The sequence below is a fragment of the Nocardioides sp. NPDC054178 genome (genome assembly GCF_055585005.1).
This window is the reverse complement of record NZ_JBVJKY010000002.1, coordinates 224,905-333,253: the sequence shown is the minus strand read 5'-3', so window position 1 is coordinate 333,253 and position 108,349 is coordinate 224,905. Positions and strand designations below refer to the sequence as shown.

The following is a 108,349-nucleotide window of genomic DNA, read 5'->3' as shown; positions in this document are numbered from 1 at the left end:
GTCCTCGAGGCCGACCCCGAACCCCTCCAGGCTGTCGCCGGTGAAGGTCATCGCCGCGGTGACCCCCAGCGGGATGGCCATCGCGACAGCCGCCACGAGAACCGAGGCGCCGACGGTGGCGCCGGGGTTGAAACGTACGAGCCGGAAGGCGCCGTCGAGCATGTCGCCGAGGCCCAGCGGGCGCAGCGGGATCGCTCCCGGCTTGTGGGCCGGCGGCAGCGGCTGGGTCCATGCGGGTGGCACCGGCTGGGCCTGCGTCGGCTGCACCGGCTGCGCCGGCTGACCCGGCGGGGGCGGGGCCCACGGGTTCGCCGCGCCCTGATGAGGTTGCTCACCCGGCGGGGGTGGCCACACTCCTGACATGCTGATGCTCCTCGTCGCGACGGCCGGCGAACTCGCTCGGTTGGGGGCATCCTCTCAGAGCCACCCAGACGACATCGTTGATTTGGAGCCACCTGCGTACGCGTGACAAGATTCTCTGGTTGCTCCAGTGAATCTTCGCTGGGGTGTGCACACCTTGACTACTGAATCGCGTCACCTGAGCAGGCTGATCAGCCTGTCCGGATGTGGTCTGTGGTCGTCGTGTGCCCATCCCGAAGGCGTGGTTCCAGTGAAGCTGATGGTGAAAGTCCCGTCGAGAAGTCGGCGTTCGCTTGTAAAAAATAAGCGACACGCCCGACCGCGGGGGTCGGAGCCAGAGGTGAGCAACCGGGCCGACTCAGCCGGAGGAAGCCTGTAGCACGCGGCACGCTGACCAAGAAGGACGAGAGAGACAGATGGCGGGACAGAAGATCCGCATCAGGCTCAAGGCCTATGACCACGAGGTGATCGACACCTCGGCGCGAAAGATCGTGGACACGGTCACCCGTACGGGTGCCAAGGTCGCCGGCCCGGTGCCGCTGCCGACCGAGAAGAACGTGTACTGCGTCATCCGCTCGCCCCACAAGTACAAGGACTCGCGCGAGCACTTCGAGATGCGCACTCACAAGCGCCTCATCGACATCATCGACCCGACCCCGAAGACTGTTGACTCCCTCATGCGGCTCGACCTGCCTGCTGGTGTCGACATCGAGATCAAGCTCTGAGGTTGACGACATGACGATCGAACGCAACGTGAAGGGTCTCCTGGGCACCAAGCTCGGCATGACCCAGCTGTGGGACGAGAACAACGTCGTCGTCCCCGTGACCGTGATCGCGGCGAACACCAACGTCGTGACCCAGGTCCGCACCCCCGAGGCCGACGGCTACAACGCCGTGCAGATCGGCTACGGCGAGATCGACGGCCGCAAGGTGAACAAGCCGGGCGCCGGCCAGTTCGAGAAGGCCGGCACCACGCCGCGCCGCCACCTGGCCGAGATCCGCACCGCTGACGCCGCGTCGTACTCCGCCGGCCAGGAGCTCCCCGTCGACACCTTCGCCATCGGCGAGGAGATCGACGTGACGGGCACCTCGAAGGGTAAGGGTTTCGCGGGCACCATGAAGCGTCACGGCTTCTCCGGTGTCGGTGCCTCCCACGGTGCTCACCGCAACCACCGCAAGCCGGGATCGATCGGCGCTTGCGCCACCCCGGGTCGCGTGTTCAAGGGCGTCCGCATGGCCGGCCACATGGGTACTGACACCGTCACCACCCAGAACCTGACCGTGCACGCCGTCGACACCGAGAAGGGCCTCATCCTGGTCAAGGGCGCCATTCCTGGCCCCAAGGGTGGCCTCGTGGTCCTCCGCTCGGCTGCTAAGAAGCTGGAGGCCTGATCATGGCTATCAAGACTGTCAAGGTCGACTTCCCGGCTGAGATCTTCGATGTTGAGGTCAACATCCCGCTGATCCACCAGGTCGTCGTCGCGCAGCAGGCCGCTGCGCGCCAGGGCACGCACGCCACCAAGACCCGCGGCGAGGTCCGCGGCGGTGGCCGCAAGCCCTACAAGCAGAAGGGCACCGGTCGCGCCCGTCAGGGTTCGACCCGCGCGCCGCAGTTCGCCGGTGGTGGCACCGTCCACGGCCCGCAGCCGCGTGACTACAGCCAGCGCACCCCCAAGAAGATGAAGGCTGCCGCCCTCCGCGGTGCCCTCTCCGACCGGGCTCGTGCCGGCCAGATCCACGTGGCCGAGTTCACCCTCGAGGCGCCCTCGACCAAGACCGCGCTGACCGCCCTCAAGGCGATCTCGGACGTCAAGCGTTACCTCGTCGTCCTGGACCGCTCCGAGTCCGTCGCCGCGCTGAGCCTGCGTAACGCCCCCGAGGTGCACCTGCTCTGGGCCGACCAGCTCAACACCTACGACGTCCTCGTCTCCGACGACGTTGTCTTCTCCAAGCCGGCCTACGAGGTCTTCATCTCGGGCAAGCCGGTCGTCGCCGCCAAGGAGACCGTCACCATCGGTGAGGTCGAGAAGGACGCGACCAAGGAGGCTGCCGTCGAGCCCGCCAAGGAGATCGACCTCCCCGAGGGCGCTGTCGCGCCGCTCGAGGACGGCTCGGCTCCCGAGGGCTTCGACATCAAGGGCAACGTCAAGGGCAAGGACAAGAAGTTCCACGCCCCGGGCGGCCGTTGGTACGAGTCCACCAAGGCGGAGTTCTACTTCAAGTCCGCCGAGGACGCCATCGCCGCAGGCTTCGTCGAGGCCGGCAAGAAGAAGGCTGAGGAGGCTGACAAGTGAGCACGCTGCACTACGACCCCCGCGACATCCTGATCGCGCCGGTGGTCTCCGAGAAGAGCTACGGCCTCCTCGACCAGAACAAGTACACCTTCATCGTTCGCCCCGACGCGAACAAGACCGAGATCAAGATCGCGGTCGAGAAGGTGTTCGACGTCAAGGTGACCTCGGTCAACACGATCAACCGCAAGGGCAAGGCCCGTCGTACTCGCTACGGCCTGGGCAAGCGCCCCGACACCAAGCGCGCGATCGTCTCCCTGGCTGAGGGCGACCGCATCGACATCTTCGGCGCGTGAGAAGGACTGACTGAACATGGCTATTCGTAAGTACAAGCCGACCACCCCGGGCCGTCGTGGCTCGTCCGTGGCCGACTTCGCCGAGATCACTCGGACCACGCCGGAGAAGTCGCTGACCAAGCCCCTTCCCAAGAAGGGTGGCCGCAACAACCAGGGTCGCATCACGACCCGCCACATCGGTGGCGGTCACAAGCGTGCGTACCGGATCATCGACTTCCGTCGCTACGACAAGGACGGCGTGCCGGCCAAGGTCGCTCACATCGAGTACGACCCCAACCGCACCGCCCGTATCGCCCTGCTGCACTACTTCGACGGCGAGAAGCGCTACATCCTCGCGCCCGTCGGCGTCTCCCAGGGCACCGTTGTCGAGTCCGGCCCGACCGCCGACATCAAGCCCGGCAACAACCTCCCGCTGCGCAACATCCCGGTTGGTACCACCATCCACAACGTTGAGCTGCGTCCGGGTGGCGGCGCGAAGATCGCCCGCTCCGCCGGCATGAGCGCCCAGCTGGTCGCTCGTGAGGGCTCCAAGGCCACGCTCCGCATGCCTTCGGGTGAGATGCGCTTCGTCGATGTGCGCTGCCGCGCCACCATCGGCCAGGTCGGCAACGCCGAGCAGTCCAACATCAACTGGGGTAAGGCCGGCCGCATGCGGTGGAAGGGCGTTCGCCCGACCGTCCGCGGTGTCGTCATGAACCCGGTCGACCACCCGCACGGTGGTGGTGAGGGTAAGACCTCTGGTGGCCGTCACCCGGTCAGCCCCTGGGGTAAGCCCGAGGGCCGTACGCGTAAGCGCAAGGCCTCTGACTCGCAGATCATCCGCCGCCGTAAGAGCGGGAAGGGTAGGAAGTAAGCAATGCCTCGCAGCCTGAAGAAGGGCCCCTTCATCGACGACCACCTTCAGAAGAAGGTGGACGCCGAGAACGAGAAGGGCACCCACAACGTGATCAAGACCTGGTCGCGCCGCTCGATGATCGTGCCCGAGATGATCGGTCACACCATCGCGGTGCACGACGGTCGCAAGCACGTCCCGGTCTTCGTGTCCGACTCGATGGTCGGCCACAAGCTGGGCGAGTTCGCCCCGACCCGCACGTTCAAGGGTCACATCAAGGACGACCGGAAGGGACGCCGTCGATGACCACCACCGAACGGCAGCGCATCAGCGCCCGCCGCGACTCCCTGCTCGGCGACCAGCCGGGTGCCTTCGCGAGTGCCCGCTTCGTGCGGATCACCCCGCTGAAGGCACGCCGCGTCGTCGACCTGGTCCGCGGCCTGCCCGTCGACGAGGCTCTGGCCCTGCTGCAGTTCGCGCCGCAGGCAGCCTCCGAGACTGTTTACAAGGTTCTCGAGAGCGCCATCGCCAACGCGGTGTCGACCGAGGGTCTGGACCGTGACGACCTCGTCGTCTCGGTCGCCATGGTCGACGAAGGTCCGACCATGAAGCGCTGGCGCCCCCGCGCCCAGGGTCGTGCGACCCGCATCAACAAGCGGACCTCGCACATCACCCTGGTCGTGCAGCCGGCCGACGTCGTCGAGAAGGGCGGTAAGAAGTAATGGGTCAGAAGATCAACCCGAACGGCTTCCGCCTGGGCATCTCGACCGACCACAAGTCGCGTTGGTACGCCGACAAGCAGTACAAGGAGTACGTCGGCGAGGACGTCAAGATCCGCAAGCTGCTCAGCAAGGGCATGGAGCGGGCCGGCATCGCCAAGGTCGAGATCGAGCGCACCCGTGACCGCGTCCGTGTGGACATCCACACCGCGCGTCCCGGCATCGTCATCGGTCGCCGCGGCGCCGAGGCCGACCGCCTCCGCACCGAGCTGGAGAAGCTCACCGGCAAGCAGGTTCAGCTGAACATCCTCGAGGTCAAGAACCCCGAGGTCGACGCTCAGCTGGTCGCCCAGGGTGTCGCCGAGCAGCTCAGCGGTCGCGTGCAGTTCCGTCGCGCGATGCGCAAGGCCATGCAGACCACCATGCGCTCCGGTGCCAAGGGCATCCGGATCCAGTGCTCGGGTCGTCTCAACGGCGCCGAGATGTCGCGTACGGAGTTCTACCGCGAGGGCCGCGTCCCGCTGCACACGCTGCGTGCCGACATCGACTACGGCTTCTACGAGGCCCGCACGACCTTCGGCCGCATCGGCGTGAAGGTCTGGATCTACAAGGGCGAGGTCTCCGGCTCGCGTGCCGAGCGTCAGGCCGCCCAGGCCGCCCGTGCGGGCGTCCCGGGTCGCGGTGGCAACGACCGTCGCGGTGGCCGCGGCGACCGTCCGTCGCGTGGCTCCCGTGGTGACCGCCCGAACCGCGCTGACCGCGCGGCGAAGACTGAGGCGCCGGCTGCCGCTGAGGCTCCCGCCGCCGAGACCACGACCCAGGAGGGCTGACCCATGCTGATGCCCCGTCGAGTCAAGCACCGCAAGCAGCACCACCCGAAGCGCACTGGCGTGGCCAAGGGTGGCACGAAGCTGGCCTTCGGTGACTTCGGCATCCAGGCAATCGAAGGTCACTACGTGACCAACCGCCAGATCGAGGCAGCGCGTATCGCGATGACTCGTCACATCAAGCGAGGCGGCAAGGTGTGGATCAACATCTACCCCGACATCCCGCTGACCAAGAAGCCGGCCGAGACCCGCATGGGTTCCGGTAAGGGTTCGCCCGAGTGGTGGGTGGCCAACGTCAAGCCGGGCCGCGTCATGTTCGAGCTCTCCGGAGTCGACGAGAACACGGCCCGCGAGGCGATGCGCCGCGCGATCCACAAGCTGCCCATGAAGTGCCGTTTCATCACGCGAGAGGCTGGTGAGTTCTGATGGCTAACTCCCTGCAGGCGTTCGAGCTGGACGAGCTCACCGACGTCGACCTCGAGGCGAAGCTGCGCGAGGCGAAGGAGGAGCTGTTCAACCTCCGGTTCCAGGCGGCCACCGGCCAGCTGGAGAGCCACGGTCGGCTCCGCACCGTCAAGAAGGATATCGCCCGGATCTACACCGTGGTGCGTGAGCGCGAGCTCGGCATCCGCGTGGCCCCGGGCACCGAGACCACCGAGGAGGCCTGAGATGGCTGAGACCACCACTGAGGGCACCGAGCGCAACACGCGCAAGGTGCGCGAGGGCCTCGTCGTCAGCGACAAGATGGACAAGACCATCGTCGTCGAGGTCGAGGACCGCGTGAAGCACCCGCTCTACGGCAAGGTCATGCGCCGTAGCAGCAAGCTCAAGGCTCACGACGAGCAGAACACCGCCGGCATCGGCGACCGCGTCCTGGTCATGGAGACCCGGCCGCTGTCCGCCACCAAGCGGTGGCGCCTCGTCGAGGTCGTCGAGCGCGCCAAGTGATCCTCGTCTCCTAGAGACGGATCCGGCCGGCGTCAAACGCCGCCAAATTGACCAAAGGGCGCAGGTCCAGCGACCATTGTTCGCTGGGCCTGTGCCCATCAAATCCCATTACGTTCGGCAAGGCTCACCCGCCCTGGAGCGGGGAGAGAACCAGCTCGACAAGGAGAAGTAATGATCCAGCAGGAGTCGCGACTCAAGGTCGCCGACAACACTGGTGCGAAGGAGATCCTTTGCATTCGTGTGCTCGGTGGTTCTGGTCGTCGCTACGCCGGCATCGGCGACACCATCGTCGCCACCGTCAAGGACGCTATCCCCGGTGGCAACGTGAAGAAGGGTGACGTCGTCAAGGCCGTCATCGTGCGCACCGTCAAGGAGCGCCGCCGCGCTGACGGCTCGTACATCCGCTTCGACGAGAACGCCGCCGTCATTCTCAAGAACGACGGCGAGCCGCGAGGCACCCGCATCTTCGGCCCGGTCGGCCGTGAGCTGCGCGACAAGAAGTTCATGAAGATCATCTCGCTCGCGCCGGAGGTGCTGTGATGGGTCGCTCGCACATCAAGAAGGGCGACACCGTCAAGGTGATCGCTGGTAAGGACAAGGGCGGCTCCGGCAAGGTGATCGCTGTCCTCACCCAGGAGGACCGTGTGATCGTCGAGGGCATCAACCTCGTCAAGAAGCACACCAAGGTCCAGGACCAGGGCGGCCGCGCCGGCACCACCGGCGGCATCGTGAACACCGAGGCCCCGATCCACGTTTCCAACGTCCAGCTGCTCGAGGGTGGCGAGCCGGTTCGCGTCGGCTTCCGCCGTGAGACGGTCCAGAAGCGTCGCCCCGACGGGTCGACGTACGCCGCTGAGCGCAGCGTTCGCATCTCGCGCAAGACCGGTAAGGACATCTGATCATGACCGACACCGCTGTGGCCCCGCGCCTCAAGACGAAGTACCGCGAGGAGATCGCCCCGGCCCTGCAGGCCGAGTTCGAGATCCCGAATGTCATGCAGATCCCCGGTCTGACCAAGATCGTCGTCAACATGGGTGTCGGCGAGGCTGCTCGCGACTCCAAGCTGATCGAGGGCGCTGTCAACGACCTGACCGCGATCACCGGCCAGAAGCCGCTGATCAACAAGGCGAAGAAGTCCATCGCGCAGTTCAAGCTGCGTGAGGGCATGCCGATCGGTGCGCACGTCACGCTGCGCGGCGACCGCATGTGGGAGTTCCTCGACCGCCTGCTCTCGCTCGCGCTGCCCCGCATCAGGGACTTCCGCGGCCTCAACGGCAAGCAGTTCGACGGCAACGGCAACTACACCTTCGGTCTCACCGAGCAGGTCATGTTCCACGAGATCAACCAGGACAAGATCGACCGCTCGCGGGGCATGGACATCACCCTCGTGACGACTGCCACCAACGATGACCAGGGTCGCGCGCTGCTCAAGGCGCTCGGCTTCCCGTTCAAGGAGAACAACTGAGATGGCGAAGACCGCTCTCAAGGTGAAGGCCGCCCGCAAGCCGAAGTATGCGGTTCGGAGTTACACCCGCTGCCAGCGCTGCGGCCGCCCGAAGGCCGTGTTCCGCAAGTTCGGCCTGTGCCGTATCTGCCTGCGTGAGATGGCCCACCGCGGCGAGCTGCCCGGCGTCACCAAGTCCTCCTGGTGAGCGATCACCGTTCCAACCACTGACGTTGAAGGTCCTCATGACTGTGTGTCGTGAGGAAACCACTACGAGAAAGGGCCGTTCGGCCAATGACGATGACTGACCCGATCGCAGACATGCTCACTCGTCTGCGTAACGCCAACCAGGCGTACCACGATGCGGTTTCGATGCCGTACAGCAAGCTGAAGCAGGGCGTCGCTGAGATCCTCCAGCAGGAGGGCTACATCACCAAGTACGAGGTGCTGGAGCCCACCGAGGGCCAGGTCGGCAAGACCCTGTCGATCACCCTCAAGTACGGCCGCAACCGTGAGCGCTCGATCGCCGGCGTCCGCCGCATCAGCAAGCCCGGTCTGCGTGTCTACGCGAAGCACACCGGTCTCCCCAAGGTGCTCGGCGGCCTCGGCGTCGCGATCATCTCGACGAGCCAGGGTCTGCTGACCGACCGCCAGGCGAACAAGAAGGGCGTAGGTGGGGAAGTCCTCGCCTACGTCTGGTAATCAGGGAAGGGAGAGAGAAGAAATGTCGCGTATTGGCAAGCTCCCCGTCCCGGTTCCGGCCGGCGTGGACGTCACCATCGACGGCCAGGTCGTGAGCGTCAAGGGCCCCAAGGGCTCCCTGTCGCACACCGTGGTCGACCCGATCACCGTCGAGAAGGGTGACGGCGTCCTCGACGTCAAGCGCCCCGACGACAGCCGGGACAACAAGGCCCTGCACGGCCTGTCCCGCACGCTGATCAACAACATGGTCCTGGGTGTCACCGAGGGCTACGAGAAGAAGCTCGAGATCGTCGGCGTGGGTTACCGCGTGCTGTCGAAGGGCCCGACCAAGCTGGAGTTCCAGCTGGGTTACTCCCACTCGATCGTCTTCGACGCGCCCGAGGGCATCACCTTCACCACCGACGGTCCGACCAAGCTCGGTGTCGTCGGCATCGACAAGCAGCTCGTCGGTGAGGTTGCGGCCAACATTCGCAAGCTGCGCAAGCCGGAGCCCTACAAGGGCAAGGGCGTTCGTTACGCCGGCGAGAACATCCGCCGCAAGGTCGGAAAGGCTGGTAAGTGATGGCCATCTCGCTGTCGAACAACAAGCACACCGCTTCCCGTGTCCGCTCGCGCCTGCGTCGTCAGGCCCGCGGTCGCAAGAAGATCGAGGGTACGCCGGAGCGCCCGCGCCTCGTCGTGACCCGGTCGGCCAAGCACATCACCGCCCAGGTCGTCGACGACCTGGCCGGCAAGACGCTTGCCTCGGCTTCGACCATCGAGGGCGACCTGCGGTCGGCCTCCGGTGACAAGACCGCCAAGGCCAAGCAGGTCGGCGAGCTGGTTGCGTCGCGTGCCAAGGCCGCTGGGGTGGAGACCGTCGTCTTCGACCGTGCCGGCAACAAGTACCACGGCCGTGTCGCCGCGCTCGCCGATGGCGCGCGCGAGGCCGGTCTGACCTTCTGATCGCAACGATCGAACGAGAGAAGAGGAAAGTCTGATGAGCGGAGCCCAGCGCGGACAGCGTGGTGGCGAGCGCCGAGGTCGCGACGACCGTCGCAACCAGAGCGCCGACAAGACCGCCTACATCGAGAAGGTCGTCGCGATCAACCGAGTTGCCAAGGTCGTGAAGGGTGGTCGTCGCTTCAGCTTCACCGCCCTTGTGATCGTCGGTGACGGTGAAGGTCTGGTCGGCGTCGGCTACGGTAAGGCGAAGGAAGTTCCCGCGGCGATCGCCAAGGGTGTCGAGGAAGCGAAGAAGCACTTCTTCCGCGTTCCCCGCATCCAGGGCACGATCCCGCACCCGGTGCAGGGTGAGAAGGCCGCTGGTGTGGTCCTCCTCCGTCCGGCCGCCCCTGGTACCGGTGTCATCGCCGGTGGTCCGGTGCGCGCCGTCCTGGAGTGCGCCGGCATCCACGACGTGCTGAGCAAGTCGCTCGGTTCGTCCAACCAGATCAACATCGTCCACGCGACGGTGGAGGCCCTCAGGATGCTCGAGACGCCTGAGGCCGTCGCCGCCCGCCGTGGTCTCCCCGTTGAGGACGTCGCCCCCGACGCGCTGCTCAAGGCGCAGGTCGAGGCTGCGGCTCCCGCCGTGGAGGTGTCGGCCTGATGGCGCAGCTCAAGGTCAAGCAGCTGAAGGGCCGCGTTGGTCTGAAGCAGAACCAGCGCGACACGCTGCGTACGCTCGGTCTCAAGCGGATCGGCGACGTGGTCGTCAAGGAGGACCGCCCGGAGATCCGCGGCATGGTCCAGACCGTCCGTCACCTGGTGACGGTCGAGGAGGTCGACTGATATGGCACTCAAGGTGCACAACCTGGCGCCGGCCCCCGGTGCCAAGAAGGCCAAGACCCGCGTGGGTCGTGGTGAGGCGTCCAAGGGTAAGACGGCCGGCCGTGGTACCAAGGGCACGAAGGCCCGTTACCAGGTCCCCGCTTACTTCGAGGGTGGCCAGACCCCGATGCACATGCGGCTCCCCAAGCTGAAGGGCTTCAAGAACCCCTTCAAGGTGGAGTTCCAGGTCGTCAACCTCGACAAGCTCAACGAGCTTTTCCCCGAGGGTGGCGTCGTCACGCCCGAGACCCTGATCGAGAAGGGTGCCGTCCGCAAGGGCCACCCGGTGAAGGTCCTGGGCCAGGGCGACCTGACCGTCAAGGTCGAGATCAGCGCCAACGCCTTCTCCGGCACTGCCAAGGAGAAGATCGAGGCCGCTGGCGGAACTGTCACGGTTCTCTGACAGTTCTACTAACGTAGAGCCTGTCACGTGGGAGCGCGGCCGGGTCGCCCCTTCGGGGTCCCGACCGCGCTCCCGCTGTTTCAGCCCTACGTGCAAGAACTGCCGTGGGGGCTGTTAGGCTGCCACGGGTTTTCGCATCGGCGCAGGCCCTGCGACCCCTGATTGTCGAAAGAGGAACCATTCGTGCTTGGCGCGTTCGCATCAGCGTTCCGTACCCCGGACCTGCGCAAGAAGCTGCTCTTCGTTCTCTTCATCGTCGTGATCTTCAGGGCTGGGTCCCAGATCCCGGCTCCTGGCGTTCACGTCGCGAACGTCCAGCAGTGTCTTGACGCGGCTCAGACCGGTGACAGCGCCGGCCTCTACAACCTGGTCAATCTCTTCTCCGGTGGCGCCCTGCTGCAGCTGACGATCTTCGCGCTCGGCATCATGCCGTACATCACCGCGAGCATCATCCTGCAGCTTCTCGTCGTGGTGATCCCCCGCCTCGAGCGCCTCAAGAAGGAGGGCCAGGCAGGGCAGACGAAGATCACGCAGTACACCCGCTACCTGACCCTCGGCCTCGCGGTCCTGCAGGCCACCGGCATCGTCGCGCTGGCCCGCTCCGGCGACCTGCTCCAGGGCTGCACGCAGCCCCTGCTGCACGACGACGGCACCGCGACCTTCCTGGTCATGGTCGTCACCATGACCGCCGGCACCGCGGTCATCATGTGGCTCGGTGAGCTCATCACCGAGCGCGGCATCGGCAACGGTATGTCGATCCTCATCTTCACCCAGGTCGTCGCCACGTTCCCGGCCACCATGTGGGCGGTCAAGAACGACAAGGGCTGGTGGACCTTCGCGATCGTGATCGTCATCGGTCTGGCGATCATGGCGGCGGTCATCTTCATCGAGCAGGCCCAGCGCCGCATCCCGGTCCAGTACGCCCGCCGGATGGTCGGTCGCAAGATGTTCGGCGGCTCCTCGACCTACATCCCGCTCAAGGTGAACCAGGCCGGTGTCATCCCGGTCATCTTCGCCTCGTCCCTGCTCTACCTGCCGGCGATGGCGGCGCAGTTCAACCAGAACTCGCAGAACCCGCCGGCGTGGGTCGACTGGATCAACAACTACTTCGTCCGCGGCGACCACCCGGTCTACATGGCGACGTACTTCGCGCTGATCATCTTCTTCACCTACTTCTACGTGTCGATCACCTTCAACCCCCCGGAGGTCGCCGACAACATGAAGAAATACGGCGGCTTCATTCCTGGAATTCGGGCCGGGAAGCCGACCGAGGACTACCTGTCCTACGTTTTGTCCCGTATCACACTGCCGGGTTCGCTCTACCTCGGTCTGGTTGCGCTCATCCCGTTGATCGCGTTGGCGCTCATCGGCGCCAACCAGAACTTCCCGTTCGGTGGCACCTCGATCCTCATCATGGTCGGCGTCGCCCTGGACACGGTGAAGCAGATCGAGAGCCAGCTCCAGCAGCGCAACTATGAAGGGTTCCTCCGATGAGACTGATCATCATGGGCCCGCCGGGAGCCGGCAAGGGCACCCAGGCGAAGTTCATTGCCGAGCACTTCGGGATCCCGGCGATCTCGACGGGCGACATCTTCCGCGCCAACGTCTCCCAGGGCACGCCTCTGGGCGTCGAGGCGGCGTCCTACATGGACAAGGGCGAGTACGTCCCCGACTCGATCACGAACCTGATGGTGCGCAACCGCATCGACGAGCCCGACGCGGCCCAGGGGTTCCTGCTCGACGGCTACCCGCGCACGCTCGCGCAGGTCGAGGAGCTCGACGGGATGATCAAGTACACCGGCCACGCGCTGGATGCCGTGGTCGTGCTGACGGTCGACAAGGACGAGATCGTGCAGCGGCTGCTGCAGCGTGCCGAGCTCGAGGGTCGCGCCGACGACACCGAGGACGTCATCCGCCGTCGCCAGGAGGTCTACCTCGAGGAGACCGCGCCGCTGATCGAGGTCTACAAGGGCCGTGGTCTGGTCCACGAGATCGACGGTATGGGTGACGTCGACGACGTGACCAAGCGGATCTTCGACGAGCTCGACATCGTCCCTGAGTCCTGAACCACATATCGTGTACGCAACGGGGGAGCAGTGGGCTTCTTGAACAAGGTCCAGATCAAGACCCCTGAGCAGATCGAGAAGATGCGTCGGGCCGGCCTCGTGGTCGGCGAGACGCTCGAGGTGCTCCGGGCCGCAGCGCGGCCCGGAGTCACCCTTCTCGAGCTCGACGCCATCGCCGAGGACTCGATCCGGTCCCGGGGTGGCGTCCCGTCGTTCAAGGGCTACCACGGCTTCCCGGGCTCGATCTGTGCCTCGGTCGACGAGGTCGTGGTCCACGGGATCCCGGGTTCCCGGGTGCTCCAGGACGGCGACATCATCTCCATCGACTGTGGCGCCATCGTCGAGGGCTGGCACGGCGACGCCGCGATCACGGTGGCCATGGGCTCGGTGCCCGAGGAGGTCTCCGAGCTGATGCGCGTCACCGAGGGGTCCATGTGGCACGGCATCGCCGCCGCCCGCCTCGGCGGACGGGTCACCGACATCTCGCACGCCATCGAGACCTACGTCGACTCCCAGGGCGACTACGGCATCCTCGAGGACTTCAGCGGCCACGGCATCGGCACCGAGATGCACATGGAGCCGTCGGTGTTCAACTACGGCAAGCCCGGCAAGGGCCCCAAGCTGCAGCGCGGCATCGCGCTCGCCGTCGAGCCGATGCTCACCCTCGGTGGCCCTGAGGTCACCACCCTGGAGGACGACTGGACCGTCGTGACCGACGACGGCTCCTGGGCGGCCCACTTCGAACACACCTTCGCGCTCACCTCCGACGGCGCCTGGGTGCTCACCGCGCTCGACGGCGGCGAGGAGATGCTCGGCAAGCTCGGGGTGCCCTGGGGCGGTCACTGAGTCTCCGGATGACTCAGATCGTGCGCTTCGCGCCGGTGGCCGAGATCGACGCCGATCTCGGGCTGCTCACCGCTGCGGAGCGGGCCCGTCACGAGCGGCTGGTCGCCGAGGCCGACAAGCAGGCGTACGCCGCCGCGCACGTCCTCGTCCGTGAGTGTGCCGCGGAGCTGCTGGGCACCTCGCGCGAGGAGATCGTGATCGAGCAGCGTTGTGCGCGCTGCGGCAGCTCGGAGCACGGAGCACCCTCGGTGGCTGATGCCGCTGCGGTGCGGGTGAGCCTCAGTCACACCCGCGGCCAGGTCGCCGCGGTCGCCGCGAGCCGACGCTGCGGCATCGACGTGGAGAGGATCTCTCGTGGTCCCGACCGGGCGCTCTCCAGGCGTGAGGCGGCCTGGGTCGCGGGGCAGGAGGACGCTGCGTACGCGTTCACGCGGTTGTGGGTGCGCAAGGAGGCTCTGGTCAAGGCCGGGCACGGCAGCATGGCGGCCGCGCAGCGCCTCGACGTCCTCGACGGCGAGCCGTCCGGCGACCCGTCCGGCGACCTGTCCGGAGGCGCCCCGGCGGACCGGGTGGGGGAGGTCCGGCTCACCCAGTGGGAGGGCTCCGGATTCCTCGGCGCGGTCGCGATCTGTGCCGACATGTGGACCGAAAACTGATAGGAAACTGAACGAATCCCGCTTATCCAGGCCTTTGACTAGCGGATATGCGACATCACCTATCAGTTGACAGAGAAAGGGACCTCGGCATCTCGCGTGAGGCCCCGACTGTGAGTAACTTGGTCAGCCCGCGGGGACAGAGAGAGCCCCGTACTCGGGAGGAAGAACCGGATGAGTACGCAGTTGCGACCCCCAACGGCGGCGCGACCCAATCCATCAGCACGGACGCGAAGCGCGATCATCGACCGCCTCAGTCCCGAGGACATCGACATGTTCTGGGACCAGATCGCCACCTCGCTCCCGCTTGTCGAGGAGACGGGCGCCGGTGCGGACGACCACGAGGTGATCGTCACCTTCTGCTGGCGCGACGACGAGGCCGAAGAGGTGCTCCTCTTCGCCAACCGGCTGACCGACGAGCGTCATCTCGCCGAGACGATGCTGGAGCGGAAGGCCGGCACCGACCTGTGGCATGCGTCGTTCCTGATGAAGGGCGACTGGCGGGCCTCCTACTCCTTCCTGTGCAAGCACCCCGGCGAGCCGGCCCCGTGGGAGAGCGGCGGGCAGGTCGAGCTGCGTGCCGTGCTGCACCGCGGCTACCTCGACCCGCTCAACCCCGACTGGTGCCACAACCGGCAGGGCATCAAGCAGTCGGTCGTCTCCTTGCCCGACGCTCCGCTGCAGCCGTGGCTGTTCCGCCGTGACGACGTCGTCGCCGGCGCGGTGACGCTCGAAGCGGGCCCCGACGGCCGCGACGTGTGGCTCTACGACCCCGCCGGCGCAGGTCTCAACGTCGACCTGCCGCTCGTGGTCGCTCTCGACGGTGAGATCTGGACCGACCACCACTCGCTGCCGACCACGCTCGACAACCTGATCGCCGACGGCCACCTCCGCCACGTACGCTGCGTCCTGCCCGCCTCCGGCGGCCGCGACAAGCGCTGGGAGGAGCTCGCCGGTGGCGAGGGCGCCGACTACATCGTCAACCAGCTGCTGCCGTGGGTGCGCGAGCGTCGCGCGGTCTCCGAGGAGACCTACGTCGTGGGCCAGAGCCTCGGCGGCGTCACCGCGCTCCGTGCCGGGCTGACCTATCCCGAGCACATCCACGGTGTCGCCAGCCAGTCGGCCTCGCTGTGGCTCGACGACCTCGCCGACGCGGTCACGGCGGAGGCGAAGACCCGTGTGCATCTGGCGCACGGCACCCAGGAATGGGTCCTCGACGAGCTCCACCACGACCTCGTCGACCGGCTCCGTGCCGCTGGGATCGACGTCACCTCCGCCGAGCACAACGGTGGCCACGACTACGCCTGGTGGCGCTCGGCGGTCGCCGACGGACTGCGCGCGCTGCTGCCGCCGGAATAAGCGACGCCTCGGACGGGGTTGAGACTTCACGTGAAGCTGAGTGTTCTCGACCTCGTCCCGGTCCGTAAGGACCAGTCCTCCGCAGATGCCCTGGCTGCGACGCTGTCGCTGGCGAAGGTGGCCGACGAGCTCGGGTACGAGCGCTACTGGCTCGCCGAGCACCACAACATGCCGGCGGTCGGGTCGACGAACCCGCCGGTGCTGATCTCGCTGGTGGCCGGCGCGACCGAGCGGATCCGGGTCGGGTCCGGGGGAGTGATGCTGCCCAACCACGCACCGCTGGTGGTGGCTGAGCAGTTCTCGCTGCTCGAGGCGGCGTTCCCGGGACGGATCGACCTCGGCATCGGTCGCGCCCCCGGGACCGACCCGGTCACCTCCTGGGCGCTGCGTCACGGCGCCGGTGGGGTGAGCGACGACGCGGTCAACCGCTTCCCGGAGTACCTCGACAACATCGTCGCGATGATGGCGCCGGAAGGCGTCGGGCTGATGGCCGGCGGCCGCCAGCACGTCCTGCACGCGACCCCGTCGGCCGCATCGGTCGCCGAGCTGTGGCTGCTCGGCTCCTCGGACTACTCGGCGCGTCTGGCTGCCCAGAAGGGCCTGCCGTACGTCTTCGCCCACCACTTCGCGGGCAACGGCACCGACACCAAGGCGATGATCGAGCTCTACCGCTCCACGTTCCAGCCCTCCGAGCTCCTCAGCGAGCCGAAGACGTTCCTGACCGTGAACGCGAGCGTGGCCGAGACCGCCGAGGAGGCCGACCGGCGGGCGCTGCCCCAGCTGCTGACCATGCTGAAGCTGCGCACCGGCCAGCCGCTGACCGCTCAGCCCAGCATCGACGAGGCCGAGAAGACCGAGATCCCGGAAGCCCACCAGGGGCTCGTCGACACGATGCGGAGCCGTTGGATCATCGGCTCCGCGGCGTACGCGAAGGCGCGCCTGGCCGGGATGGCCGAGGAGTACGGCGTGGACGAGGTCATGGTGAACCCGGTCGGATCGGCGTACGAGGGGACGGACCCGCGCACCGCGCCGGCTCGTGAGGAGACCCTGCGCCTGCTGGCCGACTGATCTGGGCGGCCGCTAGGATCGGGCCACCTCGTCGCGAGGTGACGGCGCGCCTGAGCCACTTGGGACGGGGGACCTAGGACACTGTCTGGTTCTGGGCGCGTATCGCTACGCTCGCGCACCGGTTGTGCCGGTCTGTTCACCGCTCTGTTTCCTTCTCCACATTTGAAAGTGCCGCCTCATGACACGCTGGAGCCTGCGCTTGTTGAAGCGCCGGGGGCCCCAGGCTGCGACGCTCGCTGAGCAGTCAGATCCGGGTCTTGCTCGCTCATTCCCTCCGACCGGGGGTCAGGCCGTGCCCTTTCCACCGGTGCCATCGAACCCCGTCATGCCACCGATCCACTCCACGCCACCGCCTCTCCAGGAGGACGAGGATGAGGCCTGGCCCGAGATCATGGAGCAGTTCGGGCTCCACCTGATCAGCCTGGCCGAGCAGATGCGGCTCTCGCTCGACGGGCTCGAGGCCGACGAGGACGACCCCGACCGGTTGAAGAAGCTCTATGAGGTCGACCACGCCGTGACCCGCATGCGGCGCGCGAGTCGCGACCTGCGTACGCTCGCCGGCCGCGCCGAGGACGAGATGGGCGGCATCGACACCTCGCTGCTGGACATCATCCGGATGGCGCTGTCGGGCATCGAGCGCTACAACCAGGTGACGATCGGCCGGGTGAGCGATCTCGCCGTCATCGGCTACGCCGCCGACGATGTCTCCTGCCTGATCGCCGCGCTGCTGGACAACGCGACCAAGTACTCCCCGGGTGCGGTGACGATCAACGTCCACCTCGCCGACGCCGGCGACGTGCTGTTCCGCATCGAGGACACCGGCATCGGCATCCCGGAGCGGTCGGTGGGTCGCCTCAACGCGCTGCTGGCGGGCCCGATCGTGGAGCTGGTCAGCAAGTCCGGGAGCCACACGGGGTTCCCGGTGGTGCACCGGATCGCCCGCAAGTACGACATCGACGTACGCCTCGCCACCCGCCCCGCCCCCGGCAACGGGATGATCGCGATGGTGACGGTGCCGGCCCAGCTTCTCTGCGAGCTGCCGGTCGCGCCGCTCGAGCCCGCCGAGCTGCCGCGGGCCTCGAGCGCGAGCAGCGTCGCGGTGCTGCCTCCCGCCCCGCGGCGCCGGGGACCCCGGTCCACGCCCCAGTCGGTGCCCCAGTCCGTGCCGCAGTCGGAGTCCCGGCCCGTGCGGCCGGAGGTCCGACCCTCCTCGCTCGAGCCCGTCCGCCGGCCGGTGCCGCGGTTCGAGCCACCGGCTGCGCCCCAGGCCGGGCAACAGCCGGTCGTGCAGCAGCCGGCGGCCCAGTTCGCACCGGCGCCGAGCGAGCAGCCGTCGCCAGACATCTCGACCGACACGATGAAGACGTCGATCCCGCTCCTCGGTGAGACGGATGGGACGGATGAGACGAACGAGGCCTCCATGACCGCTGACCAGAGCGGCCCAGTAGAGTCGGGCGCGCTCCCGCGCCGGGAGCCGGTCAGCCTGCGCAGCAAGCAGTCCGTGCCCGAAGCAGCCGTTGGGCCGCAGCCGGAAGAGTCCTCGCCCGAGGACCAGTCGGCGGCCCGGCACTCCTTCGCCGACGATCTCGACGCGTTCTCCCTTGGTAGCTAAGACCCAGCAGTGAAAGGAACCCTTTCGTAATGGAAAGCCCGGTCGTCCCCCGCGACCCCAAGGAATTCAGCTGGCTGATCGACAACTTCGCCAGCTCCACCCCCGGTGTGACCCATGCGCTCATCGTCTCCTCCGACGGACTCCCGCTGATCGGTGCCGGCGGCATGTCCGCCAACGTCGCCGACCCGCTCGCCGCGATGACAGCCGGGGTGATCAGCCTCGGCAACAACATCGCGCGTGAGGTGGGCGAGCCCGGCTGTGACCAGGTGATGCTGAAGTTCCACACCGGACACTTCCTCTTCATGGGCATCGGTGACCTCGCGGGCTTCGCCGTCCTCGTCGGTGCCGGTGCGAACCTGGGCGTCGTCGCCCACAAGATGGCCCAGATGGTCGACGCGGTCGGCCACGTACTCACCCCGCAGATGCGCGACGAGCTGCGTCAGATGACGGTCAGCTCGATGGCCGGGGAGAGAATGTGAGCGAGCGTCAGCGAGCGAACCGCGGGATCAACACGTCGCCGCGTCCGTACACTGGCGCTCGCGCTACGGAGGCGGCGACGTGAGCCAGCAGAACCCGTGGGTACGTCCTTACGTGCTCACCGGCGGCCGCACCAAGACCAACCACCAGCTGTACGTGCACACGCTGATCTCCGCGGCGCACTTCGACGCGCGCGCCGCCGCGAAGCTGACGCCCGAGTCGCGCAGGCTCTACGACCGCGTACGTCTCGGGCCACAGTCGGTCGCGGAGCTGTCCGCACACTGCGGGATCTCGCTCGGGGTGACGCGCGTGCTGCTCGAGGATCTTGCCTCGACCGAGCACCTGCAGATCAATGAGGGGGCTTACGACTCCCCGTTCGACCACCGTCTGTTGAAGAGAGTTATCGATGGCCTTTCCGAGCTCGGCTGACCGCCCGGCACTGACCGTCACCTCTGCAAAGCTCGTGATCGCGGGAGGGTTCGGCGTCGGGAAGTCGACCCTGGTCTCCTCGGTCTCGGAGATCCCGCCGGTCAACACCGAGGCGTGGATGACGCAGGCCGGTGAGTCGCTGGACCCGCTCTCGGACTCGAGCGCCAAGACGACCACCACCGTCGCGATGGACTTCGGCCGGGTCACCCTCGCTCCCGACCTGCTGCTCTACCTGTTCGGCACCCCGGGGCAGCCCCGGTTCTGGCCGATGTGGGACGACCTGTGCCGCGGCGCCAGCGGTGCCGTCGTGCTCGTCGACACCCGTCAGCTCGACGCCTCCTTCCCTGCGGTCAACTACTTCGAGAACGACACCGACGTCCCGTTCATCGTGGCGGTCAACCTGTTCGACGGGAAGCTGACCCACTCCCTGGAGAAGGTGCGCGACGCGCTCTGCCTCGACGAGCGGACGCCACTGGTGACCGTGGACGCCCGCGACCGCAGGTCGACGGCCAAGACGTTGGTCGCCTGCCTCTCGCACACGATGAAAACCACCCCCACACGCGCCTGAGCCCGGAGGCGCCCCCAACTCCGAAGGAGTTTCCTTGCGCAAGATCCTGATCGTCGGCGCCGGACAGGCGGGCATGCAGCTCGCTCTCAGCCTCCAGGCCGAGGGCTATGAGGTGACGGTCATGTCAGCGCGTACGCCCGACGAGCTGCGCGACGGCTGGCCGATGTCGACACAGGTCATGTTCGACCCCGCCCTCGCCTACGAACGTGTCTACGGCCTCAACCTGTGGGAGGACGAGGCGCCCCACATCCCTGCGGTCGGCATCTCTGTCAGCCCGGAGCCAGGGGTTCGTGCGCTCAAGTTCGACGGGCCCTGGGAGCCGTACGCCATGTCCGTCGACCAGCGTCTGAAGATGTCCTCCTGGCTGGAGCTGTTCGAGGACCGCGGCGGCCGGATCATCTACCACCCGGTGATGACCTCCGACCTGGCCGGCCTGGCCTCGATGTACGAGCTGACCCTGATCGCGGCCGGCAAGGGCGAGATCGTCGAGCTGTTCGACCGCGACCCGGTCCGGTCCAAGTACGACACCCCTGGCCGTGCCCTCTCGGCCATCTACCTCCACGGCATGGTCGAGCCCGACGACTTCCCGGCGGGGAGCATGCGGATCAACGTCGCACCCGGCGTGGGGGAGCTGTTCGTGATCAGTGCCCTGACCCAGTTCGGACCGAGCCGGGTCGCGTTCGTCGAGGCGATCCCCGACGGTCCCTTCGACTGCTTCTGGGACCGTCCGCGTCCCGACGAGCACCTGCGCCGGCTGCAGCACGTGATGCTCGAGCACATGCCGTGGGAAGGTGAGCTGATGCGTGACTGCGAGCCCACCGACGCCCGCGCCTCGCTCTCGGGTGCCTTCACCGGCACGATCCGCAAGCCGTACGCCGAGGTGGCGGACGGCACGTTCGTCTTCGGCATGGGCGACGTCGTCGTGGTCAACGACCCGATCGCGGGCCAGGGCTCCAACAACGCCGCCCACTGCGCGGGGATCTACACCCAGGCGATCCTCGAGCGGGGCGACCGGCCGTTCGACCCGGAATGGATGCAGGCGACCTTCGAGACGTTCTGGGAGACCCGTGCCCAGCACTCGACCGGCCTGACCGACGCACTGCTCAACCCGCTTCCCGACCACGTGCAGCAGGTGCTCGGCGCGGCCACGCAGCACCAGGCGGTGGCGGACCGGTTCACCCGGCTCTTCCCGCACCCTGAGGATCTCGGGCCCTTCCTCGGCGACCCGGAGGCCGCGCTCGCGTACGTCGCGGAGGTCGCTCAGGCGGATGCGGCCACCAGGGCTTGACGATTAGGGCATTCCTGTTCTAGGGGTCTAGGCTTGGTAGTCGGTCCAACGTGGGTCTGTCTCGTCGTGCCTCGCGGCTGCCCGGTCAGCGCGCTTCTGTGCGCTCGCGGGTGAGACATGCAGATGGCTTCACGAGGTCCACTCCGAATGCTCGGAGAGGTTCCCGGACCGCCCGCGGGTCATCCGATCCGTGGTTTGAACGGTAGATGACCGACCAACAGATTGCAGAGGGCATGCCGAAGAAAGAAGGCGTGATCGAGATCGAGGGCACCGTAGTGGAGGCCCTCCCCAACGCCATGTTCCGTGTGGAGCTGAGCAACGGACACAAGGTTCTCGCCCACATCAGCGGCAAGATGCGGCAGCACTACATCCGGATCCTCCCCGAGGACCGCGTGGTGGTGGAGCTTTCTCCCTACGACCTGACGCGCGGTCGGATCGTCTACCGGTACAAGTAACCAGCCGACGATCAAGAAAGGGCTGACATGAAGGTCAACCCGAGCGTGAAGAAGATCTGTGACAAGTGCAAGGTGATCCGTCGCCACGGCCGCGTCATGGTGATCTGCGAGAACCCGCGCCACAAGCAGCGCCAGGGCTGAGTCCCAGCTCGCAGCAACAACTGAATACTTCATCGAGTCGCTAGGACGCAGGTCCGAAGTCACCTCCGGAGCAGAGGCCGGAGCCCGAGGGTGCCACCCCGGGACGCGACCCGACCGACACCTCTGACGAAACCAGAAGGAACACAATGGCACGCCTCCAAGGTGTTGACCTTCCGCGCGACAAGCGCGTGGAGATCGCTCTCACCTACATCTACGGCATCGGCCGTACCACCTCGCAGAAGCTCCTCGAGGCCACCGGCGTAGACCCGAACACCCGGGTGCACGCTCTGGCCGAGGACGAGCTGGTCAAGCTCCGCGACGAGATCGAGGCCCAGGGCATCCAGACCGAGGGTGACCTCCGTCGTGAGGTGCAGGCTGACATCCGTCGCAAGATCGAGATCGGCAGCTACCAGGGTCGCCGCCACCGTCAGGGCCTTCCGGTCCGCGGTCAGCGCACCAAGACCAACGCGCGCACCCGCAAGGGCCCGAAGCGCACCGTCGCCGGCAAGAAGAAGGCCAAGTGATCCGATGCCTGCACCGGATTTCTCCGGGCAGCGTTGATCCGGCTTTCGCCTCGATCTCACAGACCAGCCAACACAGGAGTTAATGCATGCCTCCGAAGACCCGTCAGGGTGCGACGAAGGTTCGTCGCAAGGAGAAGAAGAACGTCGCTCAGGGCGAGGCCCACATCAAGAGCACGTTCAACAACACGATCGTCACGATCACCGACCCGACCGGTGCGGTGATCTCGTGGGCCTCGGCCGGCACCGTCGGCTTCAAGGGCTCGCGTAAGTCCACCCCGTTCGCCGCTCAGATGGCCGCCGAGGCCGCTGGCCGCCGCGCGATGGACCACGGCATGAAGAAGATCGACGTCTTCGTCAAGGGCCCGGGCTCGGGCCGCGAGACCGCGATCCGTTCCCTGGGTGCGATCGGCCTCGAGGTCGGCACCATCCAGGACGTCACGCCGGCTCCGCACAACGGTTGCCGTCCGCCCAAGCGCCGCCGCGTTTGATCCCCACCGAGACATAGAAGGAGACTGAAGAGTAATGGCCCGTTACACCGGACCCATGACCCGCAAGTCGCGCCGTCTCGGTGTCGACCTTGTCGGCAACGACGCGGCGTTCGAGAAGCGCCCCTACCCTCCCGGCCAGCACGGCCGCGGCCGCATCAAGGAGAGCGAGTACCTCCTCCAGCTTCGTGAGAAGCAGAAGGCTCGCTTCACCTACGGCGTGATGGAGAAGCAGTTCGCCTCCTACTACGCCGAGGCCCACCGTCGCGGTGGCAAGACCGGCGACAACCTCCTGGTGCTCCTCGAGGGCCGCCTGGACAACGTCGTCTACCGTGCCGGCTTCGCCCGCACCCGCCGCCAGGCCCGCCAGCTGGTCGTTCACGGCCACTTCCTGGTCAACGGCAAGAAGGTCAACGTGCCTTCGTTCCAGGTCTCGGCTCACGACGTCATCGACGTTCGCGAGAAGTCGCTGGAGATGACCCCGTTCATCGTGGCTCGCGAGACCCACGGCGAGCGCGTCGTCCCGGCCTGGCTCGAGGCTGTCCCGAACCGGATGCGCATCCTGGTTCACCAGCTCCCCGTCCGGGCGCAGATCGATGTCCCGGTCCAGGAGCAGCTGATCGTCGAGTACTACTCGAAGCTCTGATCAACCCTCTGCAGTAACCACGGTGAGTCCCCGGCGTTCAACTTCATACGAAGTCGTACGCCGGGGCCTTGCCAGCCCCACAGCCTTCCGTCATCACCCCTTGAAGTTCGGGTCCGTCAAATAGCGGTCGGCCCGGAAAGGACAAATCAGTGCTTATCGCACAGCGCCCCACCCTGTCGGAAGAGTCCGTCGAGGAGTTCCGCTCCCGCTTCGTGATCGAGCCCCTCGAGCCGGGCTTCGGTTACACGCTGGGCAACTCTCTTCGCCGCACCCTGCTCTCCTCGATCCCCGGTGCTTCGGTCACCTCGATCAAGATCGACGGTGTTCTCCACGAGTTCTCGACCATCGAGGGCGTCAAGGAGGATGTCACCGAGATCATCCTCAACCTCAAGGGTCTGGTCGTCTCCTCCGAGCACGACGAGCCCGTCACCATGTACCTGCGCAAGTCCGGTGCCGGTGACGTCACCGCTGCCGACATCGCGCCGCCGGCCGGTGTCGAGGTGCACAACCCCGACCTGAAGATCGCGACGCTGTCCGACAAGGGCAAGATCGAGCTCGAGCTCGTCGTCGAGCGTGGCCGTGGCTACGTCTCCGCCGTGCAGAACAAGGGCGCCGAGAACGAGATCGGCCGCATCCCGGTCGACTCGATCTACTCGCCGGTCCTCAAGGTCAGCTACAAGGTCGAGGCCACCCGTGTCGAGCAGCGCACCGACTTCGACAAGCTCGTCATCGACGTCGAGACCAAGCCGTCGATCGCTCCCCGCGACGCGATCGCCTCGGCCGGTAAGACCCTGGTCGAGCTCTTCGGTCTGGCCCGCGAGCTGAACGTCGACGCCGAGGGCATCGACATCGGCCCGTCGCCGGTCGACGAGCAGCTCGCCGCCGACCTCGCCCTCCCGGTCGAGGACCTGCAGCTGACCGTCCGTTCCTACAACTGCCTCAAGCGTGAGGGCATCCACACCGTGGGTGAGCTCATCTCGCGCTCGGAGCAGGACCTGCTCGACATCCGCAACTTCGGCGCCAAGTCGATCGACGAGGTCAAGCTGAAGCTGCACGAGATGGGCCTCTCCCTCAAGGACAGCGCCCCGGGCTTCGACCCGTCCGCCGCCCTCGCCGCCTACGGCGACGATGACGACGACGCGTTCGTCGAGGACGAGCAGTACTGAGTTTCCACCAAACCGCCCCGTCAGGGGCGTCTACCCCGGTACCTGATACGGCCGGAGAGAAGGAGCAGGCACGATGCCTACCCCGAAGAAGGGTGCCCGTTTCGGCGGTTCGCCCGCGCACCAGAAGCTGATCCTCTCGAACCTCGCCACCGCGCTGTTCGAGAACGGCCGCATCACCACCACCGAGGCCAAGGCCCGGCACCTCCGCCCCGTCGCGGAGAAGCTGATCACCAAGGCCAAGAAGGGTGACCTGCACAACCGTCGCGAGGTCCTCAAGACCATCCGCGACAAGTCGGTCGTGCACACCCTCTTCACCGAGATCGCGGAGCAGTTCGCGGAGCGTCCGGGTGGCTACACCCGGATCACCAAGATCGGTCCCCGCAAGGGCGACAACGCTCCGATGGCTGTGATCGAGCTCGTCAACGAGGCCTACGAGCCGAAGACCAAGGCTGCTCCGGCTGCCGCGGCTCCGGTTGCCGCCCCCGTTGAGGAGAAGGTCGAGGAGGCGCCGGTCGAGGAGACCGCTGCCGAGGAGACCACCGAGACCGAGGCTGCTGCCGAGGAGACTCCCGCTGCGGAGACCACCGAGGACGAGGCCAAGGCCTGATCTGGTTCTGAGCTGTGGCCCGTCACCCGCGAGGGTGACGGGCCACTGTCATTTCCCGGCAGGCTGCTCGGTGCGGGCGAGCAGCCAGCAGACGACTCCGCCGAGGACCAGGGTGAGGGTCGTCGCCAGGGTGGTGAATGCGGACAGGATCAGCATCGCGGGGATGTTGTCGATGGACATGTCCGGCGTCAACGCGAGCGCCATCGACACCTGCACGCCGATGAGCAGGAGATAGGTGATCGGGAGACCGATGAGCCAACGGCGGCCGGTCCACGCGGCGCATCCCCAGCCGGCCAGGACCATCACGAGGAACAGCGGTCCGAGAAGTGCGGCGCCGGCCGCGCTGTAGAGGTCGAGCAGCCGGGGCAGGCCGTACCAGAGCCCAGAGCTCAGCAGCCACGAGAGCATCGGCAGCACGATGCCCAGGAGCCGGCCTGTCGGTGTGCGGGCGATGTACGCCGCGCCGGCTGCCACCACGGCGTACAGCAGCGCGTTGAGCACGACGGTCACGACCGTGATGAGGGTCATGCTGGCCGCCGAGCCGTCGAGGACGTACGTCAGGACGAGGCCGACGAGCGCGATCGCGACCTGCAGGATCACCACTGCCACGATCACGACGATGGTGACGGCCTTGGTCGATCGCGGGGAAGCCCCGGTGAGGTGGGTCGGAGGCAACGGCGACGGCGACGGCGGCGGGGCGTGGCTCATGGCAGGCAGACTGCCCGATCCGCTGCCCGGTGACCACCCCTTTGGGGTGGGGGCGGTCAGAGGCCGGCGAGGAACGCGGCGCCGTCGAGACTGCCGGGCTCGGCGCCCGTGCGCGCGATGTCATGGACCGCGCGCTGGATGGCCTCGTTGGCCGGGGTCGGGACACCGTGGAGACGGCCGAGCAGCACGATCTCGCCGGAGAGGTAGTCGATCTCGACGCCGGTGCCGCGGGTGAGGCTCTGCCAGGTCGAGCTGTTGTTGGCGCGGCCGCGTCCGGTGATGTGGCCGACTCGTCGGGCCCGGTCCTCCTCGGCTGTCACGACGCTGATGCCGGCGGCGGACAGAGCAGCCTCGGCCTCGGCGAGGCAGCGCGCGTAGATCTCCTCGTCGCTGGGGCCGGGGGCGATCGCGGCGTTGATGCCGTTGCCGAGGTTGTTGAGGAGCTTGCGGTGCTTCCAGGCCATGATGTCGGCGCGCGGCTCGCTCAGGAAGCCCGCCTTCACGAGGTCGCTCGCGATCGCGCTGCTGGTCTCGTCGACGCCGGTCGGATAGCGGCCGATGTCGAGGATGCCGGGCTTGGCACCGGAGTCCTGGACGACGGTGCCCGGGGTCAGGAAGGTGGCCGGGAGGATGACATGGATGGCGTACGTCCGGGCGAAGCGCCGCAGGATCCGCGGCTCGTTCGCGACGCCGTTCTGCAGGGAGACGACCGGGGTGTCCGGTGGGGCGTACGCGGCCAGGTCCTCGAGCGCGGCCTCGGTCTGTTGGCCCTTGACGCTGAGGAGCACGACGGTGTCCTCGGTCCAGGCGACCTGGCTCGCGTCCGCGACGGCGGGGATGTCGAGGGTGAGCACGCCGTCGGGGGTGTCGAGGGTGAGGCCGGCCTCCTGGATCGTGCGGAGGTGCTCGCCGCGGGCCACGAGGGTGACCTCGACCCCTGCCTGGTGCAGCAGACCGCCCACGACGCCGCCGACCGCGCCCGCTCCGAAGATCACATAGTGCATGGACAAAGTGTGGCAAAGCGTCCTCGCGCATTCCGCCCGGGGCAGGTGTTGCTGGGACAATGAGTGACGTGCGTATCAGGATCGACCTCGCCTACGACGGCACCATGTTCCACGGCTGGGCGACCCAGCCGGGGCTGCGCACGGTCCAGGGAGTGCTCCAGGACGCGCTGGCGACCGCGCTGCGGGTGCCGGCGACGGGGGAGCGGTCCACGGTGTGGGTGACGGTTGCGGGGCGCACCGACTCGGGCGTGCACGCCCGCGGCCAGGTGGCCCACTTCGACATCGACGCCGAGGTGCTCGAGTCCTCGCGGGGACGCTCCGAGCAGTCGCCGCTCGACTCGCTCGTGCGCCGGTTGAACGGGATCCTCCCGGCCGATCTACGGGTCCATCGGGCCGTCGAGGCGCCGGAGGGGTTCAACGCCCGGTTCTCGGCGCTGTCGCGGCGCTACGTCTACCGGATCGTGGACGACCCGGCGTATGTCGACCCGCTGCAGCGTGGGCACGTGCTCTACCGGACCCGGCCGCTGGACCTGTCGCTGATGAACGTCGCCTCCGCCGACCTCGTCGGGCTCAACGACTTCGCGTCCTTCTGCAAGCCGCGCGAGGGCGCGACCACGATCCGCAACCTGCGGCAGCTGACCTGGGACCGTCGCGAGGACGGGATCATCGAGGCCACCGTCCTCGCCGACGCCTTCTGCCACTCGATGGTGCGCTCGCTGGTCGGGTGCCTGATGGTGATCGGCGAGGGCCGCAAGGACGTCAGCTGGGCCAAGGAGTCGCTGGCCTCGCGCTCGCGGTCCTCGTCGATCCCGATCGCGCCGGCCAACGGACTGACCCTCGAAGAGGTCGCCTACCCGCCCGACGAGATGCTGGCGGCCCAGCACGAACGCACCATGAACCGCAGAGAGGCTCACGAGGTTGACCGGGACTGACGACGAGCACTACTTCTCCGCCGACCCGTCGGTGCCCTTCGAGCGGATTCCCGTCTCCGCGACCGTGTGGGACCTGGACCTCTCGCTGGTCTCGGGGTCCGGCGTCTTCGCCAAGGGGCGCCTCGACATCGGCACCGCGGTGCTGTTCCGGGAGACCGACCCGCCGTCCGGTGGGCGGATCCTCGACATGGGCTGCGGCTACGGGATCATCGGGCTCGCGTGCGCCCTGGCCGCACCGTCCGCCCAGGTCACCGGGGTCGACGTCAACGAGCGCGCCGTCCTGCTGGCCAACGAGAACGCCGCCTCCCTCGGGCTCGGCGACCGCTATCGCGCGGCGGTTCCGGCCGAGATCGACCCGGGGGTGACGTACGACGAGATCTGGAGCAACCCGCCCATCCGGATCGGCAAGCAGGCCCTCCACGAGTTGCTCCTGACCTGGCTCCCGCGCCTGGCCCCCGGCGGTCGCGCGGTCATGGTCGTCGGCAAGAACCTCGGCGGCGACTCCCTCCAGCGCTGGCTCGGCGAGCAGGGCTACCCCACCACCCGCATCGCCAGCGCCAAGGGCTTCCGCGTCCTCGAGACGCGCCGTTCCTGAACGGTCCAGGTGTCGGTTTCCGCCGTCTCGCGAGTCTCGCTGCCGTTCGCGCGCGCTGCGCTGCCAGACTCCCTCCATGACCAGTCCCGTGATGACCACCCCCGCGCTGAGCAACCGTCAGCGCCTGGCCCGCTCCTACCAGGCCTGGGGCGTCGCCGCGCTGCTGAGCCTGGTGACGGTGCTGCCCGTCTACTTGGCCGTCACGAGCTCCGGGATCGAGCTGTCGCGGCCGGCGAGCGTGGCGGTGATGGTCGTCGTGGGGCTGATCGGGCCGCTGGTCGGCGCCTATCTGAGCGCGCGCGCCGGGCTGGGGAAGTTCTGCACCGGGGCCGCTTTCGTGATCATCGCTACCCCGATGACGAGCCTTCCGCTGCTGGCGATCCCCGCGTACGTCCTGGCGCCCTGGATCGCCGTGGCGATCAGCGAGGAACCGGCGCCTCAGCGCCGCGACGGTTGAGAGCTCAGGCCGGGACCGGGTCCTTGGCCAGTCGGACGGGGAGATGTCCGGGGTACCTGTACCAGGCGAGGCACGCAGGTCAGACGAGCAGAGCCAGCGACCTCATGAATTGGCCGTGCCGAAGGTCTCCACGTCCGGGAGAATCTGCGCCCATGGGCTTGATCTTCGAGGAGGTCTCAGGGGAGCTGCCTCTGGTGGAGCGCGTGTGGGCGGCACGCTTCGAGGCCGAGACCGGCTACGCCTCTGTGGTCAAGACCTCCACGATGATCTCGTTCGCCCGGAACGATGCGGGGTGGTCGGTGTATCTGCACGGGCCGGAGACCAGGGCTTCGAACCTGACCTGTCCGGATGGATGGGAGTTCTTCGGCGTCGAGCTCCAGGTCGGTGCCCACCTTCCGTCGTTCCCGCCGACCGCTATCGCCGACCTGAACGATGCCCGGCTGCCGACCCTGGCAGGTGGGCGGATCCGTCTCGACAATCGCGACTGGGAGATGCCGACGGTTCAGAACGTCGATGTGTTCGTCGCCAAGCTGGTGCGCGCCGGACTGCTGCTCCTCGACCCATTGGTCGAGGAGGTCCATAATGGCGAACGATCACGAGCCGTCTCGGAGCGAACCGCGCAGATCCGGTTCCGCCGTGCGGTAGGCGTATCGCGCCGGAAGGCCGCCAGCATCGAGCGCGCGCGGGCCGCCGCGAAGTTCCTCATGGCAGGTGGATCGACAGCCGGCGCGGTCTCCGTCGGCAGGTACTACGATCAGCCGCAGCTCACGCGGGCGATGCGGTGGGCGACGGGCCATACTCCGGGCGAGCTGAGGTCCGGCCCCCGGTTCCTCGCGTTCTGAGCATCGGGCCCTGATTCGCTTCGATACAAGACCGGCATGCCGTCGGACTGCTTGGGTGTGCTCATGCGAAAGCTGATCGAGTACACCCATGTCTCCCTCGACGGTAGGTTCGATGGTGACGACTTCTGGGCAGGGCAGATGAAGATCGTGCCGAGCGCCGGCCAGATCGAATACGCGCTCCGACTGCTGGACCGCGCGGCCGGCATGGTGCTCGGCCGCGTGACCTACGAAGGGTTCGCCGCATCGTGGCCCTCGAGGAGCGGGGAGCTGGCCGACAGGTTCAACTCCCTGCCGAAGTACGTCGCATCCAGGACGCTCACCGAGACCACCTGGAACGCCGAGGTGCTTCGCGGCGACGCCATCAAGGCCGTCGCCGACCTCAAGGAGTCGGGGGAGGGCTCGCTCGTGAAGTACGGCAACGGTCCCCTGAGCCGGGCACTCATCGAGGCCGGTCTGCTGGACGAGCTGCACGTGAGCCTCTCTCCGTTCGTCGCGGGCTCCGGTGAGTCGCTACTGGCGGGCATAGCCGCCACCGGCATGAACCTGCGGAACGTCACTGACCTGGGGAACGGTGCGGTGGTGCTCACCTACGCGCTCGGCCGGTAGAGGCAGGGCGCCACCCCGTCCTGACCCGAGATCCTGCCGAGTCGGCTCGTCATAACGAGCCGACTCGGCGGGATTTCGCGTCAGGATGCGCCGACTCGGCGGGGTGTGGGTCAGGCGGGGACCGGGTCCTTGGCGAGCCGGACGGGGAGGCGGTCGAGGCTGTAGACGACCGAGAGGTCGCGCCAGCCGAGGTCACCGGGGTCGTCGCTGGCCAGGGACAGGTCGGGGAAGCGGCGGGCGAGGCCGGTCAGCGCCGCGCGGAGCTCCATGCGGGCCAGTTCGGCGCCGACGCAGCGGTGCATGCCGTGACCGAAGGCGAAGTGCATGGTGTCGGCGTTGCGGAGGTCGAACTGCTCCGGCCTCGGCACCACCGCGGGGTCGCGGTTGGCGCCGGTGAGGCTGACCAGGACGACGGCGCCCTTCTTGACCGGCAGGCCGAAGAGGTCGTGGTCCTCGCGGGCGAACCGCGGGAACGCGAGCTGCACCGGGCACAGGTAGCGGAGCAGCTCCTCGACGACCTGGTCGACGCCGGCGCGGTCGCCCGAGCGCAGGATCTCGTACGCCTCCGGGTTCTGCATCAGGACGTAGGCGCCCATGGAGAGCATGGAGGCGGAGGTCTCGTAGCCGCCGAGGAAGACACCGTCGGCGAGACCGCCGAGCTCGACGTCGTCGTACTCCGCGCCCTTGGTGCGGATGATCTCGCCGATCATGCCGTCGCCCGGGTTGGCGCGCTGCTGGCGGACCTGCTCGATGAGGAACGTCCGGGTCTCGGTGGCGGCACCGAAGGCGCCGGCGCCGCCCTCGGAGAGGTCGAAACGGGCCATGCCGAGCTTGTGGAACTCGTCGCGTACGTCCTCGGGCATGCCCAGGAGCTCACAGATCACCCGGAACGGGATCTCGAAGCCGAAGTGCTGGACCAGGTCGACCTCGGGGCCGTTGGCCTCCATGCCGTCGAGGGCGTCGGTGACGATCCGGTCGATCATCTCGTTGAGACGGCCGAGGCGGCGCATCGTGAACTCCGGGGTCAGCAGCCCGCGGAGCTTGGTGTGGTCGGGCGGGTCGGTCATGCCGAGACCGCCGATGCCCTCGGCGTCGGTGCGCTTGCGGGTGCCGAGCAGGTGGCGCATGTCGTTGGAGTAGGCGTGCCTGTCGGCCAGGACGTGCTTGGACTCGGCGTGCCCGGTGACCAGCACGATGTCGAGGCCGAGCACCGAGCCCAGCTTGGTGACCGGCGCCTGCTCGCGGCTCTCGGCGAGCATCGGGACCGGGTCGAGGCCGTCACGGCGCAGCGGGAAGGTCAGGTGCTCGGGGATCTTGCGCAGCGTGGTGATGTCGGGGATCGGCGACTCCTTGCCCCGCATCGCGAACTGCAGGGCAAGCTTGCGGGCACGCTCGGTCAGCGGTCGCGTCATCGCCTGTAGACGGGGACGCACCTGGGCAACAATCGGCATGCGGCCAGTCTGGACCATCACCAAACGCCGGTCATCAGGAATAACCCTGGTTTGACGCTGTGTCTTGGATCACCCCTCAGGATCGCCCTTCAGATGCGCCCCGGGATCACCCGTGGAGGACGGTCCTGAACAGTGCGCACGTCTCCTCGATGGCCAGCTGCGCGGCCTGCGAGTGGTGGCCCATCGCGAAGAAGCCGTGGATGAGACCGTCGCAGTGGTGATAGGTCGTGGGGACCCCCGAGCTCTCCAGCGCCTTGGCGTACGCGATGCCCTCGTCGCGCAGCGGGTCGAACTCCGCGGTGACCACGACCGCCGGTGCCAGGCCCTCCAGACGGCCCTTGATCGGGCTCAGCCGCGGGTCGGCGCGGTCCGCGTCGCCCACGTAGTTGTCGGAGAACCACTTCATCGTCGGCAGCTCGAGGAAGTAGCCGTGGCCGTTCTCGGCGTAGGACGGGTAGCCGCTGGTCATGTCGGTCGCCGGGTAGATCAGCAGCTGGGCGGCGAGCTCGCGCCCCTCGGTGCGGAAGGCCTGGGCGACCGCCGCCGACAGGTTGCCCCCGGCGCTGTCACCGGCGACCGCGACGCGGCCGTCGCCGCCGAGGGTGGCGGTGTTGTCGCTGACCCAGCGAGCGGCGGCGAGAGCGTCGTCGTAGGCGGCGGGGAAGGGGTTCTCGGGTGCGAGCCGGTAGTCGACCGCGACGACCACGGCGTCGCAGATGGTGGACAGGTTGCGGGCCTGGTCCTCGTGGGTGTCGAGGTCGCCGACCACCCAGCCGCCGCCGTGGAACATCACGATCGTGGGCAGCGGCCCCTGTGTGGTGGGCCGGTAGATGCGTACGTTCAGGTCGCCGGCCGGCCCTGGGATCACCGAGCTCTCCACCGATCCGACCGGTGGAAGCGGGACGCCCTCGCCCAGCGCGCGGTAGAGCGCTCGTGCCGTCGGTGGGTCGAAGGACTCCAGGGGCTGGCCCTTCGCGAAGAGGGTGAGCAGGTCAGCGATCTGGCTGTCGAGCGGAGGCATGGCGACAGTCATATCGTTAATCGCCAAAATGTGTCGAGCGTCACGTTCTGCTGATGGGACCGCTGGATCCAACCAGACCGGTAATAACCATTCGACACGGGTGCCAGACTGGACGGTTGTGGGACATGTGGACGTTGCTGGAGTGAGGTTCCAGCTGCCGGACGGACGAGTGCTGCTCGACGACGTCTCCTTCCGGGTGGGCGAGGGGGCGAAGGTCGCGCTGGTCGGCGCCAACGGCGCCGGGAAGACGACGCTGCTGAGGATCGTCACCGGTGAGCTGACCCCGACGGCCGGGTCCGTCGTGCGCTCGGGCGGCCTCGGGGTGATGCGGCAGATGGTCGGCAAGGGCTCCTCGACCGTCGGTGAGCTGCTGCTCTCGGTCGCGCCCGCGCGGGTGCGCGAGGCGACGGCCGCGGTGGAGGCGTGCGAGCTGGAGCTGATGTCGTCGGAGGACGAGCGGCTGCAGATGCGCTACGCGACCGCGCTGGCCGAGTACGCCGACGCCGGCGGCTACGACATCGAGGTCGTCTGGGACGTGTGCACCATGGCCGGGCTCGGAGTGCCCTACGACCGCGCTCGCTACCGCTCGCTGGACACCCTGTCCGGCGGCGAGCAGAAGCGCCTCGTCCTGGAGTACCTCCTGCGTGGCCCCGACCAGGTCCTCCTGCTCGACGAGCCCGACAACTTCCTCGACGTGCCCGGCAAGATCTGGCTCGAGCAACGCATCCGCGAGTCCCCGAAGACGATCCTCTACGTCAGCCACGACCGCGAGCTGCTGGACAACACCGCGACCAGGGTGGTCACGGTCGAGCTCGGCGCGTCCGGCGCCGGCAACAGCACGTGGACGCACCCCGGTGGGTTCGCCTCCTACCACGAGGCCCGCAAAGACCGGTTCCTGCGATTCGAGGAGCAGCGCCGCCGCTGGGACGAGGAGCACGCCAAGATCAAGGCGCTGGTCCTGCGGCTGAAGGTCAAGTCGGAGTACAACGACGGGATGTCCAGCCAGTACAAGGCGGCCCAGACCCGGCTCCGGAAGTTCGAGGAGGCCGGCCCACCCGTCGAGCAGCCACGAGAGCAGGCGGTGCAGATGCGGCTGCGCGGCGGGCGCACCGGCAAGCGTGCGGTGGTCTGTGAGGCGCTCGAGCTCACCGGACTGATGAACCCGTTCGACCTGGAGGTCTGGTACGGCGAGCGGGTCGCCGTGCTGGGCTCCAACGGCTCGGGCAAGTCCCACTTCCTGCGGCTGCTCGCCCGTGGCGGCACCGACCCGGACGTGGAGCACCGCCCGGTCGAGGACACCCCCATCGACCCGGTCCGCCATCAGGGGACGGCCAAGCTCGGCGCCCGCGTGCGGCCGGGCTGGTTCGTGCAGACCCATGCCCATCCGGAGCTGGTGGGACGTACGCTGCTCGACATCCTGCACCGCGGCGAGGCGACGCCGGACGGGCGTGGGCGCGCGGGGATGGGGCGCGAGGCTGCCTCGCGGGTGCTCGACCGCTACGAGCTCGCGCACGCGGCGGAGCAGAACTTCGACTCGCTCTCGGGCGGGCAGCAGGCGCGCTTCCAGATCCTCCTGCTCGAGCTCTCGGGTGCCACGCTGCTGCTCCTCGACGAGCCGACCGACAACCTCGACGTCCAGTCCGCCGAGGCCCTCGAGGCCGGCCTGGAGGCGTTCGAGGGCACCGTCGTCGCGGTCACCCACGACCGCTGGTTCGCCCGTGGCTTCGACCGGTTCCTGGTCTATGGCGCCAACGGCGACGTCTACGAGTCCCCGGAACCGGTCTGGGACGAGACCAGGGTGGAGAGGTCGCGATGAGTGAGCTGGTGATCGAGCGCGTCGACCCGTTCGACGACGACGCCTTCGACGCGTGGTACGACGTGATGACCACCTCGTGGCTGGACGTACGCGGCCCCGACGCGGATCTGTGGGCGCGCGAGGAGCAGCGCGTCGAGCTGCAGCAGCAGAGCGAGAAGACCGACCGTCGCGCCTATCTCGGGCGCCTCGGCGGCGAGGCGGTCGCCGCCGCGTGGATGGCGATGCCGCTGCTCGACAACCTCCACCGGGCGACCCTCGTGGTGGCGGTGCTGCCGGCTCACCGGCGACGCGGCCACGGCACCGGTCTGCTCGATCATGTCGAGGCGGAGGCCCGCGCCCAGGGGCGTACGTCGCTGACGGGTGAGGTCTGGTGGCCCTGGTCGCTCGGCTCCGTCGGTGAGGGATCGCCGGGGCGGGACTTCGGGGTCGCCCGGGGATATGCGCCCGCCCTGGTGGAGGTACGCCGCCTGCTGCGGCTCCCGGTGGCGGACGACGTCCTCGACCGGCTGGCGGCGCAGGCCGCCGCGAAGCACGGCGACTACTCGCTGCGGTCCTGGGTCGGCCGGGTGCCCGACGAGATCGTGGAGAGCTGGGCGGTGCTCGACGCAAGCTTGGAGACCGAGGCGCCGACCGGCGACCTCGACGTCGAGGCGCCCGAGCCCGACGTGGCGAGGGTGCGCGAGACCGAGGAGCTGGTCGCGGCCCAGAAGCGGACCCTCTACCACTCGGTGGCGCTGGACGCCGACGGCCGCGTGGTGGCCTACACGGTGATCGGCTACTCCAGCCTGGACGGCAACAGCTACCAGTGGGGCACGCTCGTCGAGGCGGCCCACCGCGGCCACCGGCTCGGGCTGGCGGTGAAGGTCGCCAACCTCAGGCTGCTCCAGGCCGAGCGGCCGGAGGTGCCGACCCTGACGACGTACAACGCCGAGGTCAACGCTCACATGATCCAGGTCAACGAGGCCATGGGCTTCGAGCCGGTCGAGTGGCTGTGCAGCGTCCAGAAGCAGGTCTCCTGAAACACGAGCGCCTCATGCCCGACTCGGAGTCGGGCATGAGGCGCTCGGGGGCTGGCACCCCGCGGCGCTGAGTCCCTGCGGGGCCCAGCGCCTGTGCGGGGAGATCAGGAGGCGTCGGAGTCCAGGGTGACCTTCGCGGTCTGCTCCTCGCCGTTGCGCGACCAGGTGACGTCGACCTTGTCGTCGGGGCGGTAGGAGCGGACGGTGGCCACGAGGGAGTCCGACCCGGTGATGATGTGGTCGTCGACCTTGGTGATGATGTCGCCCTTCTCCAGGCCGGCCTTCTGGGCGGTGCTGCCCTCGCCGACCTCCTGGACCTGCGCGCCGGTGACCGAGGTCTGGCCGCTCTGGGCCTGGGGAGCGTCGGAGACCGAGATGCCGAACTGCGCGTGGGTGGCCTGCTCGCCCTTCTCGAGCTGCTCGACGATCGGCCGGATCTCGTCGATCGGGATGGCGAACCCGATGCCGATCGAGCCCGCGTCCTCGCTGCTCGCGCCGCCGGAGCGGATCGAGGCGTTGATGCCGACGAGGTTGCCGTTGAGGTCGACGAGCGCGCCACCGGAGTTGCCGGGGTTGATCGCCGCGTCGGTCTGCACCGCGGGGTAGACGGTGGCCGCGCCGCTCTGGTCGACGCCGACGTTGACCGGGCGGTCGAGGGCGCTGACGATGCCGGTGGTCACCGTGGAGTCGAGCCCGAACGGGGAGCCGATCGCCACGACGCTCTGGCCGACGGTGAGGTTGGAGGACTTGCCGATCGTGATCGGCGTCAGGCCGGAGACGCCCTTCGCCTTGATCACGGCGGTGTCGGTGAGCGGGTCGGTCCCGAGGACCTCGGCGGAGGCCTTGGTGCCGTCGTTGAAGTCGACGGTCACCGTGCCACCGTTGGCCGCCAGCTCGACCACGTGGTTGTTGGTCAGGATCGTGCCGTCGGAGGAGATGACGACTCCGGAGCCCGAGCCGGAGCCCTGCTGGGAGGTGACCTCGATCTTCACGACGGACGGGAGCACCTTGGCCGAGACCTTCTCGATGCTGCCCTCGGGGGCCTTCGCGTCGACGACCTGCGAGGTGGCCGGGGTGTTCGCCCCGCCGCCGCTGCCGTCGTCGTTCAGGGCGCCGTAGACGGCCGCGCCACCGACACCGGCGGCACCACCGGCGACCAGGGCGCCGGCGAGGACCGCCGCGACGAGGCCGGTGCGGCCCGCGGCACGCTTCTTGACGGGGGCGCCCGGGGTGCCGGGGGCGCCGGGCACTGCCGGCATGACGGAGGTCTGCGCCGGCGGGGGCGCGAACGGGCCGGCGGGAGGCTGAGTGGGGCCGGCGGGAGCCGGGGGAGTCCACTGCGGCGGAGTCCCACTCGGCTGCGGAGGAGGGAGTTCGGTCATGTCTTCGAGTGTGACCAGTGTCCCTGTGAACGGGCTGAGACGGGGCTATGCGGTCTCGAAGAGATGCTTCAGGACCCGGCGAGGAGGCCGACGACCGGCGCGAACGCCTCCATCAGCTCGTCCCCGACCACGACGTAGGAGACCCCCAGCCGGTCCCGGCGCTCGCGGAGCTGGTCGGCCATCTCCTCGGGGGAGCCGCTGACGACGCCGACGGCGCCCGTGGCGGCGAGCGCGGCGGGGTCGAGCCGCCCTGCCAGGTAGCGCGGAACGGTGTCGCCCACGGCCATCAGGTTCATGTTGAGCTCGACCGTGCCGCCGTCGGGACGGTCGGCGGAGCGCAGGTGATCGACGGCCGCGCGCACGGTCGGCTCCTCGGCGTCGAAGGGGACCCCGAGGGCGGCGATGTCGGCGTGCTCGCCGGCGACCCGCAGCATCCGCGGACCGCCGCCGGCGATGAGGATCGGCACCTGCTGGGGTTCGGTCCCGTAGGGGAGCACCGAGGCCTCGGTGGCCCGGTGGTGGGGCCCCTCGACGGTGACGGTCTCACCGGCCAGGAGCCGCTTGATGATGCCGATCGACTCCACGAGCCGGTCGACGCGTACGCCGGGCCGGTCGAAGCCCAGCCCCAGCATCGCGTTCTCCCTGGCCGAGTCGGGCCGGCCCGCGCCGATCCCCAGCTCGAAGCGGCCGCCCGAGAGCACCGAGAGCGTCGCCGACTCCTTGGCGACCTGGACGGGGTGGCGGAAGTCGTTGGCCAGGACGTACGTCCCGACGCGGAGCCTCGTGGTCACCGCCGCGGCGGCTGCCAGGGCGGGGAAGACGGCATGGCCGAAGGACACGTTGTCCGGCATGACGAGCGTGTCGTAGCCCGCGCTCTCGACGCGGCGGGCGAGGTCGCTCCAGGCTGTCCCCGTGGGTGCCTGGGCCGCGACGACGCCGAAGCGGAAGGGTCTGGTCTCAGGTGTGGTGGTCATGCCCCCAGGCTGCTCCGGACGGGGCGTGGGCGGATCCGCTCACCGGCGACCGTGGCGTACGCAGATCCGCGCAGGCCGGGGACGCTCGGATCGGCGGCCGGCGGCTACTCGGCCTCGATCCGCAGGGTCACCTGCTTGAGCAGGGCCGCCAGCTCCGTACGCCGCTCCGGGCTCAGTGTCTCCAGCAGCCTGGTCTCGGCCTCGCCGCGCAGGTCCATCGCACGTCGCCAGATCTCGATGCCGGCCTTGGTCGCCTCGACGCTGATCTTGCGGCGGTCCTCGTCCGATGTCGTACGCCGCACCCACCCGGCCTTCTCCATGCTGTCGAGCCGGCCCGTCATCCCCGCCGGACTGATGTCGAGGTCCTTTGCGAGGGCGGTCGGCGAGGCGTGGCCGGGGGTGTCGCGGATCATCAGCATGTGGAGCGTCTTGTATTCGAAGTCGGCCAGTCCGACCTCGCTGGCCGCCGCGGCGCGAGCGTCGTTGAAGAACTTCGCGATGAACCCGATCCGCACCGTGATCGCCTCGATCTCGTCGTCGAAGTCGACGTCGATCCAGTGGTTGCGCCACCGCGCCACGTGACGGTCGGCCCGGTCCTCCGTGGCCTCGGACGTCTCGGAGGAAGGTCGCATCTCGGGCATGCCCCGACCCTACCGTTCGGACCGACCGATAATTCGTTGGCGAATAGTTCGCCGGCGAAGTAACTTTCTTGCATGACCACCATCACCGACTCGCCGACCGGACGGCGTTCGCCGCTGAGGCATCGCAACTTCCGCCGGCTCGTGACCGGGACGGCCGCCTCGTCGCTGGGCAACGCGATCACGCCGGTCGCGCTGGCGTTCGCGGTGCTCGACCTGGGCGGCTCGGCGGTCCAGCTCGGCCTGGTCGAGGCCGTCTTCGCTGCCTGCCAGGTGGTGACCACGCTGGCCGGGGGAGTGCTCGGCGACAGGGTCTCGCGCAAGGTGATGATGGAGGGCACGGCCGCGATCAGCGCCGTCGTGGTCGGTTCGCTGGCGGCGACGGTGATCCTCGGGGTCGCGACGATCCCCTCGATCGCGGTGATGGGTGGCCTCGCGGGCATCGTCGCGGCCCTCAACCAGCCCTCGGCGATGGCGATGACCAAGGTGGTCGTGCCCGAGGAGGATCTGGGTGCCGCCGTCTCGCTCCGGTCGCTGCTCCAGACCACCGCGTCGACCATCGGCTACGCCCTCGGCGGTGTGCTGGTGGCGGCGGTCGGCCCCGGCTGGGCGATCACGGTCGACGCGCTCACCTTCGCCGTCGCCGCCGTCGCCTACGCCGGTATGCGGGTGCCTCACGAGCGCCCGCCCCACAAGGCCTCGATGCTCGGCGACCTCGCCGAGGGCTTCCGCGAGGTGATGCGCCACTCGTGGCTGTGGTTCCTCATCCTGCAGGCGCTGCTCTACCACCTGTTCTGGTCGGGGGCGCACAGCGTGCTCGGGCCGATCGTGGTCGGCGAGGGCATCGGCCGGGCGTCGTGGGGCTTCGCGCTCGCCGCCCTGATGGCGGGCTTCTTCGTCGGCGGCCTGTTCTGCCTGCGGTTCCGCCCGCGCCGGCTGCTCTCGGTCGGCGTGCTGTTCCTCGCGATGACCGGCCTCTTCCCGATCTCGATGGCCATCTCGGACACGCTCTGGCCGATCCTCCTCGGCGCGTTCCTGCACGGGTTCGGACTGCAGGTCTTCGACATCTTCTGGCAGATCGCGATCCAACAGGAGATCCCTGAGGAGAAGCTCTCCCGGGTCTACTCCTTCGACATCGTCGGCTCGTTCGTCGCCCGCCCCGTGGGGCTCGCGCTCGTCGGCCCGGTCGCCGTCGCGGTGGGCTTCGACACCTGGCTGTTCGTCGTCGCCGCGGTGATCTCCGGCAGCGCCCTGCTCTCGATCTCCTTCGCGGGCGTACGCCGCCTGGAGCGCGCGCCCGAGCAGGCCCTCTAGACCGGGAGGCCGAGCGCGACCAGGTCCGTGCGGAGCTGCTCGGCGCCGGTGAACTGGATCGCGTGCATGCCCAGCGCCGCGGCCGCGGCCACGTTGGCGGCGCTGTCGTCGATGAACGCCAGCCGCTCCAGCGGGATCCCGGCGCGCTCGGCGACCAGCTGGTAGATCGCCGGGTCGGGCTTGGCCAGGCGCACCTCACCGGAGACGACGACGTCGCCGAGCAGCTCGATCACGTCGTACGTCGCCGGAGCGTGCGGATAGAGCTCGGCGGACCAGTTGGTCAGTCCGAGCTGGGGGACCCCGGCGTCGGCGAGCTCGCGGACCAGCTCGTGGGTGCCCGGGACCGGGCCGAGCAGCGCGAGCGGGAAGTTGTCGACGTACGCCGCCCCGGCGCTGAGCCACTGGGGTGCGTCGCCCTCGAGCGCGGTGAGCGCCTGGGCCCAGGTGCGCCCGGCGTCCTGGGCGTAGTTCCACGCGTGGAAGTCGTAGGACCCCAGGAACGCACGGGCGTCGGCGTCGCCGACCCCGGCAGCGATCGCCGGGAGCGGGTCCCAGCGGATCAATACGTTCCCGAAATCCCAGACAACCCCGTCCACCACGCGGGTGGACGGGGTCTGTGTGCCGGGGACAGTCACTTCCAGCGCACGTCGCGCGGGACGAAGGTGAGTCCGCGCTCGCCGGTGTAGATCTGCTTCGGACGGGCGATCTTCTGCTCCTTGTCCTGGACGAGCTCCAGCCACTGGGAGAGCCAGCCCGGCGTACGCCCGATGGCGAACAGCACGGTGAACATCTCCGGCGGGAACTCCAGGGCCTCGTAGATCAGGCCGGAGTAGAAGTCGACGTTCGGGTAGAGCTTGCGCTTGACGAAGTACTCGTCCTCGAGCGCGATCTTCTCCAGCTCCATCGCGATGTTGAGCAGCGGGTTGGTGCCGGTGACCTCGAAGACGTTGAGCGCCTGCTGCTTGATGATCGTCGCGCGCGGGTCGTAGTTCTTGTAGACCCGGTGGCCGAAGCCCATCAGCCGCTCGTTGCCGGCCTTGACGCCCTCGATGAAGGCGGGGATGTTCTCCACCTTGCCGATACGGCGCAGCATCCGGAGCACGGCCTCGTTGGCGCCACCGTGGAGCGGGCCGAAGAGGGCGCCGACGCCGGCGGCCACCGAGGAGTAGGGGTCGACCTGGGTCGAGCCCACGCTGCGCACGGCGTTGGCCGAGGCATTCTGCTCGTGGTCGGCGTGCAGGATGAAGAGAGTGTCGAGCGCCTTGACGATGCGCTCGTCCGGTGCGTACTTCGACTCGCTCATCTTGAAGAGCATCGAGAGGAAGTTGCCGGTGTAGGACAGGTCGTTGTCCGGGTAGACGTACGGCTTGCCCTGCGCGTGCCGGAACGCCCAGGCGCCCAGGGTCGGCATCTTGGCGATCAGCCGGATGATCTGCAGGCGACGGTTGTCGGGGTCGGAGATGTTCGCGGCGTCCGGGTAGAACGTCGACATCGCACCGACCGACGCCATGAGCATGCCCATCGGGTGGGCGTCATAGCGGAAGCCCTGCATGAACTCCTTGATGTTCTCGTGCACGAACGTGTGGAAGGTGATCTCGTGCACCCACGCGTCGTACTCCTCCTTGGTCGGCAGCGCGCCGTGGACCAGGAGATAGGAGACCTCCAAGAAGCTCGACTTCTCGGCGAGCTGCTCGATGGGATAGCCGCGATATTCGAGCACGCCCTTGTCACCGTCGATAAAGGTGACGGAAGATCGGCAGGAAGCGGTGTTGACGAAGCCGGGGTCATAGACGGCCAGGCCAGGACCTTCTTCTTGGGTGGCCGGGTCAGCGGCCTTGATCTTCCCCAGGTCGGCGGCGCGGATGGTGCCGTCGGTGATCGGGATGTCGTACTCCACCCCGGTGCGGTTGTCACGCACTGTTAGAGATTCGGTCACGATCAGCAACGGTAACCCTCTTGAAATCCCCGACGTAACTCGGCGTCCCACCCATTGGCCGATTTCGACTCAGAGTCGGAACCTGTCCCGCGCCGGTTTCGTGTCGCCGGACGGCTCGTCGTCGCCGAACCGGGTCAGCGCATCGCGCAGCCGATGGAGGTCGAGAGCGGTCTGCACCGACCGCTCGTTGAGGGGGTCGTCCTCTCCTCGGAGCGCTCGCAGCGCATCCTGGACATCGGTCTCGCTCGGCTCCCCGGTCATGGGGACATAATCTAGGTGCCCGGACCAAGACCCGCCTAGTGCGGATCGTCCGCGATCTGCGGATCGGTGCCGTGGGCCACACGCCACAGCAGCAGCGTGACCGCCGCGCGCTGCCGTCCTCGCCCCTTGGTGGGCGCGTAGCCGAGCTGACCGCTCAGCCAGGTCAGCCGCTCCTGCAGCGTGGAGTGGTGCACATGGAGCAGCGCTGCCGACTGCCGCAGGCTCGGCTGGTCCAGCACGGCGGTGAGCGTGTCCACGACCCACGGATGACCCTCGCGCAGCTCCTCGAGACGTCGTACGTCACCCACCCCCGCCGCCTCGTCGGCGCTGATCCGCTCGGCGATGACGGCAAGTGCCCCGAGGTCGTCGTAGCGGACCACCGCGGGCGCCAGGCCGCCGACGTCGGCGGCCAGCCGGAAGGCGGTCCGTGCCTGCGCCAGCGCGGTCGGCAGGCGGAGCGGGTCGGGGGCGACGGCGGCTCCGGCGCGGACGCCCTCGGGGAGGGTGGGCGTGCCGGGAAGCAGCTCGACGACCAGGGCGCCGACCGTGCTGATCAGCTTCGCGCGCAGGTCGGCCGAGGTGCTCAGCACGACGGTGACGGGGCCGCTCAGGCCCAGCCGTGCGACCGCGTCGCGTCTGTCGGCGTCGGTCGCGTCGGGGTCGCACGCGATCCGGACCAGCCCGCTGGTCGAGGGGTCGGAGGAGCCCGTGCTGAGCGCCTGCAGGGCGCGGGCGGCGCGCTCGAGGATGAGCGCGTCGAGCGGGCCGTCCTCACCGGCGCGCTCGAGCCAGAGCCAGGAGCCGGGCTGGCCGGGGATCGGCTCGTGGTGCCGGCCGCCCTCGGTCTCGCCGGCCAGTGCGCGGCCGTCGGCCGCGAACCGCTTGACGAGGCCGCGTGCGGCGTCGTGGAGGCCGGCGGGGGAGCCGGCCAGCGCCGCCGCGGCGCGCACGACCGCGGCCGTCGACGACCTCTCGTCCACGAGCCGGTCGAAGTGGTCGATGACGCGCAGCGCACTGGCCGTGTCGTCGTCGACCACCTCGAGCTTGCCGATCAGATCTCGCACCTGGAACCTCCCCCGCCACTATCGCCCACCGGAGGCGAGCGGGCCAGCGGTTCAGGCCTCGAGCGCTCTGCGGATGAACTCCTCGCGCGTCGCGACCGAGGCGCGGGAGAGCGCCGTGTGCGCCGCCATCAGGTCGAACCCGTGGAACCCGCCGCCCCACATGTGGAGGTCGACGCTGACACCGGCCTCGGACAGCCGGCGCGCGTAGGTCAGCGTCTCGTCGCGGAACGACTCCGCCGAGCCGGTGTCGATGTAGGTGCGCGGGAGGCCGGTGAGGTCCTCGGCGCGAGCCGGGGCTGCGTACGGCGAGACGTCCGGACCGCCGCGGCGCTCGCCGAGCAGAGCCGTCCACCCGAACAGGTTGGAGTTGCGATCCCAGACCCCCTCCTCGTCGAGCATGCGGCTGCTGTGGGTCTCGAGGCGGTCGTCGAGCATCGGGCAGATGAGGATTTGGTGGCTCAGCCTCGGGAAGGCCCGGTCGCGGGCGAGCAGGGCCGTGCCGGCGGCGAGACCCCCGCCGGCGCTGGCCCCGGCGATCATGATGCGCTCGGGGTCGATGCCGAGCTCCGCGGCGTTCTTCGCCGTCCAGACGAGGCCGGCGTAGCAGTCCTCCACGGGAGCCGGGTCCGGGTGCTCGGGTGCGAGGCGGTACTCGACGGAGACCACCACGGCGTTGCCCTCGGCCACCTGCGGCAGGAAGGTCTCCACACCGAACCTGCGGTCGCCGACCACCATCCCGCCGCCGTGGGTGTGGTAGACCGCCGGGCGCGGGGCGCCGTCGGCGGTGGGCCTCAGGATCAGCAGGGTGATGTCCGGAGCGCCCTCGGGGCCGGGGACCTGCCGCTCCTCGACCTGCACCGCACCGTCGACGGTCAGGTCGACGGGGTCCATGCCGGGGAACCCCTCGGCGGTCTGCTGCCGCATCGCGGCGAGCGTCTCCGTGGAGAACGTCGGGAGGGCCTCGCGTACCGCCTCGAGCACGGGCACGAGCTCGGGATCGAACGGCGGCCGGACGGGGGTGTCGGGGAAGATCTCGCTGGTGGTCGGCTCGGTCATGGCCACTCCTTCGTCGCTGGGGGTGTACCCAGCCTCCTCCCCGACCCATGCGCACGGAACCCGGCCTGTGGCGGGAATCACATCGACTGTCCCCGCCATCCGGCGGGCCGGGGTCTGCGGAGAAACCGATGTGCGGCCGAGGGGTACGTCGGGGGAGAATAGGTGATCTCATGTCCGAGTCCGACCAGCCCGCCGCCACCTCCGTCGCGATCACCTACCCTGCCGAGCTCCCGGTCACCCAGCGCCGCGAGGACATCGCCGCGGCCATCCGTGACCACCAGGTCGTGATCATCGCCGGTGAGACCGGGTCGGGGAAGACGACGCAGCTGCCCAAGATCTGCCTCGAGCTCGGGCGCGGCTCCGCCGGGCTGATCGGGCACACCCAGCCGCGCCGGATCGCGGCACGGTCGGTCGCGGAGCGGATCGCCTCCGAGCTCGGCACCGAGCTGGGCGACCTGGTCGGCTACCAGGTGCGGTTCATGGACAAGTCGTCCAAGGCGTCGCGGATCAAGCTGATGACCGACGGCATCCTGCTCGCCGAGCTGCAGCGCGACCGCGACCTGCGCCGCTACGACACGATCATCATCGACGAGGCCCACGAGCGGTCGCTCAACATCGACTTCCTCCTGGGCTACCTGCGCCGGCTGCTGCCCCGCCGACCCGACCTGAAGCTGATCATCACCTCCGCGACGATCGACCCGGAGCGGTTCGCGGCCCACTTCTCCGATGTCAGGACCGGCGAGCCGGCGCCGATCATCGAGGTCTCCGGGCGTACGTATCCGGTCGAGGTCCGCTACCGGCCGCTGATGGAGCTCTCCGAGGAGACTGGGCCCGAAAAAGATGGCGAGGGTGAGGTCGTCGTCCGCGACCAGACCGAGGCCATCGTCGACGCGGTCAAGGAGCTCTCGGCCGAGGGGCCGGGTGACGTGCTCGTCTTCCTGCCGGGTGAGCGGGAGATCCGGGACGCCGCCGACGCGCTCGGCGATGCGCTGGGGCTGAACAAGGGTCGCTCCGGGACCGGTCTCGTCGAGATCGTCCCGTTGTTCTCCCGGCTCTCGGCCGCCGACCAGCACCGGGTCTTCTCGCCCCACACCGGCCGCCGGATCGTGCTCGCGACCAACGTCGCCGAGACCTCGCTGACGGTCCCCGGGATCAAGTACGTCGTCGACACCGGTGTCGCCCGGATCTCGCGCTACTCCGCGCGCACCAAGGTGCAGCGGCTGCCGATCGAGCCGATCTCGCAGGCCTCGGCGAACCAGCGGTCGGGACGTACCGGGCGGGTTGAGGCGGGCATCGCGATCCGGCTCTACTCCGAGGAGGACTATCTCGGGCGCCCGGAGTTCACCGACCCCGAGATCCTGCGCACCAACCTGGCCTCGGTCATCCTGCAGATGGCCTCGCTCGGGCTGGGGGACATCGCCCGGTTCCCGTTCGTGGAGGCGCCGGACCAGCGCAACATCACCGCCGGCGTACAGCTCCTCGAGGAGCTCGGCGCGATGCGGGGGCAGCGGCTGACCAAGCTGGGCCGCCGGCTGGCCAGGCTGCCGATCGACCCGCGGCTCGCCCGGATGGTGCTCGAGGCCGAGCGGCTCGGCTGCGTACGCGACGTCATCGTCGTCGCGTCCGCGCTCTCGCTCCAGGACCCGCGTGAGCGGCCGGGGCAGGACCACCCCAAGGAGCAGGCGCAGGCCGACCAGCTGCACGCGCGGTTCAAGGACGAGACCTCCGACTTCCTCACCTGGCTCAACCTGTGGCGCTACCTGAAGGAGCAGCAGCACGAGCTCTCGTCCTCGGCGTTCCGGCGGCTGTGCAAGCGGGAGTTCCTGCACTACGTACGCGTCCGGGAGTGGCAGGACCTGGAGTCGCAGCTGCGGCAGGTGTGCCGGGAGATGAAGATCGACCTCGGCAAGGGCCACCGCGACATCGAGGCCAGCGGGGTCGGTGAGGCCGGCGAGGACAAGGTGGCCTACGACGCCGACGGGATCCACCAGGCGCTGCTCTCCGGGCTGCTCTCGCACATCGGGGCGCTCGAGGAGCGCGACTCCAAGGCCGACGCGGCACGGGCGCGGGAGAAGCGGCGCCCGGGACCGCGGGAGTATCTGGGTGCCCGGGGCGCGAAGTTCGCGATCTTCCCCGGCTCGGCGCTGCACCGGAAGAACCCTCAGTTCGTGATGTCCGCCGAGCTCGTCGAGACCTCGCGGCTCTGGGCTCGGCAGAACGCCTCGATCAAGCCCGAGTGGGCCGAGAGTCTCGGTCGTGACCTGGTCAAACGCACCTACTCCGAGCCGCACTGGTCCCAGAAGCGCGCCTCGGTGATGGCCCGGGAGAAGGTGACCCTCTACGGCGTGCCGCTGGTCGCCGACCGACCCGTCGCCTTCGGCAAGATCGACCCCGAGCTCTCCCGTGAGCTCTTCATCCGGCATGCGCTGGTGTACGGCGAGTGGCGTACGAATCACCGCTTCCTCCGCGACAACGCGAAGCTCGTCGAGGAGGCCGAGGAACTCGAGCACCGCGCTCGGCGCCGCGACATCGTGGTCGACGAGCACGCGCTCTTCGACTTCTACGACCGCCGGCTGCCCGCCTCCATCGTCTCCGGCGCTCACTTCGACCAGTGGTGGAAGCAGGCTCGGCGGGAGACGCCCGACCTGCTCACGTTCGAGCTGTCGATGCTCACCAACGACGCCGCGGGAGAGGTGACCGAGAGCGACTTCCCGGCCGAGTGGGACGCAGGGCCGCTCACCTTCTCGCTGAGCTACCACTTCGAGCCCGGTGCGGCCGATGACGGGCTGACGATCGACGTACCGGTCGCCACGCTCAACCGGGTCGGCGCCGACGACTTCTCCTGGCTGGTGCCGGGGCTGCGCGAGGAGCTGGTGACCGCGCTGATCCGGTCGCTGCCCAAGCCGCTGCGGGTCAGCTTCGTGCCGGCCCCCGACAAGGCGCGCGCCTTCCTGAAGGAGACCCCGCCGGGGGAGGAGCCGCTGCTGACCGCGCTGGAGCGCTGGGCGCGCTCGACCGCGGGCGTGCACATCCCTCGCGAGGCCTGGGACTGGACCAAGGTGCCCGAGCACCTGCGCCCGACCTACCGGGTCGTCGGCGAGGACGGTCGCGAGACGGCTCGTGGCAAGGACCTGGACGCGCTCAAGGCGCCGCTCGAGGGCGAGTTCGAGGCCGCGATCGCCGAGGTCGCCGCCTCGGCCGGCCACACCCGCACCGGCGAGACCTCGTGGGTCTTCGGGACGATCTCCGCGACGGTGACGGAGAAGCGTGCGGGCCACGAGGTCACGGTCTTCCCCTGCCTGTCCGACGAGGGCGCGACGGTCGGCCTGGTCGTCGCCGGCTCCGCCGAGGAGGCCGAGGCACGCCATCGCCTCGGCGTCGTCCGCCTGCTGCTCCTGGCGCTGCCCGACGTCACCAAGCAGGTCGTCGACGGGCTCTCCACCATGGAGAAGCTGGCGCTGGCCGGGTCGCCCTACCCGAGCGCCGCCGAGCTCGTCGAGGACTGCCGCGCCGCCGTCGTCCGCCAGCTGGTCGATGCCCGCCCGCTGCCGCGGACGCCCGAGACGTACGCCGCGGTGCTGGCCGCCGCCGGGACGCCGGCCGACCTGGTCACGGCCGTCCGTGCGGTCCTGGCCGACGTGATGCGGGCGCTCGAGGCGTACCGCGAGACCGACAAGGCGCTCTCCGGGCGGGCCGACATGTTCCAGCTCCCCGCCCTGACCGACATGAAGGACCAGCTCGCGCGGCTGGTGTATCGCGGGTTCGTCGCGGACGCGGGTGTGCAGCACATCAGGCGGTATCCGACCTACCTGAAGGCGATCGTCGAGCGCCGTCGCAAGCTCGACGCCGACCTGCGCGCGGACCGGGCGACCCACGACCGGATCGCGTCGCTGCAGGAGGCCTATCTGCACCAGGTGGAGGCGCTGCCCGAGGGGCGACCGCCCGGTCCGCGGCTGCGGCAGGTGCGGTGGATGCTCGAGGAGTACCGCGTGCAGCTCTGGGCCCAGCATCTCGGCACCGCCGAGAAGGTCTCCGACGCGCGGATCCGCAAGCTGCTGGGGTAGCCCCGGTATGGGTGTCACATGTCGGCGGCGGCCGCTACCCTCGATCCGATGGCCAGAGAGTTTCATTCGCCGATGCGTCCCGGGGACGGCTTCTTCGACTCCCTCCTCGGGGGCGACGACCCTGCCCTGGTGCAGGAGGCGGCCGATGCCGCGGCGACGGCGCTCGTGCGTGGGGCGCGGGACAGCGACGACCCCGCGGTCGCCGAGCGGATCCTCCATCTGGCCGAGTCCGAGGGCATCGAGACGATCGCGGAGGTCTGGTCGAGCTCGCCGGCGGAGTCGCTGGCCGGCTGCCTGTGGCGGCTCTACCTGCTCCGCAGCTGGGTCTACGCCGACCCGGTCGGCGCCGCGCGCGAGTTCGAGGCCGGGCGGGCCAAGGCCCAGGTCGCGCAGGTCGTGGCCGGTGTCGCCGAGCCGCCCGGACCGCAGGAGCTCAAGGCGATGGTCGACGAGGTGCTGCGCGGCATCGCCGGCAGCGACTTCGCGGTGGTGCTCCTCCGCGCCGCGGCGTTCTCCCGCGTCATCGCCGCCGGGCGCGCGGCCCTGGACCCGGACGCCGCGGCCAAGGACGTACGCAACATGCTGCAGCTCTCCGAACAGCTCGAGGCGGCGGGTCATGCGGAGCTCGAACAGCGGTTGACTTGAGTTGCGGTAGCCTCCTGTTCGCTTTGATGCGGCGAAGGTTGGGGGCACCGTTACAATGGTGACCGAACACGTCGGGCTGTGGCAGCCCCGGGTCCCAACTTCAGCCGCTACGAGCGGCCTTGCGCCGTGAGGCGCTCCCGGTCCGGCGTGTTCATCATCTTTTTCGGTGCACCTCGGCTGGGCGGCCATGACGCCAGCCACCGACCGAGGAGCCGAAGTGACCGACACCCAGCCCGCACCGCGCGAGGGCGCCATCTCCTACGAGCCCGAGATCGGTGACGGCGATGCGGATCCGGGCGAGGTCGTATGGGGCTGGGTGCCGTACGAGGACGACGCGACCCAGGGCAAGGACCGGCCCGTTCTCGTGATCGGCCGGCGGGCCGGCGTACTCCTGTGTCTGATGCTGACCAGCAAGGACCACGACCGCGACGAGGCGCAGGAGGCGCGGAACGGTCGGCACTGGATGGATGTCGGCACCGGTGGCTGGGACCGTCAGGGCCGGCCCTCCGAGGTGCGCCTGGACCGGCTGATCCGGATGGACCCCGCCGACGTACGCCGTGAGGGCGATGTGCTGGCCAGGGAGATCTTCGATGATGTGATCAAGGCCGCACGCGATCACCTCGCCTGAGGCCGATCCGAGGCCGTCCTGGGGCCGTCCTGGGGCCGTGTTCTCAGGAAGTGTCCAGGTACGTATCGTAAAGTGAATCGCTGGTAAACCGGGTCTGTGGTTCCATCACAGACCCGGTCCTGGTGTTGAGATGGAGGAAATGGTGCGGCGCACGCGGCTGGCAACGGCGCTTCTGGTGACGGTTCTCTCGGTGTCCCTCGCCGCCTGCGGTGGTGAGCCGGCCTCGAAGCCGTCGCCGAGCACCGCGACGAAGGCGCCGACGAAGGTGAAGCTCGTCTTCGGGGTCTCCGGCCACAAGACGCTGGTCGACACCTACAAGCAGCTGGCTGCCGAATACACCCAGGAAGTCCCCAACGTCACCGTCGAGGTGAAGTCCTGGCCGACCGCCGACCAGCTCACCGCGGCGGTCAACAGCGGCGAGAAGGTCGACGTGGTGCTCACCCCCCGCGCCGACGTCGCCACGTTCGCCGAGGACAAGCGGATCCAGCCCGTCGACACCCTGCTCGAGGCGCGCAACGTCGATTTCGGTGACAAGTACTCCCGCGAGGCGATGGAGGACTTCTCCGTCGAACGCCGTCTGGAGTGCATGCCCTACTCGGTCTCGCCGCAGGTCGTCTACGTCAACACCGGGCTGATCGACTTCGACGCCATGAAGGAGGAGGGCCTGCCCACCCCCAGCGTCCGGGCCGATGGTTCCCTGCGCGGCTGGACCCTCGAGCAGTTCAGCTCGGCGATGACCTACGCCACCGAGCACCACAAGGGCGTCCGGGGCACCTACGTCGAGCAGAACCTCTCCTCGCTGATGCCCTGGCTCGCCGGCGCCGGCGCGACCCTCTTCGACGACCCGCTGGCCCCGACGACCACTGCGCTGGAGGACTCGGCCGGTGCCTACGAGGACCTGGTCGAGGCGTTGACCCAGCCCAACGTGCTGGCCTCCACGAAGGACCTCAACGGACGCACTCCCTTCCAGGCCTTCAAGCAGGGCCGTCTGGTGGCGCTGGTCGGTGACCGTTCGCTGGTCTCGGACCTGCGGGCGAGCGACGCGATGCAGTGGGACGTGATGCCGATGCCGGGTGGCAACGGCACCACCGGCGACTACGCCGGGCTGTGCATGGGCGCGGAGACCGCCGACCCCGACGCCACCGCCGACTTCCTCACCTACCTCATCTCGACCGAGTCGGTCGTGAAGATGGTCCGCACCGGCCACTTCGTACCGGTCAACTCCGAGGTCGGCTACGCCCCGGTCTTCACCCAGCCCGAGCGCAACCCCAAGAACGCCCGCATCTTCACCGACACGGTCCGCGACATGCAGGTCCTCCCCGAGGCCACCCAGCTCGCCCAGCTCCAGAAGGTCGCCGCCGTCGCCGTCCGAGGCTCCTTCGCCGTCGCCGAGCTCGACCAGGTCGAGGACTACGCGGTCCAGATCGACGAGCTCTCCAAGACCGTCTTCCCGCAGCCCACCCCGCCGGCCTCCCCCACCCCCTCCATCTCGCCCAGCTCCTAGCTGCCGAGGCGTCAGCCCGGTCGGTCCAGCGGTCAGCCCGGTCGGTCGAGCCGTCAGCCCGGTCGGCCGAGGTGTCACGTACGTCGGTCGAGCCGTCAGCACGGTCGCTTGAGGCGTCAGCCCGGTTGGTTGAGCCGTCAGCCCGGTCGGTCGAGGCGTCACCCGGGTTGGCCGAGGCGTCAGCCTGGTCGCTTGAGGCGTCACGTACGTCGGTCGAGAAGTCGGTCAGGTCGGTCGAGGCGTCACTCTGGTTGGTCGAGGCGTCACGCCGATGCCGACTCGGCCAGCGCGTGACGCTTCGAACGTCGTACGTGACGCCTCGGCCAGCGCGCCTGACGTTTCGGTCAGCGTGCGTGACGCTTCGAACGTCGTACGTGACGCCTCGGCCAGCGCGCCTGACGTTTCGGTCAGCGTGCGTGACGCTTCGAACGTCGTACGCGACGCCTCGGCCGGCGTGCCTGACCTCTCGGCGAGGAGTGAGGGCTTGGTCAGGGTTCGATGTCGGCGTGGAGGACGGCGTCGGTGAGCAGCGGGGCGGTGAGGGCGATCTGCCAGCCGCGGGCGCCGAAACCGGAGAGCATCTCGATGATGCCGTCGAGCAGGGCGCCGGGGTCGCGGGTCTTCGGGGGCGTCCACATGGCGCGGCGCAGGAAGTCGGGAGTGAGCAGGTTCTCGGCGGGGAGGTTCCGCGCTTCGGCGAGGACGTTGACGGACTCACGCGCCAGCGTGAGACGCCGGGCGGCGGTGGGGTCCTTGTCGGCCCATGCGCGAGGCGGGGGAGGGCCCTCGGAGCGCGGTGACCGCACCGGGAGCTCGTCCTCGTCCATCGTGACCGCGCGGTTGAGCGCCTTCAGCCATGAGGTCACGTAGCGCTCGGCGCCGCGGCCGTGGAAGCCCTTCAACCCGAGCAGCGAGGCCTTGTCCTGCGGGAGCTCCTGCGCGGCGGCGACGATCGCGGCATCGGGGATGATCCGGCTCGGGGTGACGTCGCGCTGCTGCGCGATCCGGTCGCGCTCGGTCCACAGCTCACGCACCGCGGCGAGACCGCGGCGGCCGCGGACGCGGTGCATGCCGGAGGTGCGTCGCCAGGCATCGGTACGCACCGGCGCCTCGAACCCGCGCAGCCAGTCGAACTCCTGGCGGGCCCAAGCGTCCTTGCCCTGCGCGACCAGCTCGGCGGCCAGCGCCTCGCGCAGCTCGACGAGCACCTCGACGTCGAGGGCCGCGTACTCGAGCCAGGCGTCCGGCAGCGGTCGGGTCGACCAGTCGGCCGCGGAGTGCTCCTTGAGCATGGTGAAGCCCAGCACGGTCTCGACCAGGGTGCCGAGCCCGACGCGCGGATAGCCCAGCAGCCGCCCGGCGAGCTCGGTGTCGAACAGGGCGGCCGGGTGCAGGCCGAGGTCGCTGAGACAGGGGAGGTCCTGGGTGGCGGCGTGCAGGATCCACTCGGTGCCCTCGAGCGCGTCGACCAGCGGCTGCATCGTGGTCAGCTCGATCGGGTCGATCAGCCAGATCCCGGAACCTTCGCGGCGCAGCTGGATTAGGTAGGCGCGGTTGGAGTAGCGGTAGCCGGAGGCACGCTCGGCGTCGATCCCGACAGGTCCGGTCCCAGCGGCGATGGCGGCCGCGGCCTTGGCCAGACCCTCGTCGGTGTCGGTCACCGGAGGCAGTCCGTCACGCAGGGTCAGCAGCGGCGCCGGAGCAGCATCTTCTGGTGTGTCCGGCCCCGTCTCGGCCTCGGTCCTGTCTTCGATCACGCGCCTCGCTGCCCTCGCCGGCTCGGCATGACGGTGACACCCTCCGGCACCGGAGGAAGTCCCGCGGCCGTGCAGAGCAGCTCGCCCCACGCCTCGGTGTGCGGTCGCAGGTCCAGGTCGCCCGACCCGGTCCCCACCGGCGTCCAGGAGGCGCGAATCTCGATCTGGGCGGTGCCGTCCTCATCGGCCATCCCGCCATAGGACTCGGTGGCCACGCGGGTCACCGTGCCGGCCGCTGCGACGTGCGAGGCGCCGTGACCGGAGAGCGCGTCGAGGAGCCAGGACCAGCCGACCTCGCCCAGCAGCGGGTCGCTGATGTGCTCGACGTCGATGTCGGCCCGCGCGTATGCCACCAGGCGGAACGTGCCGGGCAGTCCGTGCACCGTGCCCCAGGCGTCGTTGCCGTCGGGATCGTGCAGCAGGATCAGCCGTCCGGTCGCCACGTCGACGTCGCCGACGGTCACATCGGCCGACAGCGCTGCGGCGTACGGAGCGATCCGCTGGGGCGCGGGCATCTCCTCGGCCAGCACCTCGGGCCGGAAGGTCGCGGCGCGCATTCCTGCCGCGGCGGACCGGAACACGGCGGGACCGGTCTCCGGTCCCGCGGCGGGACGCGACTCTCCACGGACGACCATGTGAACAGGGTATGTCTTCTGCGCGATTCGCGATGTGCGTACACGCCGCACCGGATGGGACCATTGCCCGGTGGCCGCTGTGAATACCCCTGGTACGACCGCCGACGCGCTCGCATCCTCCCCGTTCCTGCAGGCGCTCGGCGGGCAGAAGCCGAGCCGTACGCCGGTGTGGTTCATGCGCCAGGCCGGCCGCTCGCTGCCCGAGTATCTGAAGGTCCGCGAGGGCATCGGCATGCTCGAGTCCTGCCAGAACGCCGAGCTGATCACCGAGATCACCCTCCAGCCCGTACGCCGCTACGGGGTCGACGCGGCCATCTTCTTCTCCGACATCGTGCTGCCCTTGAAGGCGGTCGGGGTCGATCTGGACATCAAGCCCGGTGTCGGCCCGGTGATCGCCAACCCGGTCCGCACCCTGGCCGACGTCGAGGCGATCCCGGACCTGACTCCGGAGCATGTCCCCTACATCACCGAGGCCGTCCAGAACCTGGTCGGCGAGCTCGGCGGCATCAACGGCGGCACCCCGCTGATCGGCTTCGCCGGCGCGCCGTTCACGGTGGCCTCGTACCTGGTCGAGGGCGGCCCCTCGAAGGAGTACGCCAAGACCAAGGCGCTCATGTTCGGTGCCCCCGACGTGTGGGACGCCCTGATGCGCAAGATCGCCGGGATCTCCGGCGCGTTCCTGGAGGTCCAGGTCCGCGCGGGTGCCTCCGCGGTGCAGCTCTTCGACTCCTGGGCCGGTGCGTGCACGCCCACCGACTACGAGCGTCACGTGCTGCCCTACTCCAGCCAGGTGATGTCCCGGATCGGCGAGCTCGGTGTCCCGCGGATCCACTTCGGCGTCAACTCCGCCATGCTCCTCCCGCTGATGGGCAGCGCCGGCGCCGAGGTCGTCGGCGTCGACTGGCGCACCCCGCTGGACTGGGCGATCGACCAGCTCGGCGACGGCTTCGGCATCCAGGGCAACCTCGACCCCGCCCTCGTCTTCGCGCCCACCGAGGTGATGCTCGAGCAGGCCGGGAAGATCATCGAGACCGGGCGCCGCGCGAAGGGCCACATCTTCAACCTCGGCCACGGCGTCATCCCGAGCACCGACCCCGACCAGCTCGCCCGGCTCACCGAGTTCGTGCAGAGCTACCCGCCCGCCGAGGGCTGACAGCGGGCAGCCGTCTCGGCGAGCAGGTCCAGGAGGCTGCGCGCGCCCGAGGTCGTACGTGCGTTGTGCCGTCGCACCGCGACCATCGTCACCCGGGAGCGGTCCCCGGCGAGGGGGCGTACGGTGATGTGCCCGCCGGTCTCACGTGGGTCGCCGACGACGCTGTAGTCGGGCAGCAGGGTGAGTCCGAGGCCCTCGCCGACCATCATCTTGCCCATCTCGGCGCCGTCGGTGGCATGCCAGTGGCGGGGGAGGTCGCGACCGAAGACGCGGTGGGCGAACCGGTACATCAGGTAGCCCGTGCGCATGCCGACGAACGGCTCCTCGCGAAGCTCTTCGACGGTGACCTCGTCGCGGGCGGTGAGCGGGTGGCCCGCGGGCAGCACGACGATCGGCCGCCCGTGGAGGAGCACGGTGCCCTCGACCGTCGGTGGCAGGTCGTCGCCGTCGAGCAGGTTGACCAGGCCGATGTCGATCGTGCCCTCGGCGAGGGCGAGGTAGATGTCCTCCTGCACCATGGTGCGCACCTCGACGCTCGTCCGCGGATGCTCGCCGGCGAACCTCCGCAACGTCGGTAGCAGCACGGTCGAGGTGCCGGCGTGGACCGTGCCGACCCGCACCGAGCTGACCCCGGCGTTCTGGTCGCCGGCGGCCAGGCGGAGGCGGTCGACGGCCTCCAGGATGTCGGACATGGAGTGCAGCAGCTCCTGGCCCTCGCGGCTGATCCGGGCGCCGGCGCGGCGCCGGTCGAGCAGGGTCACGCCGAGCTCGCGCTCCAGCTTGGTGATCGCCTCGCTCAGGGCGGGCTGGGAGATGTGGAGCTGCTCGCTCGCGCGGCGCAGCGAGCCGTGCTGCGTCACGGCTGCGATGTACTCCAGCTGCTCGATCCTCACGCTGTCATCTCCTTGAGCCGTGATCGGTGATCCCGAGCGGGTGATCGGTGATCGCTGGCGTCCAGCCGCCACCCACCCGCTCATTCTCTACTAATTTAGTGGACTAAAGATGCAAGCTTCCACGACGCAAGACTGAGAGGGCGCGATGACAACCGAAGCTGTACGCAACGCCGCGGAGTTCGGCGCGGCACCCACGACTCCGGAGGGCTGGGTCGACCGTGCCCGCGAGGTGGCCACCAGGCTCTCCGCGGACGCCGTCGCCCGTGACCGGGCCAACCAGGTCCCGACGTACGAGGTGAACCTGCTCAAGGAGAGCGGCCTGGTCACCCTGCTGGGCCCCGCCGAGCACGGCGGCGCCGGTCAGGACTGGACGACCGCGCTGCGCGTGATCCGGGCGGTCGCCGCGGGTGACGGCTCCATCGGGCAGCTGCTCGGCTACCACTACCTGTGGGCCTGGGCGGCGCGCCTGGTCGGCACCCCGGAGCAGATCGCCGCCGTCGAGCAGCTCTACACCGAGAACAACTTCTTCTTCGGCGGTGCGGTCAACCCCCGCGACGACGACCTGGTGATCAAGGTCGAGGGCGACGAGCTCGTCTTCACCGGTCGCAAGTCGTTCTCGACCGGCGGGCGGATCTCCGACCTGACCGTGCTCGAGGGTGTCATCGAGGGCACGGAGAAGCATGTCTTCGCGATCGTGCCGACCCAGCAGGAGGCCATCGTCTTCGCTGGCGACTGGGACAACCTCGGCCAGCGGCTGACCGAGTCCGGCGCCGTCGACATCAACGGTGTGCGGGTCCCCTGGGAGTCCGCGGCCGGCTACGTGAGGCAGGAGGACGGGACGTACGAGTTCGTCCCGCGGGTCTACAACACGCTCAACGTGCCGATCATCCAGCTGATCTTCACCAACTTCTACCTCGGTATCGCGGAGGGTGCCCTGACGACCGCCGCGACCTACACCCGCGACACGACCCGCGCCTGGCCCTACGCCGCCGACGTCAAGGAGAAGGGGAGCGAGGAGTTCTACATCCAGGAGACGTACGGCGACCTGACCTCGAAGCTGTGGGCGGCCCAGGCGCTGGCCGAGCGGGCGGCCGGGCTGATCGAGACCATCAACTCCCATGCCGACGAGGTCACCGAGCAGGAGCGCGGCGAGGCGGCGGTCGTGATCGCCGCGGCCAAGCAGGTCGCGATCGACGCCGGTCTCGAGATCGGCACCAAGGTCTACGACCTCACCGGGGCCCGGGCGACCTCCAACAAGGTCGGTCTGGACATCTTCTGGCGCAACATCCGGACGCACTCGCTGCACGACCCGGTGGCTCACAAGCGAGCCGAGGTGGGCCGCTACGCGCTGCTCGGCGAGATCCCCGCGCCGACCTGGTACACGTGAGCCGCCCTGCGGTGATCAGTAGGGCCTCTCGCCTCGTCGCCGCCTGATAGGTGGCGCCTATCACGGGATCGGGTCTTCCGGTGGTCCACATCGGGAGATCCGGTCCCGTCGTGTGTTTAATCAGATAAGTTTAGTAGACATTCGATCCAAGGAGACCAGCATGACTTCACCGGCAACCGAGCCCCTGAAGTTCGCCTACTGGGTGCCCAACGTCAGCGGCGGCCTGGTGGTGAGCAAGATCGAGCAGCGCACCGACTGGGGCTACGACTACAACAAGAAGCTCGCGCAGCTGGCCGAGAACAACGGCTTCGAGTACGCCCTCTCGCAGGTGCGCTACATGGCTTCCTACGGCGCGGCCTACCAGCACGAGTCGACCTCGTTCTCCCTCGCGCTGCTGCTGGCCACCGAGCGGCTCAAGGTGATCGCCGCCGTCCACCCGGGGCTGTGGCAGCCCGGCGTACTGGCCAAGTTCCTGGCGACCGCCGATCACATCTCCGGCGGACGGGCGGCCGTCAACGTCGTCTCCGGCTGGTTCAAGAACGAGTTCACCCAGCTCGGGGAGCCCTGGCTCGAGCACGGCGAGCGCTACCGCCGTTCGGAGGAGTTCATCCGCTACCTGCGCGAGATCTGGACGAGCGACGCGGCCGAGCTCAACGGCGACTTCTACCGGCTGCACGACTTCGACCTGAAGCCGAAGCCGCTGGCCAGCGAGGGCCGCCCGCACCCGGAGATCTTCCAGGGCGGCAACTCCTCCGACGCCAAGGCGATGGCCGGCCGCGTCTCGGACTGGTACTTCGCCAACGGCAACACCCCCGAGGGCCTCGCCGCGCAGATCCAGGACGTCAACGCGGTCGCCGAGCCGCTGGGTCGCCGGGTCCGGTTCGGCATCAACGGCTTCATCGTCGCCCGCGACACCGAGAAGGAGGCGCGCGAGACCCTCCGGGAGATCATCGACAAGGCCGACCGGGAGGCCGTCGAGGGCTTCGGCTCCGCGGTCAAGCAGGCCGGGCAGTCGACCGGCGACAAGACCGGGATGTGGCAGGACTCCACCTTCGAGGACCTGGTGCAGTACAACGACGGCTTCCGCACCGGTCTGATCGGCACCCCCGAGCAGGTCGCCGAGCGGATCGTGGAGCTGAAGCGGGCCGGCGCCGACCTGATCCTCGGCGGCTTCCTGCACTACCTCGAGGACGTCGAGTACTTCGGTCAGAAGGTCCTCCCCATCGTGCGCGAGCTCGAGGCCCAGCAGCTGGAGCCCGTGGCTTGAGCACGACGGAGATCGCCCGGCTCGATGCCGAGACCGCGCCGCTCGTGGCGCGGCGGCTGGCCGACGAGCTCGCGCTCGGCGACGGCGGACGCGACCGGGTCAGGGCGCTGCCCTACGACCAGGTCAAGGCGTACGCCGCCGCCGGGCTCGGCGCGCTCACGGTCCCTCTCGAGTTCGGCGGTCCAGCACTACCGGCGACGACGGTGGCGGAGGTGTTCCGGCTGGTCTCGTGGGGTGATCCCAACCTGGGCCAGGTCCCGCACAGCCACTTCGTCTTCCTCAACCAGCTCCGGCTGAACGGCACCCGGGAGCAGCAGCAGCGGATCTACAGCGAGGTGCGGGCCGGGGCGCTGGTCGCCAACGCGCAGTCGGAGTTCAAGACGTCACACGTGCGCGACATCCGGACGACCCTGACGCCCTCTCGGGAGGAGGGGGAGTGGCTGCTGAACGGCGAGAAGTTCTACTGCACCGGGTCCCTCTTCGCCGACTACCTCGCCGTGCTCGCGCGGCGCGGCGCCGACGGGCCGCTGCAGGTGGCCTGGGTCCGCACCGAGACTCCGGGCGTCGAGATCATCGACGACTGGGACGCCGTCGGGCAGCGTACGACCGGGTCCGGCACGGTGCGCCTCACCGATGTCGCCGTGGCCGATGAGTGGGTGACGCCGTTCGCGGTCACCTTCGACGTACCGACGACCTACGGCGCCTTCGCCCAGCTGCTGCACGCGGCCATCGACGCCGGGATCGCCCGGCGCGCGCTGGACGAGGCCTCCGAGTTCGTACGCACGAAGTCCCGCCCCTACGCCGACGCCGTCGCGCTCGCCGGCGTCGAGAAGGCCGCGCAGGACCCGCTGGTCGTCCAGGCCCTCGGCGAGATGGAGCTGGCCGTACGCAGCGCCGAGGCGCTCCTCGTCGAGGCAGGCCGTCGCGTGGACGAGGCCGATGCGGACCTCACCGAGAGCTCGGCCGCGGAGGCGAGCCTGGCCGTGGCGGCAGCCCGTGCGTCGACCGCGAAGGTCTCGGTCGACGTCACCAGCCGGCTGCTCGAGGTCTCCGGTGCCCGGTCGGCTCTGACGACCACCAACCTCGACCGCCACTGGCGCAACGCGCGCACCCACACCCTCCACGACCCGGCCGCGTGGAAGGTCCAGCACCTCGGGCGCTGGGCCGTCGACCGGACCCCGCCGCCACGGCATGGGCAGATCTGACCTCTCACACATCCCGCACATCCCTCACATCCCGAAAGGCAGCAATGAGCACTCTGAAGTTCCATTGGTTCCTCCCGACCAACGGCGGCGACGGCCGTCACGTGATCGGCGGCGGCCACGGCGTCAGCGCGCTGGCGGCGGGCCGTCCCGCGACGGTGCCCTACCTCGGCCAGATCGCCCGCAGCGCCGAGCAGCTCGGCTTCGAGGCGGCGCTGACGCCGACCGGCGCGTGGTGCGAGGACGCCTGGGTGACGACCGCGATGCTCAGCTCGCTCTCGGAGCGGCTGAAGTTCCTGGTCGCCTTCCGGCCCGACTCGGTCTCGCCCTACCTGGCCGCGCAGATGGCCGGCACCTTCCAGAACCTGTCGGGGCAGCGGCTGCTCCTCAACGTCGTCACCGGCGGGGAGGACCACGAACAGCGGATGTACGGCGACTTCCTCGCCAAGGACGAGCGGTATGAGCGGTGCGGGGAGTTCCTGCACATCGTCCGCCGGCTCTGGGCGGGGGAGACGGTGACCTTCTCCGGGAAGCACCTCTCGGTGGAGAACGCGAGCCTCGAGCAGCGGCCGACGCCCGTCCCGGACGTCTACTTCGGCGGCTCCTCGCCCGCCGCTCTGGAGGTGGCCGCCGAGCACGCCGACGTCTACCTGACCTGGGGCGAGCCGCCGGCCGCGGTGGCCGAGAAGATCGCCCGCGTGCAGAAGCTGGCCGCCGACCGGGGGCGCGAGCTCCGCTTCGGGATCCGGCTGCACTCGATCGCCCGCGAGACCTCGGCGGCCGCGTGGGCGGAGGCCGACCGGCTGCTGGAGAACATCTCCGACGAGGACATCGCGCGCGTCCAGGCCGGGCTCTCCCGCAGCGTCTCGGAGGGCCAGCGGCGGATGCTCGAGCTCAACCAGGGCTCGCGCGACGGGCTCGAGGTCCACCCCAACCTGTGGGCGGGCGTCGGGCTGGTCCGCGGCGGTGCCGGCACCGCGCTGGTCGGCTCCTACACCGAGATCGCCGACCTGATCGAGGCCTACCACGCCGTCGGGATCTCCGAGTTCGTGCTGTCCGGCTACCCGCACCTGGAGGAGTCCTACTGGTTCGGCGAGGGCGTCCTGCCCGAGCTCGCCCGCCGTGGCCTGTGGTCCCACCCCGCCCCGGTCGCCGGCCGCGGGGCCGCGATCCCGTTCGGGGCTCCTCGATGAGCCAGGTGGCCGGCCTGGCAGGGGCCGATCCGGTCGCCGAGGAGGTCGCAGCGGCACCCGCCGGGCGGAAGGTCTCGGCACGCCGGAGCGTGCTGGCGCCGCGTACGCTGAAGGTCCTGCGTTCGCTCAGCCCGGTGTTCGTGCTGGTGGCATGGCAGCTGCTCTCCTCGCTCGGGATCCTCGACGAGCGCACGCTGGCGTCGCCGGTGCAGTTGGCCGGCACCGCCTGGGAGCTGATCGGCAGCGGGCAGCTGCAGGAGGCGATTGCCGTCTCCGCGCGCCGCGCGGCTCTCGGCTTCCTGCTCGGGGCGCTGATCGCGTTCGTGCTCGGTGGGATCGTCGGTCTGAGCGCTCTGGGTGACGCCCTGGTCGACCCGTTGGTCCAGATGCTGCGGACACTGCCGCTGTTCGGGCTGGTGCCGCTGTTCATCATCTGGTTCGGGATCAAGGAGGAGCCCAAGATCTACCTGGTCGCGCTCTTCGTGATCGTGCCGCTCTACCTCAACCTGGTCGCGGCGCTGCGCGGGGTCGACCCGGACCTCGCCGAGGTGGCCGGCGCGCTGCGGCTCACCTGGTCCGAGCGCCTGCGCCACCTGTACCTGCCGGCGGTCACGCCGGGCCTGCTGGTCGGGCTGCGTCAGGCACTCGGCATGGCCTGGATCGCGTTGATCGTGGCCGAGCAGGTCAATGCCGGCGCCGGTCTCGGCTTCCTGATCAACAACGCACGCGACTTCTTGCAGACCGACGTGATCGTGGTCGGCCTGCTCTGCTACGCCGTGCTCGGTCTGCTCACCGACTGGGCCGTACGACTGCTCGAGCGCCGCGCTCTGCGCTGGCGTGACGAAGGGAGAGGCGCATGAGCGTCGTTGCCTCGCTGGCGCGGGTACACCGCGCCTTCGGTGAGCACGAGGTGCTCGCCGGGATCGATCTGGAGATCCGCTCCGGCGAGTTCGTCGCCCTGCTGGGCCGCTCCGGCAGCGGCAAGTCCACCCTGCTGCGCATCGTCGGCGGGCTGGACACCGGCGCCACCGGGACGGTGGTCACCGGAACCGCCCCGGCGGTCGTCTTCCAGGACCCGCGGCTGTTCCCGTGGCGTACGGTCCTCGACAATGTCTCGCTGGGTCTGCGGGGCCCCGGCGCGGTCGCCCACGCCCGGCAGATGCTCGCGGAGGTCGGCCTGGACGGGCGCGAGAAGGCCTGGCCGCGCCAGCTCTCCGGCGGCCAGCGCCAGCGGGTGGCTCTGGCCCGCGCGCTCGTGCGTGAGCCGGACCTGCTCCTCCTCGACGAGCCGTTCAGCGCCCTGGACGCGCTCACCCGGATCGCCGCCCAGGATCTCGTACGTCGCCTGGTCGACGCCCATCGCCCGGCCGTCCTCATGGTCACCCATGACGTCGAGGAGGCCCTCCTGCTCGCCGACCGGGTGATCCTCATCGACGAGGGCGCCATCGTCCACGACGAGCAGATCACGTTGCCGCACCCGCGTCGACGCGACCACCCCGAGATCGTCGAGCGCCGAGCGGCGCTGCTGGCGCTCCTGGGCGTCGTCGACCAGGCCGCATGACCCCCCACCGACAGACAGAAGGCATCCCCACCATGTCCCCACACAGCATCCTGACGCGACTCCTCGTGGCCCCCGCTGCGCTCGTCCTTCTCGGCGGTGCCCTGGCCGCCTGTGGCTCGTCCGGCTCGGCCGAGGAGGGCAAGCCCGTGCTCCGGGTCGGCGTCCAGAAGGACGGCATCCGCTCCGTGCTGACCCAGGCCGGTCTGCTGGAGGACCTGCCCTACGAGATCGAGTGGTCGGAGTTCACCGCCGGGCCGCCGATCATCGAGGCGGCCGCTGCCGACCAGATCGACGTGGCCTGGGTCGGCTCGGCGCCGCCGATCTTCGGTGCCGCGGCCGGCGCCGCGTTCAAGGTCATCGCCACCGTCGAGGAGCAGGACGAGAAGACCGACTCGATCCTGGTCCCCGAGGGGTCGGACATCAGGTCCTCCGCCGATCTGAAGGGGAAGAAGATCGCCGTCGGCAAGGGCACCTCCGCCCATGGCCATCTGCTGCTGGCGCTGAAGTCGGCCGGGCTGACCCTCGACGACGTCGATCCGCAGTACCTCCAGCCCGCCGAGGGGCTGGCGGCGTTCCAGGCCGGCGAGGTCGACGCCTGGTCGATCTGGGACCCGTTCGTCACTCAGGCCGTCAACGAGGACGGTGCCGTGGACATCACGGCCGACGAGGGCGGCACCACCGACCCCTACCTCGCCTTCGAGATCGCCTCGGCGGCCTCGCTGGAGGAGACCGACACCCGCGAGTCGATCCAGCACTTCGTCGGTCTGGTCCGGGACGGCTTCGAGTGGGCACAGGAGAACCCCGACAAGTGGGGCGAGGGCTGGGCCTCCGAGTCGGGCCTGCCGGTCTCGACGACCAGCGAGGTGGCGGCGAAGAAGGCCTCCGTGGTCGGCCCGGTGACCGAGGAGCACATCGCCTCCGAGCAGCAGCTGGCCGATGCCTTCTTCGAGGCAGGCGAGATCCCCGAGAAGGTCGACTTCGACACGGTCGTCGAACCCGGGCTCATCGAGTAGATGACATCACGACGAGAGGACCAGAGATGACGAACGTACCTCCCCTGACGACCAACCAGGATCTCGATCCGCAAGCCTTGAGGAAGGCGTTCGGGGTCTTTCCGACCGGTGTGGTCGCGGTCGCGGCCCTGATCGACGGCAAGCCGATCGGCCTGGCGGCCTCCTCGTTCACCTCGGTGTCCCTGGACCCGCCCCTGGTCTCCTTCTCGGTGGCCCGGACCTCGAAGACCTGGCCCGACCTGCGCCGATCCGCTCACCTGGGCGTCACCGTGCTCGCCGAGCACCACGGCGAGGTCTGCCGCCGGCTCGCCGGACCGGTCGACTCCCGTTTCGACGGTCTCGTGGTCAGCTCGTCCCGCGACGGCGCCCTCACCCTCGACGAGGGCCTGGCGCGCTTCGACTGCACCGTCTACCGCGAGGTCGAGGCCGGCGACCACATCGTCGTACTCCTCCAGCTCCACGCCGCCGACCACGGCGCCGGCCAGCCGCTGGTCTTCCACCGCTCCAACTTCGGAAAGCTGGCCAGCTGAGAAGACCCTGCCGAGGCGTCGGCGAGGTCGGCCGAGGCGTCACGTACGTCGGCCGAGATGGCATCCCGGTGCCAACTCGGCCGACGCGGGTGACGCCTCGGCAGCGGGCTACCTCATCAGCATCGCCTCAGGGGCGGGTGGGAGACTGCTGCTGTGCGTGTCATCGTCGTCGGAGCGGGGATCGCCGGGTTGACCGCGGCCCGCGATCTGTCCCTGAAGGGCCACCGGGTCACGGTCCTGGAGTCCTCGGACCGGGTCGGCGGAAAGATCCGCGGGGAGTCTGTCGCCGGGCAGCTGGTCGACGTCGGCGCGGAGGCGATGCTCAACCGCCGCCCGGAGGGAGTGTCCCTGGCTCGTGAGGTCGGCCTGGAGATCGTGCACCCGACGGACGCGAAGTCGTCGATCTGGTCGCGCGGCGCGCTGAGGCCGATCCCGCGCTCGATCATGGGCGTGCCCCTGGACCTGGCTGCCCTGGAGTCCTCGGGTCTTCTCTCGGAGGCGACCCTGGAGGTCGTACGCCGCGAACCCACGCTCCCACCTGCGAAGACCGACGAGGACATCTCGGTCGGTGACTTCATCGCGTCCCGTTTCGGGGACGAGACGGCAGACCGGCTGGCGGACCCGCTGCTGGCGGGGGTCTACGCCGGTCACGCCCGCGCGATCTCGGTGAAGGCGGCCGCCCCGCAGCTGTTCATGCTGGCCGAGAAGGGGTCGCTGCTGGAGGCGGCCGCCGCGCTCCCGAGCTCGACGGTGCCGGTCTTCGCCGGGATCGACGGCGGCATGTCGCGGCTGCCCGAGGCTCTCGCCGAGGGCCTCGACATCCGGTTCGCGACCCGGGTCGACGCCGTCACCCGCACTCCGCAGGGGTTCCTCATCGAGACCGGCGACGAGGTCGAAGCCGCCGATGCCGTGGTCATCGCGACCCCCGCTCCCGTCGCCGCGAAGCTGCTCCGCTCGACGGCCCCGTCGGTCGCGCGCGAGCTGTCGGCGATCGAGACCGCGAGCGTCGCGGTGCTGACCTTCGCCTTCCCGGACCTCCCCGCAAAGCTGTCCGGGCGGTCCGGCTTCCTCGTGCCGCCGGTCGAGGACTGCGCGATCAAGGCCTCGACCTTCTCCTTCGCCAAGTGGGCCTGGGTGGGGGAGCGCGGCAACTATCTGCGTACGTCCATTGGGCGCCACGGTGAGCCGCCCTCGGACGACGACGATCGCCTGATCGCCGACTCCCTGGCGGCTCTGGAGCGGATCGCCGGCATCACCACCGAGCCGACCGACGTGCACGTCCAGCGCTGGACCGACGCGCTCCCGCAGTACCCCGTCGGCCACCTCGACCGCGTCGCCCGCATCCGCCAAGGACTCCGCGGCGTACCCGGCCTGGCTCTCGCCGGAGCCTCCTACGACGGCGTCGGCATCCCGGCCACGATCGGCTCGGCCCACCGCGCCGTCGAGGATCTCCGCTGACTCAGGCCGGCACCCACCGGAGCGTCGAGACACAGACGTCCAGCGCCAGCTTCCAGGCCACGAACTTCTCGTCGGTCGCCGCCATCTCCATCGGCCGCGCCAGGGTGGCGGTGAGCTGAAGCCCCCGGCGCCGTTTCGAGCCGGGGATCGGGGTCATGTAGGCGATCGACGTCACGATCACCGGATCGTCGCCCGCGGCGGTCTTGGTCGACTCGCGCTCGTAGCGGATGAACCGCTTGTCGCCGAAGAGCGGCTTGGCGCCGTGGTCACGGATGATCGCGGCGACGTGGGTGTCGAGGGTCCCGCCGTTGTGGGCGTGGAACGTCGTCGCGACGATCGCGCCGGGGATGAGGGCGAGGCTGTCGGTCTCGGCGGTGGCGGCGAAGTAGGCCTTGACCTGCTGCTGCTTCATGAGCGCGTACGCCTGATCGAGCTGCGCACGCATCGAGGCGTGGAGCTCGGGCCTGTTGATGCTCATGAAGCGCTTCTTCAACGCCGCGTCCATCGCGGCCCGGTCGGCCTCACCGGGGGAGTGTCGCTCCCAGCCGGGGAGGAGCCTCAGCTCGAACTCCGGCTCCTTGGTGCCACCGAGCAGCTCGCGTAGCGAGGACTGCGGGGCGGGTGCTGCCTCAGACAAAGGACGAGTCCTCCCATACATCGAACGGATCGCTCGTCACGCCGGGGACCGGCTCTGCCGAGAAGGGGTTGCCATCGGGGCGTTCGACCTCGAGCTCGGCGAGGAAGAGCGGCATGTCCGCGATGGTGAGACCGAAGACCTCGGGTGCGCCTGCCTCGACCACGACCATCACGCTGATCTCCTGCGTCGAGAAGACGAAGATGCCGGTGAGGAACTCGACGGTCTCACCGTCGATCTCTCCGGTCCTGGACGCGAGACATCTCAGTCCGGGGCCGAGAGCGGCCCCGGCGTACTCATCGACGTCGAAGCCCTGCTGCCGCCACTCCTCGGGCGAGGTCGGCTCGCCGCCCCCGAGTACGACCCGCACCCGGCTGACGACGGGCGCGGGCAGCGGCCAGTGGAGCATCGAGGCCAGCGTGCCGGGGTGGAGGTCGCCGGCGAGGTGGTGCGCGAGCAGGGCACGCGCGTCGGGGTCGACCTCGTCGGTCCACCCGCCGTCCCAGGTGTCGCGGAGCGAGGCGAGGACGTCCTCGATCCACCTCTTCGCACCCGCGGTGTCGAGCTCGCCCGCGTTCGGGACCCAGATCCATCGCTCCGACGGCTGGGCGATCTCAGCTTGCCATGTCTCCGGCATCATCGCTCCGAGGGCTGTGCGCTCTGCTGGTCATGGGTGCGCCGCTCGTCCAGCGCCTGGCTCGTCGAGGTGGTGCCGTACCACTCGCCTGCCCACTTGCCCAGGCCGCTGAGCCCGTCGAAGCCGGCCCCGATCTTCTGGCCCCAGGTCCCTGTGCGTATCCCCCCGTAGATGGCCATCCCGGTAGCGATGTCGGAGCCGCTCATGATGCCCACGGGAATGTCCTTGGGGGGCTTGAACGGGTTGGCCATCCAAGCGGCCCTGGTCCGGGGGACCTCCCGGAAGCCGGTGGAGATGGAGAGCGCGGTCTTGAACTTGGCGCCGAACGTGACGTTCACGGGAGGCGGGTTCAGCGGCACCGCTCGTTTCAGAGCAAAGTTCCCGTAGCCTCGTCCGGCCGCGCCGGCGGTCTTCCCGCCGGAGGCGGCACCCTTCCCCATCGCTGTCCAGGCCTTCCCGATCTGGCCGAGCTTTCCGAAGGGGAGCACCGCGAGGACCGCCAAGAGCACGTCTGTCACCTCGCATTTGCCGGCCGACGCCTGGACGATCTTGCCGATCAGCACCAAGGCGCCGAGGGCGAATCCGATGACGGCGACGATGCCACCGAGAAAGAGCCCGGCGATCATGAAGACCATCGCGATGGCCTCGAGGATGTTGATCAGGAAGCCGAAGATCTCCCAGAAGCCGTCCTTGATGCTGCCGGCCATCTCGTTGCCGATGCCGTTGACCGCGAGGTCATAGGCGTCTTCCCAGGTGTCGTAGTGGGCATCCCAGCTCTCGGCGTCGTCCTGCCACTCGTTGTAGGCGGTCTCCTTGGCCTGGCCTTCCTCGTCATCGGCCTCGCGGTCTCCCGGGAGCCCCTCGTAGGCGGCCCACTTGTCCGTGCACGAGTCGACCAACGGCCCCATCTTGGCCTGGAGCTCCCCGAGACTCGTGCCGTACGCAGCGATCAGGGGCCCGACGGGCGTGTAGAGCTCGCTGGCCTCCCGCAACGTCTCGTAGGAGGATCCGATCTTGTCCTGGAGCTCAGCGACGGCCTTGCCCTGCATCTGGCCGTCGGCCAGCTCACCGGTGGCGATCTGCTCGAGGACGGTGGCCGCCTCGGACATCTGCACGCCGAGCTCTTCGATCTTGTTCCCGCGAGCGACGATCACCGCCGAGTCGCCGGTGAGGGGTTGGATCTCCCGACCCTTGGGAGACTGATCCATGACTGACTCCGTCCGTCTATTTCTGCTGGAACAGGAGAGCCGTCTCGCTGTCCCAGTTCTGGAACCCCTCGACGACGCCCTTGATGTGGTCTCGCACGTCGGAGAGCTCGTCCTTGAGGTCCTTGCGCTTCATGTCCCAGCGCTGTTCGAAGTCGTCGGCCTGGCTGCGCAGCTCGCCGCGGCGGAAGGGGTTTCCGATGGCGCCTTCGAGCGCATCGGAGTTGCCGACGGCGTGGTCGAACTCGTCGATGATCGAATCCAGCTTCTTGACCGTCTGGTCAAGGGTCTCGATCTTGACGGAGACGTCTGCCATGTCACCACGCCTTTCCGGTGTGCACAGGGCTGGCCAAGGACACGCGAAAGCGCTCTCAGCCGCAGGCGAACGGGGGGATCGAGGTGGCGCACAACCCGAGACAACCTGGCGATGGACACCCGAGTGGAACGTTACAACACGGCCGGGCGCGGAGGGTTAACAAACTCCCAATCGATGATTGAAAACTGTTGATGATCTCACCGCAGGAACGCGACGATCCCGGCGAGAGCCTCACGTGCGGCGGGTGCGACCCCGGGGAGCGACATGAACCCGTGGAACGCGGTGTCGTAGTCGACCAGCGAGACCGGCGTCCCGGCAGCACGCAACACCTCCGCATACCGCGTGCCGTGGTCGCGGATCGGGTCGTGCAGGGCGGTGATGATGTGTGCCGGCGGCAGGTCGGCGTGCGAGGCCGCGCGCAGGGGAGAGGCCTGCCAGGACTCATCGCCGTAGCGCTCGCCCATGTAGAGGTGGCCGAAGGTGCTCATCTGCGTCGAGGTGAGCACCGGGCCGTTGGCGTTCGCGGCCTCGGAGGGGAACTTCTCATACATCTCCACGGCCGGATAGATCAGCACCTGGGCCCGCACCGCCGGCCCGCCCGCGTCCCGAGCCATCAGGGAGACCACGGCTGCCAGGTTGCCGCCGGCGCTGTCGCCCATCACCGAGATCCGCGACGGGTCTCCGCCCAGGTCTGTGGCGTTCTTGGCGACCCATTCCAAGGCGGACCAGGCGTCCTCGACGGCAGCCGGGAACGGGTGCTCCGGGGCCAGCCGGTAGGACGGCGCGACCACGATCGACCCGGTCTCCGCCGCGACGTGCGAGGAGACCCACGCACTCTGCTCCGGCGTCCCCAGGCACCAGCCGCCGCCGTGGTAGTTGATGACGACCGGGGCGGCCTCACCGACGCCGCGAGGCGTGTAGATCGCGAAACGGCGCCCCTCGACGTACGTCTCCTTGATCTCGACGTCCGCGGGGCGCCCGAAGAGGAGGGCGGTGACCGGTCCGGTGCGGAACCCCTCGCGCTGGGCGCGCAGCGCGATCATCTCCTCCGCGTTCAGCGGTGTCCTGACCAGGCGCTCCTGGAGGAAGGCGAAGATGCGGGTACGCAGCGGCAGCATGCCCACACCCTAGAGGTCCGAGGACGGAGCCCGAAGGGGATCGGCGACCGGGCGTAGCGCAAAATGGGGGCATGACCGACCCGCAGGCCGACATCAAGTCCAACGCAGCCAAGATCAACGAGCTCAACGAGACCATCCGCTACACGATGTGGTCGGTCTTCTCCCTCGAGGAGACGCTCGGTGACGCCGACCGCAAGGCCGAGGCGGTCGAGGTCGAGGAGCTCTTCGCCGCCTTCGCCGAGGAGGACATCGTGGTGCGTGGCACCTACGACGTGGCCGGCCTGCGCGCCGACGCCGACGTGATGTTCTGGCTCCACGCCGCGTCCTCCGACAAGCTCCAGTCGGCCTACCACCGCCTGCGTCGCACGGCCTTCGGCGGCCGGCTGGTGCCGGTCTGGTCGCAGATGGCGCTGCACCGCCCGGCCGAGTTCAACCGGAGCCACCTGCCCGCGTTCCTCGCCGACGAGCGCACCCACGACTACGTCGCGGTCTACCCGTTCATCCGCTCCTACGAGTGGTACCTCCTCGACGACAAGGAGCGCCGCCGCCTCCTCGCCGAGCACGGCCAGATGGCGCGCGACTACCCCGACGTGCGGGCCAACACGGTCCCGTCCTTCGCCCTCGGTGACTACGAGTGGATGCTGGCCTTCGAGGCCGACGACCTCTCCCGCATCGTCGACCTGATGCGTCACCTGCGCGGCTCCGAGACCCGCCGCCACGTACGCGAGGAGGTGCCGTTCTACACCGGTGCCCGCGTCGACGTCGCGGACCTCCTGCAGCGCCTTCCCTGACCGGCCTCCACAACGGGGTGGGAGATCGCGAGAATTCGCTGTCCGCGCCCCTGGATCTTCACTAACCTCTTCCGTCGCGGTGGCTCCTGCTCGGGTTCGTGTGCCGACCCCGTCATGGGCTTCTGACATGTCCGCATGACGATGGGAGGGCTGAGACGTGGGGATGACCATCCCTGGGGAGCTGGATTTCGTACTCGACCTGCTCGGCTACGAATGGCCGAACGTCAACGAGGACGCGGTCCGCGATGCCGCGCAGCTGGTGCGCGGCCTGGAGTCGAACCTCCGCGCCACCCTCGACGAGCTGGAGATCCGGGTCAACGAGCTCGGCGACGGGGCCAAGGCGCAGTCGGTGAATGCGCTGATCAGGGCATGGACCGACAACCGTACGGCCAACATGGACGGGCTGCTGGACGCCTTGCCCGAGGTCGCGACCGGGATCGACATCCTCGCTGATGCGATCGTCGGGCTGAAGGTGAAGGTGATCGCCGAGCTGACGATCACCGCGGCGCAGATCGCGGCCGCAGCGGCGACCGCCGTGGTCACGGGAGGCCTCAGCGTGGTCGGCAACGCCGCGATCATCGCCGCTCGGAAGAAGGCGCTCGACATCGCCACCGACATCGCGATGGAAGAGGTGATCGGCCAGGTCGCGAGCATGGTGATCGAGCCGCTGACCGGAACGATCACCGAGCTCGCCATGTCGATCGCCGAGGCTCCGATCGTGACCGACGGCGAGGCGACCGCGGCGACCCAGCTCAGCTACGACCTGATGGAGCAGATCGCCACCGCGCTCAGCGACTGCGGCGCCGACCAGTACGACCTGTGCACGACCTTCGCCGCCGACGTGTCCGCCCTTCCCCTCTTCGCCTCGTAGGAGACAGCTATGGCCAAGCAGATCGGCGATGTCGCCAAGGAGGCCTTCGAGAAGGCGGGCGAGGTCCTCACCGAGGTCGGGGACTCCCTCAAGAAGAACGCCGACGACGTCGCCGAGGACATCCGCAAGCAGGCGGAGGCCCGTCGTCTGCTGGACGGCAGGCTGGGTCCCGGTGAGTGGAGGCCCGTCAACCGGAACCACAAGTTTCTCCAGCAGAAGCTCGGCGCCGAGTTCGAACGCCAGGTGACCGGCAAGGACGACGGGCTGGAGTTCTGCCTGCGTGGATCGATGGACAACGAGGTCAAGTTCGACGGGATCCTCGACGGCAAGCTGATCGAGACCAAGCACGGTTACGGGAAGATGATCGACTCGTGGGGATATCCCAACGGAGCCAAGGAAAAGGAATGGCTCGATCAAGCTCTACGACAGGTGGACGCGGCGGGCGATACCCCGGTCGAGTGGGTCTTCTCCAACAAAGAGGCCATGGAAGCGGCGCGGACCCTCTTCGAGGACTTCGATCTTCCTATCTCGGTCAGACACCAGGAATTCGTCAATCCGGGCAGCGACTGGGACGGCTGGAATGCGCCGAAGAGCAATGGATAAGCCTCACCTCACGACGGTGAGCCCGGCAGAGCTCGCCGGCCGATACGACGAGGGAGCGGTGATACGGTCATGACCGTGGATGAAGAGCTGATCGCGCGCGGATTCTGGGGTCCACGCCAGGAGACTCCTGAGCAGGTTGCGGAGGAGCTGAGCGCCTTCATCGTAGGCCTCGACGAGGTCTTCGGCGAGAAGATCTCGTGGTCCTCGCCCGCGATGCCGGGAAAGCCCCTGGAAGATCGGGATAACGCGCTGAAAGCCGTCTCCGACGCGTTCCGCGAGAATACGGACGCTCCGAATCTTGGAATCAGCCAGGCTTATCGGGGGCGCGGAGATCGGATCACGGTGGCCATTACCTTGGTCGTCGGTGGATATACCGAGTCTGCCAAGGTGCGCAACAGCATCGTGGTGAAGTGGCGTGGACCCGAGGTCGCGGAGTTCGCCGGCCCGGTCCTTCGTCGGCTCGCCGCTGTCTGGGACCCGGACTGGGCCGCGGTGACCTCGAGGTCGCTCAACGAGGCGCTCGCCCAGGTCCAGCTGGTCGGCAAGCCCGGACCGAAGCTCGGATACCTGAGCTACCTCTCCGAGGGGAGGGCGCAGGCCCTGCCCGGTGGCATGGACAAGCACCTCACCAAGCTCGACAACGGTGGCGTCGTCATCGGGTCGGGTGAGGCGGACGGCTTCCTGTCCGTGGACAAGGTCACCGAGTTCGCCAAGGTGCTCAGGCTGAGCGCCGCCTTCTCGCCGACTCCGACGACGCGCAGCAGGTTCTGAGCCGGCTCAGCGGCGGCGCAGGCGCGCTAGTGCGCTCATCCCGTGGTAGATCACGACCGCGGCGATGGTGCCCAGCGCGATGCCGGTGAAGGTGAGGTCGCCGAAGGTCAGGGTGAGGTTGCCGATCCCGATGACCAGGGCGACCGCGGCGGTGAACTGGTTGACCGGGTCGGCGAAGTCGACCCGGTTGTCCATCCAGATCCGGATGCCGATCAGGCCGATCAGGCCGTAGAGCGCGACGGTGATCCCGCCGAGCACCCCGGCAGGGATCGTGTTCAGGAGCGCCCCGAACTTCGGCGACAGCGACAGCAGCACGGCCACCACGCCGGCGACCCAGTAGGCGGCGGTCGAGAACACCCGGGTCGCGGTCATGACGCCGATGTTCTCGCCGTACGTCGTGGTCGCCGAGCCGCCGAAACCACCGGCGATGGTGGTGGCCAGGCCGTCGGCGAACAGGGCCCGGCCGGTCTCGCGGTTGATGGAGTCGTCGCCGGCGAGGTGGGCGACGCTGCGTACGTGGCCGACGTTCTCGGCGACGAGGACGAGCACGACGGGAAGGAACATCGGCACCACGGCCCAGTCGAGGGACGGGGTGGAGAAGTCGGGGAGCCCGAACCAGGCGGCCTTCTCGAACGCCGAGGTGTCGATCTGGCCCAGGAGCAGCGCGGCGATGTAGCCGACGACGACGCCGACCAGGATGGAGAGCCGCGCGATCAGGCCGCGGAAGGCGACGGCGACGACCAGCACGGTCGCCAGGGTGATCGCGGCGACCAGCACGGCCCCGTTGTCGGGGCTGGTCGGGTCACCACCGACGACGTTGTTGGTCGCGGCGGAGGCCAGGTTGAGACCGATCAGCGCCACGATCGCACCGGTCACCACCGGCGGCATCAGCGCCTCGATCCAGCCGGTGCCGGTGACCATCACGATCACGCCGACCACCGCCAGCAGCGCACCGGTGACCATGATGCCGAAGAGGGCCGAGCCCATCCCGCCGCCGCCCATCGCGGCACCGATCGGCGCGATGAAGGCGAACGAGGAGCCGAGGTAGCTGGGCAGCCGGTTGCGCGTGATGAGCAGGAAGAGCAGGGTGCCGAGACCGGAGAAGAACAGCGTGGTGGTCGGCGGGAAGCCGGTCAGCAACGGCACCAGGAACGTGGCGCCGAACATCGCGACCACGTGCTGGCCGCCGAAGCCGATCGTCCGGGGCCAGCTCAGCCGCTCCCCGGGCTTGACGATCGCACCCTCGCGTACGTTCTTGCCGTCATCGTGCAGATCCCAACCGAGTCGCATCTCGCACCCTCTTCAGCTCTCGTACGGCGCGATTCGCCGCTCGCCGAACGATAGGGCCGATTCACGCGAGGACGGAAGCCAGGCGCTCCGTAGGGTTGGCCACATGACGATCCGCATCGGAGTCCAGATCCAGCCCCAGCACGCCGACTACGCCCAGATCCGCGAGGCCGCCCGCCGCGCGGAGGAGATCGGCGTCGACGTGATCTTCAACTGGGACCACTTCTACCCGCTCTACGGCGAGCCCGAGGGCAAGCACTTCGAGGCCTGGACGATGCTCGGGGCCTGGGCCGAGCAGACCACGCGCGTCGAGATCGGCTGCCTGGTGACCTGCAACTCCTACCGCAACCCCGAGCTGCTCGCCGACATGGCCCGCACCGTCGACCACATCTCCGGCGGCCGGCTGCTGTTCGGGATCGGGTCGGGCTGGTTCGAGAAGGACTACACCGAGTACGGCTACGACTTCGGCACCGCCGGCTCCCGCCTCGACGCGCTCGGTGAGGCGCTCCCGCGCATCGAGAAGCGCTGGTCCGAGCTCAACCCCGCACCCCTCCGCAAGATCCCGGTCATGATCGGTGGCGGCGGGGAGAAGAAGACCCTGAAGTACGTCGCGAAGCACGCCGACATCTGGCACTCCTTCTCCGACGTGGCCACCCTCGAGCGCAAGCGCGGCATCCTCGCCGGCCACTGTGAGGCGATCGGCCGCGACGTGACCGAGATCGAGGTCTCGACCGCGGCGAACAGCGCCGAGGCCGCCAAGCCGCTCTACGACGCCGGTGCCCGGCTGTTCACCTACGGGGTCGGCGGTCCCGACTACGACCTCGAGCCGCTCGAGGACCTGGTCGCCTGGCGGGACTCGGTCGGCGGGTGACTGTTCACCGAGGTAACTCGGTCGGCATTCAGCCCGCGACGACCGTCCCCGAGGTCGCCTGCAGGTCCGCGTACGCCTTGGCGAGCTGCTGCGTCACCGGCCCGCGCTCGATCGGGCGGCCGTCGAGCGAGACGACCGGGGTGATGCCGCCCATGGTGCCGGTGACGAAGGCCTCCTCGGCCGTGTGGGCGTCGGTGAGCGAGAAGTCACCGACGTCCACCGGCAGGCCCAGGTCGGCGGCGAGGTCGAGGACGGTGGCGCGGGTGATCCCCTCGGGGCACGCCCGGGTCGTCGAGGTGCGCAGCACCCCGTCGCGTACGTGGAAGAAGTGGGTGGCGTTCGTCTCCGCGACGAAGCCCAGGTCGTCGAGCATCAGCGCGTCGTCGGCGCCGGCGTTGTTGGCCTCGACCTTGGCCAGGATCGAGGGGATCAGGTTGTTGTGGTGGATCTTCGGGTCGAGCATGTCGGCGCGAGGACGACGCTGGGCCGCGGTGATGAGCGTGATCCCGGAGTCGTCGTAGACCGGCGACTTGAACTCGGCCAGCACGATCAGCGTCGGACCCGACTGGTTGAGCCGCGGGTCCATGCCGGAGGTGACCTTCACGCCGCGCGAGAGCGTGAGCCGGATGTGGACGTCGTCGCGCATCCCGTTCGCGGCCACGCACTCGCGGATCGCCTGGGTCATGAACTCGTCCGACGGGATGTCGGAGAAGGCCAGGGCCCGCGCCGAGCGCCGCAGCCGGAGGAGGTGCTCGGAGAGCTTGAAGATGCGTCCCCGGGTCAGTCGCAGGCCTTCCCAGACCCCGTCGCCACCCTGGGCGAGCGAGTCGAACGGTGAGATCCGCGCCTCCAGGCGGTGCGTCAGCTCGCCGTTGATCCAGACCTGGAGGTCGTCGTTGCGGGGGTCGTACGTCTGCAGCATCAGTCACCAATCTCGACTCAAGGAGCCATGACATAGGGGGCGAGGCGATCGTAGTAGGGCAGGCAGCGCTCCAGCAGCGGCACCAGGCGCGAGGGCAGCGGGTCGTCGGCACCGGGGGAGGAGGCGGCGAACCCGGTCGAGGCCCACACGCCGGAGTACCAGTGCGGGGCCCACACCCCGTCGGAGTCGCGCCGGCCGGCCGGCCACGCAAGCATCGCCTCGTCGAAGCCGATCCCCAGGGCTTCGCACAGTGCGGTCAGGGCTGCTCGCGGCGAGGCCAGGATCGAGGCGGCATCGACCACCGGCCCGCCGAACTCCTCGAAGAGCGCCACCTGCTGCGGCAGCCCGAGATCCTCGAGCGTCGGCTCCTCGCGCACCTTCGCGTAGGAGGTCAGCACCCGCTCCGGGTCGCGGACCAGGAACGCGTGCGAGAGCCCGGCGAAGGCGCCGTGGTCCATCTCCGGGAGCAGGTGGTGGGTCATGTGCTTCTGGTACTGCACCGCCGATCCGACCGGGCCGGACGTGATCTCCTCGGCCACCACCCGCCAGTCGTTCGGCTGGGAGGCGAGCACGTCGTCACGGCCCGGATGGTCCAGGCCGGTGGCGGAGAGGTAGGCGGCGTACAGCGGCTCGTCGACGACCGTGCAGTCCGGTCGGTTCTCGAAGGAGCGCATCAACGCCGTGGAGAGGTTTCGGGGCCCTGACCACATCGCGATCCGCACTGTCACGGCGCCACGGTATCCGGGTCCGGCGGGACGCGAGATCAAGATGCGGAATATCGACCGGCCTCCCGGTGTCCCTCCAGCATGACCGAACTCCTGCCGCTCGACCCCGACCAGCTGCTCACCACGACCCGAGCCGTACGCAAGCGCCTCGACCTCGACCGCGAGGTGCCGCTCGAGGTGGTCCGGGAGGCGATCGAGATCGCCGTCCAGGCGCCCTCGGGCAGCAACAACCAGCGCTGGCACTGGATCGTGGTCACCGACCCCGCGCTCAAGCAGCAGGTCGGCGACCTCTACGCACGTGCGCACACCGAGGCGTACACCGGGCGCGAGGAGCCCGGCGACGCGGCCGGGGCCCGGCTCAGCTCGAGCTCCGTCCACCTGCGCGAGGTGATGGGGCGCGTGCCGGTGCAGGTGATCGCCGCGATCGAGCGCGACGTACCCGGTCTCCCGGAGGGCAACCAGGCGGGCCTGTGGGGCTCACTGCTCCCGGCCGCCTGGAGCCTCGCCCTGGCGCTGCGGGCCAGGGGCCTCGGCACGACCTGGACGACCCTGCACCTCGGCTACGAGCGTGAGGTCGCCGACGTCCTGGGCCTGCCCGAGAACGTGCACCAGGGCGTGCTCCTGCCGGTCGCCTACACCGTGGGGACCGACTTCAGGCCGGGGCCGCGGCGCGACCTCGACCCGATCATCCATGTCAACGGATGGTGAGCCTCAGGCTTGGTCTGCAGGCTCCAGCGAGATCGAGATCGAGTTGATGCAGAACCGGTCGCCGGTCGGGGTGCCGTAGCCGTCGGGGAAGACGTGGCCGAGGTGGGAGCCGCAGTTGGCGCAGCGGACCTCCACCCGGTCCATCCCGTGCGACTTGTCCTCGATGTATTCGATCGTGTCCGAGATCGGCTGGTAGAACGACGGCCAGCCGCAGCCGGAGTGGAACTTGGTGTCGGACTCGAACAGCTTGGCCTTGCAGGCCTTGCACGAGTAGACGCCCTTGGTCTCGGTGTCGGTGTATTCACCCGTGAACGCCCGCTCGGTGCCCGCCTGGCGCAGCACCGCGTACTCCTCAGGCGACAGCTCCGCGCGCCACTCCTCGTCGGACTTCTCCACGTTGTAACCCATGGTTGAAATGGTACGTCTGGGGTGGGAGCAGAACTCCATTGCCAAAGTCTAGCAATCTACTATACTTAAGCCCACGACGCTTCTGGAGGAGGCCACCATGACCGCACTTGCTGTACAGCCCCTGCTGGACGCCATCCGCACCTACGCCGACGACGAGGACCTGCTCGCGCGCGTGCAGGCGCCCGAGACCGGGCGCGAGTTCCACCTGCTCCACCGCGACGACGAGGTCGAGGTCTGGCTGATCGCCTGGGCCCCGGGCGCGAGCACCGGCTTCCACGACCACGGCACCGCGACCACCGCCTTCACCGTGCTCACCGGCAGCCTGGTCGAGCACAACTGGCTCGGTGGGCTGCAGATCGCCGACGTCGGCCCCGGCGACGCCCGGGCGCACGACGCCGGCCACGTCCATGACGTACGCAACGTCGGCTCGCGCCCGGCGTTCAGCCTGCACGCCTACTCGCCGCGGCTGGACGCGATGCACCACTACCACTTTCGCGGCGACCGGATCAGCCTGATCGGTGCCGAGCCCGGTCGCCCCTGAGGGATCAGAACCCGGTGATGCAATAGGGCAGCGGGCCGCCGTCGGCCATCGCGGCCCAGCTCTCGAGCGCCTCGGGAGAGCCGGTGATCCGGCCGGCGGCCGCCAGGGTGCGTACGTCGACACCACCGAGATACAGGGCGCCGAGGGTGTCCGCGGCCAGCTCCACGGTCGGCGCGGCATCGGTCGGCGTGACCTCGGCCCGGCCGTCGCGCGCCGCGATCCGCCAGGCGCCGGCGGCGTGCCCGAGCGGGTCCTCGACGCCGAGGACGATCTCGCCGGGGGCGTACCAGGGTCGGGCCTGGAGGGCGGCCGGCACATCGAGGACGCGCATCCACAGCATGTCGTCGAGCTCGGCGCTCTTGACCGCGAACGGCTCGGCGAGCGCCCAGTAGAGCGGGTCCTGCACCGGCGCCTTGCGCCAGGCCACCCGCTCGACGAGGTCGATGTCGGCGAGGAACCGCCACAGCCGCAGGTAGGCCGCCGGGGTCAGCGCGACCAGGTCGACGACGCGCGCCATCCGCAGCCCGGAGTCGTTGCGCTCGTCGGCGGTCTTGTAGATGGCGTAGCCGTCGGGGGTCCCGGAGGCGTCCAGGTGCAGCACGGCCCGCTGCTTCGACTCGCCCTTGGAGTCGCCGTCGAAGTCGTAGCCGCTGGAGAGCCACGGCTCGTAGAACTGCGGCCGGGTGACCGAGCCGCGGGTGCGCTCCTGGAAGGTGGCGTAGATCTCGGCGACCGTCTTCCAGGCGTCGGCCGGCTCGACGAGCGTCACCGACCCGTCGTCCTCGGGCACCTCCGGGCGGTAGCGGAACTTCGCGGTCACATCCACCTCGACCTGGCGCAGGTGGGTGGCGGTGCCGAACCCGAAGCGGCCGTAGATCGACCCCTCCGAGACGGTCAGTGCCGCCAGTGGCACCCCAGCGGCGACCGCGTCGGCCAGCGAGACCGTCATCAGCTTGCGCAGCAGGCCCTGGCGCCGGTGGGTGGGGGAGACGGTCACGTCGCTGATCAGCAGCGCCGGCAGGCTGGTGCCGGCGCCGACGTTGATCGGCGAGGTCCAGGACGAGAACGTCGCGACCGGGATCGTGGCCGAGGCGAACTCCGTGCTCTCCGCCCATGCCCCGAGCAGCGTGACCGAGTCGTTGCGGGTGTGGTCGCGCCAGACCTGGATGCCGTCGTCGTTGCCGCGGGACTGGTGGAAGCCACGCCGCGTCGCTTCGTACCACCCCTTCAGCAGGGCATCGTCCCCGTCGAAGGGGTCGAGGCTACGGAAGACGAGGCCGGGGTGCTCGAGCGCGCTCATGATCAGAACGTACGCCGCCGAGCACCCCGATCTCGACCGGTTATTCCTCCGCCGGGCCGGAGGCCGGCACCGGCGTCGGCATGGTCGCGCCCGCCTGCCTGCGGCGTCGGGAGAGCAGCCAGACCGGCGCGAGGACGAGCAGGATGACCGGCGTCCACGGGATGACGGCGCCGAGGGCGACCGCGAGGACCCGGGCCGAGTCGCCCAGCGCGTCCCAGCCGGCGCTCAGCCCGGCCAGGAAGCCGGGGTCGTCGTCGCCGGCCCCGCCCGGACCGGCCCGGTCGATGTCGACGGTGATGGTCGACAGCGAGGTCTGATTCGCGAGGGCCGCCTGCTGGGCGAGGAGCGAGTTGAGGTCGGCCTCGCGCCGGGCGAGCTCGGACTCGATCGCGATGACATCACCGATCGCCTCCGCGCGGGAGAGGAGCGTACGGATCCGCTCGATGCTCGTGCGGGCGTTCTTCACCCGCACCTCGGTGTCGACGACCTCGGTGGTGACGTCGGTGGTCGTGGTGCTGGAGTCGACCAGGGTGGCGGTGTCCTCGAGGTCGGCCATCGCGTCGGCGAACGACTTCGACGGGATCCGCAGGACCATCCGGGCATGGCTGAGACCTTCCTCGGAGCCGCCCTCGTCGCTGTCGCTGGTCTGCTGCTCGGTGACCTGGCCGGCGTACTTGTCGGAGACGTGCTGCACCTGCGTACGCGTCTTCCCGACGTCCTCCGCGCTGAGCGCGACCGAGCCGGTGGAGATGATCGAGGCCTTCGTGACGGCCTGCTTCGGTGCCGCCGCGTCGGCATCCTCCGCGGCCACCTCCGGAGCGGCCTTCCCGGCCGACGTGTCGGCGAGCGACTCGACCGATCCCGAGTCGGCGGAGGACCCGTTGGAACCACCCGACCCGCCACAGGCGCCGAGGGCGAAGATGCTGACGATCACAAGGGCCGCACCCGAGATAGGCCTGACCTTTGCTGTTTTCATGCCCCTAGTACGCCCGGGGGCATGAAAACGGTGCGGCGGCCGACTAGTTCCTTCGGGCCATTTCCCCGGGGGCATCTCCCGATCAGCTCGTCGCCGCAGCCGCCACCAGAGCGAGGGTCTGCGCCACGATGTCGGTCCGCATGTCGGCCAGCGGCTCGCCGTTGGCGTCGCCGTCGAGGATCGGCACGTGGATGTGACCCTGCTTGGTCTCGACCCCGAGCGCGTCGCGGAGGGCGGTGGTGCGGTAGGCCGACTCGTTGGACAGGTAGTCACCGCCGCCACCGGCGACCGCTGTGGAGCCCGGCGTCGGGTCCTCCCGGGTGACCGGCGTGGTCGAGCCGGCCGGGATCTCGGTGATGACGCGGTTGATGTTCACCGGGAAGGTGCCGGGCACGGCCGCCTTCATCGCCTCGACCGGCAGCGTGGTCCGGGTCCACTGCGGCTGCGGGTCGGCGTGAGGTACGTCCTCGGGGATCGGAACCATCTCGTTGACGCTGACCCGGTCGTTGTCGGGGAAGGTGCCGCGGTGGGCGCCGTTCCAGACCTCCAGGTCGAACCGGCCCGCGCGGCCCTGGCTGATGGTGATGGCGGTGTCCACGTCGCGTCTGCCGGGGACCAGGTGCGGCAGGAAGGCGCGCTCGACGGTGCCCTGCGCGAACGGCTCCCACAGCACGGGGAACACCACGGTCTGGATCTCGACGGGACCCTTCGCCGTCTCGACGACCCGCCCGTCCATCGCCAGCGCCGTCGCCCCCGACGGGTTCGACTGGCGGATGTTGCGGTCGAGGGTGAACGGGTCGAAGCCGGAGGCCAGCACCTGCCGCGACCGACCGGACTCGCCCCGCGCGAAGGTGGTCGACTCGATCCCGCGCGAGCTCCGGTCGAAGGCGGCCAGCACCTTCGCCCGGGCGTCCTCGGACCAGGACCGGTACGCAGGTGCGACCCGCGCGATCTCCAGCTCGCCCGCGAGGCGTGCCCAGTAGAGCGGCCGGTCGTCGCTGCGTGGCAGGTCGCCACCGGCGTCGCCGCGCCCCTGCACCCGGTCGACCGCGCGCTGCCACAGCGCCCGGCCGGCGATCCGGGCTGCGACGGTGGCGGCCCTGCTGCTGGGCGCGTCGCAGACGGCCGTCCTCACCGCGCCGGCGACGCCGTCGAACCCGGAGCGGGCCAGGATGTCGGTCACCGCCGGGTCCGTGAGTCGGGTGTGCTCGACCCGGGTGTCGGGCGAGGCGATGGTGCCGCACTCCGGGTCGGTGTTCGCCGTGGCGGTCGCGGGCGCGCCGGTGAGCCCGAGGGTGATGGTGGCGGCCAGGGCCGCCGTGGCGGCGGTCAGTGTCGTGGTACGAGTCGACATGCGGGGGTCCTCCGAGATCGTGGCGTTGCCGAACGTTGGAGCGGATCATGCCGGGTTCGAGGCGTACTGGCCAGTGCGTATGCGTGGCCCCTCCGGGCGATTTCGCTGGGGGAGCGGCCCGGAGCGGGCTAGGTTGACGCCATGGCGAAGACACCGGCGGCACACGTGCAGGCAGGCGAGCGCGAGGTGCGGATCTCCAGCCCCGACCGAGTGATCTACGAGGCGACCGACCGCACTCCTGAGGTCACCAAGCTGATGGTCGCGGAGTTCTTCGCGACCGTCGGCGACCCGCTGATGCGGGCGCTGCGGGAGCGTCCGACCGCCCTGGAGCGCTGGCCCGACGGCTGGCGCGAGGGGATGAAGCTGGCCACCGGCCCCACCGACAAGGAGGGCGACGGCTTCTACCAGAAGCGCACGCCCAAGGGTGCTCCCGACTATCTGGAGGAGGTCGAGATCACCTTCCCCAGTGGGCGGAAGGCGCGCGAGATCTGCCCGACCGAGCCCGCGATCCCGGTGTGGTGCGCCCAGATGGGCGCACTCACCTTCCACCCCTGGCCGGTCCGGCGCGCCGACGTCGACCACCCCGACGAGCTCCGCATCGACCTCGACCCCCAGCCCGGCACCGACTTCGCCGACGCGGTGCGCGTCGCCGGCGTCGCCCGGGAGACCCTCGAGGAGCTCGGTCTGCGCGGTTTCGCGAAGACCAGCGGCAACCGCGGCGTACACATCTTCGTACGCATCCGGCCGGAGTGGACCTTCGAGGAGCTGCGTCACGCCGCGATCGGGTTCGGGCGTGAGCTGGAGCGTCGCGACGGGGGAGTGACGACCGCGTGGTGGAAGGAGGAGCGCGGGGAGCGCATCTTCGTCGACTTCAACCAGAACAACCGGGACCGGACCATCGCGAGCGCCTACTCGCTGCGCCCCAAGCCCGGCGCCCCGGTCTCCACGCCGCTGACCTGGGACGAGCTGGCCGAGCTGAAGGACCCGCGCGAGCTCAACCTCTTCACCGTCCCCGACCTCCTCGCCGACGGCGACCGCTGGGCGCAGATCGACGACGAGGCGTACGACCTCACGCCCCTGCTCGAGCTCTGGGAGAACCTGCCCGGTGGCGAGCTCAACTTCCCGCCCGACTACCCGAAGATGCCGGGCGAGCCGCCGCGGGTACAGCCGAGCAAGAAGGTTGCCGCGCACTGGGATCAGGACGGCAACAGAATCGAGTAGGAGCCGCTCTGACAGGCTCACCACAGGTTCGGCACAGGCCTGGGACATGAACGGTCGGTGAACTCCCGAAGTCGCATCAGTGACTATCCCGGGAGGAAAACTGAATGAACTGGTTGAACCGGCGCAGGCGCGTCGACCAGCACAGGACAGAGGCCGAGGACGCTCCGACGCAGCCGACCGGCTACCAGGAGACCGCGAGCAGGCTGCACTCCTTCAACCGCTACGAGATCAAGTACCTGATCGACGAGCTGAAGGTCGCCCGGCTTCGCGAGGAGCTCGACGCCCGGATGGAGGCCGACCCGTACTCACCACTGGGTGGCTACCCGGTGACGTCGGTCTACTACGACACCGAGGACCTGCGGTTCTACTGGGAGAAGATCGAGGGGCTCCGGTTCCGCCGCAAGCTCCGGATGCGCCTCTACGGCCAGCCGGCGGCATGCACCGAGGAGACCCCGGTCCATGTCGAGATCAAGCAGCGGGTGAACCGGGTGACCCAGAAGCGCCGTCTCTCGCTGCCCTACGAGCAGGCCCGACGGTGGCTCGACGAGCGTGCGGAGCTCGACCTCGAGCTCGGCGGCACCTCGCGGGGCTTCGTCAACGAGGTCACCTCCCTCGTCGGCAACCTCGACCTGCGCCCGATCGTCACCACCGGCTACCAGCGCGAGGCCTTCGTGGGCCGCGAGGCCGACCTCGCCCTGCGCGTCACCATCGACCACCGCGTGCACGGTCGTGACCGCGACTTCCACTTCGCCTCCGGCGCGGAGAACCGGTTCCTGATCCCGCCGAAGCTGGCGATCGTCGAGCTCAAGGCCAACGAGCGGGTCCCCTACTGGGCGACCGACCTGACCGCGCGGCTCGACATGTCGGTGGTCCGGATCTCGAAGTACTGCCAGTCCGTCGAGGCCTTCTCGCTCGCCCCGAGCTCGCGCTACGGCGCCGCCGACAGCGTCCTCGCTCCGTCGGCCACCCTTCTCACCTCCCGCTGATCCTCTTCCCAGAACTCTGCACAGGAAGCTCTCATGAATCTCGATTTCCAAGATCTCAGCTCCACGTTCACCGTCTTCGACATCGTGGCGTCGCTGACGCTGTCGTTCGTGCTGTCCGCGATCATCGGCTACGTCTACCGGGCCACCCACAAGAACGTCTCCTACAGCCAGTCGTACGTCCAGACCCTGGTGCTCGCCGGGATGGTCGTCTCGCTGATCATGCTCGTCGTCGGCTCCAACATCGCCCGGGCGTTCGCGCTGGTGGGTGCGCTGTCGGTGATCCGGTTCCGCAACGCGGTGAAGGAGACGCGCGACGTCGGCTTCATCTTCTTGGTGATGGCGGTCGGGATGACGACCGGCACCCGGTTCTACCTGCTCGCGATCGCGGCCACCGTGATCATCTGCCTCGTGCTCGTCCTGATGAACAAGTTCAACTGGTTCAAGCTCGACGTTCAGCGTCAGGTGGTCAAGGTCCAGGTGCCGCCGGAGCCGGAGTACACCTCGATCGTCGAGGACCTGATGATCCAGCACTGCTCCGACTTCGAGCTGGTCTCGACGGAGTCCGTACGCTCCGGCGCGCTGATCGAGCTCTACTACACCGCACAGCTGAAGAAGGGCAGCAGCTCGCGTGAGCTGCTGCAGGCACTCTCCGCGGTCAACAGCGGTCAGCGCGTCACCGTGCTGACGGGCTACGACCAGACCGATCTGTGATGCCTGAGCCCGATCCGACCCTCCCGCGCAAGCGCCTCCGGCACCGGCTGCCGCGGTCGTGGCGGCAGCACTGGAAGCTCGTCGCCCTCCTGGGCGTCTTCTCCCTCGCGCTGCTGGTCACGCTCGAGGATGTGGGCATCAAGCCCTACATCACCGGCGACGTCGAGATCGCCTCGTCCGACATCACCGAGGACATCCCCGGCTCCGTCGACCTCTTCGACACCTCGGTCGACCATGAGGTCTCCATCGACATCACCGACGTCGAGTACGACGACATGGTCGAGAGCTACCAGAAGGACGGCGAGAAGAAGTGGGTCACCGCCACGGTGACCATCGACGGCACCGTCGTCAACGACGTCGGGGTGCGGCTCAAGGGAAACTCGACCCTGATGGGGCTGCGCGGCACCGGGGGAGCCGGTGGCGGTGCGGGTGGTCCCGGCCAGGGCGGAATGCAGCCGCCGGAGGGCATGGAGCTCCCCGAGGGCATGCAGCCTCCCGAGGGGATGGAGATGCCCGAGGGCGTGGAGCCTCCCGAGGGGATGGAGATGCCCGAGGGCGTGGAGCCTCCGGAGGGCATGGAGATGCCCGAAGGCGGGATGGCCGGCGGCTTCGGTGGTGGCGGGATGGGGGCGATGTCCCAGGCGTCGGCCGACGACCCGACGTCGCTCCCGCTGCTGCTCAGCTTCGACGAGAACATCGAGGGCCGTGCCTACCAGGGCATGACCGAGATCTCCGTACGCCCGGGCAGCCCGGTCATCAATGAGGCCATGGCCCTCTCGCTGACCAAGGAGGCCGGCCTCCCGACCCAGGACTACGGCTATGCCGTCTACTCGGTCAACGGCAGCGACACGACGACCCGCCTGCTGCTCGCCCACCCCGACGAGAACATGGCGAACAACCTGTTCGACTCACCGGGCTATCTCTACAAGGCCGATGCGTCCTCGCAGCTCGCCTATGTCGACGACGACCAGTCGTCCTACAGCGACCAGTTCAAGCAGATCAACTCCAGCGACGAGGGGACCCTGCAGCCGATCATCGACTTCTTGAAGTGGATGGAGGAGGCCGACGACGAAGAGTTCGCCGCCGACCTGGACGAGTGGGTCGACGTGGACTCGCTGGCGGACTATCTGGCGATGCAGAACCTGATCACGAACAGCGACGACATGAGCGGTCCGGGTCAGAACTACTACCTCTGGTACGACCTCGAGTCCGAGAAGCTCTCGGTGATCTCCTGGGACCTCAACCTCGCCATGCAAGGTGATGCGACGCTCGGTCCCGACGACGACAACGGCATGGGTGGAATGTTCGGCGGCGGGAACCGTGCCGCCGGCGGCCAGGCGAACGGCCAGGGTCAGGAACCACCTGCCCGCGCCGAGCAGGGCGGCAGGGCCGGCGGCATGCGTGGCGGGAACGCGCTCAAGGAGCGGTTCCTGGCGTCCGAGGACCTGAAGGCCGTCTACACCGAGGCGTACTGGGACCTGTTCGACAAGGTGTATGCCGACGGTACTGCCGCCGACACCGTGGCAGGGCTGGCCGAGTCGGTGCCGACCAGCGACTCGTTGAGTGCCGCGGACCTGAAGACGGCCATCGACACGATGTCGGACTGGGTCGAGCAGCGGACCAGCGCCCTGAAGGAGGCTCGGAAGGGCTGAACATGGCAGAAGTGCCTGCTCAGCGCGGATCCCCCGATCGCACGAGCAGGCACTTCTTTGTCGCTGGATCCCCCCGGAACAGCGAACCCCAAGATCCTAGGCGAATGCGGGCCACAACTGCCACGTGAAGCCGGTAACAGAGCGGTAACCTTTGGTGTGTCGGCTGTCACGTCGGCGGCCGCCGGCTGTCATGGGGACGAAACCCTCACATGCCGGTGATGCCTTCGCCTTCACCGGCCTGCTCGTCGAAGTTCTCATGCTCGATCAGGTGCAGCACCGGGACATCGAGGTGGCGCCGGGCCTGGTGGGTCCAGTCGACGTGGAAGAACTCGGCGACCACGTGCGGTCGGGTCATGATGATCGCTTCGCGGCCGTCGACCGCCGCGACCTTGGCGCGCAGCGCCTTGACCGGGTCCTGGACGAGCTCGCCGTGGGCCGAGGCCCCGGAGGTCTTCAGGACCTTCAAGGTCTCCTCGAGCGCCTTCTCGGCCTCGTCCTTCGCCTCCTCGCGCACCGCGTCGAGGTCGATCTCGTTCATCATCATCGCCGAGCCGAGGTATTCGGCGGCGCTGAGCGTGCCCATCGCCGACTCGATCCGGGCAGCGGCATCCTCCAAGGGCAGCAGCACGTGGTAGACCGGGTCCTCGACTCCCTCGTGGAGGGAGTGGACCCGGGTCGCGTCGTCGAGGGTGATTGCCTGCTCGACCAGGAGAACGACGTCGTAACTCATGTGTCCGACCCTAGCCGGGTTTAACTGTGCTGTTTAGCGGGGCACCCCGAGCACCTCGGACAGCTCGTACGCCACGGGTTCCTCGAGCTGCTCGTAGCCGCACGACTCCGGGTCGCGGTCGGGGCGCCAGCGCTTGAACTGGGCCGTATGCCGGAACCGGCGTCCCTCCATGTGGTCGTAGCCCACCTCGAGCACCCGCTCCGGGCGCAGCGGGGTGAAGGACAGGTCCTTCCCCTGCGACCAGCGGCTCTGGGTGCCGGGGACGCGGTCGGGGTTGGCGGTGAGCCACTCGCTCCAGCGGCCCCACGGGTGCTCCTCGATGGGCACGACCAGCTCCTGCAGCTCCTGCCACAGTTCGGCGCGTCGGGCGGCGGTGAAGGAGGCCGAGACCCCGATGTGCTGCAGCTCCGGCCGACCGTCCTCCCCGGGGGCGTACAGACCCAGCAGCAGGCTCCCGAGCAGCGGCTTCTCCGGCGTCGAGGTCTTGTGCTCGCGGTAGCCGGCCACGACCACGTCGGCGGTACGGGAGTGCTTGATCTTCAGCATCGTGCGCTTGTCGGGGGCGTAGGGGGCGTTCAGCGGCTTGGCCATCACCCCGTCGAGCCCGGCGCCCTCGAACCGGGTGAACCAGTCCTGGGCGACCTCGGGGTCGGTCGTCGTCGTGCACAGATGGACGTTGTCGGAGGTGACCGCGGCGAAGACGTCCGCCAGCGCCGCCCGCCGCTCGGTCAGCGGTTCGTCGAGGAACGACCTCTCGCCCAGCGCGAGCAGATCGAAGGCCGCGTACGCAGCCGGCGTCTCCTCCGCCAGCAGGCTGATCCGCGACGCGGCCGGATGGATCCGCTGCTGCAGGATCTCGAACTCGAGCCGGTCCCCGATCGCCACGAAGATCTCCCCATCGAGCACGATCTTCTCCGGCAGCGCCTTGCGCAGCGCCTCCACGACCTCGGGGAAGTAGCGCGTCAGCGGCTTGGTGTTCCGTGAGGCCAGCTCCACCTCGTCGCCGTCCTTGAACACGATGCACCGGAAGCCGTCCCACTTCGGCTCGAACGCATAGCCGCCGTCGGTCGGCACGCCCTTCACGGGCTTCGCGAGCATCGGCAGGATCGGCGGCATCACGGGGAGGTCCACGTCGCTCAGCCTAGGCGCGTCACGCGGAATTCGGGTGCGTACGCGTCCCGCAGCCCGGAGACCGCCGTCCTCGGACGCACGTGGGTCACGTCGCCGCGGCGGCGTAGCGCTGCAGGAACAGCGCCTCGGTCAGCGCCATGGCCGAGATCTCGCGGGGGTCCACGCTCTCGTTCGGCGCGTGGATCAACGCCTGCGGCTCCTCCACGCCCATCAGGATGATCTCGGCGTCGGGGTAGGTGTCGGTGAAGACGTTGCACAGCGGTATTGAGCCACCCTGCCCGAGGGTCGCCATCGGCTTCTCGTACGCCTCCTGCATCGCCTCGTCCATGGCCCGGTAGGCCGGGCCGTCGGTCGTGGCCCGGAACGGCGAGCCGGTGGCCTCCACCTCGATGCTGACGTGGACACCCCAGGGCGCGGTGCGGCGGAGGTGCGCCTCGAGAGCCTTCTGTGCCACGTCCGGTGCGAGCCCGGGTGGGATCCGGAGGTTCAGCCGCGCCGCGGCCCGGGGCACGATCGCCGCTGCCGAGCCGACCACCGGCGGGCAGTCGATGCCGAGCACCGTGAGCGCCGGGCGGGCCCACAGCATGTCCGACACCGAGCCGTCGCCGAGCAGCTGCACACCGTCGAGCAGACCGGCGTCGCGCCGGAACTGCTCGGGCGGGTACGGCTGGCCCTCCCAGCGCCGAGTGCTGTCGAGCCCCTCGATGGTGGTGTTGCCGGCTGCGTCCCGCAGGCTCGCCAGCATCGCGATCAGGGCCGCGAGGGCGTCCGGGGCCGCACCGCCGAACATGCCGGAGTGCACCTCCGAGGCGAGCGCCTCGACCGTGACGACCACGTTCACCATGCCGCGCAGGCTGACGGTCGCCGCCGGCTGGCCGACGGCCGCGTTGCCGGTGTCGCAGACCAGGATCGTGTCGGCGCGCAGCAGGTCCGCGTGGTCGACCACGAACGCCTCCAGGCCACCGGTGCCCTGCTCCTCGGACCCCTCCACGACCAGCTTGAGGTTCACCGGTACGTCCTCTCCCAAGGCGCGCAGCGCCAGGAGGTGCATGAGGATGTTGCCCTTGCAGTCCGCGGTCCCGCGGCCGTACCAGCGCCCGCCCTTCTCGACGAGCTCGAACGGCGGTGTCTGCCAGGCGGCGTCGTCGAGCGGTGGCTGCACGTCGTAGTGGGCGTAGAGCAGCACCGTGGGCGCGTCGGGGTGGGCGCACGGTCGAGAGCCGACCACGGCGTTGCTGCCGTCCGAGGTCTCCGCCAGCCGGGCATCGTCGAACCCGAGAGCGGCGAAGTGGTCGAGCACCCACTGCGCGGCCCGGTGGCACTCCTCGGGCGGGAACTGGCGCGGGTCGGCGACCGACCTGATGGCGACCAGCTCGGCCAGCTCCTCCCGTGCCCGGGGCATGAGCTCGGTGATGCGGGTCCTCAGATCCATGTCTCACTCGCCTGCCACGTCAGCGGTCTTGAGGTCCTCGACGAACTGCTGGAACTCGTCCAGCTCCTCGGGGCAGTAGATCTCGATGATCAGCAGCTGGCCCTGGACCACCCGGCTGTCGGCGACCACCGGGCGTGAGCCCGGGCCGGTCGCGCCGTTCGAGAGCTGCGACAGCAGGATGGCCTGGCTCAGTGCGTGGTTGGGGTTATCGCAGGTCGCGCCGCCGTCCGCTCCCAGGACCCGCACGATCTGGTCCCTGTCGGGGGTGCTGGCGCCCGCGCCCTCGAGGGCCGCGATCAGCTCGTCGGCCTTCTCCTCGGCCTCGCGGGTCTCCCGGGCCGAGCTGAAGGCGACCACCGCGGCGACGAGGAGGACGACGAGGACCACCAGGGCCGTGATGTAGATCCAGCTGCGCTCACGCGTGCCCTGTGTCTCGGTGTGGGTGCTCATGACGGGGTCACCTCCTGCGTGGCGGGCTGCTTCCAGGACGGCTTGCGGAACCGGTAGAACAGGAACGGCACGAGCAGACCGAGCCCGAGGGCGCCACCGCCGACGATGGCGAAGTAGACACCGGAGCTGCCGGACGAGAACTGCGATGGCGGGATGAAGCCGACCAGGAGGGCGGCAAGGGAGGCCGCGAAGCCGACGCCACACATCCCGACGAGCATGGGCGCGCGGTAGCCGCGCGGATGGTCGGGATGCTTACGACGTAGCTGGATCGCGGCCACGAACATCAGCAGGTACATGATCAGGTAGACCTGGGTGGTGATGACGGAGAAGATCCAGTAGGCGCTGGACACATCTGGGATCAGCGCATACGCCAGGCCGATCACGGTGGTGATCAACCCCTGGACGACCAGGATGTTCTGCTGGACACCGTTCTTGTTGAGCTGCTGCAGGAAGGGCGGAAGGTAGCCCTCCTGGCGAGAGATCAGCAACAGGCCCTTCGACGGACCGGCCAACCAGGTCAGCATGCCGCCGAGGGAGGCGGTGACCAGCATGATGCCCACGATCGGGGTCAGCCACTGCCAGCCGAAGTTCGCGAAGACCGCGTCGAAGGCCTGCATCACACCGGCAGTGAGGGACAGCTCCTCAGCGGGCACGACCCAGCTGATCGCCAGCGCCGGGAGGATGAAGATCGCCAGGACCAGGCCCATGGCCAGGAACATCGACCTCGGGAACTCCTTGCCCGGGTCCTTCAGCGAGGACACGTGGACCGCGTTCATCTCCATGCCCGAGTAGGAGAGGAAGTTGTTGACGATGAGCACGAGGCTCGAGAGCCCGGCCCACACCGGGAGGATGTTGTCGGAGGTCATCGGCGCCGCGGACTCGTTGCCCTGCCCGAGGAAGACGATGCCGAGAAGGACCAGCACGACACCGGGGACCAGGGTCCCGATGATCAGGCCGCCGCTGGCGAGACCCGCGACCCCCTTCGTGCCGCGCGAGGAGATCCAGACGCCGGACCAGTACACGACGATGATCACGCACGCGGTCCACACGCCGCTGCTGGCCAGCTCGGGATTGAACACGTACGCGAGCGTGCTCGCCACGAACCCGAGCAGACTCGGGTAGTAGAAGATCGTCATGGCGAACTGGCACCACACCGCCAGGAAGCCCATCGGCTTGGAGATCCCCTCCGAGACCCACTTGTAGATGCCGCCCTCCCAGCCCGACGCCAGCTCGGCGGAGACCAGCGAGGTCGGCAGCAGGAACACGATGGCCGGCAGCAGGTACAAGAACACGCAGGCCAGGCCGTAGACAGCCATCGTCGGGGCCGCCCGCAGGCTCGCGACCGAGCTCGTGGTCATCATCGCCAGTGCCACCCACGAGATCCAGGCGGTGGGCGGGATCTTGGCTCGTGTCGCCACGTCCGCTGCCGTGTCGCCCGCGCTCATGTCGGCCACCGCAGCGGGGCGTGGATCCTGCACCATGTGGACATCCTCATCACTCCTTGCGAAAGCGACGGCTGCTGATGGCTCAGGGTAGGAACGACAGGTGCGCGGGTGGATCATCCTCAACGGATGAGAGCCGGGCCGCTCCTGGAGCTTCTCCGGATGGTGCCTCTGCTCGTCGATCGCGTTCGGGTCGTTCCGGCTCGTCCCGGTGCTGCGTACGCGGGAGGGCGGGTGCCTCATCCACGACGGGTGATCCGGGACCGAGCCTCGGCGGCAATAGTCCGTGTCCATGATCAGGCTTCTCAGCGGCATGCCGGCAGGGGTTCTCGGGCTCGAGGCCGTCGACGACGTGGAGGCGGAGGACTATCGCGACGTCGTGGTGCCTGCCGTCGAAGCGGCTGTCGCGGAGCACGGGAAGGTGCGACTCGTCTATGTCCTGGGTCCCGAGTTCGACGAGTACGAGGGCGACGCCGCCTGGGAGGACCTGAAGCTCGGTGTCCGTCACCCGGCGTCGTTCGAACGGATCGCGATCGTGACCGACGCGCGCTGGGCAGGCCCTACGATCAGAGTCTTCAGCGTCCTGTGGCCGGGACAGGCGCGCGCGTTCCCGCTCGCTGACCTCGAGGCCGCGAAGCGTTGGGCGGCCGGCGAGGACCGGTCCGTTCCCGACGGAGGCTGAGCTCACGATCCGACCAGGAGGACACGATGACCGCGACGCAGTCGCCGGCGCCGATCACGACCGAGGACTATGCGGCCCGGATGAGCCGTGCGGTGACCGACGCGGCCGACGCGGGACTGGACGGGCTTCTCGTCACGCCCGGGCCCGACCTGGTGTGGCTCACCGGCTATCAGCCCACGGCCATCACCGAGAGGCTGACCGTGCTCGTCCTGGCCCCCGGCCGGCAGCCGACGCTGCTGGTGCCGACCCTGGAGCGGCCGGACGCCGAGAGTGCCGTGGGCGCGCCGGGCCTCTCGATCGTCGACTGGGCCGACGGTGAGGATCCGTTCGCGCGCGCCGGCACCATGATCCCCGCCCGGGCCACGATGGGGATCGCCGACTCCGCCTGGGCGATGCACCTGCTCGGACTGCAGGACGCACTGCCCGAATCCTCCTACCGGTCGCTGACGCAGGCCCTCCCGATGCTGCGTGCGGTGAAGGATGCCAAGGAGCTCGCCCGGCTGGCAGCTGCCGGTGCCGCCGCGGACGCGGCCTACGAGCAGATCCTCGGCGTCCGGTTCGCCGGACGGAAGGAGACGGACGTGGCTGCCGACCTGGCCCGTCTGCTGCGGGAGTTCGGGCACGAGCAGGTCGACTTCACGGTGGTCGGCTCGGGCCCCAACGGCGCCAATCCCCATCACGAGGCCGGCGACCGCACCATCGAGGTCGGCGACGCGGTCGTCCTCGACTTCGGTGGGCTCAAGCACGGCTACGGCTCGGACACCAGCCGCACGGTGTGCGTGGGCGAGCCTTCCGCTCTGGTCCGCGAGGTCCACGAGGTCGTCCGCGCGGCGCAGCAGGCAGGCGTCGAAGCGGTCCGCCCGGGCGTTGCCTGCCAGGAGATCGACCGGGCCGCTCGACAGGTGATCACGGACGCGGGCTACGGCGATCGGTTCATCCACCGCACCGGGCACGGCATCGGCACGACCACCCACGAACCGCCCTACATGATCGAGGGCGAGGAGCAGCCGCTGGTGCCCGGGATGTGCTTCTCCGTCGAGCCCGGCATCTACCTCCCCGGAGAGTTCGGTGTCCGAATCGAGGACATCGTCACGGTCACCGAGGAGGGTGGCCGGCGCCTGAACAACACCGAGCGTGACCTGAAGGTCGTCGACTGAGGCCTGGTGTCACCGGGACAGACAAGCACTACTCGGCGGGCAGGAGCGCGGTCGACAGCATCACGCGCTGCTTCCCGGTCGTCTCGTCGGTGTACGGGGCGATGAGCTCGTTGAATCCTTGCTGGATCCGCGCGAGGTCTTCCTCGTCGACGTACAGCGCGCCGGTGCCGAACCCGAGGTGGCTGCGGGTCACCTCGCCGAGCGCGAGCGAGCCCTCGAACGTACGGAGCAGCTCACCGATGAAGGCGAGGAAGCCGGCTCGGATCTGCTCGTCGGAGAGCGTTGCCAGCTCGGCGTGCTCGACGTGGGCCATCCGCTCGCCCAGCGTGTAGGTGCGCTCGATCGTGCCCCGCACCCGCCGCTCCGACGCCACGGCGAGGAAGCCGGCCTCGACGAGGGTGGCGATGTGCCGGTACAGCGTCGCCTGGGGGACATCGGGCAGCAGCTCCCGGAGCTGGGCGGTGGTCAGGTCGCGGCCTCCCACCGCCTGCAGGACCCGAAGTCGTACGGGGTGGGCGACGACCTCGGAGATATTGCCTTGCGACGGCATGTGACTCCCATTATTATCATTCTTAGAATGTTCCTGATCTGAGTATATTCTAGGAGATGAGATGACCATCCTCAACGTCCAGGACGGCCTGCTGACGCTCACCTTTCCTGGGTGGGAGCGGATGGTGGCCGGCCGCGCGGGCTACTCCGTCGCCGTCAGCGCCGTCGACTCAGTCGAGGTGCTGCCTGACTGGAGCTCGGAGATCCTGGGCTGGCGTTCTGGCCTGGTGATCTCCGGTCTTCGCAAGCTGGGCACCTTTCGGCATCCCGACGGCACCCGCAGGCTGGTCTCGATGACGCGCGGGCTGCCCCTGCTGCGGATCCGGCTGCGCGGCCGGGATGTCGGTGCCGGCTTCGACGAGCTGCTGGTCAGCGCTCCGGACGCCGCCGAGCTGGCGTCGGAGCTCGACGCTCTGGCTCGGCCATGAGTGCCGCCGTAGCCGCGGGCGTGATGGCGGAGGAGAGTGGGGAGCTGTCCGGCCCGACCCTGCGGACCCAGGGTCTGGTCAAGTCCTTCGGGCCGGTGCCGGCGCTGACCCGGGTCGATCTGGTCGCACGGCCGGGACGGGTGACCGGCTTCATCGGGCCGAACGGCGCGGGCAAGAGCACGACCTTGCGCATCCTCACCGGACTCGCCCGTGCGGATCAGGGCACGGCGACGATCGACGAGGTTCCCTACGGCAGGCTGAGCTCGCCGGCCCGGGTCCTGGGCGTCGTCGGCGATCTGGCCGGTGCCCATCCGGGGATGACCGCTCGCGGGCACCTGCAGACTCAGGCCGCCCTGATCGGTGTGGCCGGGGCGCGGGTCGGGCACGTGCTCGAGGAGACCGGCCTGAGCTCCGTGTCGCGCCGACGGGTCCGCGGCTTCTCGACCGGGATGCGCCAGCGGCTGGCGTTGGCGACGGCCCTGTTGGGGCGGCCGTCCGGGCTGATCCTCGACGAGCCGACCAACGGCCTGGACCCCTCGGGCATCGTCTGGCTGCGCCGTCTGCTGCGATCCTTCGCCGATGCCGGCGGGACGGTGCTCGTGTCCAGCCATGTGCTCACCGAGCTGCAGCAGGTCATCGACGACCTGGTGCTCATCGAAGCCGGCCGCACGCTCTGGTCCGGTTCCCTGAGCGACTTCACCGGTGAGCACGCCTCGCTCGAGGAGGCCTACCTGAGCATGATCGAGAAGGAGATGGCATGCGACAGCTGAAGGACGCGATCCGAGGTGAGGTCGTGCGGCTGACCAGGACCCGGCTTCCGCTGTGGACGCTGGTGGCCGCGGTGACGTGCGGTGGCCTGCTCACCGGCCTGGTCGCGCTGACCGGACCGGAGAACGCCACGCCGCCGATGCCGGGGTTGGACACCGTCGCGGGCGTGTCCGGGGTCTTGAGCCTCCTCGGCGTCGCCCTCTTCGTGCCTGCGCTGATCGGCACGGTGGCGATCACCGGCGAATACCGGCATCGGACCGTGGCCACCACCTTCCTCGCGGTCCCGGAGCGCGGCCGGGTGCTGGTGGCCAAGCTGATCGCCTACGGGGGTCTCGGCCTGGCGTACGGGGTGGTCCTGGCGCTCTCCGCGGTCGCCGGGATCTACGCGGGGACCGCGGCGCACGGGATCGAGCCGGGGCTCGGGCTCGACGCCATTCTCGGCACCACGGCGAGGTACGGCGGGGCCGCAGCCATCTACATGCTGCTGGGCGTCGGCATCGGAGCCGTCGCGCGGCACCAGCTGCTCGCCATAGGGATCACGCTGGGCTACTTCTACCTCATGGAGAACCTGATGATGATTCTCCCCGGGGTCAACGTCGTCTACCCCTTCCTGCCTGGTGGAGCCACCGCCGCGCTCACCGGGTCGACCGCGCTGATGGAGATGATCGCGGCCGAGGCGGGCGTGAGCGGTCCCGTCGCCCAGGCGCCGCTGGTAGGCGCCCTCGTGCTTCTCGGCTACGCCGTGGCCACCTCGGCGCTCGCCGCTGCGGTATCCCTACGCCGCGACGTCGTCTGAGTCCGTGCGTACGCCGCCCCGCCCGGGGCTCAGGCGTGGCCGCCCTGGACCTCCTTGGCCGCGGCCTTGATGTCCTCCGCCTCGACCTTCTCGACGGTGGACTCGACGATGGTCTCCGCCCGCTCGAGGGCCTTGCGGATCTTGACCTCGCCGGGATCCGAGACCAGCGCGATCAGGCCGGAGTGCCCTGGTGTGATCGCATTCTCGAGCTGCTCCTCGAGCTCCTTGTTGTGGTGGCGCTGGCGCAGCTTTCCGACGAGCGCTCCGGCTCCGCCGGCCACCGCGGCACTGCCGAGGATCGACGGCGGGAAGACCACGCCGAGCGCGATGCCGCCGACGACGCCCCACTTGAGGCCTGACTTCGTGCTGTGGTCGGTCGCCTTCTGGATCTCCAGCCGACCCTCGGCCGATCGGTTGACCACGATGACGCCCTCGATCTCGACGGTGCGGCCGTCCTCAGCCGACTTGAGCGCCTCGTACGCCTCCCAAGCCATGTCCGTGTCGCTGAAATCCGCGATGATGAGGGTGTAGGCGCCGTCGGACACGGAGGCCGCGGTCACCTCGACGTCGGGGGTGTTCTCGTCTGCCATGACATCCGCTCCTTGGTGGTTGGGGTTCCACTCTCGAACGGTCACGGCATGGCGGCATCACCCGTAGCGGGTGGGGTGAGCGCGCCGCTCGGACGATCCGACGATCACTCGCCCTGGCGCGATCGGCGCCAGAGCCCCCAGGCCCAGGTGAGAAGCAGGGCGCCCAGGATCGACCCGATCAATCCGGTCGGGTGGAGATCGAGGCCGTTGCCGGTGGCGAGGCTGAGCCCCAGGCCACCGATGAAGGAACCCAGGAGGCCGGTCACCGCCGCCGTGGTCCAATCGATCTCCTTCATCGAACGACCGAGAACGAGTTGTGCCACGCCGCCTGCCACGATGCCGAACAGGATGATCGCGATGATGAGCATGTCGGCAACCTACCCCATCCTGCTGCTCTCATTCCGGCGTTGAACAACACTGCTCGATCGTGACGCCCTGATGTGGACGACGACGGGGCCAAACCGTCTGCTCGTGCTGCTTCCGGAGAGCTCCACGACGTCGACGGCCGCGCTGGTCAGCGTTCGAGGGGACTCGGGTTGAGCGGGGACATGTCCAGGTCGCTGTTGCGGAGGCGGTAGACCTGAAGCCTCAGGTTGTAGTACTTCTCCGTCTCTCCGACCCAGTCCATGCCGATGCGGCGCGCAGCGTGGATGCCGTGCTCGTTCCGGGGTCGCACGACGGCGAAGATCTCCTCCTCGCCGTTGGCGAACGCGTAATGGGCAAGGGCGTGCCCGGCCTCCGATCCCAGTCCCCGGCCCCACGCCCAGGGGGCGAGCTGGTAGCCCACCTCGAGGTCTTCGCCTTCAGGAGGGAGCGGGAGGATCTGTGCCGAGCCCGCGACACGTCCGCTCTCGATCTCCTCGACCACCCATCGGCCGCTCGCCCGGCCGTCGGGTCCTGGGGGCGCGGCGAGCCACCTGCTGATCGTCGCCCGCATGCTGTCGACGTCGGTGACCTGCTCCATCGCCGGTGCCAGCCAGCGGGAGACCTCGGCGCTGCCGTAGATCTCGAGTGCCGCGGGCGCATCGTCCTCGCGCCACGGCCGAAGCCGCACGCGCGCCGTATGAATGGTCGAACCATCGATCGTGACGTCATCAGCCAACGTGAGCTCCTCGAAAGGGTATGCCCGCCCGGCGACATCGCATCGAGGAGAGGGGTGCGACACGGGAGGGTGTCTCGACGATAGCGCGCTCCACCCGGTCGGGGCGATGGATGATGCTGAGTCAGTGCGGTGAGCGCGGCCTCTGCCGTCTACAGTTGTCCCGTGCGTTTCGGCGTACGTTCCCCGGTTGGTCTGCCGGCAGGGCCCGCCTGACTTTGAATCAGGACTAGCGACGTAGGTTCGACTCCTACCCGGGGAGCAGAAAGCCCGCTCTGAACTGCGCCTTTGCAGATCGAGGCGGGCCTTCTCGTTCCGGATGGCACACGAGGATGGCACACGACGGATCAGATTCGGTCCCGGTTGCTCGCCCTGGTCTTCACCGCTCTGCACCGTGTCATCAATTTCTGTGCCGTCAATGCTTGGCGACGCCGGCGAACAGTGCCCGCATCCGCTCTTCGGCTCCCATTACGTACTGTCTCCTGTTGGCGGGTAACCGCCTAAGTCGCGTACACGGGCATCGAAAAGCGCCGCGGGCGCGGCCGCCCGGCTAGTTCCGCTCGCGGGCGAGCCGGTTGCGACGGTCCTCTTCTCGCTTGGAGTAGGCGGCCGCGCGGATCGCTTCGTCCGACTCCAGCCCGCTGCCCAGCGCGCCGCCGACAGTGGCCGCCGACGCGACGAACCAAGTCAGGACGAACAGGTCCCCGTAGCCCAGCGACATGCGGAGGTAGCCGCCCATGATGGCGGGGTCGAGGACGAACAGCGCCCACACCAGGTTCAGGACGTAGAGCGCGATATAGCAGATGATCACCCCGGCGGTCAGGGTCACCAGCGTCGAGGTGTTGTAGAGACGCGACCTCTCCCGGGCTTGAGCGGAGTTGTCGTCCGGCCTGTCCCACAGTCCACCGTCGATGACGAGCCAACCGACGACGAGGGCGATCGAGGCGATCGATGCGATAGCGAGGCGCCACCAGGACAGCGACCCGGCCAACAGCCACACGGTGGAGTTGATGGTGGCGATGGCCCCGGTCGTGAGTGCCGCGACCAGCGCTGTCTTGAGCCCGGGCACGAGCAGCCACGGCCGGTTGGCGAGAACCATGCCCAGGAGCAGCCGCCAGCGGCCACTGCGCCGAGGCAGCGGCACTCGGTGCCCGTTCTCGGAGGTGGGGTCGGCCATCCCGCTGACGACGTCGCGCAGTGCGTGTCTACTGCGCTTGTGCATGCGAAGGCCGCCGAGCGCGGGCAGCGACAGCACCGCAGTCCGTTGCTGCGGGTCGCTGTCGACCAGCAGGTATCGGCCGTCGCCGCCGCGAAGGGGGAGCTCGGTGAGCCCGACGACCACCTCCCAGTGACGTTCCTGAGCCCGATCCGTCAGCCGTGACAGCGCGGCCTCCACGTCCTCGCAATCGACCGTGAACGGCTCACTGACTACCTCGATGTCCCAGTCGCGCCGATCCTCGCGGTTCGGCCGATAGCGGTCGCCGAACGCGCGCGCGATCTGAGTGGGCTTGGCGGGGTCGGCTACGAGGCCGACTTGAAGTGGCTTCATTCTGCCGAGGTACCCACGCCGCTCGCAGAAGACACCTCGGCAGATGGTCGACTGCCTGCACGGGCTCGGAAGGAAAGGATCCGCTCATCGGCATGAGAGTGCGTCCGGCACGCGGCGAACCGGGCTACTCGCTCGGGGGCGTTCGGGACGGTCCTCCAGGCCGCCGCTGGGGTCGTCCGGCCGGTGATCGGCCAGACCTTCTCTCTGGAGCAGGCGGCCGACGCGCATGCCGCGATCGAGAACCGCACCGCCATAGGAAAGACCCTGCTGCTCATCTAGGGGCCTGGGTCAGGGACCGCGACCTCGGGCTGTTGCTCGAGGTCGCGGCACCTGACGACTCTGTCGTGGTGTCACTTCCCGTGCCCGGCGGCAGGGAAAGTCGCCCAGACGCTTCATCAGGTTGCGTCGTCGGTAACCAGCAACGCGACCGTTCATGCATCCGACCCCTGTCGGATGGAGTCGGGCGGCGTTACGATGGATGGTGAAGGGGAGTACCTCCTAGCCACGTGTCGTCATCTCGGCTTACCGCCCGGCCCGTGGAGCGACCTGCTGAGGAAGACCTTCGTCGGACTACCGATGGAGGTGCAGCGATGTCTACGTCCTTGTGGGATCGATCGGTGCTGGGTGTGTGGCACTCTCAGCCGCCCCCCGATGTCGATGCGAACGGCGCGGAAGCGACCAGGCCCGAGCGATCGCCCCTGCTGGCCTCTGCCGAGGCGCAGGCCCTCACCGTGGGTGAGGTCTTCGCCTGGGTCGGCCTCGCGATCTGGGGTGGTGCGCTGGTCGCGTTCGTGGTGTACGACATCGCCCGGACCTACCAGCGCCACCATCCGGTGCTGCACAGGCCGGGGCACCGTCAACCGGGGCGGCGCCAGGACGCCAGGTGAGGACCGGGGCGATCGACTCGATCGGGACGCCCAGCCTGTGGCTGCTCACGGTCGGTGCCTTGCTGGTCCTGCTGGCACTCGACTTCGTGATCACCCGACGCCCGCACGAGGTGTCGATGCGCGAGGCGCTGCGCTGGTCGGTCTTCTACATCGCGCTGCCGCTGGCCTTCGGGCTCTTCGTCTGGTGGCGCTACGGTGCCACACGCGGCCTGGAGTACCTCACCGGATATCTGGTGGAGAAGTCGCTCAGCGTCGACAACCTCTTCGTGTTCATGCTGCTGCTCGCGGCCTTCGCGGTCCCGCTGGAACTGCAGCAGCGGGTGCTGCTGTACGGCATCGTCGGCGCGCTGATCCTGCGGGCGGTGTTCATCGCGGTCGGCGCCGTCGCGTTGGCGGCGTTCGACTGGACGTTCCTGGTCTTCGGCCTGATTCTGGTCGCCACCTCGGTGAGGGTCGTTGCGAATCGTGTCACCCACACCAGCCACGACGTCGATGTCGACGCACTGCGGGTCGTTCGGCTGGCTCGCCGTCTTGTCCCGGTCACCTCCGACTACCAGGGACCGCGGATCGTCGGCCTGGTGGACGGCCGTCGGGCGGTCACGCCGTTCGCGCTCGTCGTACTGGCGGTGCTGACCACCGATGTCGTGTTCGCGGTCGACTCGGTGCCCGCCGTGTACGGCATCACCGGCGATCCGTTCCTGGTGTTCGTCACCAACGCGTTCGCGTTGCTCGGGCTGCGCGCGCTCTACTTCGTGCTGCAGGGCGCGCTGAGCAGGCTGGTCCACCTGGACTTCGGGCTCGCGGTGATCCTCGCGTTCATCGGCGTCAAGCTCGGGCTGCACTGGGCGCACCAGCGGTGGGACGCCGTCCCTGAGATCCCCACGCTGGCCTCTCTCGCCGTGATCATCGGGATCCTCGCCGTCACCGTGCTCACCAGCCACCTGGCGACGCGCCGCAGCCCCGACCCCTCTCGGGTGTGAGTGCGACTCACGCGGTGTGGCGGCGCAGGAAGCCGCGGAGGATGTCGTTGAACGCCTGCGGATCCTCGAGGTTGCTGACGTGGCCGCAGTCGGGGATGACGGCGAGGTCGGCGCCGGGGATCCGGCGCTCGAACTCGTGGGCCACCGACAGGGGTGAGCGCGCGTCGAGGGCGCCCCAGATGAGCTGGGTGGGCACCTGGATCGTGTCGAGCACGTCGCTCAGGTCGGCGTGAGCCATCGCGGTCAGGGCGGTGAGCATGCTGTGGTGGCGTACGTCTGCTGACAGCGCGTCCAACAGAGGCACGAACTCCGTCGGCGGCGAGCCGGCGAAGAGGTTCGGGAGGGTCGGGTCGAAGCTGCCCTCCGGCTGGTCGCGCAGGCCGGCGAGCCGGGCGTCGGCCTCCTCGGGGCCGAGCGAGCCGAGCCAGCCGGCGTAGCCGTCCGCGAGGACGAGGCTGCGGACGACGCCGGGGTGGCGCCGATACAGCTCGAGGATGACGGTCACTCCCCAGGAGATCCCGACGAGGGCGCACGGAGCGACGTCCAGCGCGCGGATCAGGCCGGCCAGAGCGTCGGCGTAGTCGCTCAGCCCGAACCCCGCGGGCACGTCGGCGGAGCCACCCGCGCCCGGCTCGTCCCAGGCGATGACGGTGAACTCCTCGGCGAGCGCGTCGAGCTGAGGTGTCCAGGTGCGGCCGTCCTCCGCGCCGCCGTGGACGAAGAGGACCGCAGGGCCGTGCCCGGCCCGTCGGAAGGCGAGTTCCATCCCGTCGATCTCGACGACATCCATGCTCCGACGCTAGCTCAACAGCCTGTCGTCCGGCTTGACACATCGGGCAACAATGGCCATGCGCCGTTCATCTTCGTGTAAGGTCGCCGGGCTTCCTGTGAACGTCCGCGTGTCGCGTCGGTGATTGCAGGGAAGCGCAAGGTGGTATGGATACTGGCCTCACATCGAGGCTGTGGGGGAGCAGGGTGTAAAGTCGCCCAAACTAATCGACAAACACTTGGAGGAAGCGTGGGCATGGGACCGATCATCGGTTACGTACCTGGCGTGTTCGATCTCTTCCACATCGGTCACCTCAACATGCTGCGCCAGGCGCGTGAGCGCTGCGACACGTTGATCGCGGGTGTGGTCTCCGACGAGGTCTGCGAGACGACGAAGGGGATCATCCCGACCGTCCCGCTCGTCGAGAGGCTGGAGATCGTCGAGGCGATCGGGATCGTGGACGCGGTCTACGCCGAGCGCACCACCGACAAGGTCGACTCCTGGCGCGAGGTCGGGTTCACCCACCTCTTCAAGGGCGATGACTGGAAGGGCACCGAGAAGGGCGACGCGCTCGAGAAGAAGATGGCGTCGGTCGGTGTCGAGGTCGTCTACTTCCCCTACACGCTCCAGACCAGCAGCACCGCTCTGCGGAAGGCCATCGCGCGAGAGGATGCCCAGGTCTCGTGACCGGCAGTGCCCCCACGACTGGCGGACAGTTCGAGATCTCCGACGAAGGGGTCCTGGTCAAGGACTCCTCGACGCCGGTCCTGGTCCTCTCCGTCGACGGCCAGTACGTCTGGTCCCTCACCCCTGACCGCGACGGCCACCGGACGGACGGCGGCACGATGGTGCCGTGGCCGACCGTGCTGACCCGGTTCCTGGATGGCTCCGCGACGATCACGATCGCCGACTACGACGGCGAGGTGCTCTTCGAGGAGAAGGTCGCGCTCGGCACCGGCGAGGGCGCCATCTCGATCGTCGACGGCAGCGGTCACCCGCTCAGCGTCGACAAGGTCGGCCACCTGACCCGGTCGTTCGAGGCCACCGACGAGAGCATCCGAGCGGAGATCCTCGACGGCACCCAGCGTGTCCTCGCCGACCTCCGCGACGTGATCGGCGTCGAGGCCTACCTCAACTACGGCGCGCTCCTCGGCGCGATCCGCGAGGGCCGGATGCTCGGCCACGACTCCGACACCGACGTCTGCTACCTCTCCCAGCACACCGTCCCCGCCGACATCATCACCGAGTCGTACGCCATCGAGCGCACCATGCGCGAGCGCGGCTGGAGCATCCTGCGGATGTCCGGTGGCGACATCAAGGTGCTGCTCGAGGTCTCGGACGGCCGCAAGGTGCACATCGACATCTTCGTGGCGTTCTACGTGCCCGACAAGGACGGCGAGCCGGTCTTCTACCAGCTCGGCAACCGCTCCGGCCGGCTGCGCCGCGAGGCGATCGTGCCGGTCTCCACGATCAACCTGCACGGCTACGACTTCCCGGCTCCCGCCGAGCCCGAGGAGATGCTGGCCTTCATCTACGGGCCGAAGTGGCGCACCCCGGACCCGTCGTTCAAGTACGCCGACCCGCCCGCGGGCGTGCGTCGCCTGGACGGCTGGCTGCGTGGGTTCCGCACCGACATGGGGTTCTGGACCGAGTTCCACAACACCCACGGCAGCGAGCTGGAGACCAAGCAGTCCTACTTCGCGACACAGGTCGCCAAGCAGCTTCCCGAGGGCGCCAAGGTCGTCGACCTCGGCTCCGGCGCGATCGGCCGCGACGGTCGCTTCTTCGCCCGCAAGGGACACCAGGTGCACTCGGTGGACTTCTCCCGCGCCGCGGTGGCGGCCGTCCGCCGCCGCGCCGAGCGCCACAAGCTCCCGCTGGTCTCCGACCAGCTCATCCTCGGCGAGCTCCGGTCGACCCTGACGCTGGGCGCGCGGCTGGCCCGCGACCCGCACCATCTCTACGCCCGTGACCTGATCGGGTGCCTCGACAAGGCGGCCCGGCACCAGCTCTGGACCCTGTCGAAGATGGCGCTGCGCCCCGGCGGCGGCAAGCTCTACCTCGAGTTCGCGGCCACCGGTGAGAACCTTCCCGCCCCGAAGCCCGAAGGCCTCGTACGCCGCGTCGACCCCGCCCTGGTCCAGGCCGAGATCGAGGCGGCCGGCGGTGTGGTCGAGCACCTCGAGATCGTCGACGGCCGGGACATGCTCGACGACCCGCTGCCGCGCGTCGCACGACTGCGCGCGTCCTGGCCTCCCCTCACGTCTGTAGAAGGAAACTGACATGTCCGACGAATCCGGCATCAAGAACATCGCCCGCGGCGCCCGGGACGCGGCCCGTACGCGCGCCTCGCTGGTCCGCCGTATCGAGGCGCTCGAGGCCGAGGTGCAGGAGCAGCGTCAGCTCAACCGGCGCGTCGCCGAGCTGACCGACGTGGTCGCCGAGCTGCTCATCCCGCTGCAGGACGCCGACAGGGAGAAGGCGGAGCAGGTCCTGGCCGCCTACCGCGCCCGGATCTGACCGTTCTGGGCAGAACCCTTCTGGCCTGATCAGACCAGCGCGTCGAGCGCCTGCCGGAGATCGTCGAGCCGCTTGCCGAGGCGGCGGCGGGCATCGCCACCGGGACCGATGTCGCCGCCGGTGTCGAGCTCGGCCACCGCCTCCTCCACCCCCGCCAGCCGGGAGCGGAGGTCGGTGACGACGTCGACGTCGACCCGGCCGGGCCGGGCGGCTCGCTCGTCCAGAGAATGCCGTAGCAGGTCGGCCTGGGTGCTGAGCTTGCGGCTGGCGTGCCATAGGTCGACGAAGACCTGCACCTTCGCGCGCAGCAGCCACGGGTCGAACGGCTTGGCGAGGAAGTCGGCGGCGCCGGTCGCGTAGCCGCGATAGGCGAGATGGGTGTCGAAGTCGTTGGCGGTCAGGAAGATGATCGGGACATCCTTGGTGCGCTCCCGTGCCTTGATCCGGGCGGCCGTCTCGAAGCCGTCCATCCCCGGCATCTGCGCGTCGAGCAGGATCAGCGCGAAGTCGTCGTGCAGCAGAGCGCGCAGAGCGTCCTCGCCGGACGCCGCGCGGACGAGGGTCTGGTTGAGCGAGCCGAGGATCGCCTCGAGCGCGACCAGGTTGGCGGCCCGGTCGTCGACAAGGAGGATCTTCGCCGTCCCCTGCCGCTCGCTCATGCCAGCCACACCCGGAACAAGGAGAGCAGATCGGCGACGTCGACCGGCTTGGTGATGTACTCCGAGGCGCCGGCGGCGAGGCTGTCCTCGCGGTCACCGGTCATCGCCTTCGCGGTCAGCGCGATCATCGGCAGGCTCTTGAACTGCGGGATGTCGCGGATCAGGCGCATCGCGGTCAGGCCGTCCATGCCCGGCATCATGATGTCCATCAGCACGAGGTCGACGCCCGGCTCCCGCTGGAGAGCCTCGATCCCGGCCTCCCCGGACTCCGCGTAGATGACGTCGATGCCATGCTGCTCGAGCGCGCTGGTGAGGGCGAAGACGTTGCGTACGTCGTCGTCGACGATCAGGATCCTCCGCCCGACGAACTGGCCGGTCGGGTCGGCCGGCTCCGGGACGTACGTCATCGGGGGCTGCGCCCCGGTGCGGCCCAGCAGCACGCTCACGTCGTCGATCGCCTCCTCGGTGGTTGCCGGCGTCTTGAGGGTCATCGCCTGGGCATACCTGTTCAGCCGGCTCTGCTGAGCCTTGGTCACCTCGCCGACCCTACTCAGCACCACCGGGATGTTCTTGGTGCGCTTGTGGGTGCGCATCCAGCGGAGCACGTCGAACCCGCCCTCGGCCGGCGGAAGGTCCAGCACCACACAGTCGACCTCGCGGTCGGCCAGGATCGCCTGAGCGTCGTCGGGCGATGCGCCGAAGACCGTCTCGACCTCGTCCACCGAGCCGAACAGTGCCTCCACGACGGCGCTGGTGGCGGGTCCGGACTCGTCGCTGCCCCCGCTGAGGACCAGCAGGACCTGGTCAGCACCCCGGCCGGTCTCGTCCCGCTGGAGCGACGATCCCTGCTGAACGGGTGAGTCCAGAGACTGAACCGGTGCGCTCTGCTCACCGACGGCAGGGGAGGGCTGGGCATCGATCGTCCCGGAGCTGATCCTGGGGACGTACAGGGTGAAGGAGCTGCCGTGTCCTGGGTCGCTCTGGACCTGGATCTCGCCGCCGATGAGGTGGGCCACCTCGCGGCTGATCGACAGGCCGAGCCCGGTGCCGCCGAACTTGCGGCTGATCGTGCCGTCGGCCTGCTGGAACGCCTCGAAGATGACCTTCAGCTTCTCCGGCGGGATGCCGATGCCGGTGTCGACCACCGAGAACGCCAGCACGGCGTCGGCCTGCTGCAGGCTGGGTGTGGAGAAGCGCTCGCCGGAGGCGTTGCGGATCAGCAGCCGGACATCGCCCCTGTCGGTGAACTTCACCGCGTTGGAGAGCAGGTTGCGCAGCACCTGCTGCAGGCGGTGCTGGTCCGAGCGCAGCACCCGGGGCACGTCGGGGGCGACGCTGACGATGAAGTCGAGGTCCTTCTCGGCGGTCAGCGGCCGGAAGGTCGCCTCGACGTACTCGACCACCGAGGTCACCGCGACGTCGGTCGTGTGGACGTCCATCTTCCCCGCCTCGACCTTGGACAGGTCGAGGATGTCGTTGATCAGCTGGAGCAGATCGGTGCCGGCACCGTGGATGGTGCGGGAGTACTCCACCTGGCGGGAGTTGAGGTTGCCGTCGACGTTGTCGGAGAGCAGCCGCGCCAGGATGAGCAGCGAGTTGAGCGGCGTACGCAGCTCGTGCGACATGTTGGCCAGGAACTCGGACTTGTAGCGGGACGAGAGGGCGAGCTGCTCGGCGCGCTCCTCCAGGCCGCGCCGGGCCTCCTCGATCTCGAGGTTCTTGATCTCGATCGCCTGGTTCTGGTCGGCGAGCTGGCGCGCCTTCTCCTCGAGGGCGGCGTTGGTCTGCTGCAGCTCGACCTGCTGGCGCTCGCCCTCGTCCTGCTTGTCCTGCAGCTCGGCGGCCAGACGCTGCGACTCGACCAGCAGCTCCTCGGTGCGCGAGCTGGCCATGATCGCGTTGAGCGAGACCCCGATCGACTCCGCGAGCTGCTCGAGGAACTGCATGTGGACGGCACTGAACGGCCGGAACGAGGCGAGCTCGACGACACCGATCACCTTCTCCTCGAACGCCACCGGGAGCACCACGATCGAGGTCGGTGCCGCCGACCCGTGTCCCGAGGAGATCCGCAGGAACTCGGCCGGCACGTCGCGTACGACGATCGGCTGACGGTCGTAGGCCGCCTGCCCGACCAGGCCCTCGCCGAGCGCGAAGACGTCGGGTACGTCGGGACCGGGCTGGTAGCCGTAGGAGGCGATCCGGCGCAGGACCTTGGCGCCGCGGTGCTCGGAGCTCTGGTCGGTGAGGAAGATCGAGCCCTGCTGTGCGCCGACCAGCGGGGTGAGCTCGGAGACGATCAGCCGGGCGACCTCCAGCAGGTCTCGGCCGCCCTGCATGTGACCGGTGAACCGGGCCAGGTTGGTCTTGAGCCAGTCCTGGTCCTCGTTGGCCCGGGTGGTCTCCCGCAGCGAGTCGATCATCTCGTTGAGGTTGTCCTTCAGGTCGGCCACCTCGCCGGCGGCGCCGACGGTGATCTGGCGGCTCAGGTCGCCCTGGGTCACCGCGGCGGAGACCTCGGCGATCGCGCGGAGCTGGGTGGTCAGCGTGCCGGCGAGCTGGTTGACGTTCTCCGTCAGGCCACGCCAGGTGCCGGAGACGTCGGCGACCTCGGCCTGGCCGCCGAGCTTGCCCTCGGTGCCGACCTCGCGGGCGACGCGGGTGACCTCGTCGGCGAAGGAGGAGAGCTGGTCGACCATGGTGTTGACGGTGGACTTGAGCTCGAGGATCTCGCCGCGGGCGTCGACGGTGATCTTCTGGGTCAGGTCGCCGCGGGCGACGGCGGTGGTGACCTGGGCGATGTTGCGGACCTGGGAGGTCAGGTTGGAGGCCATCGAGTTGACGGAGTCGGTGAGGTCCTTCCAGGTGCCGGCCACGCCGCGTACGTGAGCCTGGCCGCCCAGCGATCCCTCGGTGCCGACCTCGCGGGCGACACGGGTGACCTCGTCGGCGAAGGTGCGCAGCGTGTCGACCATCGCGTTGAGGGTGCCGGCGAGGGCGGCGACCTCGCCGCGGGCCTCGATGGAGATCTTCTGCGACAGGTCACCCTGGGAGACCGCCTTGGAGACCTGGGCGATGCTGCGGACCTGGTTGGTCAGGTTGGAGGCCATCGAGTTCACCGAGACGGTCAGGTCGCGCCAGGTGCCGGCGACACCCGGCACCTGGGCCTGGCCGCCGAGCGCGCCCTCGGTGCCGACCTCGCGGGCGACGCGGGTGACCTCGTCGGCGAAGGACCCGAGCTGGTCGACCATGGTGTTGATGGTCGACTTGAGCTCGAGGATCTCGCCGCGGGCGTCGACGGTGATCTTCTGGGTCAGGTCGCCGCGGGCGACCGCGGTGGTGACCTGGGCGATGTTGCGGACCTGGGAGGTCAGGTTGGAGGCCATCGAGTTGACGGAGTCGGTGAGGTCCTTCCACGTGCCCGAGACGTCGTGCACGTCGGCCTGGCCGCCGAGCTTGCCCTCGGTGCCGACCTCGCGAGCGACACGGGTGACCTCGGCGGCGAAGGAGGAGAGCTGGTCGACCATGGTGTTGATGGTCGACTTGAGCTCGAGGATCTCACCGCGGGCATCGACGGTGATCTGCCGGCTCAGGTCGCCGCGGGCCACCGCGGTGGTGACCTGGGCGATGTTGCGGACCTGGGCGGTCAGGGTGCCGGCCATGAAGTTCACCGAGTCGGTCAGGTCGCGCCAGGTGCCGGAGACGCCGGGCACCGCCGCCTGGCCACCGAGCTGACCCTCGCCACCGACCTCGCGGGCGACGCGGGTGACCTCGTCGGCGAAGGCGGAGAGCTGGTCGACCATGGTGTTGACGGTGGTCTTGAGCTCGGCGAGCTCGCCGCGTACGTCGACGGTGATCTTCTGGGAGAGGTCGCCGCCGGCGACGGCGGTGGTGACCTGGGCGATGTTGCGGACCTGGTTGGTCAGGTTGGTCGCCATGGAGTTGACGGAGTCGGTGAGGTTCTTCCACCGGCCGCCGACGCCCGGCACCTCGGCCTGGCCGCCGAGCTTGCCCTCGGTGCCGACCTCGCGGGCGACACGGGTGACCTCGTCGGCGAAGGCGGAGAGCTGGTCGACCATGGTGTTGACGGTGGTCTTGAGCTCGGCGAGCTCGCCGCGTACGTCGACGGTGATCGT

Annotated in this window: 124 protein-coding genes, 1 tRNA gene and 1 pseudogene (1 of these 126 cut by a window edge); 85 read left to right on the top strand and 41 right to left on the bottom strand. The window is 69.1% G+C overall.

From position 1 onward, the window contains the following. Positions 1-363: the 5' end (the start) of a hypothetical protein gene (locus ACZ6WN_RS08255; RefSeq protein WP_465863959.1), read on the bottom strand. The gene continues 747 nt to the left of window position 1, outside the view; only the first 363 of its 1,110 coding nucleotides appear in the window; the start codon lies at positions 361-363; its stop codon lies off the left edge, out of view. A 413-nt stretch (positions 364-776) separates the two neighbouring features. On the opposite strand from ACZ6WN_RS08255, the gene rpsJ reads away from it, so the two are divergent. The 40 genes from rpsJ to rplQ all read left to right on the top strand — a co-directional run bounded on the left by rpsJ (position 777) and on the right by rplQ (position 25,024). After that, positions 777-1,085 (top strand): 30S ribosomal protein S10, encoded by a 309-nt coding sequence (rpsJ, locus tag ACZ6WN_RS08250; protein ID WP_008360994.1) that lies wholly within the window; start codon positions 777-779, stop codon positions 1,083-1,085. Positions 1,086-1,095: 10 nt separating this feature from the next. Then, on the top strand, positions 1,096-1,752 hold the full coding sequence (gene rplC, locus ACZ6WN_RS08245) for a 50S ribosomal protein L3 (protein WP_091052379.1): 657 nt from the start codon (positions 1,096-1,098) through the stop codon (positions 1,750-1,752). 2 nt (positions 1,753-1,754) lie between these two features. Then, positions 1,755-2,654, top strand: a complete 900-nt coding sequence (gene rplD / locus ACZ6WN_RS08240) for a 50S ribosomal protein L4, sunset domain variant (protein ID WP_465863955.1) — start codon at positions 1,755-1,757, stop codon at positions 2,652-2,654. Continuing rightward, on the top strand, positions 2,651-2,947 hold the full coding sequence (gene rplW / locus ACZ6WN_RS08235; protein WP_008360999.1) for a 50S ribosomal protein L23: 297 nt from the start codon (positions 2,651-2,653) through the stop codon (positions 2,945-2,947). Before rplD ends, rplW begins: the two co-directional genes overlap by 4 nt. Positions 2,948-2,963: 16 nt before the next feature. After that, a complete protein-coding gene (gene rplB / locus ACZ6WN_RS08230) occupies positions 2,964-3,800 on the top strand; it encodes a 50S ribosomal protein L2 (protein ID WP_465863953.1) in 837 nt (278 codons plus the stop codon). 3 nt (positions 3,801-3,803) lie between these two features. Continuing rightward, the gene (gene rpsS, locus ACZ6WN_RS08225) at positions 3,804-4,085 is read left to right on the top strand and encodes a 30S ribosomal protein S19 (RefSeq protein WP_008361004.1); all 282 of its coding nucleotides are present in this window, start codon (positions 3,804-3,806) and stop codon (positions 4,083-4,085) included. Further along, a complete protein-coding gene (rplV, locus tag ACZ6WN_RS08220; protein ID WP_465863951.1) occupies positions 4,082-4,501 on the top strand; it encodes a 50S ribosomal protein L22 in 420 nt (139 codons plus the stop codon). The genes rpsS and rplV overlap by 4 nt, the downstream gene beginning before the upstream one ends. After that, on the top strand, positions 4,501-5,328 hold the full coding sequence (gene rpsC / locus ACZ6WN_RS08215; protein WP_045550115.1) for a 30S ribosomal protein S3: 828 nt from the start codon (positions 4,501-4,503) through the stop codon (positions 5,326-5,328). The genes rplV and rpsC overlap by 1 nt, the downstream gene beginning before the upstream one ends. A gap of 3 nt (positions 5,329-5,331) precedes the next feature. Further along, on the top strand, positions 5,332-5,751 hold the full coding sequence (rplP, locus tag ACZ6WN_RS08210; RefSeq protein WP_357335435.1) for a 50S ribosomal protein L16: 420 nt from the start codon (positions 5,332-5,334) through the stop codon (positions 5,749-5,751). Further along, the gene (gene rpmC, locus ACZ6WN_RS08205) at positions 5,751-5,993 is read left to right on the top strand and encodes a 50S ribosomal protein L29 (protein WP_008361011.1); all 243 of its coding nucleotides are present in this window, start codon (positions 5,751-5,753) and stop codon (positions 5,991-5,993) included. Before rplP ends, rpmC begins: the two co-directional genes overlap by 1 nt. Position 5,994: 1 nt before the next feature. After that, a complete protein-coding gene (gene rpsQ / locus ACZ6WN_RS08200; RefSeq protein WP_357335433.1) occupies positions 5,995-6,273 on the top strand; it encodes a 30S ribosomal protein S17 in 279 nt (92 codons plus the stop codon). Positions 6,274-6,444: 171 nt separating this feature from the next. Continuing rightward, positions 6,445-6,813, top strand: coding sequence for a 50S ribosomal protein L14 (gene rplN / locus ACZ6WN_RS08195; protein ID WP_008361015.1), 369 nt, complete (start codon positions 6,445-6,447; stop codon positions 6,811-6,813). After that, positions 6,813-7,172, top strand: coding sequence for a 50S ribosomal protein L24 (gene rplX, locus ACZ6WN_RS08190; RefSeq protein WP_141806214.1), 360 nt, complete (start codon positions 6,813-6,815; stop codon positions 7,170-7,172). The genes rplN and rplX overlap by 1 nt, the downstream gene beginning before the upstream one ends. Positions 7,173-7,174: 2 nt before the next feature. After that, positions 7,175-7,738 (top strand): 50S ribosomal protein L5, encoded by a 564-nt coding sequence (rplE, locus tag ACZ6WN_RS08185; protein WP_183544357.1) that lies wholly within the window; start codon positions 7,175-7,177, stop codon positions 7,736-7,738. 1 nt (position 7,739) lies between these two features. Beyond that, on the top strand, positions 7,740-7,925 hold the full coding sequence (locus ACZ6WN_RS08180) for a type Z 30S ribosomal protein S14 (protein WP_465863947.1): 186 nt from the start codon (positions 7,740-7,742) through the stop codon (positions 7,923-7,925). 86 nt (positions 7,926-8,011) lie between these two features. After that, positions 8,012-8,419 carry a 30S ribosomal protein S8 gene (rpsH, locus tag ACZ6WN_RS08175; protein ID WP_040755997.1) on the top strand — a complete coding sequence of 136 codons (408 nt, stop codon included), beginning with the start codon at positions 8,012-8,014 and terminating at the stop codon, positions 8,417-8,419. 22 nt (positions 8,420-8,441) lie between these two features. Beyond that, complete coding sequence (gene rplF / locus ACZ6WN_RS08170) at positions 8,442-8,981, top strand: 50S ribosomal protein L6 (RefSeq protein WP_465863945.1); 540 nt, start codon at positions 8,442-8,444, stop codon at positions 8,979-8,981. Continuing rightward, positions 8,981-9,364: a 50S ribosomal protein L18 gene (gene rplR / locus ACZ6WN_RS08165; RefSeq protein WP_008361025.1), complete on the top strand. Its 384-nt coding sequence runs from the start codon at positions 8,981-8,983 to the stop codon at positions 9,362-9,364. Before rplF ends, rplR begins: the two co-directional genes overlap by 1 nt. A gap of 34 nt (positions 9,365-9,398) precedes the next feature. Beyond that, positions 9,399-10,010 (top strand): 30S ribosomal protein S5, encoded by a 612-nt coding sequence (gene rpsE, locus ACZ6WN_RS08160; protein ID WP_357335427.1) that lies wholly within the window; start codon positions 9,399-9,401, stop codon positions 10,008-10,010. Then, positions 10,010-10,192, top strand: a complete 183-nt coding sequence (rpmD, locus tag ACZ6WN_RS08155) for a 50S ribosomal protein L30 (RefSeq protein WP_378724850.1) — start codon at positions 10,010-10,012, stop codon at positions 10,190-10,192. The genes rpsE and rpmD overlap by 1 nt, the downstream gene beginning before the upstream one ends. Before the next feature lies 1 nt (position 10,193). Further along, positions 10,194-10,634 (top strand): 50S ribosomal protein L15, encoded by a 441-nt coding sequence (gene rplO, locus ACZ6WN_RS08150; RefSeq protein ID WP_091052397.1) that lies wholly within the window; start codon positions 10,194-10,196, stop codon positions 10,632-10,634. 183 nt (positions 10,635-10,817) lie between these two features. Continuing rightward, entirely contained in the window at positions 10,818-12,128 is a 1,311-nt protein-coding gene (secY, locus tag ACZ6WN_RS08145) for a preprotein translocase subunit SecY (protein WP_465863941.1), read from the top strand. Further along, positions 12,125-12,700 (top strand): adenylate kinase, encoded by a 576-nt coding sequence (locus ACZ6WN_RS08140; protein ID WP_357335424.1) that lies wholly within the window; start codon positions 12,125-12,127, stop codon positions 12,698-12,700. Before secY ends, ACZ6WN_RS08140 begins: the two co-directional genes overlap by 4 nt. Before the next feature lie 30 nt (positions 12,701-12,730). Then, positions 12,731-13,546, top strand: coding sequence for a type I methionyl aminopeptidase (map, locus tag ACZ6WN_RS08135; protein ID WP_465863938.1), 816 nt, complete (start codon positions 12,731-12,733; stop codon positions 13,544-13,546). Between the two features lie 8 nt (positions 13,547-13,554). Beyond that, positions 13,555-14,202: a 4'-phosphopantetheinyl transferase superfamily protein gene (locus ACZ6WN_RS08130; RefSeq protein ID WP_465863936.1), complete on the top strand. Its 648-nt coding sequence runs from the start codon at positions 13,555-13,557 to the stop codon at positions 14,200-14,202. Between the two features lie 270 nt (positions 14,203-14,472). Then, a complete protein-coding gene (locus ACZ6WN_RS08125; RefSeq protein ID WP_465863934.1) occupies positions 14,473-15,558 on the top strand; it encodes an enterochelin esterase domain-containing protein in 1,086 nt (361 codons plus the stop codon). A gap of 30 nt (positions 15,559-15,588) precedes the next feature. After that, a complete protein-coding gene (locus tag ACZ6WN_RS08120; protein ID WP_465863932.1) occupies positions 15,589-16,626 on the top strand; it encodes an LLM class flavin-dependent oxidoreductase in 1,038 nt (345 codons plus the stop codon). Continuing rightward, a complete protein-coding gene (locus tag ACZ6WN_RS08115; RefSeq protein WP_465864960.1) occupies positions 16,623-16,703 on the top strand; it encodes a hypothetical protein in 81 nt (26 codons plus the stop codon). Before ACZ6WN_RS08120 ends, ACZ6WN_RS08115 begins: the two co-directional genes overlap by 4 nt. Positions 16,704-16,951: 248 nt before the next feature. After that, positions 16,952-18,238, top strand: coding sequence for a sensor histidine kinase (locus tag ACZ6WN_RS08110; RefSeq protein WP_465863930.1), 1,287 nt, complete (start codon positions 16,952-16,954; stop codon positions 18,236-18,238). Between the two features lie 29 nt (positions 18,239-18,267). Next, entirely contained in the window at positions 18,268-18,717 is a 450-nt protein-coding gene (locus ACZ6WN_RS08105; RefSeq protein WP_357335416.1) for a roadblock/LC7 domain-containing protein, read from the top strand. A 79-nt stretch (positions 18,718-18,796) separates the two neighbouring features. Beyond that, on the top strand, positions 18,797-19,144 hold the full coding sequence (locus ACZ6WN_RS08100; protein ID WP_465863928.1) for a DUF742 domain-containing protein: 348 nt from the start codon (positions 18,797-18,799) through the stop codon (positions 19,142-19,144). Beyond that, positions 19,122-19,712 (top strand): GTP-binding protein, encoded by a 591-nt coding sequence (locus tag ACZ6WN_RS08095; RefSeq protein ID WP_357335415.1) that lies wholly within the window; start codon positions 19,122-19,124, stop codon positions 19,710-19,712. The genes ACZ6WN_RS08100 and ACZ6WN_RS08095 overlap by 23 nt, the downstream gene beginning before the upstream one ends. Positions 19,713-19,746: 34 nt before the next feature. Beyond that, complete coding sequence (locus ACZ6WN_RS08090) at positions 19,747-21,000, top strand: styrene monooxygenase/indole monooxygenase family protein (protein ID WP_465863926.1); 1,254 nt, start codon at positions 19,747-19,749, stop codon at positions 20,998-21,000. Positions 21,001-21,233: 233 nt separating this feature from the next. Further along, positions 21,234-21,455: a translation initiation factor IF-1 gene (gene infA, locus ACZ6WN_RS08085; RefSeq protein ID WP_011757309.1), complete on the top strand. Its 222-nt coding sequence runs from the start codon at positions 21,234-21,236 to the stop codon at positions 21,453-21,455. A 27-nt stretch (positions 21,456-21,482) separates the two neighbouring features. Continuing rightward, entirely contained in the window at positions 21,483-21,596 is a 114-nt protein-coding gene (rpmJ, locus tag ACZ6WN_RS08080) for a 50S ribosomal protein L36 (protein WP_008361054.1), read from the top strand. A 146-nt stretch (positions 21,597-21,742) separates the two neighbouring features. Beyond that, a complete protein-coding gene (gene rpsM, locus ACZ6WN_RS08075; protein ID WP_141795144.1) occupies positions 21,743-22,120 on the top strand; it encodes a 30S ribosomal protein S13 in 378 nt (125 codons plus the stop codon). 86 nt (positions 22,121-22,206) lie between these two features. Beyond that, positions 22,207-22,608 carry a 30S ribosomal protein S11 gene (rpsK, locus tag ACZ6WN_RS08070; RefSeq protein WP_091052417.1) on the top strand — a complete coding sequence of 134 codons (402 nt, stop codon included), beginning with the start codon at positions 22,207-22,209 and terminating at the stop codon, positions 22,606-22,608. A 34-nt stretch (positions 22,609-22,642) separates the two neighbouring features. Next, a complete protein-coding gene (gene rpsD, locus ACZ6WN_RS08065; RefSeq protein ID WP_141806200.1) occupies positions 22,643-23,251 on the top strand; it encodes a 30S ribosomal protein S4 in 609 nt (202 codons plus the stop codon). Between the two features lie 149 nt (positions 23,252-23,400). After that, a complete protein-coding gene (locus ACZ6WN_RS08060) occupies positions 23,401-24,417 on the top strand; it encodes a DNA-directed RNA polymerase subunit alpha (RefSeq protein WP_008361061.1) in 1,017 nt (338 codons plus the stop codon). A gap of 73 nt (positions 24,418-24,490) precedes the next feature. After that, positions 24,491-25,024: a 50S ribosomal protein L17 gene (rplQ, locus tag ACZ6WN_RS08055; RefSeq protein ID WP_465863922.1), complete on the top strand. Its 534-nt coding sequence runs from the start codon at positions 24,491-24,493 to the stop codon at positions 25,022-25,024. A 48-nt stretch (positions 25,025-25,072) separates the two neighbouring features. Here the strand turns inward: rplQ and ACZ6WN_RS08050 are convergent, their stop codons facing one another. Both ACZ6WN_RS08050 and ACZ6WN_RS08045 read right to left on the bottom strand, forming a co-directional pair. Beyond that, the gene (locus tag ACZ6WN_RS08050; RefSeq protein ID WP_465863920.1) at positions 25,073-25,732 is read right to left on the bottom strand and encodes a hypothetical protein; all 660 of its coding nucleotides are present in this window, start codon (positions 25,730-25,732) and stop codon (positions 25,073-25,075) included. Positions 25,733-25,788: 56 nt separating this feature from the next. Then, positions 25,789-26,736 carry a ketopantoate reductase family protein gene (locus ACZ6WN_RS08045; protein ID WP_465863918.1) on the bottom strand — a complete coding sequence of 316 codons (948 nt, stop codon included), beginning with the start codon at positions 26,734-26,736 and terminating at the stop codon, positions 25,789-25,791. Between the two features lie 68 nt (positions 26,737-26,804). On the opposite strand from ACZ6WN_RS08045, the gene truA reads away from it, so the two are divergent. From truA to ACZ6WN_RS08020, 5 genes are all read left to right on the top strand, one after another. Continuing rightward, complete coding sequence (gene truA, locus ACZ6WN_RS08040) at positions 26,805-27,668, top strand: tRNA pseudouridine(38-40) synthase TruA (RefSeq protein ID WP_465863916.1); 864 nt, start codon at positions 26,805-26,807, stop codon at positions 27,666-27,668. Further along, a complete protein-coding gene (locus ACZ6WN_RS08035; RefSeq protein ID WP_465863914.1) occupies positions 27,655-28,263 on the top strand; it encodes a class I SAM-dependent methyltransferase in 609 nt (202 codons plus the stop codon). The genes truA and ACZ6WN_RS08035 overlap by 14 nt, the downstream gene beginning before the upstream one ends. Positions 28,264-28,339: 76 nt before the next feature. Continuing rightward, the gene (locus ACZ6WN_RS08030) at positions 28,340-28,720 is read left to right on the top strand and encodes a hypothetical protein (RefSeq protein ID WP_465863912.1); all 381 of its coding nucleotides are present in this window, start codon (positions 28,340-28,342) and stop codon (positions 28,718-28,720) included. A 152-nt stretch (positions 28,721-28,872) separates the two neighbouring features. After that, complete coding sequence (locus tag ACZ6WN_RS08025; RefSeq protein WP_465863910.1) at positions 28,873-29,562, top strand: helix-turn-helix domain-containing protein; 690 nt, start codon at positions 28,873-28,875, stop codon at positions 29,560-29,562. 63 nt (positions 29,563-29,625) lie between these two features. Further along, on the top strand, positions 29,626-30,168 hold the full coding sequence (locus tag ACZ6WN_RS08020; RefSeq protein ID WP_465863908.1) for a dihydrofolate reductase family protein: 543 nt from the start codon (positions 29,626-29,628) through the stop codon (positions 30,166-30,168). Between the two features lie 110 nt (positions 30,169-30,278). Here ACZ6WN_RS08020 and ACZ6WN_RS08015 read toward each other — a convergent pair whose 3' ends face one another. Next, complete coding sequence (locus ACZ6WN_RS08015) at positions 30,279-31,619, bottom strand: cytochrome P450 (protein ID WP_465863906.1); 1,341 nt, start codon at positions 31,617-31,619, stop codon at positions 30,279-30,281. 106 nt (positions 31,620-31,725) lie between these two features. Then, complete coding sequence (locus tag ACZ6WN_RS08010; protein WP_465863904.1) at positions 31,726-32,640, bottom strand: alpha/beta hydrolase; 915 nt, start codon at positions 32,638-32,640, stop codon at positions 31,726-31,728. Positions 32,641-32,758: 118 nt separating this feature from the next. On the opposite strand from ACZ6WN_RS08010, the gene ACZ6WN_RS08005 reads away from it, so the two are divergent. Together ACZ6WN_RS08005 and ACZ6WN_RS08000 are read left to right on the top strand one after the other, a co-directional pair. After that, positions 32,759-34,456 (top strand): ABC-F family ATP-binding cassette domain-containing protein, encoded by a 1,698-nt coding sequence (locus tag ACZ6WN_RS08005; protein ID WP_465863902.1) that lies wholly within the window; start codon positions 32,759-32,761, stop codon positions 34,454-34,456. Next, complete coding sequence (locus tag ACZ6WN_RS08000) at positions 34,453-35,475, top strand: GNAT family N-acetyltransferase (RefSeq protein WP_465863900.1); 1,023 nt, start codon at positions 34,453-34,455, stop codon at positions 35,473-35,475. The genes ACZ6WN_RS08005 and ACZ6WN_RS08000 overlap by 4 nt, the downstream gene beginning before the upstream one ends. A gap of 104 nt (positions 35,476-35,579) precedes the next feature. Here the strand turns inward: ACZ6WN_RS08000 and ACZ6WN_RS07995 are convergent, their stop codons facing one another. The 3 genes from ACZ6WN_RS07995 to ACZ6WN_RS07985 all read right to left on the bottom strand — a co-directional run bounded on the left by ACZ6WN_RS07995 (position 35,580) and on the right by ACZ6WN_RS07985 (position 38,472). Continuing rightward, positions 35,580-36,857, bottom strand: a complete 1,278-nt coding sequence (locus tag ACZ6WN_RS07995) for a S1C family serine protease (RefSeq protein WP_465863898.1) — start codon at positions 36,855-36,857, stop codon at positions 35,580-35,582. A 68-nt stretch (positions 36,858-36,925) separates the two neighbouring features. Continuing rightward, positions 36,926-37,831 (bottom strand): TIGR03621 family F420-dependent LLM class oxidoreductase, encoded by a 906-nt coding sequence (locus ACZ6WN_RS07990; protein ID WP_465863896.1) that lies wholly within the window; start codon positions 37,829-37,831, stop codon positions 36,926-36,928. Positions 37,832-37,935: 104 nt separating this feature from the next. After that, positions 37,936-38,472 (bottom strand): MarR family winged helix-turn-helix transcriptional regulator, encoded by a 537-nt coding sequence (locus ACZ6WN_RS07985; protein WP_465863895.1) that lies wholly within the window; start codon positions 38,470-38,472, stop codon positions 37,936-37,938. A gap of 72 nt (positions 38,473-38,544) precedes the next feature. Here ACZ6WN_RS07985 and ACZ6WN_RS07980 point away from each other — a divergent pair, with 72 nt between their 5' ends. Further along, the gene (locus ACZ6WN_RS07980; protein ID WP_465863893.1) at positions 38,545-39,783 is read left to right on the top strand and encodes an MFS transporter; all 1,239 of its coding nucleotides are present in this window, start codon (positions 38,545-38,547) and stop codon (positions 39,781-39,783) included. Here the strand turns inward: ACZ6WN_RS07980 and ACZ6WN_RS07975 are convergent. The 5 genes from ACZ6WN_RS07975 to ACZ6WN_RS07955 all read right to left on the bottom strand — a co-directional run bounded on the left by ACZ6WN_RS07975 (position 39,780) and on the right by ACZ6WN_RS07955 (position 44,100). Beyond that, positions 39,780-40,379, bottom strand: a complete 600-nt coding sequence (locus ACZ6WN_RS07975; protein WP_465863891.1) for an HAD-IA family hydrolase — start codon at positions 40,377-40,379, stop codon at positions 39,780-39,782. The genes ACZ6WN_RS07980 and ACZ6WN_RS07975 overlap by 4 nt on opposite strands. Before the next feature lie 35 nt (positions 40,380-40,414). Continuing rightward, the gene (locus tag ACZ6WN_RS07970; protein WP_465863889.1) at positions 40,415-41,701 is read right to left on the bottom strand and encodes a citrate synthase; all 1,287 of its coding nucleotides are present in this window, start codon (positions 41,699-41,701) and stop codon (positions 40,415-40,417) included. Between the two features lie 87 nt (positions 41,702-41,788). Further along, positions 41,789-41,980, bottom strand: a complete 192-nt coding sequence (locus tag ACZ6WN_RS07965; RefSeq protein WP_465863887.1) for a hypothetical protein — start codon at positions 41,978-41,980, stop codon at positions 41,789-41,791. A gap of 35 nt (positions 41,981-42,015) precedes the next feature. Next, complete coding sequence (locus tag ACZ6WN_RS07960; RefSeq protein ID WP_465863885.1) at positions 42,016-43,044, bottom strand: CdaR family protein; 1,029 nt, start codon at positions 43,042-43,044, stop codon at positions 42,016-42,018. Between the two features lie 51 nt (positions 43,045-43,095). After that, on the bottom strand, positions 43,096-44,100 hold the full coding sequence (locus ACZ6WN_RS07955; RefSeq protein WP_465863883.1) for an alpha/beta hydrolase: 1,005 nt from the start codon (positions 44,098-44,100) through the stop codon (positions 43,096-43,098). Between the two features lie 170 nt (positions 44,101-44,270). On the opposite strand from ACZ6WN_RS07955, the gene hrpA reads away from it, so the two are divergent. The 4 genes from hrpA (at position 44,271) to ACZ6WN_RS07935 (ending at position 50,941) form a co-directional block, all read left to right on the top strand. After that, a complete protein-coding gene (gene hrpA, locus ACZ6WN_RS07950) occupies positions 44,271-48,164 on the top strand; it encodes an ATP-dependent RNA helicase HrpA (RefSeq protein WP_465863881.1) in 3,894 nt (1,297 codons plus the stop codon). 48 nt (positions 48,165-48,212) lie between these two features. Beyond that, complete coding sequence (locus ACZ6WN_RS07945) at positions 48,213-48,809, top strand: hypothetical protein (protein WP_465863879.1); 597 nt, start codon at positions 48,213-48,215, stop codon at positions 48,807-48,809. A gap of 217 nt (positions 48,810-49,026) precedes the next feature. After that, the gene (locus ACZ6WN_RS07940; RefSeq protein WP_465863877.1) at positions 49,027-49,437 is read left to right on the top strand and encodes a type II toxin-antitoxin system PemK/MazF family toxin; all 411 of its coding nucleotides are present in this window, start codon (positions 49,027-49,029) and stop codon (positions 49,435-49,437) included. A 175-nt stretch (positions 49,438-49,612) separates the two neighbouring features. Beyond that, positions 49,613-50,941 carry an ABC transporter substrate-binding protein gene (locus tag ACZ6WN_RS07935; RefSeq protein ID WP_465863875.1) on the top strand — a complete coding sequence of 443 codons (1,329 nt, stop codon included), beginning with the start codon at positions 49,613-49,615 and terminating at the stop codon, positions 50,939-50,941. Positions 50,942-51,429: 488 nt separating this feature from the next. Here ACZ6WN_RS07935 and ACZ6WN_RS07930 read toward each other — a convergent pair whose 3' ends face one another. Together ACZ6WN_RS07930 and ACZ6WN_RS07925 are read right to left on the bottom strand one after the other, a co-directional pair. Beyond that, complete coding sequence (locus tag ACZ6WN_RS07930) at positions 51,430-52,698, bottom strand: HRDC domain-containing protein (protein ID WP_465863873.1); 1,269 nt, start codon at positions 52,696-52,698, stop codon at positions 51,430-51,432. Next, positions 52,695-53,333 (bottom strand): DUF3000 domain-containing protein, encoded by a 639-nt coding sequence (locus ACZ6WN_RS07925; RefSeq protein WP_465863871.1) that lies wholly within the window; start codon positions 53,331-53,333, stop codon positions 52,695-52,697. The genes ACZ6WN_RS07930 and ACZ6WN_RS07925 overlap by 4 nt, the downstream gene beginning before the upstream one ends. 70 nt (positions 53,334-53,403) lie before the next feature. Between ACZ6WN_RS07925 and hemE the strand changes: the two genes are divergently transcribed. After that, on the top strand, positions 53,404-54,486 hold the full coding sequence (hemE, locus tag ACZ6WN_RS07920; protein WP_465863869.1) for a uroporphyrinogen decarboxylase: 1,083 nt from the start codon (positions 53,404-53,406) through the stop codon (positions 54,484-54,486). Here the strand turns inward: hemE and ACZ6WN_RS07915 are convergent. Continuing rightward, positions 54,465-55,379, bottom strand: coding sequence for a LysR family transcriptional regulator (locus tag ACZ6WN_RS07915; RefSeq protein ID WP_465863867.1), 915 nt, complete (start codon positions 55,377-55,379; stop codon positions 54,465-54,467). The two genes, hemE and ACZ6WN_RS07915, sit on opposite strands and share 22 nt — an antisense overlap. Before the next feature lie 145 nt (positions 55,380-55,524). On the opposite strand from ACZ6WN_RS07915, the gene ACZ6WN_RS07910 reads away from it, so the two are divergent. The 9 genes from ACZ6WN_RS07910 to hemG all read left to right on the top strand — a co-directional run bounded on the left by ACZ6WN_RS07910 (position 55,525) and on the right by hemG (position 64,990). Next, positions 55,525-56,766 carry an acyl-CoA dehydrogenase family protein gene (locus ACZ6WN_RS07910; protein WP_465863865.1) on the top strand — a complete coding sequence of 414 codons (1,242 nt, stop codon included), beginning with the start codon at positions 55,525-55,527 and terminating at the stop codon, positions 56,764-56,766. Positions 56,767-56,926: 160 nt separating this feature from the next. Beyond that, a complete protein-coding gene (sfnG, locus tag ACZ6WN_RS07905) occupies positions 56,927-58,033 on the top strand; it encodes a dimethylsulfone monooxygenase SfnG (RefSeq protein WP_465863863.1) in 1,107 nt (368 codons plus the stop codon). Continuing rightward, positions 58,030-59,238: an SfnB family sulfur acquisition oxidoreductase gene (locus ACZ6WN_RS07900; RefSeq protein ID WP_465863861.1), complete on the top strand. Its 1,209-nt coding sequence runs from the start codon at positions 58,030-58,032 to the stop codon at positions 59,236-59,238. Before sfnG ends, ACZ6WN_RS07900 begins: the two co-directional genes overlap by 4 nt. Before the next feature lie 44 nt (positions 59,239-59,282). Further along, positions 59,283-60,428: an LLM class flavin-dependent oxidoreductase gene (locus ACZ6WN_RS07895; RefSeq protein ID WP_465863859.1), complete on the top strand. Its 1,146-nt coding sequence runs from the start codon at positions 59,283-59,285 to the stop codon at positions 60,426-60,428. After that, positions 60,425-61,288 (top strand): ABC transporter permease, encoded by an 864-nt coding sequence (locus tag ACZ6WN_RS07890; RefSeq protein ID WP_465863857.1) that lies wholly within the window; start codon positions 60,425-60,427, stop codon positions 61,286-61,288. The genes ACZ6WN_RS07895 and ACZ6WN_RS07890 overlap by 4 nt, the downstream gene beginning before the upstream one ends. Continuing rightward, positions 61,285-61,989, top strand: coding sequence for an ABC transporter ATP-binding protein (locus ACZ6WN_RS07885; RefSeq protein WP_465863855.1), 705 nt, complete (start codon positions 61,285-61,287; stop codon positions 61,987-61,989). Before ACZ6WN_RS07890 ends, ACZ6WN_RS07885 begins: the two co-directional genes overlap by 4 nt. A gap of 32 nt (positions 61,990-62,021) precedes the next feature. Continuing rightward, positions 62,022-63,002, top strand: coding sequence for an ABC transporter substrate-binding protein (locus ACZ6WN_RS07880; protein WP_465863853.1), 981 nt, complete (start codon positions 62,022-62,024; stop codon positions 63,000-63,002). Positions 63,003-63,028: 26 nt separating this feature from the next. Next, positions 63,029-63,532 carry a flavin reductase family protein gene (locus tag ACZ6WN_RS07875; protein WP_378726357.1) on the top strand — a complete coding sequence of 168 codons (504 nt, stop codon included), beginning with the start codon at positions 63,029-63,031 and terminating at the stop codon, positions 63,530-63,532. A gap of 153 nt (positions 63,533-63,685) precedes the next feature. Then, positions 63,686-64,990, top strand: a complete 1,305-nt coding sequence (hemG, locus tag ACZ6WN_RS07870) for a protoporphyrinogen oxidase (protein ID WP_465863851.1) — start codon at positions 63,686-63,688, stop codon at positions 64,988-64,990. 1 nt (position 64,991) lies between these two features. Here hemG and ACZ6WN_RS07865 read toward each other — a convergent pair whose 3' ends face one another. From ACZ6WN_RS07865 to ACZ6WN_RS07845, 5 genes are all read right to left on the bottom strand, one after another. Continuing rightward, on the bottom strand, positions 64,992-65,627 hold the full coding sequence (locus ACZ6WN_RS07865; RefSeq protein WP_465863849.1) for a protein TPRXL: 636 nt from the start codon (positions 65,625-65,627) through the stop codon (positions 64,992-64,994). Then, on the bottom strand, positions 65,620-66,261 hold the full coding sequence (locus ACZ6WN_RS07860) for a hypothetical protein (RefSeq protein ID WP_465863847.1): 642 nt from the start codon (positions 66,259-66,261) through the stop codon (positions 65,620-65,622). Before ACZ6WN_RS07860 ends, ACZ6WN_RS07865 begins: the two co-directional genes overlap by 8 nt. Next, a complete protein-coding gene (locus ACZ6WN_RS07855) occupies positions 66,261-67,469 on the bottom strand; it encodes a hypothetical protein (RefSeq protein WP_465863845.1) in 1,209 nt (402 codons plus the stop codon). Before ACZ6WN_RS07855 ends, ACZ6WN_RS07860 begins: the two co-directional genes overlap by 1 nt. A gap of 16 nt (positions 67,470-67,485) precedes the next feature. Beyond that, positions 67,486-67,782: a flagellar protein FlgN gene (locus ACZ6WN_RS07850; RefSeq protein ID WP_406027245.1), complete on the bottom strand. Its 297-nt coding sequence runs from the start codon at positions 67,780-67,782 to the stop codon at positions 67,486-67,488. Positions 67,783-67,979: 197 nt separating this feature from the next. Then, a complete protein-coding gene (locus ACZ6WN_RS07845; RefSeq protein ID WP_465863843.1) occupies positions 67,980-68,900 on the bottom strand; it encodes an alpha/beta hydrolase in 921 nt (306 codons plus the stop codon). Between the two features lie 71 nt (positions 68,901-68,971). Here ACZ6WN_RS07845 and hemQ point away from each other — a divergent pair, with 71 nt between their 5' ends. The 4 genes from hemQ (at position 68,972) to ACZ6WN_RS07825 (ending at position 71,936) form a co-directional block, all read left to right on the top strand. Then, positions 68,972-69,691 (top strand): hydrogen peroxide-dependent heme synthase, encoded by a 720-nt coding sequence (gene hemQ, locus ACZ6WN_RS07840; RefSeq protein ID WP_465863841.1) that lies wholly within the window; start codon positions 68,972-68,974, stop codon positions 69,689-69,691. Positions 69,692-69,854: 163 nt separating this feature from the next. Beyond that, the gene (locus ACZ6WN_RS07835) at positions 69,855-70,562 is read left to right on the top strand and encodes a WXG100-like domain-containing protein (RefSeq protein ID WP_465863839.1); all 708 of its coding nucleotides are present in this window, start codon (positions 69,855-69,857) and stop codon (positions 70,560-70,562) included. Between the two features lie 9 nt (positions 70,563-70,571). Then, the gene (locus ACZ6WN_RS07830) at positions 70,572-71,165 is read left to right on the top strand and encodes a hypothetical protein (RefSeq protein WP_465863837.1); all 594 of its coding nucleotides are present in this window, start codon (positions 70,572-70,574) and stop codon (positions 71,163-71,165) included. A gap of 75 nt (positions 71,166-71,240) precedes the next feature. Then, a complete protein-coding gene (locus ACZ6WN_RS07825; RefSeq protein ID WP_465863836.1) occupies positions 71,241-71,936 on the top strand; it encodes an Imm52 family immunity protein in 696 nt (231 codons plus the stop codon). A gap of 6 nt (positions 71,937-71,942) precedes the next feature. Here ACZ6WN_RS07825 and ACZ6WN_RS07820 read toward each other — a convergent pair whose 3' ends face one another. Beyond that, complete coding sequence (locus ACZ6WN_RS07820) at positions 71,943-73,226, bottom strand: uracil-xanthine permease family protein (protein ID WP_465863834.1); 1,284 nt, start codon at positions 73,224-73,226, stop codon at positions 71,943-71,945. Between the two features lie 103 nt (positions 73,227-73,329). Between ACZ6WN_RS07820 and ACZ6WN_RS07815 the strand changes: the two genes are divergently transcribed. Next, complete coding sequence (locus tag ACZ6WN_RS07815; protein WP_465863832.1) at positions 73,330-74,094, top strand: LLM class F420-dependent oxidoreductase; 765 nt, start codon at positions 73,330-73,332, stop codon at positions 74,092-74,094. Between the two features lie 28 nt (positions 74,095-74,122). Here ACZ6WN_RS07815 and ACZ6WN_RS07810 read toward each other — a convergent pair whose 3' ends face one another. Beyond that, positions 74,123-75,016, bottom strand: a complete 894-nt coding sequence (locus ACZ6WN_RS07810) for an aminotransferase class IV (RefSeq protein WP_465863830.1) — start codon at positions 75,014-75,016, stop codon at positions 74,123-74,125. 17 nt (positions 75,017-75,033) lie between these two features. Further along, positions 75,034-75,744 (bottom strand): sulfotransferase-like domain-containing protein, encoded by a 711-nt coding sequence (locus ACZ6WN_RS07805; protein WP_465863828.1) that lies wholly within the window; start codon positions 75,742-75,744, stop codon positions 75,034-75,036. 78 nt (positions 75,745-75,822) lie between these two features. Between ACZ6WN_RS07805 and ACZ6WN_RS07800 the strand changes: the two genes are divergently transcribed. Then, positions 75,823-76,449 (top strand): nitroreductase family protein, encoded by a 627-nt coding sequence (locus tag ACZ6WN_RS07800; RefSeq protein ID WP_465863826.1) that lies wholly within the window; start codon positions 75,823-75,825, stop codon positions 76,447-76,449. Between the two features lie 3 nt (positions 76,450-76,452). Here ACZ6WN_RS07800 and msrB read toward each other — a convergent pair whose 3' ends face one another. Continuing rightward, a complete protein-coding gene (gene msrB / locus ACZ6WN_RS07795; RefSeq protein ID WP_357335336.1) occupies positions 76,453-76,857 on the bottom strand; it encodes a peptide-methionine (R)-S-oxide reductase MsrB in 405 nt (134 codons plus the stop codon). A gap of 97 nt (positions 76,858-76,954) precedes the next feature. Here msrB and ACZ6WN_RS07790 point away from each other — a divergent pair, with 97 nt between their 5' ends. Then, the gene (locus tag ACZ6WN_RS07790) at positions 76,955-77,398 is read left to right on the top strand and encodes a cysteine dioxygenase (protein WP_465863824.1); all 444 of its coding nucleotides are present in this window, start codon (positions 76,955-76,957) and stop codon (positions 77,396-77,398) included. 4 nt (positions 77,399-77,402) lie between these two features. Here ACZ6WN_RS07790 and ACZ6WN_RS07785 read toward each other — a convergent pair whose 3' ends face one another. The 3 genes from ACZ6WN_RS07785 to ACZ6WN_RS07775 form a co-directional block, all read right to left on the bottom strand. Then, positions 77,403-78,698 (bottom strand): GNAT family N-acetyltransferase, encoded by a 1,296-nt coding sequence (locus tag ACZ6WN_RS07785; protein WP_465863823.1) that lies wholly within the window; start codon positions 78,696-78,698, stop codon positions 77,403-77,405. 40 nt (positions 78,699-78,738) lie between these two features. Further along, positions 78,739-79,632, bottom strand: coding sequence for a DUF4349 domain-containing protein (locus ACZ6WN_RS07780; protein WP_465863821.1), 894 nt, complete (start codon positions 79,630-79,632; stop codon positions 78,739-78,741). Positions 79,633-79,756: 124 nt separating this feature from the next. Beyond that, on the bottom strand, positions 79,757-81,028 hold the full coding sequence (locus ACZ6WN_RS07775) for a hypothetical protein (RefSeq protein ID WP_465863819.1): 1,272 nt from the start codon (positions 81,026-81,028) through the stop codon (positions 79,757-79,759). A gap of 141 nt (positions 81,029-81,169) precedes the next feature. Here ACZ6WN_RS07775 and ACZ6WN_RS07770 point away from each other — a divergent pair, with 141 nt between their 5' ends. From ACZ6WN_RS07770 to ACZ6WN_RS07755, 4 genes are all read left to right on the top strand, one after another. Next, entirely contained in the window at positions 81,170-82,249 is a 1,080-nt protein-coding gene (locus tag ACZ6WN_RS07770; protein ID WP_465863818.1) for a DNA polymerase domain-containing protein, read from the top strand. Between the two features lie 104 nt (positions 82,250-82,353). After that, on the top strand, positions 82,354-83,235 hold the full coding sequence (locus ACZ6WN_RS07765; protein ID WP_465863816.1) for a VTC domain-containing protein: 882 nt from the start codon (positions 82,354-82,356) through the stop codon (positions 83,233-83,235). Between the two features lie 33 nt (positions 83,236-83,268). Continuing rightward, complete coding sequence (locus ACZ6WN_RS07760) at positions 83,269-83,946, top strand: DUF4956 domain-containing protein (protein WP_465863815.1); 678 nt, start codon at positions 83,269-83,271, stop codon at positions 83,944-83,946. After that, positions 83,946-85,598 carry a CotH kinase family protein gene (locus ACZ6WN_RS07755; RefSeq protein WP_465863813.1) on the top strand — a complete coding sequence of 551 codons (1,653 nt, stop codon included), beginning with the start codon at positions 83,946-83,948 and terminating at the stop codon, positions 85,596-85,598. The genes ACZ6WN_RS07760 and ACZ6WN_RS07755 overlap by 1 nt, the downstream gene beginning before the upstream one ends. Positions 85,599-85,803: 205 nt before the next feature. Here ACZ6WN_RS07755 and ACZ6WN_RS07750 read toward each other — a convergent pair whose 3' ends face one another. From ACZ6WN_RS07750 to ACZ6WN_RS07730, 5 genes are all read right to left on the bottom strand, one after another. Further along, positions 85,804-86,328 carry a hypothetical protein gene (locus tag ACZ6WN_RS07750; RefSeq protein ID WP_465863811.1) on the bottom strand — a complete coding sequence of 175 codons (525 nt, stop codon included), beginning with the start codon at positions 86,326-86,328 and terminating at the stop codon, positions 85,804-85,806. Positions 86,329-86,361: 33 nt separating this feature from the next. Continuing rightward, a complete protein-coding gene (locus ACZ6WN_RS07745; protein WP_465863810.1) occupies positions 86,362-87,459 on the bottom strand; it encodes an ATP-dependent DNA ligase in 1,098 nt (365 codons plus the stop codon). Between the two features lie 85 nt (positions 87,460-87,544). Further along, a complete protein-coding gene (locus ACZ6WN_RS07740) occupies positions 87,545-88,891 on the bottom strand; it encodes a M20/M25/M40 family metallo-hydrolase (RefSeq protein WP_465863809.1) in 1,347 nt (448 codons plus the stop codon). Between the two features lie 3 nt (positions 88,892-88,894). Further along, the gene (locus ACZ6WN_RS07735; RefSeq protein WP_465863808.1) at positions 88,895-89,341 is read right to left on the bottom strand and encodes a hypothetical protein; all 447 of its coding nucleotides are present in this window, start codon (positions 89,339-89,341) and stop codon (positions 88,895-88,897) included. Continuing rightward, positions 89,338-90,822, bottom strand: a complete 1,485-nt coding sequence (locus ACZ6WN_RS07730) for an APC family permease (protein ID WP_465863806.1) — start codon at positions 90,820-90,822, stop codon at positions 89,338-89,340. The genes ACZ6WN_RS07735 and ACZ6WN_RS07730 overlap by 4 nt, the downstream gene beginning before the upstream one ends. A 253-nt stretch (positions 90,823-91,075) precedes the next feature. Between ACZ6WN_RS07730 and ACZ6WN_RS07725 the strand changes: the two genes are divergently transcribed. Both ACZ6WN_RS07725 and ACZ6WN_RS07720 read left to right on the top strand, forming a co-directional pair. Next, positions 91,076-91,465, top strand: a complete 390-nt coding sequence (locus ACZ6WN_RS07725) for a SpoIIAA family protein (RefSeq protein ID WP_465863805.1) — start codon at positions 91,076-91,078, stop codon at positions 91,463-91,465. Positions 91,466-91,491: 26 nt separating this feature from the next. Further along, a complete protein-coding gene (locus tag ACZ6WN_RS07720; protein WP_465863804.1) occupies positions 91,492-92,622 on the top strand; it encodes an aminopeptidase P family protein in 1,131 nt (376 codons plus the stop codon). Positions 92,623-92,650: 28 nt separating this feature from the next. On the opposite strand, the gene ACZ6WN_RS07715 is transcribed toward ACZ6WN_RS07720, so the two are convergent. Continuing rightward, complete coding sequence (locus ACZ6WN_RS07715; protein WP_465863803.1) at positions 92,651-93,172, bottom strand: helix-turn-helix domain-containing protein; 522 nt, start codon at positions 93,170-93,172, stop codon at positions 92,651-92,653. A gap of 61 nt (positions 93,173-93,233) precedes the next feature. Here ACZ6WN_RS07715 and ACZ6WN_RS07710 point away from each other — a divergent pair, with 61 nt between their 5' ends. The 3 genes from ACZ6WN_RS07710 to ACZ6WN_RS07700 are packed head-to-tail and all read left to right on the top strand — an operon-like array spanning position 93,234 to position 95,163. Then, a complete protein-coding gene (locus ACZ6WN_RS07710; protein ID WP_465863801.1) occupies positions 93,234-93,599 on the top strand; it encodes a hypothetical protein in 366 nt (121 codons plus the stop codon). Then, positions 93,596-94,369, top strand: coding sequence for an ABC transporter ATP-binding protein (locus tag ACZ6WN_RS07705; RefSeq protein WP_465863800.1), 774 nt, complete (start codon positions 93,596-93,598; stop codon positions 94,367-94,369). The genes ACZ6WN_RS07710 and ACZ6WN_RS07705 overlap by 4 nt, the downstream gene beginning before the upstream one ends. Continuing rightward, positions 94,357-95,163: an ABC transporter permease gene (locus ACZ6WN_RS07700; RefSeq protein WP_465863798.1), complete on the top strand. Its 807-nt coding sequence runs from the start codon at positions 94,357-94,359 to the stop codon at positions 95,161-95,163. The genes ACZ6WN_RS07705 and ACZ6WN_RS07700 overlap by 13 nt, the downstream gene beginning before the upstream one ends. Positions 95,164-95,192: 29 nt before the next feature. On the opposite strand, the gene ACZ6WN_RS07695 is transcribed toward ACZ6WN_RS07700, so the two are convergent. From ACZ6WN_RS07695 to ACZ6WN_RS07685, 3 genes are all read right to left on the bottom strand, one after another. Continuing rightward, positions 95,193-95,753 (bottom strand): DUF1269 domain-containing protein, encoded by a 561-nt coding sequence (locus ACZ6WN_RS07695; protein WP_465863797.1) that lies wholly within the window; start codon positions 95,751-95,753, stop codon positions 95,193-95,195. 104 nt (positions 95,754-95,857) lie between these two features. After that, positions 95,858-96,121, bottom strand: a complete 264-nt coding sequence (locus ACZ6WN_RS07690) for a GlsB/YeaQ/YmgE family stress response membrane protein (RefSeq protein ID WP_465863796.1) — start codon at positions 96,119-96,121, stop codon at positions 95,858-95,860. Positions 96,122-96,267: 146 nt separating this feature from the next. Next, positions 96,268-96,855 (bottom strand): GNAT family N-acetyltransferase, encoded by a 588-nt coding sequence (locus ACZ6WN_RS07685; protein WP_465863795.1) that lies wholly within the window; start codon positions 96,853-96,855, stop codon positions 96,268-96,270. 180 nt (positions 96,856-97,035) lie between these two features. Between ACZ6WN_RS07685 and ACZ6WN_RS07680 the strand changes: the two genes are divergently transcribed. Further along, a tRNA-Gln gene (locus tag ACZ6WN_RS07680) sits at positions 97,036-97,114 on the top strand. A 288-nt stretch (positions 97,115-97,402) separates the two neighbouring features. On the opposite strand, the gene ACZ6WN_RS07675 is transcribed toward ACZ6WN_RS07680, so the two are convergent. Next, positions 97,403-98,401: a hypothetical protein gene (locus tag ACZ6WN_RS07675; protein WP_465863794.1), complete on the bottom strand. Its 999-nt coding sequence runs from the start codon at positions 98,399-98,401 to the stop codon at positions 97,403-97,405. A 171-nt stretch (positions 98,402-98,572) separates the two neighbouring features. Between ACZ6WN_RS07675 and ACZ6WN_RS07670 the strand changes: the two are divergent. The 3 genes and pseudogenes from ACZ6WN_RS07670 to ACZ6WN_RS07660 form a co-directional block, all read left to right on the top strand. Continuing rightward, positions 98,573-98,680, top strand: a pseudogene (locus ACZ6WN_RS07670) (zinc-binding dehydrogenase); the annotation flags it as partial. Positions 98,681-98,991: 311 nt separating this feature from the next. Further along, positions 98,992-99,288 (top strand): hypothetical protein, encoded by a 297-nt coding sequence (locus ACZ6WN_RS07665; RefSeq protein WP_465863792.1) that lies wholly within the window; start codon positions 98,992-98,994, stop codon positions 99,286-99,288. Further along, positions 99,285-100,268 carry a TerC/Alx family metal homeostasis membrane protein gene (locus tag ACZ6WN_RS07660; RefSeq protein ID WP_465863790.1) on the top strand — a complete coding sequence of 328 codons (984 nt, stop codon included), beginning with the start codon at positions 99,285-99,287 and terminating at the stop codon, positions 100,266-100,268. Before ACZ6WN_RS07665 ends, ACZ6WN_RS07660 begins: the two co-directional genes overlap by 4 nt. Before the next feature lie 7 nt (positions 100,269-100,275). Here ACZ6WN_RS07660 and ACZ6WN_RS07655 read toward each other — a convergent pair whose 3' ends face one another. Beyond that, positions 100,276-101,058, bottom strand: a complete 783-nt coding sequence (locus ACZ6WN_RS07655; RefSeq protein WP_465863788.1) for an alpha/beta fold hydrolase — start codon at positions 101,056-101,058, stop codon at positions 100,276-100,278. A gap of 234 nt (positions 101,059-101,292) precedes the next feature. Here ACZ6WN_RS07655 and ACZ6WN_RS07650 point away from each other — a divergent pair, with 234 nt between their 5' ends. From ACZ6WN_RS07650 to ACZ6WN_RS07640, 3 genes are read left to right on the top strand one after another with little or no spacing between them, the layout of a single operon-like run. Beyond that, positions 101,293-101,724 carry an FAD synthase family protein gene (locus ACZ6WN_RS07650; RefSeq protein WP_350660472.1) on the top strand — a complete coding sequence of 144 codons (432 nt, stop codon included), beginning with the start codon at positions 101,293-101,295 and terminating at the stop codon, positions 101,722-101,724. After that, entirely contained in the window at positions 101,721-103,319 is a 1,599-nt protein-coding gene (locus ACZ6WN_RS07645) for a class I SAM-dependent methyltransferase (protein ID WP_465863786.1), read from the top strand. The genes ACZ6WN_RS07650 and ACZ6WN_RS07645 overlap by 4 nt, the downstream gene beginning before the upstream one ends. 1 nt (position 103,320) lies before the next feature. Continuing rightward, on the top strand, positions 103,321-103,557 hold the full coding sequence (locus tag ACZ6WN_RS07640) for a DUF6752 domain-containing protein (protein ID WP_465863785.1): 237 nt from the start codon (positions 103,321-103,323) through the stop codon (positions 103,555-103,557). A 29-nt stretch (positions 103,558-103,586) separates the two neighbouring features. On the opposite strand, the gene ACZ6WN_RS07635 is transcribed toward ACZ6WN_RS07640, so the two are convergent. Both ACZ6WN_RS07635 and ACZ6WN_RS07630 read right to left on the bottom strand, forming a co-directional pair. Next, the gene (locus ACZ6WN_RS07635) at positions 103,587-104,216 is read right to left on the bottom strand and encodes a response regulator (protein ID WP_465863783.1); all 630 of its coding nucleotides are present in this window, start codon (positions 104,214-104,216) and stop codon (positions 103,587-103,589) included. Then, on the bottom strand, positions 104,213-108,349 hold a 4,137-nt coding region (locus ACZ6WN_RS07630), incomplete at its 5' end, for a HAMP domain-containing protein (RefSeq protein ID WP_465863782.1). The genes ACZ6WN_RS07630 and ACZ6WN_RS07635, both read right to left, overlap by 4 nt.

Coding starts and splice junctions, on each gene's coding strand:
- rpsJ (WP_008360994.1), top strand. CDS start 777: ATGGCGGGACAGAAGATCCGCATCAGGCTCAAGGCCTATGACCACGAG.
- rplC (WP_091052379.1), top strand. CDS start 1,096: ATGACGATCGAACGCAACGTGAAGGGTCTCCTGGGCACCAAGCTCGGC.
- rplD (WP_465863955.1), top strand. CDS start 1,755: ATGGCTATCAAGACTGTCAAGGTCGACTTCCCGGCTGAGATCTTCGAT.
- rplB (WP_465863953.1), top strand. CDS start 2,964: ATGGCTATTCGTAAGTACAAGCCGACCACCCCGGGCCGTCGTGGCTCG.
- rpsS (WP_008361004.1), top strand. CDS start 3,804: ATGCCTCGCAGCCTGAAGAAGGGCCCCTTCATCGACGACCACCTTCAG.
- rplV (WP_465863951.1), top strand. CDS start 4,082: ATGACCACCACCGAACGGCAGCGCATCAGCGCCCGCCGCGACTCCCTG.
- rpsC (WP_045550115.1), top strand. CDS start 4,501: ATGGGTCAGAAGATCAACCCGAACGGCTTCCGCCTGGGCATCTCGACC.
- rplP (WP_357335435.1), top strand. CDS start 5,332: ATGCTGATGCCCCGTCGAGTCAAGCACCGCAAGCAGCACCACCCGAAG.
- rpmC (WP_008361011.1), top strand. CDS start 5,751: ATGGCTAACTCCCTGCAGGCGTTCGAGCTGGACGAGCTCACCGACGTC.
- rpsQ (WP_357335433.1), top strand. CDS start 5,995: ATGGCTGAGACCACCACTGAGGGCACCGAGCGCAACACGCGCAAGGTG.
- rplN (WP_008361015.1), top strand. CDS start 6,445: ATGATCCAGCAGGAGTCGCGACTCAAGGTCGCCGACAACACTGGTGCG.
- rplX (WP_141806214.1), top strand. CDS start 6,813: ATGGGTCGCTCGCACATCAAGAAGGGCGACACCGTCAAGGTGATCGCT.
- rplE (WP_183544357.1), top strand. CDS start 7,175: ATGACCGACACCGCTGTGGCCCCGCGCCTCAAGACGAAGTACCGCGAG.
- ACZ6WN_RS08180 (WP_465863947.1), top strand. CDS start 7,740: ATGGCGAAGACCGCTCTCAAGGTGAAGGCCGCCCGCAAGCCGAAGTAT.
- rpsH (WP_040755997.1), top strand. CDS start 8,012: ATGACGATGACTGACCCGATCGCAGACATGCTCACTCGTCTGCGTAAC.
- rplF (WP_465863945.1), top strand. CDS start 8,442: ATGTCGCGTATTGGCAAGCTCCCCGTCCCGGTTCCGGCCGGCGTGGAC.
- rplR (WP_008361025.1), top strand. CDS start 8,981: ATGGCCATCTCGCTGTCGAACAACAAGCACACCGCTTCCCGTGTCCGC.
- rpsE (WP_357335427.1), top strand. CDS start 9,399: ATGAGCGGAGCCCAGCGCGGACAGCGTGGTGGCGAGCGCCGAGGTCGC.
- rpmD (WP_378724850.1), top strand. CDS start 10,010: ATGGCGCAGCTCAAGGTCAAGCAGCTGAAGGGCCGCGTTGGTCTGAAG.
- rplO (WP_091052397.1), top strand. CDS start 10,194: ATGGCACTCAAGGTGCACAACCTGGCGCCGGCCCCCGGTGCCAAGAAG.
- ACZ6WN_RS08140 (WP_357335424.1), top strand. CDS start 12,125: ATGAGACTGATCATCATGGGCCCGCCGGGAGCCGGCAAGGGCACCCAG.
- ACZ6WN_RS08130 (WP_465863936.1), top strand. CDS start 13,555: ATGACTCAGATCGTGCGCTTCGCGCCGGTGGCCGAGATCGACGCCGAT.
- ACZ6WN_RS08125 (WP_465863934.1), top strand. CDS start 14,473: ATGTTCTGGGACCAGATCGCCACCTCGCTCCCGCTTGTCGAGGAGACG.
- ACZ6WN_RS08110 (WP_465863930.1), top strand. CDS start 16,952: ATGCCACCGATCCACTCCACGCCACCGCCTCTCCAGGAGGACGAGGAT.
- ACZ6WN_RS08105 (WP_357335416.1), top strand. CDS start 18,268: ATGGAAAGCCCGGTCGTCCCCCGCGACCCCAAGGAATTCAGCTGGCTG.
- ACZ6WN_RS08095 (WP_357335415.1), top strand. CDS start 19,122: ATGGCCTTTCCGAGCTCGGCTGACCGCCCGGCACTGACCGTCACCTCT.
- infA (WP_011757309.1), top strand. CDS start 21,234: ATGCCGAAGAAAGAAGGCGTGATCGAGATCGAGGGCACCGTAGTGGAG.
- rpmJ (WP_008361054.1), top strand. CDS start 21,483: ATGAAGGTCAACCCGAGCGTGAAGAAGATCTGTGACAAGTGCAAGGTG.
- rpsM (WP_141795144.1), top strand. CDS start 21,743: ATGGCACGCCTCCAAGGTGTTGACCTTCCGCGCGACAAGCGCGTGGAG.
- rpsK (WP_091052417.1), top strand. CDS start 22,207: ATGCCTCCGAAGACCCGTCAGGGTGCGACGAAGGTTCGTCGCAAGGAG.
- rpsD (WP_141806200.1), top strand. CDS start 22,643: ATGGCCCGTTACACCGGACCCATGACCCGCAAGTCGCGCCGTCTCGGT.
- rplQ (WP_465863922.1), top strand. CDS start 24,491: ATGCCTACCCCGAAGAAGGGTGCCCGTTTCGGCGGTTCGCCCGCGCAC.
- ACZ6WN_RS08050 (WP_465863920.1), bottom strand. CDS start 25,732: ATGAGCCACGCCCCGCCGCCGTCGCCGTCGCCGTTGCCTCCGACCCAC.
- ACZ6WN_RS08045 (WP_465863918.1), bottom strand. CDS start 26,736: ATGCACTATGTGATCTTCGGAGCGGGCGCGGTCGGCGGCGTCGTGGGC.
- ACZ6WN_RS08030 (WP_465863912.1), top strand. CDS start 28,340: ATGACCAGTCCCGTGATGACCACCCCCGCGCTGAGCAACCGTCAGCGC.
- ACZ6WN_RS08025 (WP_465863910.1), top strand. CDS start 28,873: ATGGGCTTGATCTTCGAGGAGGTCTCAGGGGAGCTGCCTCTGGTGGAG.
- ACZ6WN_RS08020 (WP_465863908.1), top strand. CDS start 29,626: ATGCGAAAGCTGATCGAGTACACCCATGTCTCCCTCGACGGTAGGTTC.
- ACZ6WN_RS08015 (WP_465863906.1), bottom strand. CDS start 31,619: ATGCCGATTGTTGCCCAGGTGCGTCCCCGTCTACAGGCGATGACGCGA.
- ACZ6WN_RS08010 (WP_465863904.1), bottom strand. CDS start 32,640: ATGCCTCCGCTCGACAGCCAGATCGCTGACCTGCTCACCCTCTTCGCG.
- ACZ6WN_RS08000 (WP_465863900.1), top strand. CDS start 34,453: ATGAGTGAGCTGGTGATCGAGCGCGTCGACCCGTTCGACGACGACGCC.
- ACZ6WN_RS07995 (WP_465863898.1), bottom strand. CDS start 36,857: ATGACCGAACTCCCTCCTCCGCAGCCGAGTGGGACTCCGCCGCAGTGG.
- ACZ6WN_RS07990 (WP_465863896.1), bottom strand. CDS start 37,831: ATGACCACCACACCTGAGACCAGACCCTTCCGCTTCGGCGTCGTCGCG.
- ACZ6WN_RS07985 (WP_465863895.1), bottom strand. CDS start 38,472: ATGCCCGAGATGCGACCTTCCTCCGAGACGTCCGAGGCCACGGAGGAC.
- ACZ6WN_RS07980 (WP_465863893.1), top strand. CDS start 38,545: ATGACCACCATCACCGACTCGCCGACCGGACGGCGTTCGCCGCTGAGG.
- ACZ6WN_RS07965 (WP_465863887.1), bottom strand. CDS start 41,980: ATGACCGGGGAGCCGAGCGAGACCGATGTCCAGGATGCGCTGCGAGCG.
- ACZ6WN_RS07955 (WP_465863883.1), bottom strand. CDS start 44,100: ATGACCGAGCCGACCACCAGCGAGATCTTCCCCGACACCCCCGTCCGG.
- hrpA (WP_465863881.1), top strand. CDS start 44,271: ATGTCCGAGTCCGACCAGCCCGCCGCCACCTCCGTCGCGATCACCTAC.
- ACZ6WN_RS07945 (WP_465863879.1), top strand. CDS start 48,213: ATGGCCAGAGAGTTTCATTCGCCGATGCGTCCCGGGGACGGCTTCTTC.
- ACZ6WN_RS07925 (WP_465863871.1), bottom strand. CDS start 53,333: ATGGTCGTCCGTGGAGAGTCGCGTCCCGCCGCGGGACCGGAGACCGGT.
- ACZ6WN_RS07910 (WP_465863865.1), top strand. CDS start 55,525: ATGACAACCGAAGCTGTACGCAACGCCGCGGAGTTCGGCGCGGCACCC.
- sfnG (WP_465863863.1), top strand. CDS start 56,927: ATGACTTCACCGGCAACCGAGCCCCTGAAGTTCGCCTACTGGGTGCCC.
- ACZ6WN_RS07895 (WP_465863859.1), top strand. CDS start 59,283: ATGAGCACTCTGAAGTTCCATTGGTTCCTCCCGACCAACGGCGGCGAC.
- ACZ6WN_RS07890 (WP_465863857.1), top strand. CDS start 60,425: ATGAGCCAGGTGGCCGGCCTGGCAGGGGCCGATCCGGTCGCCGAGGAG.
- ACZ6WN_RS07885 (WP_465863855.1), top strand. CDS start 61,285: ATGAGCGTCGTTGCCTCGCTGGCGCGGGTACACCGCGCCTTCGGTGAG.
- ACZ6WN_RS07880 (WP_465863853.1), top strand. CDS start 62,022: ATGTCCCCACACAGCATCCTGACGCGACTCCTCGTGGCCCCCGCTGCG.
- ACZ6WN_RS07875 (WP_378726357.1), top strand. CDS start 63,029: ATGACGAACGTACCTCCCCTGACGACCAACCAGGATCTCGATCCGCAA.
- ACZ6WN_RS07860 (WP_465863847.1), bottom strand. CDS start 66,261: ATGCCGGAGACATGGCAAGCTGAGATCGCCCAGCCGTCGGAGCGATGG.
- ACZ6WN_RS07855 (WP_465863845.1), bottom strand. CDS start 67,469: ATGGATCAGTCTCCCAAGGGTCGGGAGATCCAACCCCTCACCGGCGAC.
- ACZ6WN_RS07850 (WP_406027245.1), bottom strand. CDS start 67,782: ATGGCAGACGTCTCCGTCAAGATCGAGACCCTTGACCAGACGGTCAAG.
- ACZ6WN_RS07845 (WP_465863843.1), bottom strand. CDS start 68,900: ATGCTGCCGCTGCGTACCCGCATCTTCGCCTTCCTCCAGGAGCGCCTG.
- hemQ (WP_465863841.1), top strand. CDS start 68,972: ATGACCGACCCGCAGGCCGACATCAAGTCCAACGCAGCCAAGATCAAC.
- ACZ6WN_RS07835 (WP_465863839.1), top strand. CDS start 69,855: ATGACCATCCCTGGGGAGCTGGATTTCGTACTCGACCTGCTCGGCTAC.
- ACZ6WN_RS07830 (WP_465863837.1), top strand. CDS start 70,572: ATGGCCAAGCAGATCGGCGATGTCGCCAAGGAGGCCTTCGAGAAGGCG.
- ACZ6WN_RS07820 (WP_465863834.1), bottom strand. CDS start 73,226: ATGCGACTCGGTTGGGATCTGCACGATGACGGCAAGAACGTACGCGAG.
- ACZ6WN_RS07815 (WP_465863832.1), top strand. CDS start 73,330: ATGACGATCCGCATCGGAGTCCAGATCCAGCCCCAGCACGCCGACTAC.
- ACZ6WN_RS07810 (WP_465863830.1), bottom strand. CDS start 75,016: ATGCTGCAGACGTACGACCCCCGCAACGACGACCTCCAGGTCTGGATC.
- ACZ6WN_RS07800 (WP_465863826.1), top strand. CDS start 75,823: ATGACCGAACTCCTGCCGCTCGACCCCGACCAGCTGCTCACCACGACC.
- msrB (WP_357335336.1), bottom strand. CDS start 76,857: ATGGGTTACAACGTGGAGAAGTCCGACGAGGAGTGGCGCGCGGAGCTG.
- ACZ6WN_RS07790 (WP_465863824.1), top strand. CDS start 76,955: ATGACCGCACTTGCTGTACAGCCCCTGCTGGACGCCATCCGCACCTAC.
- ACZ6WN_RS07785 (WP_465863823.1), bottom strand. CDS start 78,698: ATGAGCGCGCTCGAGCACCCCGGCCTCGTCTTCCGTAGCCTCGACCCC.
- ACZ6WN_RS07775 (WP_465863819.1), bottom strand. CDS start 81,028: ATGTCGACTCGTACCACGACACTGACCGCCGCCACGGCGGCCCTGGCC.
- ACZ6WN_RS07770 (WP_465863818.1), top strand. CDS start 81,170: ATGGCGAAGACACCGGCGGCACACGTGCAGGCAGGCGAGCGCGAGGTG.
- ACZ6WN_RS07765 (WP_465863816.1), top strand. CDS start 82,354: ATGAACTGGTTGAACCGGCGCAGGCGCGTCGACCAGCACAGGACAGAG.
- ACZ6WN_RS07760 (WP_465863815.1), top strand. CDS start 83,269: ATGAATCTCGATTTCCAAGATCTCAGCTCCACGTTCACCGTCTTCGAC.
- ACZ6WN_RS07755 (WP_465863813.1), top strand. CDS start 83,946: ATGCCTGAGCCCGATCCGACCCTCCCGCGCAAGCGCCTCCGGCACCGG.
- ACZ6WN_RS07750 (WP_465863811.1), bottom strand. CDS start 86,328: ATGAGTTACGACGTCGTTCTCCTGGTCGAGCAGGCAATCACCCTCGAC.
- ACZ6WN_RS07740 (WP_465863809.1), bottom strand. CDS start 88,891: ATGGATCTGAGGACCCGCATCACCGAGCTCATGCCCCGGGCACGGGAG.
- ACZ6WN_RS07735 (WP_465863808.1), bottom strand. CDS start 89,341: ATGAGCACCCACACCGAGACACAGGGCACGCGTGAGCGCAGCTGGATC.
- ACZ6WN_RS07730 (WP_465863806.1), bottom strand. CDS start 90,822: ATGGTGCAGGATCCACGCCCCGCTGCGGTGGCCGACATGAGCGCGGGC.
- ACZ6WN_RS07725 (WP_465863805.1), top strand. CDS start 91,076: ATGATCAGGCTTCTCAGCGGCATGCCGGCAGGGGTTCTCGGGCTCGAG.
- ACZ6WN_RS07720 (WP_465863804.1), top strand. CDS start 91,492: ATGACCGCGACGCAGTCGCCGGCGCCGATCACGACCGAGGACTATGCG.
- ACZ6WN_RS07715 (WP_465863803.1), bottom strand. CDS start 93,172: ATGCCGTCGCAAGGCAATATCTCCGAGGTCGTCGCCCACCCCGTACGA.
- ACZ6WN_RS07710 (WP_465863801.1), top strand. CDS start 93,234: ATGACCATCCTCAACGTCCAGGACGGCCTGCTGACGCTCACCTTTCCT.
- ACZ6WN_RS07705 (WP_465863800.1), top strand. CDS start 93,596: ATGAGTGCCGCCGTAGCCGCGGGCGTGATGGCGGAGGAGAGTGGGGAG.
- ACZ6WN_RS07700 (WP_465863798.1), top strand. CDS start 94,357: ATGCGACAGCTGAAGGACGCGATCCGAGGTGAGGTCGTGCGGCTGACC.
- ACZ6WN_RS07695 (WP_465863797.1), bottom strand. CDS start 95,753: ATGGCAGACGAGAACACCCCCGACGTCGAGGTGACCGCGGCCTCCGTG.
- ACZ6WN_RS07690 (WP_465863796.1), bottom strand. CDS start 96,121: ATGCTCATCATCGCGATCATCCTGTTCGGCATCGTGGCAGGCGGCGTG.
- ACZ6WN_RS07675 (WP_465863794.1), bottom strand. CDS start 98,401: ATGAAGCCACTTCAAGTCGGCCTCGTAGCCGACCCCGCCAAGCCCACT.
- ACZ6WN_RS07665 (WP_465863792.1), top strand. CDS start 98,992: ATGTCTACGTCCTTGTGGGATCGATCGGTGCTGGGTGTGTGGCACTCT.
- ACZ6WN_RS07655 (WP_465863788.1), bottom strand. CDS start 101,058: ATGGATGTCGTCGAGATCGACGGGATGGAACTCGCCTTCCGACGGGCC.
- ACZ6WN_RS07650 (WP_350660472.1), top strand. CDS start 101,293: ATGGGACCGATCATCGGTTACGTACCTGGCGTGTTCGATCTCTTCCAC.
- ACZ6WN_RS07640 (WP_465863785.1), top strand. CDS start 103,321: ATGTCCGACGAATCCGGCATCAAGAACATCGCCCGCGGCGCCCGGGAC.
- ACZ6WN_RS07635 (WP_465863783.1), bottom strand. CDS start 104,216: ATGAGCGAGCGGCAGGGGACGGCGAAGATCCTCCTTGTCGACGACCGG.